This is a genomic window from Sphingobacterium sp. PCS056 (assembly GCF_023273895.1).
In the GTDB taxonomy this organism is placed as follows: domain Bacteria; phylum Bacteroidota; class Bacteroidia; order Sphingobacteriales; family Sphingobacteriaceae; genus Sphingobacterium.
In genome coordinates, this window is sequence record NZ_CP096883.1 from 4,152,344 (window position 1) to 4,267,686 (window position 115,343).

Consider the following 115,343-nt stretch of genomic DNA (forward strand, 5'->3'; position numbering starts at 1 on the left):
AGATGTAACAAGCAGACCTATTATCCCAAAAATAGTAAACAACCACTGTAATGTCCTAGGCACTAAGTTTATAAATATCATCTCTGGGAATAAGAAATTTAAATTGATTAATAAGATAGTAACGGAAGTAAGCATAATAATAGATCTGCTGAACACTTTTACCCTAATGGAGTGTAGATTAAAGAATGCTAAGGTGGTGTTAGGATAAATAAGCCAAGATCCGATCAAGATAACACTTAATGTTCCGATAGCTGTGCAGGAAATAATCATGGTAAAGCAACTTTTGTTGTAAATGGAATGATTAGAAAAACAAAACATATGTAAGATGATTGTTTTCTTGTAAAATGTTACAAATATCGGTCTGTAGGAGGTTAATGAACAAATTTTATTAGGGTAGTTTTAACTATTTAAGGGGTAGTTATTGAGACCCTACCCGAGGATAGTGCATCGATAAAGTACCAGAATCTACCTAGAGTGATCTAAAATCGTGAAATGAAAAACAATTCTCTATTTCAAAAAACTGACGAATTCATGCATAAATATCGATCAACTCTTAGGTCCAATAACTGGCAACAATTTATTGAAATTGAGATATGAATAATCGTGAATCGATAGCTGAAAGATTAAATTCAAAAATACGTAGACTCTTAATAAACAAGAAAAGTGTTCATATTATATACTAATTGAATTTATTTCCATTTTTTCTTATATTTGTACATTTATAGTAACCTATCCTTAGCAAAGGATTAGGTGTTAGCCATTGTTTTATGTTTTTCTTTCAAAAGTATTTATTCGTAAGTATAGCTTTACTTTATTTCACACCCCTATTCGGTCAAAATATTGATCATCAATCTTTGGAGCTTGAAATTTCTAATTTCAATGATAAAAATCAAAATGAAAAATCAATACTAAAGCTAGACAAAATCATAAACGACACAAAGTCTACCGATTACGACCGTTATCATGCTTATTTACAAAAGTCATTGACGTACAAAAACCTCTATAATTACACGGGAGCACTGACTAATTTAGCATTAGCAGAGAAAGCGGGCAGAAATACGATCTACTATAAAGAAACAAGTACACGGGTTTTAATTGAGCAATTGTTTATTTACTTTGATCTAAAAAAAACCGAAGAGTTCCAGAAGTTGTTGGCAAAAATAAAACCTGAGAATCTAAAATATATTCAAAATGAAACCAGAGCATTTTATGAATGTATCTTAGGAAATCTGGAAATGAGAAAAGGTAATTATGATGTTGCTGATCAATATTTTGATGGCTGTATTGAACTACTGAAAAAAGGCAATCCAAAACATCTACCTATTATTTATAAAGTAAAAGTAGAACTATATAATTTGATGGGGAGGCATAAGGAGGCAATAAATGCTTTTGAAATAGGAATGGACTATGCCAACAAGTTTCAGATCGATATTTATAAAATCACGATGCTAGAGACCATAATCTACTATTATACCTCCAATGGACAATATAAAGAAGCATATCTGGCGCAAAGTGAAGTAACCCGACAAAGAAAACTTTATGATGCCGCAAATAGAAGCGGACAACTTAATAACCTTGAAAAAGAGCTATTGCAACAAAGGAGTGACATAGAATTGAACAATAAAAAGAATATGCAACTCGTGCTCAGTACCATCATTATATTACTGTGTATTTTAGTTTTTGTTCTCTCTAAACTTTTTCAGTCAAATAAACAACGAAGACTTTTAATTGAAAAAGAAATAAGTCGCATGAGAATTCAGTTAGAATCATATATTAACCAAACGGAAGAAAATAAAAATGATCAACTATACTTAAACTTAGAAAAATATAACCTGAAACCTCGTCATCTCGAAATCATTGAGCTGATTAGAAAAGGGAAAACAAATAAGGAGATTGGTAGTGAATTATTTATTTCAGAAAACACGGTCAAATACCATTTAAAAGTAATTTATGAGATATTAGATATCGATCATCGCTCTGCATTAATTAAATAAATGCTAGACACCTGTTCTTTATCCGTCCTAACAAGGATGTTCTTTTGCTAATTTGTGTCAATTTTTCTTGTTTTGTGACTAGAGCACAAGAAAAAAGAATCGTATGCTCTCCTTAGCGGAGAAGTGCCGTAGCAACTGCAGATCCAGGATAAATTTTATTCTTTTCATGGTGTGAAGATCCATACTATATCATATTGGATCGGTGTCCGTAAAGAGAAGAAAGTATCGTAAGTATTTATAGATATTTTTTTAATCCTTTTCTATATAAGAAAACGAGGCTTTTACGATATCACTAAAATGACGAAAGCGGTTTTCTGTTCATTTTTTTTGAATAATATATCACCTAACAGTTGTAATATGCTTGAGGAATCTCAACTGCTATTTTTGTCATTTGCTCCAATCGCTGAGCAAACTGATCGAAGAAATACGTATCTGCTGTAAAAACATACAGATATTCTTCGGTGCTAAGATGCACCATAAAATCTGCATATCCAGGTCCTTTGGCGGGAAGGATATTCTGAAAAGTAAAATATTTGATCTCATCAAAATCTAGAATCAGTGCAGTATCTATCCCTGCAAATCCTATTTTTTGATTAACATCGTCTACCCAGACACCACTTTGGTTTTTCAGTAGTTGATGTATCTTGGAGGGCACATTCTTAATCGCACTACTTTTTGTATAACTGATGCTCATATCCAATTTTTTATGAAAGGAAATGATTTCAGTAACCTGCATCACGGTTTCATATGCCTGGTTTTCTAAAAGATGATGGTATTGTCGTTGGTTGTATAAATGCAACGAAGTACTGCCATCATCGTAACCATAATCTGCATCGTAGGTATAACAAATCGAGGCTTCAATGCCTTTGCTCAATGCGAACCTTAAATGGCATTGATCATTTCTTTCATAGCCATACTGATCGATGTCGATATCTTCATCGATCCAAAGCTCCCGAAGTTGTTGGTAACTTTGATCGGTATTGGTTTCATCATGGAGCTGCACAAAAAACTCTTGAACGGGTGCATTTGCTCTTGTATTTTCTGCATATATTTCCAATTGGAGAATCAAAAGTGCACCGATCCTGACGGGATACTTGAATCTTAAATATTTTACACCAAAATCGCTGAAATAGGTTTCTACACAACCTAATGCTTCCAATTGCTCATATGTCGTATCCCAAGATACCATCTGCTTAGGTGCTGTATATACTTCGTAGCCAAAATCTTCGTCATCTGGATAGCTGTCCAGAATCTGATAATTTTGAGCCATTTTCTTGGTCCAAATTTTTACTTTATCGTCTTCCTTTTTGGCTTTACTGACAGCAAAAAAGGTTGTATTGTCAAAATGAAAACGTTCTGAGAGTTCCGGATATACTTCATCAAACCCATTTAATTCCGTAGAGATATAGTGTTGATGATCTGCAAAAAGGAACAGAAAGGGCACATCGCCCAAAATCTGTACATAAGCGTATTTTAAAGTCTGAAGATTGGCCTTTTCGAGATGGCCATGATCTTTGTAAAAAAGCGTATCGCCGTCTATCCAAATTTCTTTTCTATGCATTGTTCTATTTTTTTTATTAGCTAATTTGCTACGGATATCAATCCTCTTCTTTCCATTGATGCAGATCATCAGTAGTCTTTGTAGATGTTACTTTTCCATCAACATACCTCTGCACTTGGTATGTTCCAGAATCTAGACGTTTAATCGTGATACCATAGTCGGGCTTACTTTTAGCATTGTAGGATACCGCTCCCAAATAGTTTTTTTCATCGTAAGGAAAGCTGTAGGAATGAAATATAGTTGCGAAATTTCTTTTATCCATATTGCCTAAATCACCAAGTTTGTTGTGGAGTTGGTCAAAAAACAGGTTTAGATCTCCGTCAAACTCAAACGAAAATTGTGAAAATAGAGGGTTTAAGAAGTCATTCTCTATATCGTCCATATCGGGGAATGTTGTCTTGATAAAATGAAATTCGCGCAATATGCCATCTTCGTCCAGATAATAAGCTGTCGTAGCATGAGGTGCTATTTGATCTATTTGTTGGACACTCTTTTGGGAAGTAGCTACTCGCTTTTTTCCTTTATAAAAATCAGCTTGCAGAAAACCGTCTTTTTTATAGATATGCAGTTCGTTGTTTGACCGCATATCATGGATCATCACCTTATTATCTTTCAACTGAAAATCCAATCGATTAAAATAATGCATCGCAAATAGATCAATCATAAAACCTATGAGCTGGCCATTTTCATACTGATCGATTCGTACGACACCATGAGGCAATTCATGATACACAGGACCATCCAACGCTTTCCCATTGTGGTAAGTCGTTTTTAGTGTGTAATTGACTGGTGTAGTTTGCGTATCCATGTTGAGGTAATCTATCGCATATTTGGCGACCAATTGACCGTTTTGGTAGTAATTGACATAATTCAGCTCTCCCAATAGTTGTTCATCACTAATCTCATAGCCATTAAACGGTCTACCGTCCCTGAGTTCCAATTGATAGACATTTTTTTGATCGTCAAAAATCCTGATGGTATTGGTTTCCTTTAAATTAGGATTCACTTGTTTCATTTCTTTCCATTTGTGTGATGTTTCTTTTGAATGATCCTGAGCGCAAAGTATTGCCGCGCTACTAGTCAAAAGAAATAGGGTCATGATGTATCTGAACATATTTCTTTATATTTTGGTGAGTTTGAATTGTTCTACATCATTTGTAAGCTCGGAAGCCATATTTATTGATGGTTTGAACATCCTCATGTCCATCCAAGCCAAATATTGTTGTTGGTACGGATCTGCTAGCTCTTTGCTCATATCTGAAACGGATATTTTTCACTTAATTGATGGTGAATTTGGTTAAATACTGTAGTGAACTCGACTTTTGTCTTCTCAGAAGTTCTACCCTGCTCGTCCATCCTTGCTTCTAAATCGCGAAGTAAAAAAGCCATTTGCACACTTTGCTCAAAATTAATTCCCATGGATTCAAATCCTTCATCATAGTCATGGTCGTAAAAGAAAACCATTCCTTTTTTGTCAAACAACCATCGATCACCTTGTCCTGTTCCTGCAAAAACCCAAAATTCTTCCGTTGCAAATTCTTTATTTTCGTTCACAGCTTCTACAGAATTGAATAATATAAAATCTCCTGAAATTTCAATGGTTTTAAATTGCGTAACCCATTTTCTATATTTTTCAGGAAACGGGAATTGCAGTGTTTTAGGAAAATTCTGAACACAGCTTTCGGATTCCGAAAACTCGGCTCCTATTTCCATAGTTGTTAATATGTGGAAGGGATTCATGGACTTTTCTTTTTCATATTTTAAACGTTAATGACTTCACTAATAGTTCATTTATTTTTATAATTCTGGCATTATTGATCGCCACCGAGGTGCTGTCGTGTTCAATCTTCGGCTTTCCCCTAATACTTAAGTAAAACGCTATTTCTTCAATTTCATTATCCATTTTTTTAACCAAATTAAACCACCAGCTATTTCACCGCCTTACTTTTAATGATTATTCAAATTAAAGATAACAAAACTGTGGAGATGAAAATATCCCTGATACGAATGATTTTTAGTCTGATGTGATCATATTAAAACGATCATCTTGTCAAAAGAAACAACCTCATTTAGATTCATGTTTGTCATAAACATTGAAATATCTACTTGAGCGTGATTTGATCGTATTTTTGAATTCCTATTTTTGAAGATCGATAAGCTCTGATCGTTCTAACCTTTCTTTAACCTTTTTTTAGAACTTTATCATGTCCAAGTCTCTGCGCGGTAAAATAGATATTCTCCACATCTAGCTTATCGTTTAAACTTGCTTCGTATACTGTCTCACCCACAACTAAAAACAAACTATCGGGTGAAACATAAGACTAAATACCAGCTTATCCAAAAAATCAGGTATTTTGTTCAACTCGCTCATATGTTTCAATAGGTACATACATTTATCCCTATCAGTTTTGATATCAGTATCATACTTTTTAAAATTCGGTAAAACTAAGAGGCAAGTAAAGTATAGTTGACCTAATCCTGAAGAGCGTTGGATTAGAAAAGCATCTACATATGGTTAAGAAAGCGATATACTATATTAAATTGATAAGATTGTGTACCTTTAAACTACGATGCTACATGTAACCTGTGCTATAATTGAACATAATAATAAAGTGTTGATCTGTCAACGTTCTGCTAAGATGAAGCTCCCGATGAAATGGGAGTTTCCTGGTGGCAAGGTCGAACTGGATGAATCGCAAGAAGACTGCCTAAAAAGGGAGATCAAAGAAGAACTGGGCATGACCATTTCTACCGTCAGAAAACTGACAGCGGTAGAATATCAGTACCCTGAATTTGCCGTATGCCTCTATCCTTTTATTTGCAATTGGGAATCTGGCGCTATACTCGCAACGGAACATAGACAAGCAATATGGGTGGAACCGTCGAAATTAATCAACTACGACTGGGCGGATGCTGACCGGCCTATCTTACGTGAATATTTGAGTTTATGAATTTTGGAATACACGAATCGCTAATAGCACAATCTTTAGCTAAATAAATTGAACAAATTGCCTACTGAGTTATCACATTATGGGATCAAACCGAAAAGAACTTGTACTGATACATCCATCTATATGCCTGAATCAAAAAGGCTGAAAGCTGAGCTTTATATTTTAGCATATGCTTCTATTCCAAGCGTGCCGGAAACGCTCTTAGATATTGTAAAATATGCTAAAGTCAAAAGAAATTATAGTTTTTGGGGCTGATGGCAAAATTAATCTTCTAGAACTATCAGTTATTGAATAGGAAAATGATTAATGAAGCCCAGATAGATATTGATAATAATAAAATAGATATTAAAAAATAATGGAATTAAATTTTAAAACGGAAAGATTATATATACGACCAATTTCAGAACATGATATTGAAAATGTTCACCGTTTACACAGTTTAGCAGAAACAGATGAATTTAACACTTTGGGAATTCCAAAAGATATACAGGAAACAAGGAAAATTGTTGAGAACTGGATTTTAGAAAATAACAAAAGACACACATTTGCGATTGAACTAAAAAAAGATCACGAATTCATTGGTTTGATCGGAATCAATTTAGGAAAAGAAAAATATAAAAATGCTGAAGTATGGTTCAAATTGGATTCCAAATTTTGGAATAAGGGCTACGCAACAGAAAGTTTAAAAAGAATAATCGCTTTTGGTTTTAACGATCTAAATCTTCATAGAATAGAAGCCGGTTGTGCTGTAGCGAATACAGGTTCTATACAGGTATTAGAGAAGGTTGGAATGTTGCGAGAAGCACATACCAGAAAATTATTACCACTAAAATCGGGTTGGTCTGATAACTACGGATACGCTATTTTATCAACGGACTAATTCCTGTTTTTAAATTATGAAAACAACAGCAAGGTAAATAAAATTATTTTTCCACTATTAAAACCAAATCATGTATGAAAAAACTAATCCTACTTGTATGCTTACTAACAATAACGTCATTCGTTTTTGGACAGAGCGTTAGTGAGACAAAATTCGCAACTGAGAATAATACCAGTACTCAAAAATATACTTACGCATATATCGTAATTAAAGGGAAATTTCTATCTAAAAAACTCAAGGTCGATGTTGATCTTGGTGAAACTGAAGAGCAGATGAAAGTGGGTAAAGAATACTCCGATTTTCTAACGAATAAGAAGTCATATGCAGCTATTCTCAATCACATGGTGGACAATGGGTTTGAATTAGTCGAAACAGTAGATTACAACTATGTGTCTTCTGGCGATGGCGGCACATCAGGAATTGTATTTATTATGAAAAAGAAGAGAGATGATAATCAGAAATGATTGTAAAAAAACGAACCACTAGATATGAATAGCCAATTTACATTACCCGACTTTCCGGATTCGAATTTTGAAATGAAATATTCAACTTGGTTTGGTGAGCAAACTTTATACATGGACGATCTACCTTTAGAACGATCTAATGAAAAAGGTAAACCATTTTTAATTCCATCTCACGCAGGAAAAATACTAAAGGCATATCCAAAAGCGGGTTTTCCGAATATTGTAAGAGCTTTAGTAATCGATAGTATCCAATATCGTATTGTAGAAAGACTGAAGTGGTATGATTTTGCTATCGCACTGCTCCCCTTTTGCTTAGTCTTTATTTTTAAAGGAAACAGCATAAGCATAGGAATTGCTGTCGCGATCTCGATTTCAAACTTAGAGATCCTTCGAAATAATAACAGCCAAAGTATGAAGTACCTAAAAGTGATCGGTTTAACAGTATTTGCCGCTGCAGTTTATTATTTAATGTCGCAGTTGTTTTTAGCGTGGAATAAATAGAAGAGTAAAAGAACGCTCTATATATTTACCCATAGTAACTATAATTACTTTAGATAAAATATTGAAGTATACCCATAAAAGATATCGGTATACTTCAATATTATTATAATAGGGATACGACAAATCACTGTAACTTTTAATAAAAAAGTCTTACATATCCAAATCATCGTCTTGAAAAGATAATATAGCAGTAAAATACTTAATTTACCTCCAATCGACCTGTATAATTTTAGGATCAGCTAAAAGTTACGGAGTAATTTTTTATGAAACAACTTATTAATTTTATTCCCAACAATTAGAACTCCATTGTATTTATTCGGGTAAAAAGTGTTTGTTTCAAAATAAGTAAAAGACAAAAAAAAATAAGAATAAACCTTACCGATATCTACCTGTTTCTAGTGAATAGATACAATCAGATACAAAAATGGAAATATTGCTTTGCATCATACTAGCCAAAACGTTCCCAAAACATTGATTCAACTCAGAAACAAATTGATTTCCAAGTTTAAAGGGTGCTACTCCTGGTTCAAGAGATTTAAAGAAACAATCGACATTACTGATATCGATAGGATATAGTTCGGAATTTATAAAATTAAATTTAATATGTTTTTGATTATAATGATAGTTGAGCCCGATAACCAAATCTGATACAACTACTTCAAAATTAAAGACTCCCTTGACGTAACCATCCATAATCGCAGAATTGTCTAAATAAATAGAAAAATTAGGTACTACTTTAATTCCATCAAATTTTCCGATATCAAATTTACTTTTTCCAGTATTCTGAATTAAATATTCCTTAAGAAAATACCGATCAACCTTACCGTTTTTAATAAATCTCTTTAATGATCGATTCTCATAATTCTTTTGAACATATTCAGTCAACAATTTTTGATTTTGAGCTATATATGCCACAACTGCAATAGAGAATACTACATGTCAGGATAACTAAAATTTCCGTTCCATAATTGCTTATTTTCATTTCAGATTAATTTAAAAGTTTGTTGAGATTGTCAACAAAAGTAAAGGATGATGATATGCGTTGGTTACGGTTTACCATAACCAAAAAAGCTTTAATAAAAAAGAAAGTAGAAAAAACTATCCTGTAGAAAATTAAAATCGAGTAACAGCTTTCCCAAAATTAAACAACTGAATGAATCACTTTAGAAATTACTTGTCAAGTCGCCTCATGTTAAATGCAAAAGATTAAGAAAAAGAATTTTAAAACAATTGCCTTTTAAAGAAATTATTATTATCTTTAAACATCTGATTATAAACTTTAAATCAAAATTGACTTACTAACCTACACAACAGCGAGATTAATTCTTTATTCATGTAAAACAGAGTAGTAAAATCAATAATTATCAATGTAAGAAACTAAACCATAATAATTTAAAATGTACATTAAAAATTAACCTTAAAAAAATGAAAAATCACTTCTTTTTATTACCTATTATGATTGCTCTGATGTGTGGATGCGCAAAAAACATAAGCGATCCTCTCGTGGAAAAAGACCCTATAAATATGGATAGTATCTATCAGGAACCTACAGATCCGTTCCTAGGAACTCCGGATAAGATGTCTGTGGTCATGGTTTCTGCTAGTAAAGTCATCTATAATCAATGGCAAAACTTCTTCGTTCACCCTGAAGATTCTTATATCATGATTTGGCCCAGTGAGAACAGAAAGTTAGTCATAAAAGATGTTGATAAAGCAATAAAAGGCATAGTAACAGACGAAATTACAAAAACAGAAGTTGAAACAAATTTTGTACATAAAGGAACTGGTATTACTTTTCAAGATTTAATTCCTGGAAAATACACGGTAGCAGTAATACTGAATGAAGATTTGGAGAACGGCAAGAAGGCATACAGTACAAAAGAGATCACGGTAAAACAATATGGAAAGATCTATATGAAGAAAATATTCTCTTATAATATTAAGGATAATGAATTTGAAGAGTGGACAACTAAATTGATCGAAAAATGAAAATTAAATTCGTAGTAACAGCGATGCTGTTCATCTTATTTAGTACCCTTCGAGCACAAGATGTAATACTGGGGGAAAAAAATCCATGTCCTGAAGAAACGTATGAATACATTTTCAATGGTATATCTTGCGATGGAAATTTAACCTGGTCTGTTAATCATGGTACTGTAATACAAACGACATCCAACCGTATTAAAATAAGTTGGCATAAAGATTTTGTCGGTAATGGAAGTTGGCACGTTCGAGCCCACTTCTCTAGGCAAAAATCTGATGGTTCGTGTGATGTCTCTAGCTACCATGAACTACCAATAAAAGTAAATGCAGTATCAGCATTTAATATCATCGGAGATAGAGAGATTCCAGGTGGATTTAGGGGAACTAAAACGTATACCGCACAAATCAAGAACACACTATTTCCTGCTTCTTCATACTTATGGACTGTATTTTCAGGTGGTACACTCACAAACTACACTACAACAGTACCAAGTTTCAATTTGAATATTACAGATGACGGACCGAAGTGGATTTCTGTTCAAGGTAAAAATTCAACATGTTCATCTTGGGACCAAAGTATAAAAGCAGATATATTTACAACTACGACATTTACAGGACCATCCTCAATTTGTGATGAAGCGACATATACTTTAATCAATCCCGGTACGGTTACACTTGAAGATGCGTCTGGTATAGCTACACTCACTGCCTTAGGTAATAACCAATGGAAAGTGACAAGAACAGGAAATGGATATGGTAAAATAAAAATTAAATCAGTCACCAATAATATTCCTAAGTACTTTGAAATAAATGTAGGCATTTTAAATGGGATAATTGATGGTCCTGAATTTCTTTATACGCATTATCATTCTAACAATGATCAAGAGTTTACAATAATCGCTAATGCGGGCGAAAATTTCACAGTAACACAGTTTATTTCTGACCGCTCCAGCGTTGAATTACAGAACTTAGGAAACAATAAGTTTAAAATAAGGATACCGGGAACATGGCAATTTGTTGCTACACCATATTCAGATTTCTTCACAATTACAGCAACAGGTATGAGTAATGGATGTTTTAAAACAGTAAAAAAGACGATCACCGTATATCCTAATCCAAATATAGGAGGTGGTGGTGGAGACGGTCCACAACTACCAGGTGACTAAAATCACAAACATTATAAAGTAAAGGCTGCATCTAATGATGCAGCCTTTACTTTATAATGTTTTAGTGTGAATTGACTATTTTATTTTTATAGTTTTATATTTTAAGATAAATTGCTCGGCCCAATAGCATAAAAGTAAAAATATTCATGGGTTAAATAATACTCATTCTTACCTTATAATGATCTTCGCTTTTCCTTCTTTGGGATGTAATGACAATGGTTATTTTCAATATATTCAATTTTATGCTCCGATAACAGTTGAACAATTATTTTCATCGTTTCACCTTCGTCCAATCCGATTTCTTCACCCAGCTCAATTTCATTAAGCTGCCCCCTATTTTCCAGAAATGTTTGATAGTATCGTGTCTTATTTTCCATAATTATATTTTTTTTGTACCGCAATCATCATGTGTGGACTAAATGGTAAAAGATAGTTATCATCTTCAGTAACTTGAAGAAGCTCTAATAAGGTCTCTCGCCTTTTTTCATTAAGCATATTGGCAAAATAATCTTTATCCAACCAAATCATACCTTCTACTGCGTAAGTACGAAGATAGGTTAATTCCTGATGGATAAATTCATCTTTTAATTCCTCTGGTTTGTGATAATAGGCTTCTGCTAAAAGCCAAGGAAAATCGTTGGGAGGATTGTGCAGCCCTGTTACTAATTCTTCTTTACACATTTGGAAAAATGAATTTTTGTGAATAAGTCCGCTTAATAATCCAACGACAGTTGATGCGGTATAATTGATGGCAAACGCCAAAATAATCCCATTATCTTTCAACACCCTTCTAGCTTCAGAAATAGCTACCGCTCTATCTTCTCTAGTTTGCAGATGATAAAGTGGGCCATGCAAGATAATGAGATCAGCAAAATGATTCGGAAATTCCAATCTTCGAGCTTCTCCTAAATGGATAGAAAACTTATTTTTCAACTTATTGGCTCTATTTTTCGCTATTTCAAAATGTTTTAAAACGGGTTCTACGAGATAAACGTCGTGTCCCTTTTGCGCAAGCCATGCTGCATATTTTCCTGTACCCCCACCAATATCTATTATTTTTGAAGTACCTATAGGAAGATATTTTTCGATGAGGATTTTGATTCTTTCAAATTCAAATACACCCATTCCCTTTTCTAATCGGGTTTCTTCAGATGCATTATTGTAGAATACCTCTATATTTCGACTTATTAACTGTTTGCTATTCATGGTTAATCATATTTTACGATCATCTTGAATGCTAAACACATATCAACATGATGATGGAATTGATTGATGAATCAATTTCCGATTGAAGATTTAATAAAAATATTTGAATAGGATTATCTGCACAAAGAAATCAAAAGATTTCAATGCGTTCATTAACTCTATGGTAGAGTTCGTCTAAAGAAAGACGCAGATAATATTTTAGATACAGTTTAACAGACTATAAAGATAGCGATTATGAAATGATTAATACAATAAAGGTATATTATTTTAGAAGCTGGAATTATTATTATTTTATTTCATCCAAAAACGCTATTTTAACAAATTGCTTTCTTTCACTATTTTTCTAATCTCTTGTTCAAAATAGTAGGCTATATCAAAATTTTCATGGGCAACATTTTCCATGATGATGACGCTGGTTTTGGATTTTGGATAATATAGATTGACAGCAGTAAAGCCTTCTCCCGGATGAAAACCTGTGTGCCCAATTTCCAACATGTTGTCTTTATCGTTTATACGCAAGCCATACCCATAACCTATCGGATCATCGCTAAAAAGTGTATGTTTATTTGTGATCACGTAACTGGTCATCATTTTATATGTAGCAGGCTTTAGCAAACTTCCGCTATGCAGGTATATGTTCCATTTTGCGAGATCTGCAGGAGAGACGATTAAATGACTTCCAAAACAATGCTCAGGACCGAAGTTCACTTCTTCGTTAAGGATATATGAGCTATCTTTTTTGACGGTATGTCCTTTTGTCAAAAACTTACTATTGATTTCATTTGGATAAGCACTATTATGCATATGACAGGTTTTGAACAATGATGTTACCAATGCTTCAAAACTTTTTCCACTTTGTTTTTCCAAAACCAACCCAGCTACATAATAACCCATATTAGAGTAATTGAATGCTGCTCCTGGTTTAAACTTTAATGGCCTGTCTATATCATCGCTATAAAGTCCTGAAGTATTGTTCAGTAATTGATGTAACGATATCAGCCCAAGCATATTTAAAATCAGGTAAATACTTTCGGATCGGGGCTTGCAAATCAATCTTTCCTTTCTCCACTTCCTGTAAAACCAGCACTGCTGTAAGCTGCTTTGCTATTGACATGGTCGAGAATTTATTATCGATTTTCAAGGGTGTCTTTTTGTTTAAATCGGCAAATCCATAAGCTTTAGCATACTTTGTTTTTCCATTTTGTTGAATAAAAACAACCCCATTAAAATCTCTTGGGCTTTTAGCGCCGATTAAGCTGTCAATTTTTGCAGAATAGTCATCTTTTTGCTGTCCGAAAGAATTGCATCCCGAAAAGAAGATGGTGAATATAACTAGGATAAGATTAAAAATTTGATTCATTTTAGGTTTTGGAAATTATTTAATTTTAATGTCTGTCTGAGGGTTATGGCCAATAATCTAGTCATAAATGTCTTCAAGCTGTGCATGCGCACGTAGGATCCGAGTGGCTATGTCAATTTTATAATCTTAGTTTAAGAAAAAAAATAGTCTCTGGGTTGTATCATTAAGATTGGTCAAACAAAAATGCGTGTTGTTAGTACTTATTATTTGATCCACTTAACAACCGTGTCTATAAATTCTTCCTGTTGGTCAACAAACAAATAATGAGAACAATTATCAATAATTTTGAAATGCTGATCCTGTATGATTTGCTTCATATCACTGAACTGTTTTTCTGAGAATATATGATCCTGCTGTCCGTAAATAGCAAATAACGGAACCTGCTTTTTTAGCTTCTTTAAAATGGGTTTTGTATCGATATTATTTTTGTTTTCATTTTGATAGAATAAAATGGGTGCACGATCATTTCTGATATTATTTCTGCCGTACTCACCTCGTTCATATTCTTCTCTAATTTCATTGGCTTCTTTTGTTGGAAATGGCATTTTGAAATAATTATTCTTACTTGCGATTTCATAACATTGCTTCCTGTACTCAGCAGAATTTTTAGATAGTTTCTGTATTTCTGAAATTTCATAAAGCATCGAACTGTCTTTTTTTGCTAGATAATATTTTTGGGTAGTTCCTAAGATATGGTCATACGTTTCTTGTTGAGAAAATAAAGCTCCAGCAAGTATGAGTGATGTTACTTTTTCCGGATTTTGCTCTGTAAAAAGCGTTCCTACTAAACCTCCAAAACTATGTGCAATTAGAGTAGCTTTTTTGATGCGATACTTTTGGTACAGATTATTTAAATCAGCAATCGCTTCACGATATGTGAAAGTTGCAGTTGTATCAATAGAGCGCCCTTCCCCACGTCGATCATAAACAATAACATAAAATCCTTTTTCTGCAATTTTAAGCGCAGTTGTTCCTTCAAATAGTGTTGAATTTCCTCGCGGGCCTCCATGAATGAAAATAATCGCTGGATTTTTACTTTCTCCGTATGCTTTAGAATAAATAGTGGTGGTCTGCCCATACATACACTGGGCTGTAAACACACAGCATAAGAACAAAATAATTCGTTTCATGTTAAGCCAATGGATCAATTAAATAACGGAAAATAAATAGAATACAATGATACTTGTTTTAGATGGGTTTCCAAATGCTTAGTCCCACTATTTATCAAAAATAAAAATGCAGACAAATAAGCACAGTCCATCTGTATTCTATTTACGATCTGAATCAAGAGTCTTTATATATATTCACAAAATCATCATCTTCGACAAAAATCACTTTCAGATATTGGATATGTGATAAAAACGATGAAGTCAAAAGATCACAGGAGTAGATACTGACAATCTGCTTATCAAAGTCATCAATTGACAATATGTTAAAATCCATGAACACGACGCGATTATCCGTCAAAATCACCACAGTCATGTTCTTTAAAAAGAGGCAAAGCTACTTTGGTGGTAAAATACCTCGCTATTCTTTTATTTTTTAAGGCTATTTTCTGACCGTCAATCACCAATTCATAGACAGGCGCAGGATCGAGTTTGGTTAAAATAAAAGTGTGCTCTGCAGTTTTGAAAATGGTTTTGTTTTCTTCAATAGCGGTTGAGAAAGCATCAATTTCAAAAATATCTTTTTCATCGCAGACATTGGTCCATATCATTTTATTCTCTGTCACCGATAAACGCGCTAAGTCACAGGCATAGCAGTTGCCAGAGAACTCCATTCCGTATTTTTCATATACATTCGTACTCATACTATCCAGTATATCGATAGGTAGCAATGCAGAAAGATCATTCGGTAGCTTTCTTTTTGTTCTCATACTCTTTTCTGATAGAGATGCAGAAGCTGTATCCGCGTGGGCATGTGAGACAACTCTTTTATCTGCGTTCTTTTCTTGAACAGGTGAACAGGAAGTCAGCAAAGCCAGCATTACGGAATAATTGATCATTACATTTTTCATATGCATATCATAATTTTTAGTCCTCAATTTATCGTTTTTAAAATTGTGTAAAATATGAGCGACAACAAATCCCTACTTTCAGCGATATTCACCCACTTTAAATAGTGATATCTTTGTAAAAAGATAAAACATGAAAACTTTATATCCATTCTTGCTTTCATCCATGCTTATATCTTTTTTAGGATGCAATCCTAAAAATAAAACCACGGAAAAGAAGCAACATCAAGCTGAAGTTACGCAGAAAATCATAACATTTGATCAATTCAAAAAGATAAAAGGTGTAGATAATATACAAGATGTACCCTTTCAATTATTCACCAAGCTCGATTCTATCCATTTTTTTGTAGCGCCGAGTAAAGATGCAGATCGCCTGAAAGTAGCTTGCAAGAAGCTGGATAATTACTACGGCTTTGAAGAGTTTGATGACTTCTACGCCATTCATTTTAGCATTAATAACAATATTTCAAACAGCATTGAAGCTTTTGTTCTAAAGTCAGAATTCACAGCCTCATTTGACATGACTTTAAAAGGTGTAAATCTTGATGAAATCAGAAGCAGTTTATTGAAAAAGTCTCAAGATTTTAAAAATAAATCATTTCGAAAATTCGGGACAATAACAGAAGTGTCTGAACAGGAATTTAAAACAGCTACTCAAAAGCGGATCGATGAAGTTTTAGTGAAAAATCCACAAGTAAAACTTAAAGATGGGAATTGGATATATAAGGAAAATGCAGAAGAAATCATGATCGTACAGCATGAGAATATCACGACAGAAGACGGAATTTTATCAAATGAATATATTGGACTGTCCCCTTCCCTGAATTTAGAAGTTTTCAAAGAAAATTCGCCAGAAGTATACGATTTGTACTATTCGTTTTATAGTGTCAAACCCGAAGCTAAATTTAAAACCTTTACTGGTGGGTATCCACAAATTATCCCGAGTAAAAAATGGATTTCTTATGTCAATTCGAACCATGATGTAGGAAGTGATTTTGCGATTAGCAAATACGCGGAGCAAGTTTCTGAGCAAGAAAATCTGTTGTATATTAACTTTACCAACTTCAAAATTGCAGATCAGACAAAAGCTTTTTGGACAGATAACGAGACTTTTTATACCGAAGTTTATCCTACAAATTCAGCTCCTTCAAAGGGTAAAAAACAAAAGGCATCTTACATAAAAATTCAATTGAAGCCTAATCTACTTGAGTAAAAAGAAATATCGTTTTATATGATAAGATAAACCCCTAAAACTAGGGGTTTATTCATTTCTGTAAGATATTAATAGCATGCAAATGCCCTATGTATTAAGCGATTTCAAAGCCCTGTGCTTCGGCGAATGATTTCCATTTCTGGAATTTATGTTCGTTTTTAAAAGTTGGGTCATCCCTATAGTAATACAGCAAACGTTGTGTGGCATATTCGTAAGCACTGTATGCGTTGGCTTGTTCATAATACATGATAGCTTTCTTCAAATCTGCTTTTACTCCCATACTATTTTCGTATAGGATACCATAATATATACCCGAATAAGAACGATCATAATCTTTCTTGAGGTAAATCAACAGATTTTGATAATCTCTTAATCGATAATAGATTTCTGAAATTTTATCGTAATTATAATAGTATTTTTTTTCTGCTTGCTGATAGAAGTTCAAAGACTTACCATAATGCTGCTTGACATGTACCCCAAAGTAGTACAAATCACCCAAATTGCTAAGTGCCATTCCATCTCCTAGCTTTGCAGCTCTTTCGTAGGCCCGAATTGCTTTCTTTATGTTAAAATCGTAACCGATCCCATTTTGATATAGTGCCCCAATATTATTCCATGCTATAGGATGGTTTTGTTGCGCTGCTTTTTCATAATAGCTGATACCTCTTTGCGGATCAAACAAAGACTCAATTTCAGGATCGGTGAGCAATAACCCTATTGCTGTCCAACTGTCTACATCATTTTTCTGAGCAGATATTTCAAATAGACGAAGTGCCTCGTGGTAATTTTGATCCTCTTTTGCTGCGAAAGCCATATTTTTAATAGTTTCAACATCCATCAATTGCTCACCATTATATCCTGTTTGCGCATTCCAACGATTATAAAAGAAAATAAAGTATTCTAAATCTTTTCCCCTAAACGAAAAGCGATTCACGTAGATGTTACCATATTCCTGAGCTTCAACTTGATGAATGCTTTTATCTTCCTGCACCCGAAACAAGTTCGTTCCTTGATATAGAAATAACAAACCTTCGTCCGTTCTATAATTCAAAGGATTAGAAATATAGTCATATAGCTCGACTGACAGACCGTTTTCGAAATCAAAAAGTTGATAGAAGTCTTTTTTTTGAATAGCTAAAAAGCCATTTTGCAAATAATGAATCTGAGTAATCGCTGCTTGAGGCGCAATCAACCAAATGTCAATATCGGCATCAAAAAGCCCCAATCCCGTCTTAGATTGAAGTATAAAAACGTTCTTTTTAGTTCCGCTATTAGTTTCTGTTTTAACCTGAGTGATACAATCATTTTCAAGTAAAAACTGATGTTTTGCAGCATGATAGAATTTCCAACTTTTTTCTTTACGAATAGCCAATACATCAAAATTGTCAAAGAAAATAAGTTGATCTGCATCCGTTAGTATAAGATTGCCCTTATCATCGATCAATCTACCTTTCTTATTTCCTTTATTCGGTTTGACCCAGAAGCAATTAGCTGCCCGGATGATCTCTGCCTCTAGAAAATCACCCAGATAATACCCTTCTTTTGTATAATATTTTCGTTTATGATTTTCCTTTTGTCCCGTAAAAAAAAGATCTTTATCATAGTCATATACATACGGTCTTGCGCTCTCAACAGGAAGAATAAGCCCATTTTCATCGTTATAAACACCAAATCTTCCAGCCGCCTCTACACCTAAAAATCCATAAGCCACGCTTTCGATAGCATCATAATCAGGAGGAACTAACCAAGTATTAGAATACACTTTTAAAATCCCCCAGTTCCCATTCACTTTTACTTCACCTAAAGGTTCACGTGCAAAATCGAACACATCAAGGGCCTTCTCATAAATTGGAGGAACTAATTCTTTCCCATCTCGCTGCAAGTAACCGTACAAACCCTCTTTTTTAACCAGCGCTATCTGATAGATAAGATCTGATTCAAAAATCTCATCATACACCGCTGGAGCCAAAATAACACCCTTTGCATCGCGCAAGCCAAACTTACCTGATTCTTCAAAAATAAAAGAGACAGCTTTCTGAAGAGCCACCTCCTCAAAATAACCCAATCCGTAATTGATCCAATCGGTTTGTAAAATATCGAGAAATGAGGCGTAACCTCTTTGTGAAAATAAACTGTCTAACACAGAAAGTTTTTGAGTCTTCACAGCCTTTTTGTATAATTTACCTTTATGTTGTATATCCAGCAACCACTCTTTTACTTGGACCTCATGCTTTTCTTCGTTCATATTAAAAACATCTGTCGCATTTAAGACAAAAGAATCATAAGGTAAAGCTTCCAAAAATTCGAACATATGGTTGACGGATTCGTAGTATTTTTTTTTATAATGCAACTGATAAGAGTCTGCCAGCAAGTTAAAAAAGTAACGTAGCTGCACAATACCTTGTTCTTTGTTTGCAATCAGCTCAACCCCCAGCACTTTGACATCTTCGGCCAATAGTGGATAGAGTAACAATGGAATTTCGTAATTCCACTCACCAAGATAAGTATCAAACGTTTGATTCGTTTTTTGATCGTAATTGTATAAATATATTCGATGTGCCATGTATTCAATTTACGCCATTATATAGATTATAAAATCCCTATTTACCGTGATTTTGTTGACAGTTCTAGGAGCTATATCCATCAGTAGCTACACTAAAACGACTTTTCTAGACATCATAATGCAACGACTGGCAGTCACAGCATGAACATTTAAGTACCAGTATTAGAAATGCTATTTTCTAATGAGCTGTAGTAGATCACCTGTTTTCACCAGATCAAATGACATGACTTTAATGCATATTTTGCGTCAAATTACTTTTTATTTTATCGAGTCAAACCACAATCTGATTAAGATTAACAATTATTTTCATAGCTTCTACTTTACGAAGGTTTATTTTACTCATATTTATAACATAATATTCTGCAACAAAAGCCTTCCATCAAAATCGTTAATAGCATTCAGGCCAATATTTATCAATTAAGCTGTATACATGGATAAATTTTATTGGCTATTTTTTATCCCTAGAACAAATCAAGATATTCTTTCTTCAATGATTTATTTTGTATCGCTTCAATGAAAGAAGTAAAACTGTTCGATACAAGTACTGCTTCTTCAAATTCAGGTTCATCACCATAATAGATTTTTCCAAAATTTTCTTCTGAAACATTGATCGCAAAATAGCTATAACCTTTTTTAACAGATAGAATAATTGGTATATGTTTATTCCAGAAATTTTTCACCTCTTGTTGAATTTAAACATCTCCATCAAAGGCGTCTAAGGATTGAATTTCAAATTCATTCCATTTAAAATCATTTTCATCGTTTGTCTCATTAAAATCTGCAATACTGTTAAACCATGTGGTATCCGATTGATTCGTGAGCAGGGAGTATGTTTTTAAAAAAGCTAGATAATCATTCGGCAGGTGCGAATATCGTGTCTGAAATCTTTTATTTAAAGTTTCATGATCCGATTTCTTAGTAATAAACTGTAGATGTTGACTCAATAAGTTCATAGTTTTATTTTCAGATATTTAGTTTTTGCAAAGAAATTAAAAGTTTGTTGAGTGATAAGCTTTAGATTGTTAAATCAAATTTATTCCGAAATGTTTTTATCCAGCTTAACCAATTATCGGGTCGTTTCATATGTCTTTTAGTTCATCTGATTTTTGGCATCTTGCAATAATTTTTCGGCCTTCAGTCTGATCTGTTTTGGCAATAGATTGAAATTTGCATCTTTTACTTCCCGATATTGATCTTCTTCCTGAAACGGAATCCAACACGTAATTTTTGATTTTGAAAATGTTTTACCACTCCTATTGGTATAAACAATCACTTTCAGTGGCTTAGCATCTAATCCATCTGATTCTTCAAAATAAGTAAGGTAGAACTCAGGAAACCCATCCTTATTTGCATCGCCAACTTCACAGTAGTTGATCAGAAATTTTGGTTGTGCCAGTCCTTTTGCAAAGTCTTTAAAAGTTATTTTTGGAATTAATCCACCATGATCTTCCAGAAAAATACCCGCGTGTAGATCCTTGGGATGATCGTCAAGATAAGCAGGTTGCGTCGCTTTGCTTTCGTTCAAAAACCAGACATAACTTCCGTAGTTGGGAACAAATGATCGGACAATCATCAATGGATTTCCTGGCAATGGATTCCCAAGATCTTCAATAATTTCATCAAACTTTCGATCTGAAGAAAAATATGCTGCTGTTTGAATCTGTGCAAAAGATGATAAACTGAAAATACTAGCAACAACGGGTAATAGAATTCTGAAAATCATAGTTATCGTATTTTGAATTAATGATGTAATTCACTTTGTATATTCTGCCCAAATACCTATCAATATAGTAATAAATAGTGTATTCCGAATGAATATTAGCATAGACTAATCCATCCGAATGATGGGATGTATAGGCTATTTGTTATTATGCTTAAAATTTTATTCATCTTATGGATCAATATTAATGAAAATCTAAGATGAATACTATCCCAGTTATCAGCTATATTTTAGGGCGATAAATTTGTTTTCAATTGACTTTTGAATAGGTGCAGTGATCAATAACTTTTATTTTACAATAATTGATCATAGATTTTAGTAGATACAGACACAGCAAAATCCATCAAAAATGATTTATTTAACACCATTAAAAATAAAGATTTAAAAACCAACAACAATACTAAAATTATTAGCTTAAAAGTTTTGATTTCCTCCTTTATTGTTGTACTTTTAATCAGATGCCCCTCATTATGAAGAATAAGACCAAGATTACAAACGCAAGTATAGAATCGGCAGGTTTGCCAAAAGACGCTAAGCATGTTATAGCAGAATATATCTGGAATGGATTTGACGCTAAAGCCACAACTATTTCCATTGATATAGCAAATAACGAACTCGGATTTATAACGAGTATCAGCATCCGTGATAATGGAGAAGGAATACAACAGGAAACATTGGAGTATTCATTCGGTAATTTCCTAGATTCTCTGAAAAAAAACAAGTTAAAACGCAGTTCCTATACACGAGGAAAAAAAGGTAAGGGTCGCTTTTCTTTTTCTCTTTTTGCCAACCGCGCAACGTGGCAAACTACTATAAAAGTAGATGATAAACTGATTTCTTACCGCATACGCATAGATCGTGATACGAAAGAACAATACGATATCAGCGATATCAAATCATCTGCCCAGAACAAAGGGACAGGTACAACCGTAACATTGGAGGGCATATTTGGTTTGACAGCTGCAACACTCGACTCAGTAGAGTTCACAGATTTCCTAGCGCAGGAATTTGGATGGTATCTACATCTCAATCGCGATTGGGGCTACCGCATCCTCTTAAATGGAGAGCTGCTCAATTATGACAACTTGATCCAAGAAACGGATAGTACCACGTTTACCCTTTACAGTATTCAAGAGAATTCCTATCGTTTTCAGGTTAATTATATCCGCTGGAAACAACAGATCGGAGACCGATACTATTACTATTTCTTAAACAGCAGCAAAACCGAAGTCGCCAAACTACTGAGTAGCTTTAATAATAATGCAATAGACTTTCACCACTCGGTATATATTGACTCGGCTTTTTTCGATCATTTCGAACAAGATGATATCGCTTTATCTTCAGAAAGCAATCTTTTCAGTGAAAAGGAACAGCAGGTGATATACCGTAAGCTATTGGCTGAATTACGCGATTTTTTAGATCGCAAACAGAAAAAGTATATCCGCGAACAAGCCGTAACGGTAAAATTAGATGAGCTGCAAAAGAAAAACCTCCTACCCCATTACAATGATTCAGATTTAGATATAAAGCGGAAAAAGGTTTTATTGGCCCTCATACAGGAACTATATATTGCCGATCCTCGAGCTTTTGTAGGTATTAAAGCAGATCTGATACGCACATACCTCGGACTTCTTGACCTGATCCTACAAACAGAGCGTAAACAGGATATATTGCCACTATTTGAAAATGCCATAGCGCTATCAGATAAGGAAAGAGAGGCGATCAGAAAATTACTTGAAAAATAAAACATCTTCTAAGGTAGATGATCATTTATCGTCCACCTCAGAAGATGTGATAGGGTTGCAGATTACTTGATTTTTTCAGCTGCCACAGGCTATCCTTTTATAATACTAAAACATCAACAGAGTGATGATCCTTACCTAGACCAGTTGAAGGGTTGTGTACAAGGGTCACATTCAAATTTTAACACTTTACCTAAACTTTTTGCTTTCGGACCTTTTTTCACAAAGACATACGCCAAATCCAAATATTCTTCAACTTCCTGCCCGCTTTCGTCTCTGCCTTTTAATATCACAGAGTAATACTTCCCATCACTATCTTTTTTGTAAAACACTTCATTAACAGTAACTTTTTTTGGCATTTCATTATCGCAACAGCTACACCATAAAATAACTATAGGTTCTTTTTTAAGATAAGTAACGGCTTTCTCGGCTTGCTTCTGTGTTAAAGCTTGAAGTTGATCTGCTTTTGAAAGGAAAGCAGTAAAAAGCAATAAAAAAAGTAAAAGAGTCTTTTTCATATATAATAATTTTCAGTTTTAAAGAATTCGACAACAAATACTATGCCTTTGATGCAATAAATTATTTTAAATTGAAAAAGACAAACGCTTATATAGACAAATATGATGTGAGCTGGACAACGTCTTACTGTTTTCCATCTAAACTGAGCATATTCCATATCAGAGAGTTACAGCAGATCCTGATGTTCCATCAGGTAAGCTAAAGCCTCTTTGACTGCTTGTTCACTACTTTTCGGATTGAAACCTAATTCGTTTCTTGCCTTGGAAATATCAAAGTCCTGTTGAAGACCAGAGAACATAGCGATATCTTTGGTAGTGATAATGGGGGCTGTGCCCCGCAATTTTGCCGAAAACTGCATCAATCCAGCAATACTATAAAGCACAAATTTAGGGACAGTTGCTGGAATATGAAGTTTAAGTTCAGGATAAAGTTTGTGCGCCAGTTTGGTTGTATCAGTTATGCTCATACACCTTTCATTGGCAAGGATATAACGCTCTCCCGATCTTCCTTTTTCTGCAGCTAGATAGCAACCTTCTGCCACATCTTTAACATCTACCCAATTGAGTGCGATACGGGTGTCTACAGGAATCTGTTTTGCTAAAATCAATCTTAAAATACGATAGGAAACATTGAGCGGTTGAATGGCCTCGCTACCAATCATCGCCCCTGGCATCACCGAAACCAATGCTATACCCAATTCCTTTGCCAGTTCAAAAGCTAATTTTTCACCATCATTTTTGGAATTATAATAGGTATCCCGCCGATCAGGATTATAACCGTTGCTTTCTTTTGTTGGTAGATGGCTGTAGTCTAATGCTGCTATAGAACTTACGTATACAATTTTTTTGACTCCAGCTTCTGCTGCAGCTTCTATAGTATGGCGAGTTCCTAGCATATTCACATCGTAAATTTCCTTTTGTGGATCTTTAGCCCATAATTTGAAAGCCGCCCCTACCGCATAGAACGTATCCACACCTTGCAGCGCCCTCTTAAAAGATTCCTTATCGGTGATATCTGCCTGAACGACCTCACAGTTCAGATCCTTGAAATACGATCTGTTTTTCATATTACGTACAGATGCCCGTACTACAAAACCCTTTTTTATTAATAATCGTACTAAGTTATTGCCCAAATGCCCGTTAGCTCCGGATACCAATACCAATTTTTTAGTTGTCATGTTCGTTGATTTTAAATGATAGGTCAAAGTTCAGCCTTATACATGTCAAACCACTTCACAAATGTTACCTAATGATCTGTTTGCGGATCCGGCTCAAACTTTTAGGATTCATACCTAGAAAAGAAGCGATATATTGCATCGGAACGTTTTGCAACAACTCTGGCTGCACATCCATCAATCTCAAATACCTTTGTTCAGCGGTGAGTGTAGCCAACTCTTTGGAACGTTTTTCATTATAAGAAAGAGATTGCTGAAACACATAGATGCTGAAATCTTTAAACGATGGTATTTCTTTTATTAATAGATCAAGATCTACCTTGGTTATACGCAAAAGTTCACATTCAGTAATACATTCAAGATTTTCTTCAGAACGGGAGCCATTGTTAAAATGGGCATAGGAGGTAATAAATCCTGGAGGACAATTGATATGTGTCGTCACTTCATCACCCTTATCATTATAGTGGAACAAACGCAAAAAGCCTGACACTACATAATAGAGATAAGCAGGAACCTTCCCTTCTTCTTCGATGATACTGTTTTTAGGATAAAAAACCGGTTCCATAAACCTCCTGCACAGCTCCTGTTGCTGGGCAGAAAGCCCAACATGCTGTGTAATCAGTTCGATAAGTTGTTCGTGCATATTTTCATTCTCAATAGTCTATTGTTATGCCTGCAAGGATATTAATTTTTCCACGGATTACCCTTTATTCCGAACAATAATAAATTCTGTGCTCTAACCATCAATCCATATCTTTACTTGATGCGAATGGGTATTGTATAATTAACATTTACTTCCATTCCTTGTAATTTAGCTGGAATCCAATTTCCCATTTTTTGTATCGCACTGACAAGCTGCTCTCTGAATTTTAGAGGAACTTGTTCAGCAATCCTAAAATTTCTCGTTCGCCCATCCCGATCAACCATAAACGTCACCGAAATAGATTCACTCGATATACCCTTTATAAGATCGTAAGAAATGTTCAGATTTTCATAGAGCCCCCTCATAAATACCTGCAAACCCTTAGGATATGTTGCCATACTTTCCATATTTTCTTGAAAGTATAGCACAATATCTCCATTTTTTTTAAACCTCTTTCCCTGAAACAATAAATCATCATGATATAATTCTTCGTAAAAAGTACCCATATTCCATCCCGACCATTTACCTTCTTTCTTATTATTCTTCAATTCACCTTCTATATAAGAATCTCCTGGACCCGAAATTCTTAAAAATCCATTCCCTCTCTTTACCAGATAATTACCAATAGAATCGAGATACAATAAATAAAAAGGATGGGTGTCTGTCGTTCCAGAAAACATTTTTTTTCCAATTTCCTGATGGACAACGATCATTTTTAATTTACCATTTGGATAATAATAGTAAGAGGAATCAATAGGTTCCGAATATTCATCAAAACGTTGCAAACTTTCTAAGTTCCCATTAGGAAAATAAGACACAAATTCGCCCGTATATTTCACACCAAATTCAAATGGATGATTAAAGTTATAGCTATAGCCATTTGATTTTAAAGAATCTGTTTCGGTATAATAATGAACAATATTATATAAATCTAATGAATCACTTCCGTATGGAATTATCTGTTGATAAGAATACGATCCGATCTTAGAATCTATAATTTCTCCATTACTGTTAAAGTAAGTATATGAGGTATCCAGATCATCAAATTTCTTTATATTAGAACAAAAATACTATCAATAAATATCAATTTTACATCTAAAAAGTTTAATTCTTTATTATATATACTTGGTAATATAAGAAAGACCATTATATCACATTATTCTTTTGTGCTTGAATATATTCAGAAGGAGTCATTTTATACTTTGCCTTAAATACTTTGGTAAAATAATTAGGATTTGAAAAACCAGTTTCATAAGCAATCTCAGATATGGAATTGCTGCTTTTTTCTAATAAAGTAGCAGCGCGCTCTAATCTTACGGAACGTATAAAATCAACGGGACTCATTCCTGAAAATTCAAGCAACCTATTGTACAGGGATGTTCTGCTTATAGATAAGTGATTGCTCAATAGCTCAACAGACAGTTGCGGGTTATCCAAGTTTTCATGAACATATTCAAATACGCTCTGTAAAAACCTTTCTTTCTCAGAAAGGACTTCCACTTCAGGGGACACAAATGATAACTGTTTGCTATATGCATCTTTAAAAGCTTGATTTAGGAGCAATAGACTATTAACTTTTGCCAATAATACTGCCGTGTCAAAGGGTTTTGAAATATAATCTACTGCGCCTGACTCAAGACCGCAGACCAATCCATTTTCTACTCTGGAAGCTGTCAACAATATAATTGGAATATGTTTAGTCCGTTTATCCCGAACTAATTTCTGAGTCAATTCCATACCATTCATGATGGGCATCTGTACATCCGAAATGATCAGATCGGGATGATGAAAGAGGGCTTTCTGCCATCCTTCTTGCCCATTTGAAGCTTCGAAAATTTGATATAAAGAATCCAGTCGGCTTTTTAGAAAACCTCGAAAATCGTCATCATCCTCTACGATCAACACCACTGGACGAAGACGAATGTGCGGATCAGCAAGATCTTGCTCTCTCGGGGTATCAGACTCCGAAATCTCATCATGTACAATCTCCATTTTTTCCAAAAGAAGATCAAAAGAAAAGGAACTCCCAAATCCGGGCTCACTCTCCACATACATCTTGCCGCCATACATCTTAACAAATGAATCTGCAATTGACAAACCGATACCAGATCCTTGATTCAAAATATTAGCTTGCGTATCGTGTTGATAAAAACTATCAAAAATAGCTTGATGAGACTCCTTTGGAATTCCGACGCCATCATCCTTAACCATTATTTTTACTTTGATCATATTGCCTGCTTCTTGTACTTCAACGGACTGGATATGGACAGAAATATTCCCTCCTTTTTCAGTAAATTTAAAAGCATTCGACAATAAATTAAATATAATACGCTCTATTTTATTATGATCGAAAGAAGTTAATATATGGTCTTCACAGGTCATAAAACGATAGTTGACTTCCTTTTGAATGGCCATGTCACTAAAAGAATCATACATATCTTTGACAAATGCCACCAAATCCCCTTTCGTATTATGGAGCTTCAATTCATTTTCCTCCATTTTTCTAAAATCGAGCAACTGGTTGACCAGATTGAGCAAGCGATGAGCATTACGTTTTATAAGCGCGATCTGCTGAGAAGTTTCCTTATCTTTTTCCTTAAGCAATAAAATATCAATTGGCCCCGTAATTAACGAAATCGGAGTACGAAATTCATGACTCAAATTTGTCAAAAATTTAATTTTCATCTGATCCAGCTGATGGAGATTGTCTGCATTTCGACGTTCCTGCTCTAACGCAAACTTTTGTTTGAGTTGACGCACGCCTCTACTTCTCAACCAATATAATCCGACTAAAATCACGATAGCATAAAACACAAAGGCATAACCTTTTAACCAGATCGGCGGCGCAACATAAACTACAATAGACTTAATTTCTTCATCCCAGATCCCATCATTATTGCTCGCCCTTACTTCAAAAGTATAGGTTCCAGGATCTAAATTGGTATAATAAGCAATATGTTCCTTACCCGCTTTTATCCAGTTTTTATCAAACCCCAACAATCGATACTCATATTGATTGTCCTCAGATACCGTCATGTTTAATGCAGCAAATGCGATCGAAAAGTTTTGCTTATACTTTAGGGAGATCTTTTGAGCAGTTAATAATGATTCAGATATAACACCACCTTGAACAGGACTTATTACTTTATTGTCAATCTTTAATTCTGTTAATACAGGTTTAGATCGGTTATTATTAACTTTCAGATTATTGGGATAAAAATGATTAAATCCTTCCTGACCACCAAAATATACCTCCCCATCCGATAGCGTTAGTCCCGCCCCCAACATGAAAGCCCCCTCTTGCAGCCCGACCGAATAAGCATAATTTTTAAATATTTTTTGCATTGGATCATAACAGCTCAATCCTTTATTTGTACTAAACCATATTTTCCCAGCCTGATCCTCGACGATACTCTGTACGACATCATTGATCAAGCCATCACGTTCAGATAGCGTTTTAAATTGCTGATCACCTTTTTGCAACAGCCCTACTCCATTCCCATTGGTGCCTGCATACACATTTCCAGAGCGGTCCGTATAGATCGATAAGACATAATTATTAGGCAAAGCGTTTGTACCTTTATTATAATACGATGTTTTACGGGTATATGGATTATAAACACAAATCCCAGCACCATACGTGCCTACCCACATTTGTCCCTCATGGTCTCTTCTCAAAGCGCGAATAAAATCTGCCGAGGGACTGATCTCATCTGCTGTCGGATTATCAGAACGACGGAATTTTTTGACAAGACCATCTTTAGACTGTATCACATTTATTCCGCCGCCATTGGTCCCGACCCATATATCTCCGTAGATATCTTTCTCCAAACTAAAAACTTCGCTATTATTCAATTGATTATCACCAGGTCCTGTCAAATATTGTGTACGGGATTTCGTTTCTAGATCAAACTTAATCACGCCCTTACCAAAAGTTCCCATCCATATTTCGCTAGCATGATCACCACTTTTTAACGCTAATACTGTCAATTCTTTATCTCCAGTTGGAATAGCGGATAATCGATCAGAAGTACGGTCGTACATATACAATCCACCTCCATCTGTGCCCACCACAACATTGTTTTTATACGGCAGAAATGAAGTGATCATATTAATCTCCTTATTTTCATTACCATAGCTGTCTATTGTCTTCAAGTTAAATTGGTTCAAGTTGACATCAAACTTATTCAGCCCCCCCTGCACCGTTCCGACCCAATATATTCCAAACTTGTCTAGATATATAGAACGAATCGATTTATGACTGATACTTCTGGCATTTCTAACATCTCGATTAAAAAATTTAAGTTCAAAATTGGTGGTATTTAATACGCCTAAACCATTATCAGTTCCGATCCACAGTCCCCCTTTTAAATCTTTGGCAATACTATAAATGCGCTTACTGCCTAATTTAGCACCTAATGTTGGCTGAAATACAGAAAATTGATCTTCATGATTACCTTTATACACAATTCCTTCCAGAGAAGAAACCCAAATACGCTTATGCTCATCCTCCTCAATACAAGTCAATTCCAGCAGTTGACCATGAGATGCGAGGAGGTGTTGCACAGCATAACTTTTACTATCTTTCAGATTAGCGCTAAACTGATAGATTTTATTTTCAGCCGCTACCCACATCCGTCCCTGACTGTCCCTAAAAACATAGCGGGATGTCAACTTTGTAAACTTCTTTTCGATAGCTCCATACGGAGCACCTAGTGGTTTATGAATATCTTTAACATTAATGATAAAGAGCCCACCATATGAGGTCACCCAGATATTACCTGCGACATCCGTATGAATTGCTGTTATTGCCGTACTTAACCAGTCACCTTTAGCATTTCGATCATAACTTACTATTTTGTCCAATTTACGATCATAGTAGCTTAAGCTTCCGCCATTAGTACCTATCCAAACCCTTCCCATCTCATCTTCACATAGTGCAGTGATGTGATTGGATTTTAAACCAGCTTCAACATCTGCGTTATAACGATAAACTTTAAACGTATAACCATCAAATCGATTTAACCCATCTTCTGTTCCAATCCATAAAAAACCATAACTATCTCTATAGGTACTAAACACGGTATTAGAAGATAAGCCGTCTTTTATTGTATAATGTTCAAATGAATGAGGTAACTCTTGCGCATTAGAAACAGTGCAAAAAATAAATGTAATGATTATTAAAAATTTGCACTTGAATAAATTCAACATATTTATGTTTAATAAGTTAACTGGTTAAAGGTTTACAGCAACACTTTTTATAAATATCACCATACTCCTAAACTATCAAAAAAAATAGATTATTTGATCATTTAAGTACAATTTTAACATACTTACTCATCATTTGAACATTCTTACCTCCACAAGAATGTTACATCAACTAGTTTTGGATTAATAATTATAAACCAACCACCAAGGATAATTTTCACTATTTGTTATTAGATCTAACCAACCTAATGAACAATCGAAAACAATATGCTTGGCATTTATAAACCATTTAGATGAACAAGATTATGAGCACAAAAAACAGTACTTAGCAATCCATGATGAGAAGTAGCTATCAACGCTAATGAACCCTTCTGATAGGGTAAGCCAATTAATGATTTTAAACCAATTTATCTAATCAATTAAAATATTATGATGAAATATACCATCACACTTATTTGGTATGAGAAAAGACTATGGGGTATTCTCCTCCTTCATATTACATCGCTTCTTATCCTAATGCTCGGAACAAGTCCGTTATCTGCACAAGAATTAAGACAAATACGAGGTACCGTTGTTGACCAGAAAAAACAAGCTGTTGAAAGTGCATCTGTTAGGGTGAAAGACGGAAACACTGGAATATCAACAGATATCAATGGTGCATTTTCTATTCAAGTACCTAAAAACCGTAATACACTAATCATATCCAAAATTGGATATACGACGACAGAAGTAAATATTGGCAACAAAACTGAATTACAGATCGTACTCAACAGTTCCAATATCGATATCGATGAGATTGTGGTTGTCGGTTACGGTACACAGAAAAAAGAAACTGTCGTGGGCGCCGTAACACAAACGACTGGCAAGGTGCTAGAAAGAGCCGGAGGTGTATCCAGTGTCGGAGCTGCCCTGACGGGTAACGTACCGGGAGTAGTTACCACCGCCAGTACAGGCATGCCCGGAGAAGAAGATCCACGTATTGTGATTCGCGGACGCAGTACTTGGAATAATACAGATCCCTTAACGATGGTCGATGGTGTAGAACGTCCATTGAGCAGTGTCGATATCAGTTCGATTGAAACGGTATCGGTACTAAAAGATGCCACCGCTACTGCCGTTTATGGTGTACGTGGAGCCAACGGAGTTATTCTGATTACCACCAAAAGAGGTCGAGAAGGCAGAGCATCCGTAAGAGGTACAGTCAATAATATCGTTAAAACGGTATCCCAATTACCTGGGAAAATGGATTCATATGATGCCATGATGCTACGCAACCGTGTTATCGAAAACGAATTGGCACTTTCTCCCAATAGTTGGATTTCTTACCAACCACAAGACCTGATCAACAAATACCGTTATCCTGCCAATCTAGAAGAAAAAGAGCGTTATGTCAACACCAATTGGGCAGAGGAGCTATTCAAGGGACATGCTTTCTCGCAAAATAGCAATCTTAATATTGCGGGGGGTACTAATTTTGTAAAATACTTTGCAAGTGCTGATTATTTATACGAAGGTGATATGTTTCGCGAAAATGATAACAATCGCGGTTACAAACCCGGTTATGGTTTCAACCGCTTAAACATGCGATCTAACTTAGATTTTCAGCTCACGCCAACCACCAAATTTTCAGCAAATCTAGCAGGATCGCACGGAAGAAGAAAAAGTCCTTGGGGTGGAGGAAATAATTACAGCTATTGGATAGCGGCTTATACGGTACCTCCAGATGTTATTTACCCAAGATACGCAGACGGCACATGGGGATTTTACAAGCCTGATTCACAAGTAGGTATCAACTCTGCACAAGCACTGGCTACATCTGGAGTAGAATTGACAACTACCAGTAAAATAACGTCAGATTTTATCTTAGAGCAAGACCTTAAAATGTTTGTAGATGGTTTAAAAGTCAGAGGAAGCATATCGCTCGATAATACATTTGTCGAGTCCGGAAGAGGAGTTAACGATCTGTACAATAATGTACAAAGTAAATGGATTGACCCAGAAACAGGATTGGCCGTTTACGGCCAAAATATAGATAATAGCCGTTTTGACTTTGTGGAAGGGATCAACTGGGCTCAACAATCTGGAGCAGTAAATAATGGACTGACTTACAGACGCCTATTCTACCAGTTGCAATTGGATTATGCCACCCAAATAGCCAATGACCATAACATTACCGCTATGGGTTTGTTCAACCGAAATCAATATGCTACTGGAAGTATACAGCCCTTTTATCGCGAAGACTGGGTATTCCGTACAACCTACAATTACAAAGGAAAATATATGCTTGATTACAGTGGAGCTTATACTGGATCTGAAAAATTTGCCCGCGGGTATCGATTTGGATTTTTCAATTCTGGAGGTATCGGGTGGTTAATGTCTGAGGAAAACTTCATGAAAAATATTTCCTTTATAGACATGTTAAAGCTTCGTGCTTCCTATGGAGATATTGGAGATGACAATGTCAATGGACGCTACTTATACTTAACACAATGGTCTTATGGCGGTCAGTCGCATATGGGAACTGTTGGGGAAGCTCCAGAGCGCAGTACTTATATTTGGTACAAAGAAAATGAGTTAGGTAACCCAAATGTACGTTGGGAAAAAGTAAGAAAATTCAATTTCGGTACCGACTTCTCCTTTTTCAAAGGAATGCTATCAGGACAAGTGAATATATTCAGTGATAAGAGAACCGATGTGTTGATCACTGGAAATAATCGTGCAATACCCGACTATTTTGGCGTAGCAGCCCCTGCAGCCAACTTGGGGATCGTGACAAATAAAGGATATGAAGTAGAGTTTAAGTTTAATAAATCAATCAATCAACACTGGCGTTTATGGGGTGATATGAACTTTACACATGCCAAAGATAAAGTGATAGAAGGAGATAGTCCCGCATTATTGCCCGATTATCAAAAACTCGATGACAAGCAAATTAGCCAGACCTACACCCATGTCAGTGGCGGATACTATAATACTTGGGATGAATTATATGCAAGTACGATACATGACAATAATGATGCAAATAAACTACCTGGCAACTATCACATTCTGGATTACAATGGCGATGGATTGATCGATTCCAAGGATAATATACCGTATGCCTACCCGTCTACACCGCAAAATACGTACAACTTAACACTCGGATTTGACTGGAAAAATTTTAGCATCATGACCCAATGGTATGGTGTCAACAATGTCACCCGTCAGGTGGTATTAAACAGTTTCGAGAGACAGCGCAATTTAGCTTATTACGAAGGATCATATTGGTCCAAGGATCAAACAGATGCCGATGTACCCTTACCCCGTTGGCTAGCCACCCCGAGTAACTATACGCAGGGAAGCCGTTTTATGTACGATGGATCCTATATCCGATTAAAGACTGCCGAAATTGCGTACAACTTGACTGCTGAAAACAATTTTATCCGTCGTATGGGATTCCAACATATTCGCATCTTCCTCAATGGTCATAACCTTTTATTCTGGTCCAAAATGCCCGACGATCGAGAATCTAACTACGCCGGTACTGGTTGGGCTTCACAAGGCGCCTACCCTACCGTCAAACGTTTTAACCTAGGTGCCAACATTACTTTTTAATCGACATGATGATGAAAAAATATTTAAAAATTATAGTGTCTTTTGGTGTCATAGTTTCCTCTTCATACATGAGTTCCTGTAAAAAGTACCTCGATAAAGAAGAGCAATCTATTATCTCAGAAAAAGAAGCTTTTAAAAACTTTAATAATTTCCAAGGATATACCGAAGAGCTCTACCATTGTATTGTTAATTTCAGCAATCTCTACTATACAAATTCGTGGAACTGGGGAGAAGACGAGATTACCTCTACTGCTGGCGACTACCACTTTATACATAAGATTGATAATGGCAATTTTTGGGGCTGGCAGGCACAGCACGATGGTTGGGGTTCGGGATGGATGGAACAAAATGATTTTACAACAGAATTTTTAGGAGGAAACGATCGCAACATCAATAAAGATCTGTGGAATGCAGCTTGGTTCGGCCTTCGCAAAATCAGCATTGGTCTTGAAAATATGGATAAAATGACCGAAGCCTCTCAGGAAGAACGGGACCTTATTAAAGGACAGTTGCTTTTCTTTAGAGGCTGGTTTCACCATCGCTTGATGGAATATTTCGGAGGTATGCCTTATATCAATAAGGTATTGCCAAGTGATGAGAAACTCACCCTTCCCCGTCTAAATTATCATGAATGTGCAGATTTGGCAGCAGCAGATTTCCGCGAAGCAGCTAATCTTTTGCCCATCAATTGGGATGATACCAATCCGGGCAAAAGAACACTGGGGAAAAATGCTTTGCGCATCAATAAAATAATGGCTTTAGGTTATCTGGGTAAAAATTACCTGTGGGCAGGTAGCCCACTGATGAATTTTACGGTAACCGGTAGCCGCACCTATCAAGCAGATTATTGTAAAAAAGCAGCCGAAGCGTTTGGAGAATTGTTGTCGCTCACCGAAGGTGGACAGACTCCTTATAAATTGGTAGATTTTGAAAACTATCATCTCAATTTCTATACCATCAGTGAAAATTGGGCACTCCCAGGAAGTACTGAGGCCATATTTAGAGGTCCTTATAATGCGGGTAACAACACCCATTATGGAACCAGTAAGCAGTATATGCCAAGCTTAATCACCGAAGGCGATGCTCTCAAATTTGTCCCTACAGCCAATTATGTCAATTATTATGGAATGGCTAATGGTTTACCCATTAAAGATATCACACAAGCAGATGCAGAATCTGGATATGATCCACAATATCCATGGAAAGGACGTGACCCAAGATTTTACAATGATATCGTCTTTGATGGCGTTAAGGTTATAAAAGGTACCATACCTCCCAAGGATAGACCAGAAAATGAATACCGATATGCACAACTCTATACCAATGGATCTTATCGTAATATTCAAAATGGAAGCCGTACAGGTTACACGCTTCGCAAATTTATTCCATTAACAACAAATGATTATGACAGAGCTTTTGACTATGGATCCAATATGCATATCTATGTTCCTTATATGCGTCTGGCAGATGTCTACCTCATGTATGCAGAAGCGGCATCTATGGGAAATAATTCTGCTAATGGAAAATCGGCAAATTATAACAAAACAGCGGTAGAGGCAGTCAATATAATTCGTAAACGTGCTGGAGTCGCTGATGTAAACACGAAATTCTTGGCTTCTTCAGATGCCTTTATTGGTGAATTACGCCGCGAAAGAGCTGTTGAACTTGCCTATGAAGGACATCGTTTCAATGATTTGAGAAGATGGTTGTTACTTACAGAAAGTCCATACACCCTAAAAACTGCGCTTGAATTTGATAGGACGGGAACTTTCAATACAACTGACCCTACTCAAAACCGTGTGGTTAATATGAAAGAAAAAGTATTAGTAGAACGAAAATTTACAAGCAAGCACTACTGGCTTCCCTTAAAAGTATCGGATGTCAGTATGTACCCTGAATTTTCACAAAATCCCGGATGGTAACTCGAATGAGCGATCAATTCATAAAATTATGAGACAATGAAATATAAAAAATTAAAAATAGCATTGTGCCTGAGTATGGTCGGTTTGGGTACGCTTGACGCATCGGCATCTCGCTTATTTCAATATAAAAGCAATGCCCCAATATCACCAACAAGATTCGGATTAAAAGACACCCTGCAAACCGATACGACAGAGCTCATACAGGTGGCTTTTCGTAAGGTCAAAAAGCAAAATCTCATGGGCGAAATCCAAGCCATTAATCTTGCCCAGGTAATGGAAAAAAATTACACAACTTATAGTTTACAAAATTTAGATGCACTTGTTTCTGGATATAATGGAAATATCTGGGGTTCTTCTGGTTACCTACTATTAGTAGATGGATTCCCTCGTGATGCCGACAATGTCATGCCCACCGAAATTGATCAGATCTCGGTATTGAAAGATGCAAATGCAATCGCACTTTATGGTAGCCGTGCAGCAAAGGGTGTCATTTATATTACGACTAAGCGTGGAAAAGCTGGTAATCAAAAAATTAACATCCGTACCAATGCAGGGATCAATACCCCCATCAGTTATCCGAAATATCTCGGTTCTGCTGAATATATGACGCTCTACAATGAAGCAAGACGAAATGACGGGCTTCCTCATCTATATACACAGGATAATATTTATAAACATAGCACAGGAGAGAATCCCTATCGTTACCCAAATGTAGATTATTATTCATCAGATTACATTAAAAAAAGTTACAATCGATATGATGCTACAGCAGAAGTATCTGGTGGCAATGAAAGGACGCAATATTATACCAACTTTGGATTTTGGTCTGCTGGATCATTATTAAACTTTGGTGAGGCAGTTGACAATAATACTTCCAATCGCTTTAATATGCGAGGTAATATTAATGTTAAATTAAATAAGATCATTTCGTTAAATGTGGATGCAGCAGCGAGCTTCTATACATCAAAAGGTGTCAATGCAGATTATTGGGCGGCAGCTGCCACAGGCAGACCCCACCGCTTCTCCCCGCTCGTACCCATCAGCATGATTGAAGAAAGTGATGAAAACTCTTTGATTCTAGTCAACAACAGTAACTTTCTAGTAGATGGCAAATATTTATTAGGGGGTAGTCAATTGGACCAGACAAACGCATTTGCTAACATCTATGCCGGTGGAAGCAATAGACACCTCAATAGACAATTTCAGTTTAACACGGGGTTAGATTTTAATCTAAATGATGTACTGGAGGGTTTAACACTTAAAACGGCAATGGCTATTGATTATCAAAATCAATATAATCAATCGTATAATAATAATTATGCTGTATACCAAGCCAATTGGAACAACTATAATGGTAACGATCTCATCAGTAGTCTTACCAAATATGGAGACGACCGTATTTCTGGTGTACAAAATATAGGTGGGAGTGCCTACCGACAGACATTAGGCTTTACAGCGCAATTAAACTATGCACGTACATTTAATGAGCAACACCATGTGTCCGCGATCCTACTGGCCAATGCATTTCAGATCGGAGAGTCCGCTGAATACCATAAACAGAGCAATGCTAACCTAGGTTTACAACTTGGATATCAGTTTGCAAATAAGTACTATGTCGATTTTAGTGCTGCTTTACCACATTCTGCTAAATTACCAGAAGCAAAACGTAAAGCCATTTCACCAACATTATCGATGGCATGGCGTCTGAGTGAAGAAGAATTCATGAAGGGCAGCACGATCTTTAACAACTTAAAATTAAAGGCTTCTGCTGGTATTATCAATACCGATCTCGACATACAAGACTACTACCTTTATCAGGGATACTACACCTACAACAATGCCGCATGGTATAGTTGGAGAGATGGTCAACTGGTACACACTTTTGATCGTTTTAGAGGTGAAAACATGGATATGAGATATCCACAACGCCGGGAGATCACCTTTGGCCTAGAAGCCGGCATGTACAATAACTTGGTGACATTTAATGCCTCTTATTTCTATAACCAGATGCATGGAATGCTCGTACAGCCAAACACGTTATACCCGATGTACTTTATGTCCTACTGGCCTACCTATTCAGACATGCCATTTGTCAACTTTAATGTAGATGAACGCCAAGGTGTGGATTTTGGTTTAAATATCAATAAAAGCTTCAACAATAGTTTTATTTCTTTAGGAGTAACGGGTCTTTACTATGACACAAAAGCAGTAAAACGCGATGAACTGTATGAAAATGCCTATCAGAACAGAGCCAATAAACCTTTAGATGCAATCTGGGGACTTCAAAATGAAGGATTTTACAGAGATCAAGCAGATGTTGATCAATCACCTGTCAGTACTTTCGGAGAGGTAAAACCTGGAGATATTAAATATAAAGATCAAAATGGTGACGGAACAATTGATACCCGCGATGAGGTTTACTTAGGCAAAGCTGGTTGGGCAGGAGCCCCATTTTCACTAGGTTTTAACTTCACTGCTAAATGGAAAAATCTGACATTATTTGCTGTTGCAACAGCCAGATATGGTGGATATGAAATGAAAAACAGCTCTTACTTCTGGATGGATGGCGAAGATAAATACTCCATTATAGCACGCGACCGTTGGACAGAAGAAAATAAAGAAACTGCCACATATCCACGCTTAACCACTGGAAACAGCGACAACAATTTCCGAAGTTCAGATTTTTGGATGTATAAAAGCAATCGATTTGACTTATCTAAGGTACAGATTTCCTATGATTTCCCAACAAGTGTTTTAGGAAAGGGAATCGTCAAAGAACTCGGTATCTATACAAATGGTTATAATTTGATGACCTTTTCCAAAGAAAAAGAAACGATGCAACTCAACATAGGTGGTACACCGAGAACAAGATTTTTCAATTTTGGTGTAAAGGCCTTATTCTAAATTATCAGCGAAAAATAATTGACATGAAAAAAATAATATTCATATTAAGCATTGCCTCTGTCCTATCGCTCACTTCCTGTGAAGATATGTTTGAGCCTGCCATCGAAAATATATTAGATATTGAGACGGCATACGATAGGCCTTTGTACGCGCAGGGATTATTATTAAATGGTTATACCAGAGTACCCACAAACAGTTGGTCATTTAACGATGTAGCCACAGACGATGCCGTAACTAATGAAAGGGCAAATGATTATCAGAAAATAGCTACAGGGCAATGGACCGCAATCAACAATCCATTTGATCAATGGCGGAATAGCAAATCAGCAATACAGTATATCAACAACTTTTTAGAATTAACGGACAAAGTAAGTTGGGCCTCGACAGAGCATGTTACCACCATGTTCAATGATCGCATGAAAGGTGAAGCCTATGGCCTCCGTGCCTTATTTATGTTCCACCTACTTCAATCCCATGCAGGAAAAACGAGTAGCGGTGAACTTATGGGCATACCCATTATACTTGAACATGAGGTATTATCATCCGATTTCAATCATAAAAGAGCCACTTTTGAAGCCTGTATGAAACAAATTTATGCAGACATTCAAAAAGCAGAAGACTTATTGCCTTTAGATTATGAGGATATTTCATCCGATAGTCAGATTCCCGCAAAATATCAAGCACTGGCGATCAAAATGGACGATTACAATCGAGTTTTCGGCTCACATTTCCGTTTACGAATGACAAAGAGAATCGCGCAAGCGATCAAAGCCAAAGCCGCGCTTATGGCAGCTAGTCCCGCATTTTCAAGTGGTAACAGTACGACTTGGGCTGATGCCGCAAACTACGCAGGTCTTGTGATCCAGCAAAAGGGAGGTGTATCTGGCATAGATCCACAAGGAGCGTTATATTATCAGCAAAATAGTGTCAATGCCATGAACGAAGGTCGCAATACCTCGGAAATACTATGGCGAGTAGACCGTGGCGATGTGTCGTCAAATTTAGAAGCAGATCAATTCCCTCCTACATTGTTTGGACGTGGACGGATTAATCCAACCCAAAATCTGGTCGATGCGTTTCCAATGGCCAATGGATATCCAGTGAGCGATATCGCAAATAGTGGATTCAATGCTCAGGCCCCTTACGAAAATCGTGACCCTAGGCTTAAACAGTATATTTTGGTCAATGGCGGTACTTCTGGTGTTAATAATACGGCAATCAATACATCTGTAAACAGCCCAACCAACGATGGTTTAAATAAAGTAGAAACCTCCACTCGGACAGGATATTATTTGCGCAAGCTTTTACGTCAGGATGTCAATCTCAACCCTTCCTCTACATCGGGGCAGTATCACATCACTCCACGTCTGCGTATGACCGAGATATATCTCGCCTATGCCGAAGCTGCCAATGAAGCTTGGGGACCTACTGGTACTGGTACACAATCATTTTCGGCTTACGATATCATTAAAGCTATCCGAACACGTGCTGGTGTAGGCACAACCAATGGAGACCCCTACCTCAATCAGGTCAAAAACAATAAAGAGCTGATGCGCGAACTCATCCGAAATGAAAGAAGATTGGAATTATGCTTTGAAGGTTTTCGATTTTGGGATATCAGAAGATGGAATAAAAACTTGACTGAACCAGCTCGGGGTATCAGCATTGAAAATAATAGTTATACCAATATCAATGTTGAAAACCGAGTATATGAACCATACATGCAGTACGGTCCTATTCCATATAGCGAAATCCTAAAATACAGTAATCTTGAACAAAACATGGGATGGTAAAACATTAATAAAAAAAATCAGATGAAAAAATTAAATATATTTTCCGTTATACTAGTATTCGTATTTACATCCTGTAAAAATCAGGATTGGGAGTTTCCAGATTTTGAATACCAAACCGTATATTTCGCTTATCAATATCCCGTACGTACGATTACCATGGGAGAAGACTTGTTTGATACCTCATTAGATAATGAAGGTAAAGTCAAGGTAATGGCTACTACTGGCGGTGTCTATGATAATAAAAAAGACATCACCATTGATTTTACGGTAGACAACACGATGACCAACAAAATCGTATACACTTCAACTGACGGCGATGTGATTCCTTTGCCAAGTAACTATTATACGATAGCGTCCAACAAGATAGTGATTCCAAAAGGTAGCTTAACTGGAGGTGTAGAGGTGCAGTTAACAGCCAATTTCTTTGCCGACCCTAAAGCAATCACCACCAATTATGTGCTTCCTATTCGTCTCACTCAGGTCATGAATGCAGATTCTATTTTATCAGGAACTCCAAAGGCAGGAAGCCTACGCCGAAAAGCAGTAGCTGACGACTGGGACACAGCACCTAAAGATTATATCTTCTATGCCATTAAATATATCAATACCTGGCAAGGCAATTATCTCCGCCGCGGTCGTGATATGATTGTTGGTAAAAATGGAAATAATACCCTAAGTCAAACGCAAATTAGGAGAAATGCATACGTAGAAAAAGATGAGGTAAAAAGCCTGACCACAGCGTCTTTAAAAAACACGATCCTTCCATTAACATTCAAGGATGTAGACGGTACCAATATCAACTGTAATCTGATGCTATCCTTCGACAATAACAATAATTGTGTGATCAGCTCAGCTACGACAGGTGTCACAGCATCAGGAAAAGGAAGCTTTGTAAAAAAGGGTGATAAAAATAGTTGGGGAAATACCGATCGCGATGTCTTGTACCTCGATTATCAAATCGATATGCAAAAAATGAGTATAAGTACAACAGATACCTTAGTCATGCGGGACAGAGGAGTTAAAATGGAAACATTTTCTGTCCGATTAAAACCATAATTCAATTACCTACAAATCACTTAGCAATATGTACCGATTAAATATAAAAATAGCATATGGACTGATGGCGGGACTCTTATTTAGCGCTTGTGCTAAACATGAAGTTTTAGAATATGGAACAGAGAAACCTGAAAGTATTATTGCCCAGGAAAATATTGATGCCTATAGTCCATTGATCTCATACATCGATAAAAATGCTCATCCAAACTTTAAATGGGGAGTGGCCCTCAATATGGACGATTACCTGAATAAAGGGGTTATGTTTCGCTTAGCAAATCGAAACTTTGAACAAATGGTCATGGGATACGAAATGAAGCATGCTTCAATTGTACAAGCTGATGGCAGCCTGAACTTAAGTAAACTAGAGCGTCTGATCAAAGCAGCACAAGAAAATAATATGCAGCTCTTTGGTCATACACTCACATGGCATTCAGGACAAAATGCAGCCTACTTAAATAGTTTGATTGCCCCGATAAAACTACCCGCTGGCTCTGAGCCAAGCCAAGGAGGTATCAGTGTGCCTTTACAGTCAGGATATGCCATGAAGATGACTAATCCATCAGTCGTAAATGCATGGGAGGCACAGACGGCATATGACATTGCTGGCATAGAAACAAATACCCAATATGTAGTGAAATTTGCAGCAAAAGGTAGCAAAGCAGGTAGTATCGGTATTGATCTACAAGCAACATCCAACTATTCAGGCGATAGTTTCGGTGCTATTGCCCTCACCACTGAATATAAAGAATATGAACTTAAATTAACGACGACCGCCGTTCGTAATCGATTTATCATCAATTTTGGACAATACGCTGGAACAATATTTATAGATGACATCTCCTTAAAAAAGGTCGGCAGTAATGCCGATATCATCGCCGGAGGAAACTTTGAAAGTGGTATAAGTGGTTGGTTTGGTTGGGGCAATAGTTCTACGCGATCACAATCCGCAGAAGGTGAAGGATATGGAGGACCTGGTGGAACTGTTATTGAAAAAACACCTGAAGAGAAAAAAACAATTCTTACCGAAGCATTAGAAACTTTTATTGCAGGTATGTTTTCTGTAACAAAAGATTACGTCAAAGCTTGGGATGTGGTCAATGAGCCTATGTCCGACTGGCCAGATCAGTACGCCTTGAAAACTGGAATTGGTAAAGCCGAATTAGCAGAGGACGAATTTTATTGGCAAGACTATCTGGGTAAAGACTATGCTGTCAAAGCCATTCAACTTGCTCGTAAATATGGCAATCCCAATGATATCCTTTTTATAAACGATTATGGTCTTGAAGGTAGTGGTGATAAATGTAAAGGTTTAATTGCCTACGTCAATTATGTGGAAAGCAAAGGTGCCAAGGTAGATGGCATCGGTACGCAGATGCACATCAATAGCACTGCCAATAAAGATCAGATCGTCAATATGTACAAATTACTCGCTGCAACCGGCAAAATGATAAAAGTCTCTGAGCTTGATATCGGTCTTGGAGATAACATCAAAACAGCAAATGCCACTGCCGAAATGTATCAACAGCAAGCAGAAATGTATCAATTTGTCATTGAAAAATACTTTGAAATTATCCCTAAAGCACAACAATATGGGATAACCATATGGAGTCCTTTGGACAGTCCAGATCGCGAAAATTCTTATTGGAGAAGAGGAGAACCGATTGGAATATGGACCGAATCCTTTGTTCGTAAACCTGCATATCAAGCGGTAGCAGAGGCTTTGCAAAAACAGAAATAAGGTGATTAAATGATCTGGTAAATTGAGGGGAGGGTTAAAAAAAATAGAAACCCTTCCCTCTTTTTTATTCGATAGGGTTACAACATATCATTCAAACAATCAAGATGAAATTAATCATAAAAACAGCTGCTTATTTACTGCTTTTATTCTTGTACAGTTGTAGTCATCGATCTTCAAAAAAAGAAGATCATAAAGTCGTATTACAGGTCGGCACATATACACTCTTGCAAGATGAATATTATTATCTAAAAGAAAAATTAAAACGTAATCATCAAGATTCCATCCAGCTACTTGAAGAAATACGGGATCAAGCCTACCTATTAGCTTTTGCAAATGAGCATCGTTATGATACCATCAATGAGCTCAATAAGCGTCTGGATTATGCACTGAAATTTTATATAGCTCAGGTGGACGGGTACCTTTGGAACAAAAAAGTAAAACCAAAATTACAACTTACAGATAGTTCTCTTCAAACAGCCTATAAAAAAAGTGCCTTTCTATATCAGATCGATCTGATCAAATTCTCCGATAAAGACACCAGCACTTTACAGAAAAGCATGTTCAATCAAAACCAATTTAATAATTTAAAAAAGATAACACCAAAGGGACAGTTCCATCAGATCACATTAACCTATCCATTTCTTCCATACGGAGTGTTCACCACACAACTTGACCAAGCCAAAATTAACGATATCATAGGTCCTTTTGAAACAGATGAAGGTGTATATGTGATGATGGTAAAAAATATAGTACCAGCTCCACTCCAACCCTATAAAGATATTGAGCAAAAATTACGTCAGGCTATAACGATAAGAATGACCAATAAATATGTATATGAAAGCGTCAAGCACATACAAGCGGAAACAAAACCTAAATTCTATGATCAAGCGATAACAGATTTATGTCGTCATTATGATCAAAAAGAAAAAAAATGGAGCAGTAAGGTAGACAGTATGCTGTTGATGGAATATACATTTCATGGCAATACAAAACAATTCAAAGGAAAAGATTTTAAAGAATTCATCCAATATCAACCCATGTTTTTTGGCTCCCTTCAAAACACAGAAGATGTCAAGAAGATGATCAATACCCATTTAATTAGCCTATTTCTGTATGATGAAGCTCAAAAACTTTCACCTGAAAACGATAGCGAATACTTATTGTTTAAAGGTTGGCTAAGAAATCGTTTTTATATAAATTATTTCAGAGAACACGTTATACTTCCTCATATCCAACCTCAACAAAAAGCTGTTCAATCCAATTTCAAAATGCAGAACGATAGTCTACAGCAGCAATTTTTAATCAAAAAAGAGAAAGAAGAATATAGACAACAAATAGACCGATTAAAAACCAATTATAAGTTAGTAGTGGATAAAATGACTTAAACTACTCCTATTCAAGAACCATTATCAATTATTCATATTTAATCATTTTATAAACAAAAAATCATGAAAAAAATCATTTTAATTTTAAGTCTGCTATTAAGCAGTTCAGCAGCCACTTACGCCTTTAATCAACAAAGTGTCACTGCTTACGCAAATACTCCAAATCAGTATGCTCAAATGGGAGTGAACATCAACAGCAATTGCACTTATCTCCTTTTCAACTGTGAATGGAGTAATGCAACCTCTGGAACTGCGACTGCCTTTGGCGATACTTTACTAGGAGAATACAGTTGGTCAGCGGGATCGGGTCAAAGTAATTATTCGGTATTGGGATCTGGTAAATATTGGTCATCTTTAACTGTATATATTTATGCTGGAGGGCCACTTGGAGCACAAGGAACGGCAACCGTAAGTTGGTTTTAATCATCATATAAACAAAAAATCATGAAAAAAATCATTTTAATCTTATGCTTATTAGTCACCAGCGTGACCATGAGTTTTGCTTATACCAATGGTATAGGCGTAATGGCATCCTCAGTTCCGGGCATGTACCCTGCCAATAACAGTCAGGTTGTATCGATAAGCAGTTATTGTGAAATCGCTTTTCGATGTACCTACAGCAACGCGGGTGAACCGTCATACATCCCCACCTCTGGTTCGGCATATTTAAAACACGGAAGTACAACGATTCATAATTATATCTTTGGAGCTTCAACCGGAAATTATCAAACATTTTCCGGATATTGGTATGCTATAGAAGTAGGAATTTACTGCGCATCTAATTCTATTGGATTAGTAGAGTTCATGTGGTAATCAACATAAAATACATGGGATAATTGATGAGGTATAGAGAGGGGAAAAACTTCCTCTCTCTATAAAATTAAAAATACATAAAGACATGGAAATCAATACACTTAAACATAAATTTATTTTATTTTTCTTATTTTTTCAGACATTTGGATATGCTCAAGATAAAAACTTTCATATCTATGTCTGTTTTGGTCAATCCAACATGGAAGGACACAGCAAATTTGAAGATCAAGACACCTTAGTCAATAACCGTTTCTATTCACTTCAAGCGGTTGACTGTCCAGACCTCAATCGTAAAAAAGGAGAATGGTACCTAGCCAAACCTCCTATCACACGATGCAATACAGGTCTTACACCAGCAGATTATTTTGGTAGGACACTCGTCGAAAATCTCCCAGATAGTATTCGCATTGGTATCATCAATGTATCCATTGGAGGATGCCATATTCAGCTTTTTGATAAAGATAGCGTAACCAATTATGTACATAGAGCCCCTAACTGGATGAAAGGTATGTTAGCTTCGTACGACAATAATCCCTACGATAGATTAGTTGAAATGGGAAAGATCGCGCAGCAAACGGGAGTCATCAAAGGTATCTTACTACATCAGGGCGAATCAAATACAGGAGACCAAGATTGGCCTAACAAAGTAAGTCGAGTATATCACAACCTATTGAAAGATCTAGCATTACGGGAAGAAGAAACCCCATTACTAGCTAGTGAATTACTAGCAGCAGATCAAGGCGGTAAATGTGCGAGCATGAATACCATTATTCAAACATTACCCCAAACCCTTAGAAATGCTCATATTGTCTCCTCAAAGGATTGTGAAGGTGTAGCAGATGGCTTGCACTTTAGTGCTGCAGGTTACAGACAGCTTGGTATCAACTATGCCAAAGTCGCATTAGCCCTTAAACCCTAAATCATGATAACGAAAGCATATTTTACTTACTATCATTCTGAGTTTTAGATCCGATAGAAAGTATCGAAGAGCATGCACATTTACACATTTTCTCCATGACAAAGCAAATTACAAGAGCTGAAGTCTGCTATCAAATAGGTATCAACAAAGAAGATAAGACCATAAAGAATATGTTCAGATCTTGATCAAAAGATATATTAATAGCTTTACTGCAATGAGCAGAAGATTTTTCAAGATCACACACAGGATTAGGCTATTCAATCCGAGAAATAAAAAAAACGCTGATCAGGTAAATATTGAAATAACATTTACCTGATCAGCATATTTATACACATCTATTACTTAACTGGGTTAATCGAATGAGCAGAGGTTGCATAAAGACCGATCATAGCCCCAGTGAAACCACCTGCGACATCTGTAGAAAGAATATCTCCCGATACAGTTCCACCTAGATTCTGATAATCATGACCCGCTAAAGCATATGAAAATGTATAGTCATCACCTGATGCGCTAACACGCAATTTCATTTTACCCAATTTACTTAGTTTTTGCTTAGCCAGTACTTGTGTCACACCATTTTCACTACGTTCGAGTTGTATGTAGTATTCATGATTTGATTTTGTAACACCAAATACATAATTGAATTTTTCACTCTGTAGGCAAGTTATGCCAGCAAGATCCTTTTCAGAACCAGGAATATAATCCATTTCTACCTCAGATGTAAATGATAGATGTTGTTGCCTATAAAATAAAGCGGAAATCGGTTTTTTTTCTTTAATATGAATATCAAAAGGTATAATGGCCAATCCATTCGTTTCATTTACCAAAAACTTTTCACGAGGTCCACGCAGTGCAATCCAGCGCTCATCCAATACTTTTCCATTTAATTTATCCCTAAAAGTAAAATTACCATTAGGAAAATAGCCTGATCGATCTTCGCTATTGATACTCCCCTTGGGAGAACGCACCAATGCCTTTAAAGGCTCCATCCCCCCCTCAAAAACGGGCCATTTACCCGACCAATCAACAGGTAAAACAAATGTCTCCCGACCAGTGTTGACACGACCTTTTTCATTAGGTCTAACCGCTAAAAATACGCCATACCATTCCCCGTCAGCAGTTTGCACTAAATCTGCATGACCTGCCCAATCAACTTTATTGGGTCTATCGGCAGCGAGATGACGCTGTGAGAGAATTGGATTATTTTTTGCAGGAATATAAGGTCCCATAGGATGATCACTAGAAAAAATAACCTCACTGTGATTTCCTCCAGTACCACCTTCTGCACACATCAAATAATATTGTCCATTTTTCTTGTAAATATGTGGAGCTTCAATCCAGATCGGTTTCTTAGAAAGGTCTACTCCCCCATCAACGATAATTTTACTCGTACCAGCTACTACCTGATCCTTTTCCACATCATACTCCCAGATTTTGATCACCCGATGACCTTTATACAATTCTTTTCCTGCATCAGGAGCATCATTATGGACTACATACGCTTTACCATTATCATCAAAAAATAAAGCAGGGTCAATTCCTTCAAATTTTAATTTTATCGGATCTGACCAATTGTTCTCCTTAGGATCTTTTGTTTTAACAACCATATTACCAATACCCGAAGCAAACTGCGTAGTGATCATATAAAAGGTATCATTATTAGGATTATACATGATATCAGGAGCATAGACACCTTCACTGATACCGGCAGTGCCCACTTGTAGCTGAGACTCCCGGTTCAGAACATGGCCTATCTGTTTCCAATTTACCATATCCTTAGAGTGAAAAATGGGAACACCGGGAAACATCACAAAAGAAGAAGCTATTAAGTAGTAATCGTCACCTTTCCGTGTTATGCTAGGATCAGGATAACATCCTTGCAAAATAGTACTATAAAATTTTCCCGGAATAATTGGATTTTCACTGTAAACCTGATCATTACCTGTATAGTTGAAATTACTAAATAAAGGCGATCCCTCTTGCCTTTTAAGAAGACCTTTTCCATCATCAGTCCGCATCGCTTGGCATGATGAAAATATAACGATCGTCAGTACATAACATACTGCTACCGTTTTATTTCTTATCTGTTTTATTATTTGCATCTTATATTTATAATTATTGAACACATTAAAGCGCGAAACATTCTTTTCAGACCTCATTTAATTATGATGTTTGATCATTAACTTTATTTTTTTGAGATCTTCCAGTTCATGAACAGGTCTTTCGAGATCATATGGAATAGGCTTTTTTGAAAATGTTTGGAAATAAAGAAGGCAGGCATCTTTCCACCATACCGCATCCCTAGATTGAATCTTCAACTTCGATTGTACCTCAACAAATCGCTGCTGGTCAACTTGCCCCTCCAATCTATCCCAAGCCTGTTGCATGGTACGTACCTGTTGCACCCCAGCATTATATTTGTAACACAATTCATCCCACATGGAACGTCCACTTTTCATGGTATAGCTCCATGGCACATGGTGAAACCAAAGTAAATACTGATCTGGACATAATTGGATATCTCCAAAAACCTCTTGAATAGGTGGACGGTACTGAGATATAGCATTACTGCCATTAGAAGTGCGATCAAATCCCAACCCTACAGTATCTGCATTATGATAATACCAAGGCATCCAGTCTGGACGACCTCCTTCCTGATCACCCCAAGGTTCAGGACCATAGTGATGGTCAAAGGCAAATATATGATGTAGCCCCAAAGGCATCATATAGTTAACCACCGTTTCTCGCGAACCCATCATCATTTTCTTCACAGGGTCAATAAACTTTTTATCCGTCGAAAAAGTCATGCCAATCCATTCCTCGGCAATTTGTTCAGAAGATAGCTCATGATTCCAAGCCAGCCTTCCGAACGCAAACCAATTTGCCTGCCCAAAGTGGTGACCTGTCCAATTACGATCTTCACCAATATTAGCCACTGCAGCAATCGCTGTTTTCCGTGCTGGTCTTAATGTACCATCTGTCAATTTTGCGACTGTACTCCCCTTTCCATCGGCATAAGTATCACTATCCAGTGTCTCTTTGAATAGTGGTGCTAGATAGGCTAAGTGGTTCGCAAACCCCAGATATTCTTGAGTGATCTGAAATTCGACCATCTCATTACTTTTCCGAAGTGCACCGAAGAGTGGATTAAAGGGTTCACGAGGTTGAAAATCGATCGGCCCATTTTTGATTTGAATGATCACATTATCTCTGAATGCACCATCGAGAGGTACAAATTCTTGATAGGCCTGTTTGGCTCGATCTTCAGAAGAAGGATTATAAACAAAAGCTCTCCACATAATCACGCCATGGTATGCTTTTACGGCATCTGCAAGCATATTTGCCCCATCTGCGTGTGTACGCCCATAGTCTTGGGGTCCTGGCTGCCCTTCAGAATTAGCTTTCACCAAAAAGCCACCAAAGTCAGGAATTACCTGATAAATCTCTTTCACCTTATTCTTCCACCATAAAATGACCTCAGGATTAAGCGGATCTGAGTCTTTCGTACCCTCTAATATTTTTGGAGAAGAAAAGTTAACAGATAGATAAACTTTGATGCCATATCTTCTAAAGATATCAGCCAGACCTTTTAATTTAATCAAATATTCCGAACTCAAAATTTGAGGAGAAGCATTTACATTATTAATAACTACAGCATTGATACCAATAGAAGCATTAGCTCGTGCATACTCCTCATATCGAGGAGATATGACACCTGGCAATTCGTCCCATTTCCACAACGAATATCCTGCATAACCACGTTCAACGGTGCGATCCAGATTATCCCAATGATTAAGAATCCGGATATCAAATGAGGGTATTTCTTCTACATTTAAATTGGAAACAGGTTGATTGGTAGCCTGAAGCTGCAACAAATGATAAGCCGCATATAACAGCCCTACAGGCTCAGGTGCAACCACTTTTATCCGATTTAAATTGCCCGTTATTTTAAATCCATCTTTTAAATACGTTGATTTTCGATCCACCGCTAATTCAATAGACTGTTTCCCCCAAAAGTTAACTAATTCTTGCTTTGCTAATAGAACAATCGGATCCTTCGAATGAACGCTTATCGAACGATTATTAGCAACATCTTTAGAAACAGAAACATATCGAAGCCAAAGCTTACTTCCATCCTCTGCGCGAACAATAGAGTAAGGAAAAATAAAGAGTAAAAGCAATATAATGACTTTCATCATAGTTGTAAGTATCGTATTTATAATGAGATATCTCAGTTAGAGTTTAGTTAAGTAAGTAGGTCAGCAGAATCATTGTTAAAAAAAACAATTTTGATCTTATTGTCCTTCAATAGTCTTGATCAGCCCATGTTCATCATACTCTAGTTCCACTACTTTCATACTTCGTAACCATGTTTTACCACCCGATGGAACACAGTCATGATGAAATAAATACCATTTACCCTTAAACTTTAAAATACTATGATGCGTCGTCCAACCTACAACTGGTGTCAAAATAACGCCTTGATAAGTAAAAGGACCATATGGATTGTCCCCGATAGCATAACACAATAAATGCGTATCGCCGGTAGAGTATGAAAAATAATATTTATCGCCATATTTATGCATCCAAGAAGCCTCAAAAAAACGACGATCCAGATCACCTTGCTTGAGCGGGTTACCCTCTTGATCTACAATAAGAACATCCTTTGGTTCCTCCCCAAACTGCAACATATCATCCGACAATTTGGCTATTTTTGGACATAGAGCTGATTCATGCCAATGAGGCAAATCCATTGGATAATTGATTTTATTGTCCCTATAATATTGTAATTGTCCACCCCATATACCTCCAAAGTAAATATAATGCGTTCCATCATCATCTTCGAAAGCACAGGGATCAATACTGTAACTACCCAAAATCGGGTGCTCTTGTGGGATAAAAGGACCATATGGCGTCTTACTTACGGCTACACCTAACCTAAAAATATCGGTCTTATCCTTTAAAGAGAAATAAAGATAATACTGACCATTTTTGTGTGCTACATCCGAATCCCACAGCTGTCTACCACCCCATGGAATATCGCCCACTTCCAATACTTTGCCATGATCCACGACCTCTCCATCGATATCATCCATGGAGAAAACATGGTAATCCCTCATATTAAAATGATCACCATTATCATTTTCTAAAATTCCGCTTTCCCAATCATGAGAAGGATAAATATAAATTTTATCCTCAAAAACATGAGCCGACGGATCTGCCATAAAATCATGTGGCGCTAAATATCTTCCCTTATTCATTCAGTATATGTTTATTTTTGTTTTGCTAATTCAACGATATCCTTTATAAAAGCTTTAGGCTTATATTGACGATCAAATAACAAAGGATAATCCGTACGCCCAGGAATAGGCCATCCATTTTTCCATGAGTCACCGTCACCGACCCCCCATACTGTCACGCGCGTTATTTTGTCATCATGTTTGAGATATAGTCCAAAAAATTCCTCATAACGATTTGCCAAAGCAGCAGAAATTGCCGTAGGCAAACTATCCACATAAGGATTTAATTCATTTTTATATTGATATGTTTCACTGATCTCTGCACCCATGTGCGGTCGAGCATGAGGAAGTACCGAGATATCCATTTCGGTCACCATTACTTTTGTACCCAAGCTTGCAAAGTCAATGATTGTCTTTTCAACTTCAGCTATAGCAGGATTATCTAAGCCATGATGTTCTTGCATCCCAATGGCATCAACCCGACCTCCCGAGTCTAACACGTTTTTCACCAGCTTGACGATCCCATCTCTTTTAGCAGGAATTGCTGTAGAATAGTCATTATAATACAACTCCGCATTGGGATCTGCCTCTTGAGCAAATTGAAAAGCAAGCCTGATAAAGTCTTCACCTATGATTTCATAAAACTTACTTTTACGCAATTCACCGTTATCCAAAACGGCTTCATTCACAACATCCCAACCGTGAATACGCCCTTTATATCGACCAACAACCGTATGGATATGATTGCGCATTCTTTCAATCAAGACCTCGCGCGAAACCTGTTTCCCGTTCTTATCCACAAAAAACCAATTGGGTGCTTGTGAATGCCAAATAAGGGTATGTCCAGTAATATGCATAGCATTTTTTTCTCCAAATTCAACAAAACGATCTGAATCTTTAAAGTTAAACTCACCTTCGCGCGGTTGCATATACATGCTTTTCATACAATTCTCGGCAACGATCGCACTAAATTGTTCTTTAACAACAGCAAGAGCAGCATTATTGCGTCCCCATATCTGATCCAGATTTAACGCCGTACCGATATAAAATTTACCCTTAAAAGCGTTCTTAAGTACGACTTGGTTATTATAAGTACTGTCAACCTGCATCTGCTGTGATTTAGTTGAACTACATGCTAAACTTAATGTAGCCATGCCCGTTAACAAAAATATCTTTGCTATCTTCATTTTTAATGATTTAATTCTTATGTCTAGATTCTATTTCATGATTTATTTTGTCAATAACAGCATCATCCAATTCATATTTGGAGATGATAAACATGGCGCCTATTAATAAAATGGCAGGGATAATTGCCACCAGCCAAAGGATACCTTGCTCGGCATATGCAGATTGCGACACGGTATTATCTTTGTCAAAACCGACATAAGCTAATACAAGTCCCGGTACAACACCACCTAAAGCCATTCCCGCTTTATAGAAAATACCCGTTAAGGCATTCACGATGCCAGATATGCGTTTTCCAGTCGCGTGTTCACCGTAGGAGATCACCTCCGGAACCAATGCCCACATATATCCGGTCGCAACGATTACTCCCGTAGATTTGATAAATTGTGCCACTAACACCAACCACACCTGTGTCTTTAGCGCTGGGACAACTGAAATACTATACAACATGACCATTCCTAATACTGCAATAGTTAAAAACACATAAAACATGCGTTTTTTACCGATCGCACGTTTAATAGCAGGTACAAGAGGCATAAAAATAAAAGCCGGAATAGACCCCAATGCCATAAAATAGGGAAGCATTTCTGGAGCTTGAACATTATAAATCATATAATATGACCCTGCTGAATTACCTATTGCCATCATGGCAAATGCCGTGATAAAGAAAAAAGCTAACACCCGCAACGGTCCATTATGCTTAAATTCAGTCCATAAATCAGAAACTTTTACATTCTCGGTCTCTTTTTCATCCATAACAACACGCTCCTGAGTTTGCGTATAACAGAATATCAGTAAAAACAAACCAACAATAGCATAGATCGTCATCGTAATAAACCACGCTTCAGCAGATTCCTGCGAATTAATCTTTCCATCAGGAGAAAAATATTGCACCATGATCGGTACCCCATAACCAACAGCCAGTCCCCCCATATTCGCCATAAACATACGCGTTGAAGTAAGCTTGGTAACCTCATCTGTGTCACGAGTCAAGGAGGCATTTAATGCACCATACGGAACATTAATTAAAGTATAAATCATCGATAGACCAACATAGGTGATATAGGCATAGACCAATGAACCTGAAAATCCATTCCAAAAACAGAGAATAGCCAGACCGGTCAAAGGAATCCCGCCCAAGATTAAATAGGATCGGTATTTACCCATTCTTGGATTTCTCTTATCTACAAAAGCGCCCACAATGGGATCCCAGATCACGTCAACGATCCGCACGACTAAAAACATAATTCCTGCCGCAGCAGCAGATATACCAAATACATTGGTATAAAAAATAAGCAGATACATCGACACAGTCTGATAGATGAGGTTTTGCGCCAAATCACCAGATCCAAACCCTATTCGTTGCAATTGCGAAAGCTTATAGAAACCTTTTTGTTCGCCTATCGTTTGCGTTTTCATTTTCATTTATATAGTGTAAATAATTGGTCGTTATTGATTATCATAATGGTATAGTATAATTCCTATTTCAACATGATTGATGCACAATCATGTTGAATAGAATTGATTTATTATCGGTCAAGAGTTCGCTATTACCATTGTAAAATTACTAGTACGACGATTTAGCACCTGATACATATGTCTTATTAACAGATAAAAATGTTTAAATAACAACAAAAAACTGCTGATCATCTCGGTTTATTACATAATAAACCACTTGCTGTTCTTATTTAAGAAAAAAATATAAATTTAGGATGATAGTTGTGATGGTGTTTTATTGAGGTAAGATCTGAAAAGGTTATACAGATGAACATATGACGAAGATAAGGGCACTATTGCTTTTCGTGAAATACCCAGTGATCAAAATTGAACAGTTCACGACCTGCTGTAATATTTTGTCCTTTAAATACAAAATATACATCACGAATCCCTAAAGCAGATTGCGATAGAGGAACATGAAAGGTTTGCCATGTATTCCATCCGCCCGTACGGGGAACTTGGACAGCAGCCACTTGAGTACCAGCCACGCTATCCAAACGTACTTCTAAAATTCCACCATCGAGCCCTGCCGCCAACCGAGCTGAAAATGATTCAGCACCACCATCGCCAAAATCTACCGCTCGAACCTTGATATATCCACCCGTGCGGATCTGAGTGACATATACACCAGTCTCTTCATTTTCTGCTGTCGTACATTTTTCGGACCAGGCCATCATCTCGGCTTCATTTTTTTTGTATGGATCGACAGTACCTACAGGTTTTACGCCCTCCTTACTCATGGCAATATTAGGAATACTACCATCTTTGTTATAGTTGAATGCTTCCACAGCCGTAGATCGACCATAACTTCCACCACCAGGCAATAAACCCGTATGATAAAATAAATAGGAGTTGCCTTTAAAGTCAATGACTCCTCCGTGATTGGTAAAACTATTTGTAGGCTGTCCCGTCATGATCTTTCCTTGATATTGCCAAGGCCCTACAGGTGTACTGCTCGTAGAATAAGACAAACATTCGACACCCTTTGTCATTCCGGCGTACATCAAATAGTATTTTTTGTTTCGTTTATAAAACCATGGTCCCTCCACAAACACATCCTCATACTCCTCTCCCTTTTTTAAAGCCTCATCACTTCTTCCCGGTTTTCGGAGTCCACCAAAAGATGCAACAGATTGCGGAACCTCTGTGATATCTCCGGCGTACGAAATCATATCCTTATTGAGCTTGACATAATAAAGATGGGCATTGCCCCAATAAAGATAAGCCTGACCGTCATCATCGACATAAGCAGTAGGATCAATATTAGACCAGCTTCCAGTGGTAATCAACGGCTTGCCCAATGCATCTTTAAAAGGCCCAGTTGGACTATCGGAAACCGCAACACCAATAGCCATATCATTATTTATTGTCTGTGCACAGATATACCAGTAAAATTTACCATCCCGCTCCACACATTGTGCTGCCCAACCACGATCCCGTGCCCAACTAAAAGACTCTAGCGAAATCGGAACACCATGATCAGTCCAATTGACCATATCAGCAGAGGAGTACACTCTCCATTTAGTCATATAATAAAAGTCATATCCCGGTAGATCATCTCCCGTATACAAGTACACCCTATCCTGATAAATCATAGGAGCAGGATCGGGTGTAAAATGAGTTTGAATAATTGGATTCTGAGCATATAAAGCTGTACTCACACAAGAAGCTAAAATGCCCAATACAATTTTTGTTTTCTTCATGATTAAAAGATTATTAAGTGTTTTTTACAAAAAATACGATTGAGAAATTCAAAAATGTATTTAAATGTTAGGGACTAATATGGAAATAATCAAAATCAACAAATCCACCGACAGTTTTGGTCGCATAATAAAATAAGCCAAATCGATATCCCATAAAATGCGGTATCGTATAGGACATTTTAAACTGCGGACCTATTGGAACCCACTCTTTTCCATTAAGGCTATAGAAAAAAGTAGCCATATCCTTTTTGTTGGTAAAATCACAGTTGGCTTTTAAATAAACTTTCTTTTGGTGTAAAGGAATATGGGCCACCTCTTCTTCCGCTCCCGTCATCGCATTGACCATCACTAAAAAATGTTTTCCTCCGTCCATACGGACACCGACCAAACCATAGTTTTTCTGCAATAAAGATAAACCTGCAAAATCCCCGTCCTTCATATTAGCAATATCTATAGCTGTAGATCCTGTGCATGTTGGACCAAAGGTGCGCTGTGTCAATGTGTTTCTAGCCTGTAAAAATTGTTGATCTACTCGCCCAGTCTTCAACCTCAAATGTCCCTTTCTAGCACTTACGGACCAAAGATCCGCCACAGGATTATGGTTCCACTGCCACACCAGTGGTAAAGCAGGTTCTCCACCTTTACGATCAAAATCATCCGAGTTAACCAGATGAGGAATCAATCCTTTACTAGCAGGAAGATCCAGCACATCCGGGACTTGACCATCAATACCCAATACCGGCCAGTCATCGATCCATTGGACAGGTACTAAATACGGGATGCGCCCAACGGCACCATAATCCTGAAAGAGATAAGCATACCACTTACCATTTGGTTGATCAATCAATCCACCTTGTGCTACCCCTTTATCTTGCAACACCACACGTCCTTCATATGGTCCATGAAGTTGATCAGCACGGTGCACGATCACCGACCGCATTCCGCCCGGAGGCCAGGAAATATTAAATAGATAATATTTCCCATTCACTTTAAACAATTGGGAGCCTTCAGCAGGAAGCCCCCCTTGTTTGCCTAGTGGTGTGGTTGGTAAAGTGGCATTTTCAATCAAGACACGTTGGGTCTCCGGCTTCACTCCCGAAAGATCAGGCAGCAATTCAATGATATTGATTTGACCGCCCCCCCCATACCATATAAATCTGATCTCCTTCAAAAAATAAACTATGATCGTGCAAAGCAGGCTTAAACTCTGTGCGCTTCCAAGGTCCCTTCTCGATATTTTGAGTGGAATAGATATACGTCTTACCCGTTGTTTGTGCAAATGTACTGACGTAGTAGGTCCCATTATGATAGCGTAAGCTACTTGCCCATGATCCCCGACCGTATGTATTTTTCCCATCATCGAGATTCAGTTCGTCCATATCCGCCAGAGCATGATGCCCGTATCCGATCATTTCCCAATTCACTAAATCTTTCGACTTCATCAGCGGTAAACCGGGGTTCATGTGCATGGTCGTACTGCTCATGTAGTAAGTCTCACCTACTCGTATCATGGAGAGATCCGGTACATCGGAAAAAATAATAGGATTACGCGCCTGATGATCGATCTGTTGTCCATAAATTGGATTTATGAATAACACCCAGACCCATACCACATGACATAATATGCGCATACCTTTAAAATGAACTTTCATAACGCTGATCTATTTTTTGAAATTGATTTATAGATTTATTCAGATGTAAATATGACCTTGTAAATCTTGGATACTCCTTTGTAATTAAATACGACGCTGCTTGTCCCCGAAGCAGAGTCCGCCTGTGTAATCGTCACTTTGACATCAGGATGATCTGCAGATGCCGTCACGACAGGTGCAGTTGATGCTTGCGAAGAAATTTTGCTTTTGATCTCATACTGATCATAATCAACAATGCCATTCGCATTGGTCGATCGAACAGGTACAGCCGGTATTTCCAGTGCTTTGCCATTGACAGCGATACGCACTTGAGGCACGATTGGGCGATCAATTTTATGTTTCTTCGAACTAAAGCCCAGACCGATCAAATCATAGAGTATTTCATGATCTTCACCCTCTGCCACCAAGTATATCGCATGCTTTTTATCAAGATGATCAACAAATTTAGATACATCGATTTTAAACTGTGTAGTCTCAAATTTCGACTGAGCAGGCACCACGATTTCGCCTATTTTTTTACCATTCCATACCGCATTATCATAAGGACCATCCAACCATACATTAACTTTAAATGATTTTTTAGATTTTGGAGTTAGAAACAGGTTAAACATGGTATGGTTACCTTCTTTTGTACCTTGAAAAGCTTTCAAACCAAATTGATCCTTTTTAAGCCCCCCAAAACCAAAATATTTAAAACCAGTAATATTCCCGTTTTGCAGATTGGTCACAGGCATATGATTGTCCCATATATCCCATGAATCCTGCATCGTGCTGATATCCGAAAGATAGGCTGCATATCCTGCAGAATAATATTGATAAGGATCAAGCCCAAAGATATGAAAGCCCTCAGAGGTTACTTCTGCTCCTTTATATTCCTTACCTTGGCTGTCCTTCACAGTCACCATTTTATTTTCTCCATAAGGATCAAAAGCTCTAATTCTTACAGATCCCCCTTGAGCAACCGATTTCTCGTCCCAATCTATAATAACTGGAGCCACGACCGCTTGACGCGCAAATCCAAATCCTCTTGGCGGTCTATGATAAAAAACATACCATTGTCCATTAATTTCTTCAAGACTTCCATGCGTATTATGCCCCGCATTACTCGTCACAATAGCCGTTCCATCTAAATTTAATACAGGTCCCCGCGAATCGACCAGTACCCCGCCACTCTTCCATGGTCCTAACGGCGAATCACCGATCAGATAACGTAATGTCGAATTAGAGCTGTTCACTCCATACTCAGGTCCTGAGTATCCACTATACACCGATACATATTTATTCCCAACTTTACGTATCGAAGATGCTTCGAAGAAGTTGAAAGAACCTAGATCTTCCCCGGGTAAGATATGAGCATAAGTTGTCCCCTTAGGATCGCGCAGTACACCATAACTTGCACTTGCAGGAATAAAACGATCAATAATTTTTCTGCCAGGTCTTACCGAATACATCGTATTTTGGTCCAACTCAGCGGCTAAAGAACGCTGAAATCCCCAATAGGCATATGCTCTAAAACCAATCTCAAAATCAGGATCCTTTGGATCTGTAATCTGCTCAACAAATATTGCAGGATCAAATCCAATAACACTTCCAGGTAGCGTACGCTTGCCGTCTTCCGTCATGTTGATCGGTATAAAAGGACCATCAGGACGACTAGCTTTGGCGACCATGGCTTCACGGTTTTCACCCCTACTGTGCGGATACAAATAGTATTCTTTACGCCCATCCTTTCTCTTCACCTCCACTAGATCTGGAGCATACATCACATCCCACTGTCCATCGATCTCGTAAGTAAATATTGGCCCATCATCTCTCCAGCTTGACAAGTCATCAACAGGTGCAGACCACATCCGAATATCAGGACCACAATAACTATCAAACCTCAGGTCATGCGATCCAATAATATATGCACGATATTTCCCCGGATGATCCGGATCTTCAAAAACGCGAGGCTCTCCATCTGGTAAATGTTCCCAAAGCGGTAAGTAAGGATTGCCGGCAGCTTGGTGAACAAACTTTTGTATTTTATTGCTTTTCAACGATTGTTGTTGTGCCATCACAGCGGGCGCCGATAGCATCAGCATACCTGCACATAATAAAAAAGCAGTCTTTTTTTTAAACATATAGTTAATTTTATTCATATTTTTTTATGTTATCATATCAAATACATCCAACAGCAGCTGCTGCTACCATTGATCAGTCCGAAAGGGCGATGCGAGTAATCTTTCTTTATTTTGAAGATTGGCCTCTTCAGGATTATCACTCCAGGCATAACGGACAGCCACGGGATTTGCGACCTCCTGACTGCTCACGATAATGGTATTATCTTTTATTATCGCATCTGCCCATACGAACACCCGATCTTCACCCGCTATTGCAAAATGTTTTAAACTATTTTCACGGCTCTTTAAACCGCCTGCACCGGCATGGAAAAATAAAATAATCTTGTTTCCATCGATTTTCATATTTTTATAAAGAGGACCATCACTAACCAACTTTTCTCCATAAACCAATTTTCGTGCTTGCAAAAACAAACGATGAGCAAGATCTTTTTTATTTAACGGATGAATATCATTCCATTCGCCTAGATCATAAGTCACTGCCATTGCAGTTTGCGGCACGGTCAACGCCGTGTGCAATTGAGCTTCTCGAATACTTGCCCATCCACTCCGAAATGGAGGTTGAACAGATTTTGCCGAATAATTAGGGAGCTGTACCAGCAAAAAAGGTAATTCAGGTCGATTCAATACCGTTCGCCAGTTTGTGATCAGTGCTTTTAAATATTTTTCGTAATTTGGATCTCCAGCATTGCCTTCTCCCTGATACCAGATCGCACCTTTCACTTGATAATCTCGCAGGGGGTAAATCATACCATGATATAAACTTGAACCCATGGATTGGAGGTTTACCAATTGTTTTTTAGTTTGTTCCAAAAGTTCTAGATCTTGACCAACCTTATATTTCCATAATCCTTTCAGATCCACTTCTATTTCATCATTTACAATTTTATACGGTTTATCTTCAATAAATCCACCGTTATTTGCATTTGCGGTTAAGCGAATGGTGATATTATTTTTTCCCGCAATCAATATTCCCGCAGGAATATCATACTTACGCGGAGGATAGAAATATGAAGTAGAGCCTACAAATTTTCCATTCACAAAAACAGAATCACTATCGATCATAGTGCCTAAGTATAACTTAGCATGTTTTCCCTCCATAGCAGCAGGTAATTCAAAATCCTTACGATAGTAAACAGTACCCTTGATATTCAATCCAGTCTCATTCCAACGACTTGGTATCGATACCGTTTGCCATTCACGATCGTTAAAGTCGGTACGATTCCATTTGTTTGATCCTTGATCTATGGCAGCAGTTTCCATTGTCCGTAATGCTTCTTTATTTACAATCAATGCTGGAAATTCTTTCAGATGATCTTGATCCACCCAACTTTGAATCGTGCTCCCACCTTTGCTAGACACCAACATACCAACAGGAATACCTGTATGTCTGTAAGCCTCTTGTGCATAAAAATAAGCCAAAGCCGTCCAGTTGATTACGTCCGAAGCGATTGCGGAGTACCATTTGGCACCAGAAGCGATTTCATCTTGTTCATGTATCGATTCCTGTGTGGGCACTTTATAATAGCGAATCATATGGTTATTGGACACATTGATCTCAGGGTATCGATCCACTAATCTCAAAATAGGAGTTTCCATGTTTGACTGTCCAGAAGCCAGCCACACATCACCAATTAAAATATCGCGAATAATAATCTCATTAACTTCCATAATAAAGGGACCGCCTGCTTTCTGCGGAGGCAATATCACCGACCACTTACCGTCAGCTCCTGGTTGCGTCTGATAAATTTTTCCTTGAAAACGAATAGTAACCTTTTCGCCCCGATCTGCCCAGCCCCATAGTTTAAGTTCAATATCGCGCTGCAATACCATACGGTCACTAATTAAAGCAGGAAGCTTTACTTTTGCAAAGACCGTTTGGAACATGATAAAACTCAACAAAACAGCAACAGTTCTCATAAAACAACTATTATTTTTCTTTAATTTAAAATTATATCGCAATTAATTATCACCATGACATAGCATGCTTTTCTTCCTTTATTTTATGAGGAAGAATTTAAGTGTTCTTGTGATAGAAAGATGGAAGATTTCTAATCTTTATATCGTAAATGTAGAAATGTAAAATTGGTTTATTAAATGCTCATAATAGGTCGAAGTAGGTTTAAAATAAGCTATGAAAAGAGCGATTGCTCTCTCCATAACTTAAAGTGCAAAAAAAAACAATTAAACTAAACGACTAAATAAAACGGTTGATTAAATTCTCTAAATATTCTTGCTTACCGCTTATTAATTTTGGTTCACCATGTTCAGCAGCAAAGTTTCTTAAATCTTCTAGAGTCAATTTACCTTGTTCAAAGTCAGCCCCAGCCCCAGTATCAAAGCTTGCATAACGTTGTGAACGAATTTTTTTATAATCAGATTTTTGAAGAATATTATCAGCGATCACTAAAGCCCTTGCAAAATTGTCCATACCACCCACGTGAGCATAAAACAAATCAGCAGGATCTGTTGAATTTCTTCTAATTTTAGCATCAAAATTAACACCTCCACCATTTAGGCCACCAGCTTCTAAAATAATAAGCAAAGATTCTGTCAATTCATTCAAATCATTTGGAAATTGATCCGTATCCCAACCATTTTGATAATCTCCACGGTTAGCGTCTATAGAACCTAAAAGTCCCGCATCAGCTGCAACTTGCAATTCATGCTGGAAAGTATGTCCAGCCAATGTAGCATGGTTAACTTCAAGATTCAATTGAAAATCACCCAATAAATCATATTTTCTCAAAAAGCCAATCACGGTAGCCGCATCAAAATCATACTGGTGTTTAGAAGGCTCACATGGTTTTGGTTCAATGAAAAATGAACCTTTAAAACCATTTTTACGCGCATAATCTTTTGCTACATGTAGAAAACGAGCCAAATGCTCCTGTTCTCTTTTCATATTAGTATTCAAGAGCGACATATAACCTTCACGACCACCCCAGAAAACATAATTTTCGCCACCAAGTGCAATTGTAGCATCAATCGCGGCCTTTACCTGCGCTCCACCATGAGCGAGTACATGAAAATCAGGATTAGTCGATGCACCATTCATATAGCGGTGATGACTAAATAAATTTGCTGTACCCCAAAGCAATTTAATACCACTTTGCGCTTGCTTCTCCTTAGCGTAATTCACAATACGCTCCAGATTTTGCTCATTTTCAACAACATTATCGGTATAGTCCACTAAATCAACATCGTGAAAACAGTAATAAGGCAATTGCATTTTCGTCATAAATTCAAATGCAGCGTCCATTTTATCTTTAGCTCTGTCTATTATTCCAGATTTAGCATCCCAAGGAAAAAACTGGGTAGGTCCACCAAATGGATCAGATCCATTACCATTAAACGAATGCCAATAAGAGCATGCAAATTTAAAATGCTCTGCCATTGTTTTTCCAGCTACCACACGGTTAGCATCATACCAACGAAAGGCTAACGGATTATCCGATTCGACTCCTTCATATTTAACTTGGCCAATGTTTTTAAAATACTCTTGATTTCCTAATAAAACTTCCATTTTTAATTAATTTAACAATTTCCTATTTAAACTATTTTTCCATTTTTCATATAACTCATCATATAAACCAACATGCGAAGGTTCAATGATGGCATGTTTTTCCAATCCTGCAAAAGCTTCTTTACGAGAAACAAATATCTCCGCTCCCAGTCCTGCACCCAATGCAGCCCCCACGCTGCCGTCATTGTCATATAGTTCGACTTCCACATTGGTGACTCCTGCAAAAGATTGCTGGAATACAGGGCTCAAAAATAAATTGGCATGTCCTGCTCGAATGACCTTTGGTTCGATACCATTTTGTCTCAAAATATCAAGACCATACCGAAAAGAGAAGGCTATTCCCTCTTGTGCTGCACGCCATAAATGGGCATCATCGTGTCGTACAAAATCTATATTTTCGATGTGGGCATGCACCATCTTATTTTTTAGCATGCGTTCAGCTCCATTTCCAAATGGCAGTACGATAATACCATCAGAACCAATAGCAATATTGGAAGCTAATTGATTGATCTGTACATAATCATTCCCTCGAGCAGTTATTTTTTTCATCCAGCTATTTTGAATACCTGTACCGTTGATACAGAGCAACACGCCCAAGCTCGTCTGGACATGATCATGATTGACATGAGCAAAAGTGTTCACACGCGACTCTTGATCATAGACCAGTTGATCTGTGACCGCATAGATAACACCAGATGTACCAGCAGTTGCAGCAACTTCTCCAGGCTCAAATACATTTAATGACAATGCATTATTGGGCTGATCTCCCGCTTTGTAGCTCACAAAAGCTTCCCTAGATAGATTCAGCTCATCGGCAACTTCAGCCCTAATCTGACCGTAATTGGAAAAGACAGGTAAGATTTCGGGTACTAGATCGCGATCTATTCCATAATAATGAAGTAAAGTATCGGAAATACTATTCTGCTTAAAATCCCATAGGATACCTTCAGATATGGAACTGATATTGGAATTGATCTCACCCGTTAGACACATACTCAAATAATCACCAGGAAGCATAAATTTATAAATCTTAGCATACAGCTCAGGTTCATTTTCCTTTACCCAAGCCAACTTTGAAGCCGTAAAATTACCTGGAGAATTGAGGTGGGATCCTAAAAAACCAGTAGCAGACAAATTGGAGATAGCCTCATCTCCTATTGCTACCGCCCTACTATCGCACCAGATGATCGCATTGCGTATCGGTTGCTGGTCATGATCCACGATCACTAAACCATGCATTTGATAGGCAATACCGATTGCACCGATATGCTTCGGATTATACAAGCCTGTACTGTTCAGTTTTTGGATCGCCAATTTCGTATAATCCCACCAGACATGTGGATCTTGCTCTGCCCATCCCTGCTGCTCCGAGATGATAGCCGCCTCACTATCCGGGTACTGTGTAGATGCTATTCGTCTATTGGTCTGCGCATCGATCACAGATACTTTAATAGAGGAAGTCCCTAGATCTATTCCTAATAATAACATATAATATCTTCCTTATGATTTATCGTTTACATTTATATCAACCACCAGCGACCAAAGTCGTCTTGATCTCCTTAATTAATTTTTTACTCATTATTGCTGATCATGTACAAAAACATATTTTTCGCCCGCCTGAGTGGGAATATCATATTCATATACTTTTCTCAAATGGTTACCCTTCAAATTGGCCTGTGCTGATACCAGTGCCTCTTTTACCGTGACAGGATTTAACAATACATTTGGATTTTCACCCATTGCTTCCTTCAAGCCTTTTGCGGCCAGTGGCCAATACGATCGCACGCGTAAATTACCGCCAATTTTGGACGTAACTGTCATGTTCTCAATGCTCCCATCTTTCCAGTTCATATCAACATGAAAGCCACCTCTTGCCACCATCCCCACCACAGACCCTTCTCCCCATAAATCGGGTAAAGCGGGTAATACATGAACAGCTCCATCATGACTTTGCATGAGCATTTCGGCTACTCCAGCGCTCAGACCAAAATTGCCATCAATCTGAAATGGAGGGTGTGCGGTAAACATATTGGGATACGTACGCCCCTCTGGATTCATTTTATCAGCTAAAGTCAACATATTGTCAATGATCTGATACGCCTTATTTCCATCAAGCAAACGTGCCCAAAGATTTATTTTCCAACCGATAGACCATCCCGTTGCAAAATCCCCTCTGTACTGCAATGAATTTCTTGCAGCCTCAAACAACTCCGCTGTACGGTATGGAGATATTTGATGGCCAGGATACAATCCATACAAATGTGATACATGCCGATGGTCACTTTTTGGATCATCAAGATCTTCTAACCATTCTTGCAATTGCGTATATCTTCCGACTTGCATAGGAGGTATTTGTCGCGCAGTAGAAACCAATTTAGTCTGATAATCCGGATCCTGACCTAAAATTTCACTCGCCAAGGCAGTACGCGTCAGGATGTCAAATGCCAGTTGATTGTCCATGGTCACTCCAGCAGAAATAGGTCCGTGCTCCGGGGATATAGATGGAGAAATAACAAGCCAATCCGGATGTTTTGGATGAGCAATTAATATGGACAAAATAAAGTCCGAAGCCCCTTTCATCACTGGATATAGCTCCGCTAAGAATTTTTTATCACCCGTGTATAGATAATGTTCCCATATATGTTGCGTTAGCCATGTCCCTCCGGTCGGCCACATACCCGCTGCCGCAAAATCAATTGGGCTTGTTACGCGCCATAGATCTGTATTGTGATGCGTCACCCAACCATCAGCACCATACAATATCCGAGCAGTTTCACGACCACTTTCACTCAACTCTTTAATCATCTGAAACAAAGGCTCATTTGTTTCAGAAAGATTCGTTACTTCGGCAGGCCAATAATTCATTTCGGTATTAATATTGACCGTATATTTGCTGTCCCAAGGTGGATTCATCGATCTATTCCAGATGCCCTGCAAATTTGCCGGCTGGCCACCCGGTTGTGAAGAACAGATCAATAAATAACGTCCAAATTGAACCAATAAGGCCACCAAAGATGGATCTTGCGTGGTCTTGAAATTGTCAATCCGCTCCGTGATAGTCATGTTTTTAGCATCAGCTTTTTCACCAAGATCTAATTTGAATCGTGCAAATTGTTTATTATAAATTGCTATATGCTGCTTAAGTGCTTCTTGAAAGCTCTTTTTTTGTGCTGATGACAATTTACGTGCAGCTCTGCTTGCATGATCGTTATCGACTGTTTTGTAATTCACAAAATTTGTAGCAATCGAAATATACAGCACGACAGAAGTTGCACCCGATACGGTTATTTTATTATTTGTTACCGCGACTATACCATCTTTATTTTTTACAACCGTCTGCTCTTGATAGATAATTTGACCTTTAATCCCCTCATGCGTTGATCCTCTACCTTCCAAAATTAAACTTTCACCTGATTTGAAAACTTGATGATCGGAAGGGTTTGCATATTCCATCTCAAAATTAAGCGCCCCCTTTTTACTTGCTGTAATCTGCATCATAATCACATCATCCGCAAATGACGAAAACACCTGACGGGTGTATGTCACGTCACCTACCGTATAACGAGATCGAGCAACAGCGCTTTCAATATCCAATTCACGGTAATAATTTTGGTATTCTTGGTGGTCTGGAAAATTTAAAATGACACTGCCCCCAGTTTGATAGGGCATGCCATGGGTTTTGGTAAAAAATGATTGATTTATTAATTGATCCGCTTTTTCAGGTTTTCCATCAAAGATTAATTGTCGAACTTCAGGAAGTGCCGCCAAAGCATGATGATTGTCATTTCGATAAGGTCCTCCTGCATAAATCGTTTCTTCATTTAGCTGTAATTCTTCCCGTTGCGGAATACCATAAACCATAGCACCCAAGCGGCCATTTCCTATAGGCAGCGCCTGCTCCCAAATATGATCTAATACCGGTTTATCATACCATAATTTAAGAGCATTCTTATTTTGAGCAAATAACATGCAATTAAACACGGATATAATCCCTATAAAAATCACATTAAAAAAAACAGCTAGTATTAATCTCATAATTTTATTTTGACTACATCGGATTTACCCTTATTTCATCCATGCATTAAACTTATTTCCTATCCATCATCCCAATTATCGCTGGGAGACTCATCAACGATATTGATGTCCTCCATTTAAAGTAGTTTGATAGAATTATTGATGATCTTGATCGCTATTTTTAAACAATAATTGCGAAACTAGATACAGATCATTCTTCCAGACATTAAAATCATGACCTCCAGGTTCGATGTAAAATACATGAGGCACCTGGTGTTTTTCCAAATAATCGTGCGTTCTGTTCGTGATTTGAATTAAACCATCTTGATCTCCACATGAAATCCAAAGTAACTGGAGTTTATCCTTAACTTCCTGTGGATTAGGAATAAGCTCCTCCGGCATACGTGTATTTGGTGCTGAAGAAAAACCACCTACCCAAGCGAATGTATCCAAGTTCCCGAGTCCAAAATTTAAAGCCTGTCCTCCCCCCATAGATAATCCAAACAGCGCACGATTGATCTGACCAGACTTTGCAGGATAATTTTTTTCAACATATGGAATCAAGTCCTGTAATAAATCCCGTTGAAATGTAGCAAAAGCTTCAATTTTATCAGCAGCCATGATGTTGCCGTTTGCACGATCATCTTTCATGGCACGGCCATTTGGCAGTACCACTAACATGGGTTCTAATTTACCTTGGGCATACAGATTGTCCAAGATGATTTGAGGTGTACCATTTTTCAACCATTCATATTCATCACCTCCGATTCCATGTAACAGATAAAGTACGGGATAAGATTTTTTCGGAGAAAAACCCGGAGGCAGATATACTAAAGCACTTCGTTTCGCCTCTACAGTTGATGAAAAATAAAAAATCGTATCGATCTTACCATGTGAAATATCCGATTGATATAAATCAAATCCTGCAGGAGCATGCTTCTGTTGCGCTCTCACTAAGGAAATTGATAGAACTAAAAGTAGTATAATCCATACGTTCTTCATGATCATGTAGTTTATAATTAGGTTTTGACTATTTAATTTCAATAGGCTTTTATTCGGTTTAAATTTTAGAGAAGCACACTTCCAAAGATCCTATCTTGACGATACTTGCTGCATTTATGCATTCCAAAAAATCATAAATCAAATAGTAAAACAGATATATATTGTAATTTAATAATATTGGTTTTATTTAGCTAAAATTATTTTCATTAATTATGCAAATAATTTCCTTTTCAAATAAATATTAAGGAAATATAAGTGGTTATGTTATGCTACTGTTGCATCTTGATATACTTTTCTAGAAAGCACTTTTTTAGTCGCTAATACAATACTAGCTGCATTTAAACCGTATTTTTCCATCAATTGAGCAGGAGTCCCCGATTCACCAAAGCTATCATCTACAGCAACATACTCTTGAGGGGTAGGCTGTTTTTTTGCCAGTAATTGTGCGATACTATCGCCCAAACCTCCCAGACGATTATGTTCTTCAGCTGTAACGACACAACGTGTTTTTCCGACAGAATTCAATACAGCCTCTTCATCCAATGGTTTAATCGTGTGAATATTAATAATTTCTGCATCTATACCTATTTTTTCAAGTTCCTCACCAGCTTGAATTGCTTCCCATACCAGATGTCCAGTTGCAATGATGGTTACATCTTTACCCTCATTAAGCATAACTGCCTTACCGATCTCAAATTCTTGATCTTCTGGTGTAAAAACAGGGACTACTGGTCTTCCAAAACGGAGATAAACTGGTCCATAATATTTCGCAGCAGCAATTGTAGCTGCCTTCGTCTGGTTATAATCACAAGGGTTGATCACCGTCATGCCCGGTAACATCTTCATCAATCCGATATCTTCCAAAATTTGGTGTGTAGCACCGTCTTCGCCAAGCGTCAGGCCTGCATGCGACGCCGCGATCTTAACATTTTTATCAGAATAGGCTATAGATTGACGGATTTGATCATAAACTCTTCCCGTTGAGAAGTTCGCAAAAGTTCCCGTAAACGGAATCTTATTTCCGATCGTTAACCCTGCAGCGATCCCCATCATATTGGCCTCAGCAATACCGATCTGAAAGAATCTTTCAGGAAATTCTTTAATGAAATCATTCATTTTTAATGACCCGATCAGATCAGCACAAAGCGCAACGACATTTGGATCTTTTCTTCCAGCTTCCAATAAACCAGCTCCAAAACCAGATCGTGTATCTTTAGACTCTGTATATGTATATTTTTTCATTTTTTACCCGTATAGAATAGTTTGTATGGATTAATTGGTATTTAGGTTTAAGCAAAACGTCACTAAACTTTAAATACCAATACTTTACATACTAATAATAATTAATAATCACCTAATGTTTCTTGATTCTGAGCTAAAGCGATAGCCAATTGATCGTTATTTGGAGCTACACCATGCCATTTGTGCGAACCCATCATAAAATCGACACCATTCCCCATTTCAGTATGCAATAAAATAATAACAGGCACACCTATATTAGCTTGTGATTTTGCTTCGGAAAGCCCCTCCAGTATAGAAGCAATATCATTTCCATTTTTTATTTCGATGACATGCCAGCCAAAAGCCAACCACTTGGCGGAAAGATTTCCTAGTGACAAAACATCTTGAGTTGCTCCATCAATTTGTGCCCCATTATAATCAATAATAGCGATAAGGTTATCCACTTTATTGTGGGGGGCATACATAGCAGCTTCCCATACTTGACCTTCTTGCAATTCGCCATCACCCATCAGCACATAAATCAAGCCTTTATCGTGATTCAATTTCTTAGCTTGAGCTGCACCAATCGATACAGACAACCCTTGTCCCAAGGAACCTGATGCGATACGAATACCTGGCAATCCCTCATGGGTAGTGGGATGACCTTGCAATCGGGATCCAATCTTACGAAACGATGCCAACTCCGCTACATCAAAATAACCTGCTCTTGCCAATACGCTATAGAAGACAGGTGAAATATGACCATTAGAAAGGAAAAATAAATCTTCCCCTTTTCCATCGAGATCAAATCCCTCCTTTCTATTCATCACTTCAAAATATAAAGCAACCAAAAGCTCCGTACAACCCAAAGATCCTCCAGGATGTCCAGATTGACAGGAGTGAACCATCCGAACAATATCTCTTCGAACCTGAGAAACAATTTCTTCTAGTTCGGAAACACTTTTTTTATTCATTTCCATAACTATTAATTATTTTGATCAGCCACTCGCTTATGATCAGCTAAGAATTGAGCAAGTCCGCTGTCCGTTAAAGGATGTTTTAAAAGAGAAAGAATCGCTGACAAAGGAGATGTAATGACATCAGCACCAATTTTAGCACAGCCTAATATATGCGCACTGTTGCGTACAGAAGCGGCTAATATTTGCGTTGAAAATCCATAGTTATCATATATTTCACGAATTTCATTGATAAGACCGAGGCCATCGACAGAGATGTCATCTAAGCGGCCAATAAATGGAGACACATAAGTTGCACCCGCCTTTGCTGCCAACAAGGCTTGTCCTGCAGAAAACACTAATGTACAGTTCGTTTTGATACCCTTTTTACTGAAATATTTAATAGCCCTTATCCCATCTTTGGTCATCGGTACTTTAACCACTATTTTAGTATTTAAAGAAGCCAACTCCTCCCCTTCGTAAATCATACCTGCATAGTCCGTCGCAATCACTTCGGCACTTACATCCCCATCCACTATGGCACATATATCAAGGTAATGTTTCTGAACATGGTCATCTCCACTAATCCCCTCTTTTGCCATTAATGTAGGGTTGGTCGTCACACCATCCAATACCCCGAAGTCTTGGGCTTCTTGAATATCCTTCAAGTTAGCTGTGTCAATAAAAAATTTCATTTATCAATTTAAGTTTAGTTGTTTATTGTTGGTCAACAATTAGCAGATGAAAAATCTCTAATTGTATAACAAAACTATATGATTGGGCGCTTATACAATGAAACAGATCTTAAAAATAAGGGTAAAAATGTTTAAAACATCCTCCCAAATCCTTTAAAACAGCACTTAATCAAGTACTGTGTCTACAAATAGCATCTATACCTCCTAAATTACAATATAGGCTCCTACATCAAATTTTCTTTCAAACAGGTTTAGAGACAACTAAGAATTGGAGTGAAAACTATACGCTACAAATAGAAAAAGTGACGTCGGTTGACGTCACTTTTTAATCTCATCGAATACTATGATAAATTGAAAAGTACTGAAAAATACAGTGTGCTAGATCAGTTTTTCTTCTTTATATGGGCAAATCCACACGGACACCATTCTTCCAGTAACAGGGTTTATAATTGACAGGAACGTCACCAGTAGAACCCGTTACATAAACGTCTTCTCCATCAATATAAATCCCAGAAGCCTGCGCATTATCTTCCAGTTCATACAGAGTACCATTTTTCCAATAGCAGGCAGTATGTCGTGTACTATTGGATTGATATTTATTAATCAAACCGACCGCATAAATATCATTTTTAGATTGTGTGATTTGCAAAACTTCCCCATATCGATCATCCAATATAACCAGTTCCTGATTTTTCCAATAAACCGGGAAACCACAGTTACCCCCTACATAAACCGTATTTTCATTACTTTGAAAAATAGCGGTAACTTCTTTAAAGATTCCTTTATTCGGTAGAGGCAAAGCAAGAGGACCCGACACTCCGTCCCAAAAGAAGGGTTTGCTAATCGCTAAAGAACCGCTTCCATTAACTTTTGAAACTTTGCCAAACATGCCTGCAAAAATAGGTTTATCCTTATAGATCCCGATCGTCCTCAATACCCCCACACTATCACTCTCCATTTTTAACCGAACACTATTTTGATAAAAGTACATGACGGTATCCAACAGATAACTTCCCTGATCCAGCTGATAGGAATCCTTGCCCCCTATCTGATTTTTATATTCATAATTTATTTTACCCAGATCATCAATCGCTTTACGATATAAGGTTCCTTTCGCAAGATGTTGATCAAACTTAGTTTGACTTGTCTTCACTCCATCCAACCAGTAAACAGTACCACGCTCTCCCCCTAAAGATCGATAACCACTGATGGCAACATGTCCTTCATGAACGATAATGGACAATCCATTACTAAACCGCTCCTGATTGTCTTCAGATTTTTTACAAGAAACAATTAAAAATAAAATTAAAGATAGGGCTAAAAGTCGACTGATAGAGATCTGATTCATTTCCGATGAAACTTATGATGATTAAAATTGATTACTAGTATTGTCAAAGTTAAATAAAAATAGAATAAATCAAAGCTTTATAGCAAGTCATCTTCCTTAACCACACTCGATCGCAATTAAAGAGCAGATTAAATACAAGAAATGAACAAAAATGAGATACTGAAATAATTATAATAGCTTGTATATTTCTAAATCAATTTGTTTTCTGTAGCGATCTTGACCAATTCAATCATGTTTTTCGCCTGAAATTTTTTTAATAAATTTCGACGGTGTGTCTCTACCGTGATAATTGAAATAAACAGATTTTCAGCGATTACTGCTGAGGTATGCCCATTGGCAATAGCTTGTAAAATCTGTTGTTCCCGCTTGGTCAATCTAGGGATTTCAACCGTATTTTTAGTCGGACGCAACAAGATCTGCTGCACCTCTTTACTTAAAGCTAAATCCCCATGCAGTGCTTTTTCGATACATGCAATAATCTCTTCTGAATCCGCATTTTTTAAAATATAGCCATTTCCGCCATTTTCTAAAAAGCGAAAAATCATACTGCGCTCTGCTTGGTTGCTGATACCCAAGACAATAGTACGTGGCGAACTTTGTTTGATTATTTTACAAAAATCAAGCCCGCTACCATCACTTAAAATAATATCCAACAATACAATATCCACCTTATTCTCTTGAATAAAGTCAACGATAGCAGTGCCCTTTGTAAATGAAAAGATTTGAAATTTGTCTTCATGTTGTAAGAGCGATTTCAATCCTTCCAAAATCATGGGATGATCATCAACAATGGCCAGATTGAGGCTATTTTTATTAAACATAACACTCGATATTTATAGTCGTTCCTTCACCCTTTGATGAAATGATATCAACCCTTCCGTTAACTAATCGGACGCGATTTTCAATATTTCTTAATCCCAAACCTTCCGTAATCTCTTTTTTATCAAATCCAATTCCATTATCTTCGATCGTGAGCTGTAGCAGATTATTATTCTGACTGATCTGCACGATAATATTGCTGGCTTGGGCATATTTCAATGCATTACCGATACTTTCTTGGGTAATACGGTAAAGCGCCAACTGTGTTTGAAAGGGGATATTTTCAGTTAAATCAAAAGCCTCAAATTGAATAGGAAGATTTTTGTGGCTCATCGACTCACACAATTCTGTTAATGCGATCTCCAATCCTAGATTTTTCAATGTTTCAGGCATCAGGTTTCTCGAAATTCTGCGCATTTCGGAAATAGAACGATCCAACTTTTGAATAATATCATTTGATTGATCTATACTTCCGACGGGGTCTTTTGAAATCGTCATTCTGATATTCGCCAGCATGCCCCCCATACTATCATGAAGATCCTGAGCAATGCGCTGCCGCTCCTGCTCTTCGCCCTTCAAAATAGCTTGTGTAGCCTCATATTTCCTTTCGTCCTCGATACGCCTTAACTGTTGCCGATGACTTACACTGATTTGATCATTGAGTTTTTGTTGATTTGTATAATTGAGAAAAGCCAGCAACGCAATCACCAAACTTAAACCAAGTGCGATCCCTAAAAGTGTCGTCCGTAGGCTTTTATTACGAGCAATAAGTTGATTTTCTTTTTTTTCTTGTTCCAAACGATTGATCGTTTGTTGTTTGACAGAAGTTTGATGCAAGATCTCATACTCATTCATCTTTTCCAATAATTGCTGCTTCTGAATGCTATCAGTCAATACGCTGGATTCCTTCATCCAATGATAAGCTTCTTTATAATCACCCAAAAATTCGTTTACAGATGCCAATTGCGTCAGAACAATTTTGCGGTTTATTCCTTCCCTTGTCAAAATTCCCTCTTTCAAAATTCCTTCCATCAAAGCCTTCGCTTTTTTGTAATCCTTTTGTACAAGGTAAATATTATACATCCGGAAATTTAACATCTGCAACATTTTGAGTTGCTTTTTATGCTTAGCGAATGTAATTCCTTTGCGCAGATTTTCCAGTGCTGGTTCAACCTGCTGTATTGTCGTATAGTACATGGCCACCTGATAGTAATAATTGGCAGCATGTTGCGTATTTGGATGTTGCTGGATCAGTAGTGTTGCTTTATCCAGGTAGCGCTTCGCGGTCTTACTATCAGGCATGTAGCAATAATTGCTCACCATATTGAGATAAGTAAGCAGGTGAACCGTGTTCTGTGGTCCAATCTGATGGATTTTTTCCAGTGCTTTTTGATGGTATTCGTCGGCTTTATTAAAATCTCCAACAGACATAAAAGTCAAGCCTAGCTGCGTGTAACAAAAAGCCAAAAGTTCTTTATTTCCACTTTTATCACTCAGAGGAATACATTTCTCTGTCAATGTTTTTACTAAGAAATCATATCCCTTTTCAGGCACTTGAATGTAAGCGTAATTGTACCAAGATTTAATCAATATCTCTGTATTTTGAGGTTCTTTCTCCAAGATACGGATAGCTTCTTCATACAGATTTTTAGCTTTGGTTTTATCCCCCTGATTCGTATAGAAAACAGCTTGATAATAATCTAGAAGACCGCTACTCAATATATGTTTACCTTTTGAATGCAAAACAGCATCAAGCGACTGCCTGCTTTTTAGACTATCTGTAGGAGCCCAATATTCGGAAAGCAAAAGAGAGTTATTCAGTCGTATACTATCCGTATCACCTGATTTGATGAGGTTATTTATTTGTTTTAAGTACAGCTCTTCATCTAAAGGAATGAGTTGCTGTGCTTTGCTGTTATTGATAAGGATGAAAATTAAAAAAAAGAATACTAAAAAAAAACGCTTAAACATCGATCTACAATTTATACAACAAATATCAAAATAAAAAGAAGGCTATTTTCATCTCCCGAAAAAATCATGGTAAACCATTAGAAATTAAATCAGGGTTTAGGATGATTGTTCCAATAGGGCAATCTGTTGAAATTTGTTCATACAAAATACAAAAAAATACAGTTATGAAAAAAGTAAATGCTAAAATAGCCCTTTTAGGAGTTTTATCCCTACTCACATTTGGATCACTGACTACGAGTTGTAGCAAAGACAACGATAATAGTGAAGTTGTACCTAAAGGAAGTAATTATAAAATTACAGTAACATTAAGCAACGTAAATCAAGATCGCGATTATGTATCGGTAGTTGTTGCAGGTGGAACTTCAGCTGGAAAAAATGATGTATGGAAAGTAAACGGGGTGGTCAAAACCGGAGAATCAGCGATAGGTTTAAGTAAGACGGATTTCATTGGCGGAACCAAAACTTACGTTATTGAAACAACGCAGCCTATTCAGGCATTTTCTGGTGGTGTACAAATTATCAATTATGGTGAAGACCTACCTGTTAACTACAAAATTGAAGTAGACGGAACCGTTAAGGTCAATGAAAATCCAACCCTATCTGGTGACGGTGCTAACTTAACGAAACAATATTCGTTTTAAAAAAGATCACTGTTAAAAAACTATATTTTCTAATGAATACAATGACTATGGACGTACGGTCCATAGTCAAATTTCGATTAAGCCTTTCCAATAAAAGACCACCCAAAAGATGAAATTCATAACCATAGCTATTTCCTAGCTGACTGAAGCTCATATCCTAGTAGATCAGATTTCATTCAAGAAATCACTTAATGATTGATCTTTTCCAACCGGCAATTTTTTACGTAATCGATAACGGTGAATTTCGACACCCCTGACCGTAATATTTTGCAATTGCGCGATTTGCTTGGTCGTGAAATTCAGCTTTAAATAGGCACACACTTTTAAATCATTACGTGATAGTCCCGAGTGGTTGGACTTTAGCTTATTCAAAAAACCATCATTGAGCTCATCGAAATGAGAGGCGAATTGATCCCAATTTGCACTATTTTTCTCCACATCTTTCAATAAACTATGGACACGTTTTAAATCAGATGACTCTTCCTCTCCGATTTCTAATTTTGCCAATTCGTCACGGACTTTGACTAGAGTTCCAGAATTTTCTAATAATTTCATACTTGCACTTGCCAACTCCTTGGTTTTGAGCAACACTTCTTGTTCTAGTTTCTCATTATTGAGTTTTACGATTTCCTTTTCGCTTTTTTCGATTTCAAGTTGATGGATGTACCGAAGCTGTTCCATTTTCTTTTCATATTGGAGACGCTGTCTTTTCCATATTTGTTTTTGTATCGTGAAAAAACCATATACAGCAAACCCACCTAAGATGACATATATAAACTTTGCCCAAAAACTTAGATACCAAGGCGGTAAAATTGTAAAACCATAAGACGATACTTCGGAGATCTGATTGAGATTATTTCAAATTTTCACTTGAAAACGGTAGTGACCACTCGGAAGATTGGTGTATGATTTTTCAGAAACATGAGCCCATGGAGACCAATTTTCGTCATACCCGACCAGTTGATAACTAAACTCCACATGTTCATGGATTCCATAACTTGGCGATGAAAAAGCAAATTGAAAAGAATTCAAATTAGAAGCTAGTTGTGGCTCTTCAGCATTCAATTTCTTATCATTGCCGCTTAAATTTTTAGGAAAATATCCTGCAAAAATAATACTATCACGACTGGATTTTACAGTTACATGTGATAACAGTACCGTTGGTTTACGTGCTTCTTTGATATACTTTTCATAGTTAAGGTGAATAATTCCTTTTTCCGCAACGATATAGATATTATTTTTATCATACGTATTGATATGATCAAAGCCAGAGGTATTCATTCCTTCCATTTCAGGAAATTTGACCAGCTGATACGTTTTCCCCTTTGGATCAAATTGTGCTACTCCTACAGATTTGTTTGTACAAAACCAGATATTTCCATCTTGATCTTCTTTTAAATAACGAATCGTAAGCCCATCAAATACTTTAAAATCAAGTGCAGGTACAAAAACATGCTTACCATAATCATACCTGTAAAGCCCCTTTTCTGTTGCAAATACAACTTGATCTTTGATCTTAAACACGAAGTTTTGATAATCAGAGGGCAAACCATTTTTTTTAGTAAATAGATCTGCTTGATACGATTGTCTATCTGCTGCGAGTCGCATGCGGTAAATACCCCGATAGGGATGTGATGCCCAGATTGTTTTTCGATCATCCTGCTCTATAAAACGATAAGAATCAAGTATCCCACGCAGCTGTCCTCCAGAATGAAAGCTACCTTGTTCATAATGAAGTAACTCAAAACCCTGATAAGTCCCCACGAGAGCGTGATCTACCGGAAATACCGAGCTTAAAGGCAATACATTCCAAATCCCGGTCCGATTGGATATGGGGATTAAAGATTGATCTTTTACCTGAAAAAGCCCCTTATTATGTCCAAGTAATAAGTGACCATTTAATTCTTTTAAGAGCCATGCCTCTCCACCATCACTTTTTGGAAAAAGCGAAAATGAGCTCAATGAACGACTTTGGTCTTTCATTCCTTTGGTAATAGGAGCCACATAAACTCCATTTGAAGAAGATAAATATAATTTATAATCAAAAATTAAGGAAGATAAACCAGTGACATCATTTTCAAGATTTGGTCTCAGATACCGTAAGGCAGATCCGTAGGAAATCACCGAAATGCAATTGTCACTCGCCACCCAAATATACTGCTGTTGATCCACAAATACTGCGGAAATATTCTTGTTCTGTAATCCTTCTCTTACACCGATACGTTGTATAGTCTTGCCATTGATATGACGTATGTGGCAACCATCTTTTGCATTGCCAATCACAAAGGTTGAATCATCAATTCGAGCTGAGGATGGTGTATAACTATCCTCCCAACCCTCCTTATTTAATCGGATTAAAGCCCTGTCTTTCAACTCATAATTCTGATTATTTAAAGTTGAGATAACAATCCGATCTTTACCTAGTGGTATCATGGCAGATATCTTCATATCGGTATAAGGTAAAGCCACGAGCAGTGGGGACCAATGATGGTTACGGTAGACCAATAGTCCATTTTTTTTATCTTGTGCAAATAATGATTCCCCGACCTTGCCCATAAAATACCATTCAGCAGCTGCAGGGTGCACCGTTATTTTTTGACCTTTAAATTCAAAAATCACATTAGTCGCTCTAAAAAAAACAGACTGCCCAAATGAAATGGTATTCCAGATATCGGCAAAATTACGGTATTCTTCAGGTATCAGTGCTTTTAATGAGGTATAGGTCAATCCTCCCTGTTGAGCAGGTTCAAAGTAACCGAACTCTCCTTGACCACCTACATAAATACGGTCATGGTCATCAATCCATAAGGACCGAATGATGGTATGATTAGGTAAAGCATAAGATTTCCAATATCTCCCGTCAAAAGTAATCAGCCCTTCACTATTGCCAAAATATAGGATTCCCCTACTATCTTGTTTGATATCCCAAGTACGGCTTCCCCCTTGATATATAGTTTTATTGTAGTTATTCACGAGAGGTAACCCAATTAACTGTTGCCCAGCTGAGGTAATCGGTAAAAAAAAAGAAGCAATAAGATACAGTATAAAAAGGTATTTCATAAAAGATTAATAATCGGGTTGACGTAAACTTGACGTACCCCAAATATACCGAATTTTATATCATAAACCCAATATGATGTAGTGTTGAAGTAGTGGAAAAATTTAACTTACGCCGATCTAAGTCTAATTTTGGGCTAATTATAAACAGTCCTAAATTTTTAATTTATCAAGCATGAGAAATAATGTTAGCATCATGGCAAGTGTTGCTCTTCTGTCTTGCCTTACCAATCCAGTAAGTGCACAGAGCAGAACGATTACAGGTAAAGTCACCAATGAACAGGGGATTCCTCTTGTGGCCAGTATTACCGTATCCGGAGATTCCAAAATTGGAACAAGTAGCAACGAAAATGGAGATTTCACAATCGTTATCCCTCAAAGATCAAGTTATTTGATGGTCTCTTCGCTGGGCTATGAAACAAAAACTGTAGCCATTACAGGCAATTCAGTGACCATCCAATTAAAAGCGAATACCGATTTTAATCTCGATGAAGTCGTCGTCGTAGGGTACGGTACACAAAGAAAAGGCGATCTCACCGCACCAATTTCAACGGTCAATATGCAAGATATGGCCAAACGTACCGTTTCTAATCCCATGGATGCCCTCCAAGGTGCCGTTACAGGAGTACAGATTGTCAGCTCGGGAGCGCCTGGATCTACACCATCAGTACGGGTCCGCGGAGTAGGATCATTTAATAATGAAAGTCCTTTGTATGTGGTCGATGGTATGTTTATGGACAATATTGACTTCCTAAACCCCAACGATATAGCCGACATCTCTATTTTAAAAGATGCATCTGGAGCAGCGATATATGGGGTTCGTGCCGCAAATGGGGTCATTCTAGTCACGACCAAAAAAGGGAGTTTAAATATGAAATCCCGAGTAACTTACAATGGTTTTGCCGGATTTCAGACACCAACCAACATTCTAAAAATGGCAAATGCGCAGCAGTATGCTCATTATGCTACAGCCACAGGAAATGGTGCATTTGTAAAAAATTCAGTTGAAAAATTTGGTGGCACAGAGACCAATCCAGCGATGGATACGGATTGGTTCAATGAGCTGCTACGCTCAAAAGCATTAATAACCAATCACAATGTCGATGTCATGGGCGGAAGTGAAAAGATAAGCTATGCGTTTGGACTCAACTACGTCAAACAAGAAGGCATCATGGATGCTAAAAACAATAACCAAAAATTTAACATGCGCATGCAGGCTGATGCCAAAGTCACAGATTGGTTAAAAGTTGGATTCATGGCACATTTAAATAACTTTAAATCCTACCATCCCAATAATGCTGCTTTCCGTCAGGCCTATTTTGCTACTCCGCTATACCCGGTGTATGATCCTTCCCTCGAACTTTCAAAACCGGAAAAATTTGGATCTAGCACAGCGATCGGTATGCAATCGGGATTTTGGTACAATAATCCTATCGCTACCGCCTTCTATAACAACAATCAAACAAAAGGATTCCAGATCCTACCGAGTTTTTACGTAGAAGCAGAATTGTGGAAAGACAAGATTACGTTCAAATCACAGCTCAGCCAACGGTACCAATCCACACATAACATCGGTTATAATCCCATTTATTATATCGATAATGACCAGCGAAACGACCGATCTTTTCTACGATCTGCACAGGCACGTAACAACAACTATATCTTAGACAATTTACTGACCTACAAAGATCAAGCTGGAAAACACCACTGGACAGTGCTTTTGGGGCAATCTTCACGTGAAGAACGCTGGCGCGAAACCTGGGTACAGGCCAATGATGTACCCGAATCGGAAGAATTTTGGTATGTAGGCGTGGGTGCCCAAGGTATAGGTTCAGCTACTGGATATGGCGAAAATGGATCTCGAAATGCAGGGGTATCCTATTTTACAAGAGGAACATATGACTATGACAACAAATATTTATTGACCGCCACTTTCCGTGCCGATGGAAGTTCTAAATATCAAACGAAATGGGGATATTTTCCATCCGTAGGATTAGGATGGGTATTGACCAAGGAAAAGTTTATGGAAAATCAGACGCTTTTCAATCAGTTAAAAATACGCGGAAGCTGGGGTAAGTTAGGAAATGACGGTATCCAACCCAATGCAGGGTATGCAACCGTATATTCAGGGAATAATTTTTCAGGAATATTTGGTAGTGAGGGTACAACAAACGGCACAAGAATACCTGGTTATCGCATCGGTAGATTCTTCTCTCCAGTACGCTGGGAGGTCGTGGAAGAATGGGATGGCGGTCTAGATTTTGCTTTATTGAACAATCGCTTGAGCGGTACTGTTGATTACTACCACAGAACGACTCATGATCTGGCTTTCAGCAGACCAATTCCATTTTCTTGGGATCGTGTATATGGAAACTGGGGCAGTGTAGCCAACAGTGGATGGGAAGTCGGACTTCAATGGAAAGATAAAATTGGAGCATTAGGCTATGCTATTGCCGGAAATGTAACCACATTAAAAAATACAATCAAAAATCTGGGAGGATTAGAAAATATCATGAACGGCTACCCAGAATGGTCAGCGGAATTCCCGGCAAGAATCCAGATCAACGAGCCGATCAACTATTATTATGGATATGAAGTCGCAGGAGTCTATCAAAATCAGGCGCAGATCGATGCCGACCCCATCGCAAGTGCATACAATAAACAGAATCCAAACTCCCCTATTGTACCAGGTTATTTCCAATACAAAGACCAAAATAATAATGGAGAACTGGATGAAAACGACCGTATCAATTTAGGAAACTACCTTCCCAAGATCACATACGGTTTCAATCTAGCATTCGATTACAAAAAATTTGATATGAGTATCGCCTTCCAAGGTGTAAGTGGCAACAAAATCCATAATCTCAACCGAGCGATGAGAAGAAAATACAATCAAATGAATGTTGATGCAGCGTTTGTTGAAAATCTATGGACCGGTGAAGGCACTAGCAATACCCATCCATCCGCAGCAGGCTCTGTCGCATCATGGAACCTACAGGCAAGTTCATTCTTTGTCGAAAGCGGTGCTTACCTGCGCGTTCAAAACATTCAATTGGGCTATAATTTTGACTTTCCAAAACTACCGACCCGCATATTCGTCACAGCAGATCGGCCTTTTATGTTTACCAAATATAATGGTTTTACACCAGAAGTATCGGGAATGGGATTTGATGCCAATGTATATCCAATTGCATCCACATACAGCCTAGGAGTCAAAGTTTCATTTTAATTTTTAACCCTTACTTTTTTAATCTTATGAACACATTTAAATATATCCTCATAGCAAGTTGTATCGCAGTACCCCTCTCCATGAGTAGCTGTAAAAAGTTTTTAGACAAGCCTCTTGAAAATCAACAACGTTCGGAAGAAATCGACTACAGCAATACTGCCCTCATGTATGGCCCTGTTTCTGGCGTATACCGATCAGCCGCAGACGACAATCTGGTGCATTGGATCGATCTTTCCATACGCTGTATGCGAGATGATGACTTCCTGCAGGCGGCACCCAATCCAAATGATAATCCAGAGTTAATGGCGATCAAAAATTTCCAAAATGATGTAACGGTTCAGTCCTATTGGGGACTCAATCAGTCTTGGATCAGTTATTACAGTCTGGTTATCGCAGTCAACAATGCGTTGATTGAGCTGGACAATTTTGCTGCAAAAATACCCGCGAGCAATACCAAAGACCTGATCTTAAATAAGCAATATAAAGCTGAGGTAAGATTTCTGAGAGCCTATGCCCATCTCATGGCTTCTCGCCTCTTTGGAAATGTACCCATTTTGATCGACAGTGAAAACATAGGACGTCTAGCAACCATCGAGAAGAGCACTGCGGCCGAAGTAAGACAATTTATCATTGCAGAAATGAATGAATGTATCGAAGATCTCGAAGATGCACGTCCCAATCAGTCCATCCATATCGGTGCCGTTACCAAATATACCGCACTGCTCCTAAAAGCTAAGGCTGCTGCAGACCTTGCCGGAAATGATAATGGGAGTCCCCATTGGGAAGAAGTCTTAGATGCAACCAATAAGATCATTGCGAGCAATAAATTTTCTTTATATCCAAACTATTACGAACTGTTTAAGATACCTGGAAAACTAGCGAACGAGTCGTTATTTGAATTGCAATATTCCGATTTTGGCTTAAGCACAGGAGATATTGTACGTCCAGGAGTAGACTGGGGAACATTTTTTAAATGGCAAGGTCCATCTGGGGATCAAAAAGGAAGTCCCATTTCAGGTGCGGGATGGGTTCCTCCGTCGCAAGATATTGTCGATTTTCTAACAAATCGTGGAGACAACGAACGTTTAAAAACAACTATTCTCTATTGTGGAATCAACGGCAACCCAGCGACCTCGGCAACCACGCCTAGTGGTGACGTTGTCTATGGTAATCCATTTGGTGTTAAATATTTTAATGGAAAAGCGTATCTTCCAAAAGCACAAATGACCGCAGGAAGAATGGAATATGGCGCAAATAATAATGTTCGGATACTTCGTTACGCCGATGTATTGCTTTTAAATGCGGAAGCAAAAGTAAGAAAGGGACAAAACGGGGATGAACCGTTCCGATTAGTACGAGAACGAGCTAAATTAGGAGCAATTTCGAATGTCACGTTAAACCAGATCCTGGACGAGCGTCGAGCTGAATTTGCTTGTGAGTGGTGGGGCGAACGTTTCACCGACTTGGTTCGTACAGGAAAAGCAAAAGATGTATTTGGCGCTAAATTTATTCCTGGCATGAGTGAATCTTTGCCAATACCGCAAACTCAAATAGATGCTAATCCTAATTTCAGATAAATCATGAAGTATATTAAAATAGGGATCTGGTGTTCCCTACTCCTTTTTAGCGTACAGCTAGCAGTATCGCAAGAAAACAAACCCGTCAAAACCGTCATTGCTAAAGAAAACGGTGGTTATATTATCAAGCGTGACGGTCAGCCGTATTTTATCAAAGGAGCTGGCGGCACCAATTATATGGATCGTCTAAAAGCGTATGGAGGTAACTCCATACGCACTTGGAGTCCCCAAAATGCCGACAAAATATTGGATGAGGCCCAACGCTTGGGACTGACTGTCACCTTAGGATTGGATGTCCGAGCTGAAAGGCATGGATTTGACTATAACAATCCTGAACTGGTCGCTCAGCAATTGGAAGGAATACGAAAAACCGTACTCCAATACCGAAACCATCCAGCACTTTTAGCCTGGGGAATCGGCAATGAGCTCAATCTGCATTATAGCAATCCCAAAGTTTGGGACGCTGTCAATGATATTGCGGCCATGATCCATGAGCTGGATCCCAATCATTTGGTGACCACTATGTTGGCAGGTATCAACCAAAAGGAGTTTGACTATATCCAAGAAAAATGTCCAGCTATCGATCTCATTGCTGTTCAAGTATATGGCGGTCTCGCCTCCGTACCTGAGCAGATAAAACGTGTTGGTTGGAAAAAACCGTACATCGTCACCGAATGGGGACCTACAGGACACTGGGAAGTCACCCAGACTCCTTGGTCTGCTTCTATTGAAGAAAATAGTAGTGAAAAAGCTGCTGTATACAAAAGTCGCTATGAGGCCTCGATCGGAAAAGATAATCATTGCTTGGGTTCTTATGTGTTTTTGTGGGGTCAGAAACAAGAGCGCACCCCTACCTGGTATGGCTTGTTCACAGAAGCAGGTGAAGAAAATGCAGTCGTAGATGTCATGGAATATCTCTGGTCAAAAAAATGGCCTGCAAACAGATCCCCACAGGTATCGTCCCTGCTGTTAGATGGAAAAAAGGCAGCTGACTTCGTTTATGTCGAACCGGGGAAAACTTATCCTGTTGCTGTGTCTGTAAACGATCTGGATGGCGATAAATTAACGACTCGCTGGGAGCTTCTCCACGAAAGCACCGACCTGAAAGAAGGTGGTGACCGTGAAGAAAGACCAAAGGCTATTCCAGGACGTATTGCAGCTGAAGGTGAACAGCACACACAGCTTACAGCTCCCGCAGAAGAAGGCGCATATCGATTATTTGTCTATGTTTCCGATGGTCACAACAACGTGGCTACAGCCAACATCCCTTTTTACGTAACGGCTAATAAGTCAAACATCAGCGCCGCAGGCACAAAAAACACCTACCGTTTTTCAAGTGATCCCATTTGGGCAGATGAATTTAATTACGAAGGCTTACCAGACACGACAAAATGGTCGTACGATGTAGGTTCAAAATATAACGGCTGGGGCAATAATGAGGATCAGTATTATGTCGCGTCTTCTTCCAAAAACTCGATTGTAGGCAAAGGAGTTTTAAAAATCAAAGCTTTAAAAGAAAGTAAAAGTGGAAAACCCTACACTTCTGCCCGTTTGGTCAGTAAAGGTAAGGGTGATTTCTTATATGGCCGATTTGAAGCCCGAGCAAAATTGCCCAAAGGACGCGGTACTTGGCCAGCGATCTGGATGCTGCCTACAGAATCAACGTATGGCAATTGGCCCAATTCAGGTGAAATAGACATACTCGAACACGTGGGTTATGATCAAGATGTATTGCATATATCGACGCATACCCAAGCGTATAACCACAATATCAATACTCAAAAAACGGCCACAAAAAAGGTAGCTGGTGTTTCCGATGTGTTCCATTTATACCGCGTAGATTGGACCCCAGAATACATCAAAGGATTTATCGATGATCAAGAAATTTTTTCTGTTGAAAACGAACATAAATCCTTTGCGGAATGGCCTTTTGATCAAAAATTCCACTGGTTGCTCAATTTAGCCATCGGCGGAAATTGGGGTGGCAAAAACGGGATTGATGAAAGAGCATTTCCCGCAGTTTTTGAAATTGACTATGTCCGGGTATATGAATTGCTACCTTAAATCATTGGCATTATCCATCTGGAATTGAAGAAGTAAAATATCTAATTTTAACAAAAAAATCTTTCCAGTATGGAGCTGGAAAGATTTTTTTTATAGCATGCACTTTGGTTCTCTTGTATTCAATTTTCTAGCATGGAGATGCCACCTCCTTTTTTCTTATTTAAACATACCGTATCAACGCCATAAAATTGTTTTCAAATTCAATATAGTTGCATACACAACAATATAACCAGCGAACACGAAAGCTCCTACTTTTTTAATCCAATCGGTCAATTTCACCGCTGGACATAAGCCACAAACAGATTTTTAAAATGGATATCTAACCTCAACCCCTTCATTCAAACATCAACACGAAGATCATCGACACTGAAAATTTAGATTTCAACAAAAAATCCTTGCGACACCTCTTCAAGACATCCTGAATAGCTCCAAGCTTTTTATTTAAGCAGCATTTTAGGCGATCAGATAGGTTATTGATCCAAAACCACTCTAGAACCTGAAAAAATAAATTAGATCGCTTAAAAGCGCTTATTTGAGATGAAGCAATCTTCAGGCATTGATCAAGTATAGATGAAGCATAGATAGAGCGTTGATAGTGCATGGATAGTGTATCAACAGGTACCGTTTTACGCACTATCCATGCTTGACCATTACTTAGCATATGCACTACGCATGCTTGGGAGATACATGAACCACCGTGTTCGCGCGCTGGTCTAGTCGGGGCCTCCTGATCTTCAGCCAAGCTACTGACCTGAGTCGCTATACGGTACCTTTTTAGTAGCTTTTTGGTACCGCATGGGTATACTCCCCGTGAATAACCCGTACACTAACGGTACGCTCTTGGCCACTTGAAAGCCTTATTTTCCTTCAAAATTAACAGCAGGGATGTCCAGGCTATTTGGATCTGATTCGTACTTTGTTTTAACCTTGTTCGTACCTTGTTTTAAACTTTCTCTGTCCCTGCACCACAGTTGCAAAGTCCCTGCACCGTCCATTTCCCGGGTCAGGGACGGGAAATAGGCGGTGCAGAAGCGGTGTACAGACGGCTTTCGGTAAAACACTGTCCGAATCTGATATGAAGCTGGTATCGAGCTGGTTGCTGCCAAAACTACTCCGAATGTCCCTTCCTGAAAAAGGTTTACAAAAACCGAATATTAAAACCTTAAATTTAGTATTATGAAACAGCGTATGACAAAACGTAAATCAGGGGGACAACAAGTTTACAGCGACAGCTTCAAGATCTTAGTTTCCAGGGAGTACCTAACAGGCAAGTTTAGTTATTCCCAACTTGCAGAGAAATACAATCTTCCGGGAGAAGCGACTCCTCGTTATTTTATGAAATGGTACCAGCAGTGGGAAAGCAATCTAGATCTGGAAGTTCCACAGATTGTAGATTCGGAAGATCCCGGGATAAAAAATGAACAAGAGCTCAGGGATGAGCTTTTTGAGGCAAACCTCAAGATTACCGCCCTGGAGATACTGATCAAAAAAGCGGAGGAGCTCCATGGGGCTGGGTTGGTAAAAAAGTCTGGGGCCAAATCGTCCAAGAAATGAAGTCGTGTTACCAGAATATTTCGGTGACCAGACTTTGTGGACTATTTGGCAGAACTAGGCAGTCCTATTATAAATATATGGGCAGAGAGCAGGAATATTCCGTTCGCAGCGGACTTGTATTGGCCAGGGTACGAGAAATACGGAAGGACTCCCATCGCATGGGTGCCCTTAAGCTTCGCAGCATACTGACCAAAGAAATGGGCAGCGCGATGATTGGACTGGGAAGAGACGCTTTCTTTAGGCTGTTGCGTGAGAATGACCTTTTGGTCAAGTGCAAACGCAGGTATGCCATCACGACCCAATCAGACCACCGTTTCAAAAAGTGGCCCGATCTTGTGCAACGTAGGCAAGCCCTGCATCCCGAACAGATATGGGTGAGTGACATCACCTACATACGCATCCGGGACAAATGGATCTACCTGTGCCTGATCACAGACGCCTATTCCAGAAAGATCGTGGGCTACAAACTTACTCACAGACCAACAGCCCAGGCCTGTATATCAGCGCTCCGGATGGCCATAGCGCATAGGATGTACCCACAGAACATTCTGACCCACCATTCGGATCGAGGTATCCAATATTGCAGCACAAATTATATCAGTATATTGCAAGAAAACGGTATTGCCATAAGCATGACACAGTCCGGAAGTCCATACGACAATGCTGTGGCAGAAAGGTTAAATGGTATCCTAAAAAACGAATATCGGATGGCCGAGACTTTTCCAGACTACAAAACTGCGCTTAACCAGCTGGTCAAAGCAGTCAACATATACAATCATTTTAGGCCACATATGGCCTGCAACATGATGTCTCCACAGCAGGCACATCAGGAATGGAAGAACCAAAATGTTCCTGGACTCTTTCAGCGACGTAGTCCGGATGCAAAAAAGTTCCGCATCAAAATGAGGGAAACAGTGGCTAGGCAACGGACAACTGATAACAGTAAGAAAAAAGACAATGACAACCATATGCAGTAGAAAGAAATAGAATGTAAAATATATATAGTAATCTGTTCGGTATATGTAAACCTATTTCAGTATAAGACAGAAACATCCAATTTGGTATTCTTCTGCCTTTCTTCGACCTTTCTTCTAGACTTGTTCTACCTCCACCTGAGTCTCCTTCGAGTCGGCTTCGAGTGTCCCCTCACTCCCTGTCGAAGCCCAGTCGAAGCCACCTCGGAGCCCACTCGAAGCGACCTAGAAGATGGGGCGAAGTTGGTCAGGAAAAGGTTGGAGGATTGCCGACCCAATGCCGAGCCAGTCTCCAAGTGATCCCGACAGGCATTCGAAACTTAATCAAAGCATATGAAAAGATTAAAGAAAAACAACACTAGTTGCTTGTGCAACAGTGCTGTTTAATGTGTTTTTTCAACCGTTTATTCAGGTAGACATAGGGGTTGTTTATATGTCACACCCACCCATAAACAACCACAAAAAAAATCGCCTGGTTATCCTAGGATTGCATGGCGATTAACATACGATATTAGGATCGCTAAGTTTTTATGCCATTAATGGATCGCTTTTTGCATTTCCACCAACTTCAATACGTCCTGCAAACTGCTCGAAATAGCTCAAATATCCAGTACAGCTTACTTTTATATCATACCAAAAATGCTGTTTGGATAAATCAACTTCGACAACCTTACTGGAATCTGCACCCAGCTTAATACGGCGTGTTGCTTGTCCATAACTGTTATCTTGAAGCCATACTTCAACCTGACGGTCTTCTTGATTTGCGATCTCAAACAGCAATCGGCCAGTAAATCCTTTACCTTTTTTATCATGTTCGTAACGACAAGAAATTTTAATTTTTGGGTTTTCTTTACTACCAGCAAATGTTCGAAAAAAACCATTAGGACCATAAACGCTCAATTTGTACGCAAGATGATCGAAGGCATCTAATGACCAACTATCCTGCAACCGATCTCCTGCGACAGTAGCATAATTCCAACTTCTGCCTTGTTCATTATCATAAGGGGTTTCGCTGTAAACGGTAAATGCTGCCCCCGCTGATGCAGAACCGAACACGCGGTTTGCAGCTTCAAAGGAAATCTGATAGGCTTGATTTTTTTGATCAAAATATCCGTCAACATAGAGTTCGTACGGTAATCCACATGAATCTCTAGAACCTTTTTCTTGCTTTGGAAAGTAAGGAGAAATGCGAGGATCTTGATCTATCTGATCTATTTCAGCTTGATCTAAAGGTTTAAATCCTTTGGGTAGATCTTTATATTGTGCTTGATGAATGCTTTTTATGAATGATTTTTTCTGGACAAATTCGGGCTTTGCTATCACTTCTCCTTTGTAAGGTCTGAAAGCCGACGTTAAATCTCCACAAACTGCCCTCCTCCATGCCGTAATATTGGTTTCTTTGATATTTGAACGTGTTTTGTGGCTAATGAACCGCTCTAAAAACTGCAATGGTGAAGTGTGGTCAAATACCTGTGAATTGACCCAGCCTCCTCGGGACCACGGAGAAGCAATAATCATCGGTACACGATACCCTAGACCGATATTACTTTCACGCCCACTTTCGGGGTGATATTGCTCTTCTTTTCTTACATACTCCAACCGTGTGTCGATGCTTTGAGAAACTTTACCTGAATCTTGACGATAAGGATTTGGCGCAGCAAAAGGAGCCACATGGTCAAAATAACCGTCATTTTCGTCATAAGTAAGGATAAAGATGGTTTTTTTCCATACTTCTGGATTTTTAGTTAAGATGTCCATGACTTCACTGACATACCAGGCTCCGAACCAAGGTGAATCTGGGTGATCCGAAAAAAGTTGTGGTGCCGTCAGCCATGATACCGTGGGCAGTTTGCCTGTATCGACATCTGCTCTAAACTGATGCAAGATATCACCCTTCGGTATCTGGAGTTGGCGAGTCTCATCGCCTTCTTGATATTCCATCTGCTCGAGCTCCATATAGTCTGGAGCAACACTGTTATTGACAAATGCGCGTCGGTGGATTTCTTTTGTGTATGCACTCAACTTTTCAAAGTTTTCATCTGTATACAGCTCTTGTTCCTTTACCGTTTCTTGCAGCCGCTTTTGTAATTTATCGTACTCTTTCCCAGCTGTAATGCCTTTTTTGTTGAGTTCTTCAAGCTTCACATTGATCTGCTTTCTCTTTTCAATCAATAGATCTTGATACCGCTTGCTATATTTGACAGCATATTGGGGGAAATACTCCATGACATTGCATCCAAAATTCCCCAACCAACTGTTTTCTTGACCACTGTACCCCTCACTACTGGAAGATATTTCATTTTGATAGATTTTCCAGTCCACACCATTGTCGGTAAGGCGTTCGGGAAAAGTTTTCCATGTGGCTTTGCCGCTAAACTCAGAATCTCCATTCCAGACCAGTGCATTATCGGTCAGTTTTTCTCTGATATTGCCTGTCCAAAAATAGAGTCTATTGGGGTTGGTACCGGTTAAACTGGAACAAAAATGTTGATCGCAGATGGTAAACGCATCGGCCATGGCATAGTAGAAAGGTATATCTTCACGTGTATAATGGCCCAATGTTAAGGGCATCTCTTTAAAATCTTTAAATCCCGAACGCTTGACATCTAGCCATCGATCCATCTTGCCTTGATTACGTGCATCGGTCTGGTCTGTCCAATTATGTGGCAGGCAGCCCATCCAAGTGACTTTAGAATCTTTAATATCCAGTCGAAAAGGGGCATAAGTTTTACCATCCGATTGGGACTGTAGCCAAACCTTGCGGTGATTGGGTTGGCGGACAACACGCGGGTCGTTAAACCCTCGAACTCCCCTTAGCGTGCCAAAAGCATGATCAAATGATCTGTTTTCTTGCATCAGCAGAACAACATGTTCTGCATCATAAAACGTGCTTCCTAATGTAGGATTAATGGCCATGGCTTTAGCAATAGATTGAGGGAGCAGTTGTGACAAGGACATACCACCTGTCAGCATCGCTGCTTTTTTTAAAAATTCTCTCCTGTTATCCATTTTATCAATTATTCTTTTAAATCATCTTTACTGAAAGAGCTACATAAATTCAACTTTTCCTTTTTATAGCAACATACGATCGCTTCTTCTTTCTGATGTTGTAATATCATACTAGACTGAAAATATGAATAATAACTTGTTTATAATGAACAGCAATTATAAACTAATTATTGGAAATAGAATATAATTTTTTTCATCATTTCGATGTTGCTCATTAACCATCATGCTTTGTTGTGATTAGAGATTGATCGCATTCGTTCAAATAAGTAGCCAAACATGATAAGGTATTTGAAAAAGCTAAAGATCATACCGGAGAAAACTTTTGGAACGGTGCATCTTATAGGTGCAAGTAAGCGATAATCTTATTATCTTTAAGATCTATCTTCTTTCAATCATTTAGATATGCTATTATGTTTACCAATATTACACCTCTTTCCGATCAACTAAAAAAATATATTACCTGCTTTACAATATCACATCATAGAGAGACCTTTCCTTTAAAGTACACAGCATTTCCTAATCTGGGCACCTGTCTACCCTTATTTAACCAGACGTCCATAGGCATCAAGCCCAACGAAGTTACTTTCACAAAAGATGTAACACATGGACCAAAAATTATCGTCTTGGGTAGATTGACACAACCAACCATCATTACGTTTAATGATCCTGTAGACGAAATAAGCATTAATTTTACACCGTGCGATATCAACTTTTTTTTTAAGGTTCCATTTATAAAAATAGCAGCTCAGTCCTCTCAGTTGCTGAACGAATCCAAATGGTCTAAATTTGCCTCTCAACTCTTTACGGTTCCTATTGAAAATCGGTGTGGTTTATAAAAGTGTATACTCAGGATCAAATAAATGATATTATTAAAAATAAGTAAACCTATCTTTAACAGTTAACGTGAGCTTCTTTTGACAAATGATTTAAAACTAATTGTTAAGTGATTATGAGAAGAACTAAAACTTATGCAAAAAAAGCATATCGTATTTTTATTGGATTACTTTCAGTACTGTTTGTCCTATTATACAGCTCCTGCAGTTCAATATCTCCGAAGTATTTAGCAAAAACTGCCGATGACTACACTGTTTCTAAAATAGTATCCCAAGAGGTCTACACCTTTGATAATTTTCCACTGAAAATAGGGAACCGAATAAATCCCATTCTGGAAAAGAGTTCAAAGGAAAATGCCGACTGTCTCTGGAATTTCATTGAGCCTGGTTATTATAAACGGGATAGCCTCCAATTTCTTTACGAAACTTCATTGGAATTAATTAGCAAAAATAAAATTCTATTTAAATTGATTGATACTGTGGGTCATGTTGTGCGGAAAAAAATAATAAAAATCAGATCGGAACCACAAAACTTTATCTCGTTTCGAAAGACAGATGTGGACATTTACATTTTATTAAATAGATTTATCTCGACAACATCCTGCTTCGCCATAGCTAAAAATGGTGAACTAATCGTATCAAGTGAAACCACAGCAGCTGGCTTTCTCGTGTTTTTTCCTTTTGCAGGGAATCAGGATATTGCGACGAATACGTATAAAAGAATCGTAATACCCTCTTTTTACAGCGATCCAATCGCCCAAGATTTGAAAAAGCAATTCTGATTAAATAAGAAAAGATCATATCAAAAACTTAATAGCTTCTTTTTATTTATCAATGAAAGATAGTTAAGTCTTTACGAACTAAATTAAAACTCTGATTGTCTTCTTTACCAAAGGAAACTTTCATTATTTTTGGATCTAAAAAATCAACTTTAATAAGTTTTATATTCCCATCAACTTTGTCCTTAAATGAATTAAATACTTCTTTAGAATAAATCTCCAGGATAAGTTCTTTTGAATCAGACTTCTTTATTCTATAAAGCTTCTGATAACTGTGAACTTTTTGATTTTTAAACAATTGAAAAGTGAAAATGTTATCTCCTAAAAAATTTATACTTTTTAGAGTTCCTTCACTCTGATTTTCCCAATTTCCTTTTAATAATTCTTCTGTCTTTATTGTTGGCTCATGGAAACTATAAAAGATGAATGCCAAAACAAAACTTAATACCTTTAATCCCATAATATATTATATTAACCCCTCTAATTTACAAATGATCAAGTGATTAAAAAAATAAATTTCAAATACTTTTTCAACAGATAGCTAAACCTATCGACCATTATTAAACCGATTGGTTCACCTCAAATTACCCAAAATCAACACGATTGGACTCTCTTTTTATAAGCGCATTTCAGTGCAACACCAAACTCACAAAACAGCCATTTGGCAATCCCAAACGGCTGTTTGTTAATCAGTTTAATCAGCCCTTAGTCTCATTCTTTCAGATCTGAAACCCAGATATTGGCTGTACCATAAGTAGAAGGTTCGGCGCTGGCTTCTATCTCCAGTAATCCACCTTTACGGAGTTCGTCATGATGCAACCACAGTCTGTCGATATCTTTACCATTGAGCAAAATCCGTTTGACATACTTGTTTTTATCGTTATAGTTGATCACTATGATTTTAAGTTTCTGCTCTCCCCGCTGTACAACGATCTCTGGAAATAAAGGGACGCTGACATAATAGATAGGCTGTCCGATCAAAGGCTGATGTAGGCCCAATGCCGTCAATACAAACCAGCCTGACATGGCGCCGGCATCGTCATCCATAGTCCGTACAAATGCTTTAGGTTGGTTCTTGTATATCCGGTCTATGAAGGGATCGATACCACGGCTATTGTCATTAAAGTAATATTGTATGACCGTATCCAGAGCCAGCTCCCGTACCAATGATTGATAGCGTGATGGCTTACTGCTGGCATAATAGGATGTGGGTGACTGTATATCGGGTTCGTTGGCGCGATTAAAATAATGATGATCAAAAAAATCATCCAATTGTGCTGTAAATGCTTCTTTGCCTCCAGCCAGAGTGACCAGTCCCTGCATATCAAAGGGTACATTCCAACGGTATTGACGGATTGTACCTTGATACATATTTCTTGCTGACATACGGTCTACATCCGGACGAGTGAGATCTTTAAATTCCTTTAACCAAACACCGGCATAGCTGCTAGCTCGATCGAGGTAATGCTTACGATCTGCTGGCAACAAACCTGCCATAGCCCACATGTCATAAGCAGCTTCTAAATATTTATCGGGTTTTGAAAAATCGAAACGCATGGTATCCCGCACTAAGGAATCACGAATAGCGGATAAATGAATATCGTATCCCTTCTTACTCGCATCTAAAAGCACAACAGCTGCATGTTCTGTCCTAACGGAGTTTGCAGGCTCGTTTGGTCCGGCGAAATCAAACTTGCCGTAACGATAAAGATCTGAAACCGAAGAAACGATATTTTGATACTGCTGTGGATAAAGCAGCTCTAACAAAGGAAGCTGTGTTTTGTAATTATCCCAAATAGCCCACCCATGGTAGCGATTGCCTTTGGACTGGTGGACTTGCCCATCTGTACCCCTATAATGCCCATCTGAGTCATTGATCTGATAAGGAGACTGCAGGGTGCGATAAAGCAAGGAGTAAAAGAGTTTCTCGCGATTAGGATCTCCTTTGACCGTGATACCTGACAGGTAAGTTTCCCAACGATGATCTGAGTCAGCCTTTACCTGAGCATAGGTTTTAGTGCTATTGGCTTTTAGAGTCGCCTCGGCATAATCGGTACTCACGGCAGAAAAAGCAATACGCAATGTAACCTTTTGTGTTTGATTGTCGAGCTGAAGTGTCAAGAGATTGTCTGCTCCTTTCCATTGGTTATTGTTTGCTACAGCGATGGCATAATGGACGCTGTATATGCCCACCCCACAAGTTGTTCTTGCTCGAATAGATCCTTTGAGCACACCGTCCTTTGCAAGCGTGTACGTGTTGGAAACAAATGCACCATTGAATGCATGTGCAAGATCTAATGTCAGCCCCTTTTCTCCTGCGGGAAACGTGTATTGATGAATTCCAAAGTTCTCATGCACTGCAAATTGTGCTTTTACACGACTTTTTAAGGCAATATCATAATATCCGGGGCCGGCTTTTTCCTGCTCTTTAATCAGAGGTTTGCCATCATCTTGAAGCCCCAAAAATGGCTTTACCAATATTAAGCCACCACTTCCCTTGCAGCCTACTCCTTCAAATCTATTGTGCGTAAACCCGAGTATTTCTTTGGCTAAGTGTTCATAGCCCATATGCAACGTGGGATAGGTTTGTGGCGCGATACTCATCTGATGGAATGGCGAAGATGCTGCCGGTGACAGTTGTCCGTGGTCTCCGGAAGATCCTAAAAACACATTTGTAAGTTCGGTCTTTGACTGTCCATGGAGGATCAAGACAGGACTTAAGCTGATTAGAAAACTGGTTGATAATTGTTTCAGATATTTTTTCATAACGCTATTTACAGGTCCTAAAAATAGACCTGTAAATTACTTTAATTTTGGTGTGGATAATAGATGAATTTGAAAATTATTGAAGCAGCTATCAAAAAATGCTACGGATCTAACGGTTCATCTGGATCTATGGTCAGGGATTCTATACGAGGTTTAAACTCCACGATAACATCACTGATGCGTTTACCCAATTCATAAGGTACATAACCTAATTCTCGTATACAACGATCGGCCATATTCTGAACGGCATCGATATGCGGCACACTGCTGTTGACGATAGCAAATTTATCTGCAGGAAATCCATAAGTCAATAAGATACGAGCAGTATTACGGAGATTGGTGGTGGTATGTCGGGCATGTGGATCGATCAAGATCGCTTCTTCGGGTACTCCCAGTACCTGCATCAGGTATCTTTTCATCTCAAGCGCTTCAATATAAGGTGTCTTATAGGGATGCACACGGCCTCCAGAAACCACAATAAAGGGTGCCAGCCCGTCAAAGTAACTGCGTGCCGCCATTCTGGAACGCAACATACCTCCTGGGCTGATAGGCTGATCGTATTGATCTGGACCGGCTCCCAAAGTTAAGAGAAGACTGTAAGGATAACGGGTAAAATCTGTTTTACGGATCGCTTCATATGCCTTCTTGTTTTCCTGCTCCATCAAAGGTTCCAATTGTGCGGCATCCCATCTTTCGTTTACTTCCAATAACCTAACGGCTGTCCAAAGAGATTCGTAAAAAGCCAGATTAGGTTGCCGCACGTCTTTGAGGACGTCTTGTGCCACGTCTTTGAGCAGGTACAGATAAGATTTGCTGGCAATATTAAAAGAAATCGAATCGATGCGCGGATAGTTGGGCTTCTTAGCTCCAGCATAGACATCGATCACGTAGTTCATTGCTTCTAGATCTTGTCGCAAGGCGCGAGCAAGATATTCATCTGCTTGCTTTCCCTGTGACAGCCCATAGGTCTGAGAATCCATCAACCGCTTACGGAATGACTGCCCTGTCTGCCTTTTGGTGTTAGCAACAAAGATATTCACCAAGAGATCAATCTCCTGTTGCTTCCATTTGAAAGCATCGAGAAAACAGGCAACGTCTGCACATGTAGTATTATTGAGGTAGCGGCTATGCCTTTGTTTCAGCAGATTTTGAACTTCAGGCAGAGATAGTAATTCTCCAGTCAGTATGCTATCTTGAATTAGAATAGAGGTGGCATAATAGTTTTTGGCGATCACCCAATCTTGTGGGCTTCTATCGCTATGAAACTCCTGGCCCCAGGATACATTCGAAAGGAACATACCCAGGGCGAGAAGCCATATTTTCATAGTATTGATCATAAGAATAGTTTGTCACTATTTAATATCCTGTATTTTGATACATTTTTTCAGGATTTAACTTATACTCGTCAAATGGTATCGGATAATAGCGATCCTTAATCGTAATATTGGATAATTTGGCATTGCCATAGTCGGCCTGACTCTTCTTTTTAAAATAATCGACCAGTCCATTTGCATCATAATTGCGGATGAGGTCAAACCATCTGTGGTTTTCAAAGGCTAGTTCTACACGGCGCTCATGCAAAATAGCATCTTTCAATGTCGGGTATTTGGCTGCGTAACTGGCATTAGTCCTTGAAACTGCATATGATGGTAAGCCTGCCCGAAGTCTAACTTCATCGAGTAAAGCAATGGCTTCTGCATCTTTACCTAAATGCATCTTCACTTCTGCAAGGAGTAACATTACGTCGGCATAACGGATCAGTATCCAGTCATTTCCTCCTCTTCCCTCGGTTCCTGCGGCTTCACTGTTGTCTCTGAATTTGGTGATAAACCAGTCTTTAACTTGTGCATGTTCGGCAAACTTGATCGAAAAGCTTTTGCGCAGATCTTGCTCTTCATAATCTTTTACCAGATCATGCTTCACATTGCCTCCAATACCTGTTGATACAAATTTTGAATTGATATCTTCTCCTCTTGCCTGATTATTACGCGCAATACTTGAGCTGTAGTTTTGATCACCTTGCAGATACTGAACTTGCAGCACTAATTCTTTACAGGTACTTTTTTTGTTAACATCAAAAACTTCTGAATAAGGGATCTCGGTAAGCTTTCCGAACGTACGCATTCCGTATGATGCTGCTAAATATTGCTCTGCTTTTTGAAAATTAACTTGTTTATCGCCGGCTAAAGTGGCACCCATTGTCAGGTAGACTTGCCCTAAAATAGCATTGATGGCTGCTTTGGAGGTACGACCCACAGCATACTGCCACTGCACATTGGGCAGGTTGCTGTTCAGGGCATCAGTCAGATCAGTTACGATCTGCTGGTAAACAGTAGCCTCTTTCTGTCTATAGGCAATTTCGGCAGCTTGCTCTTTGGTCGTGATCTCGACTGTTGACAACGGAATATCACCAAATTTGCGTACCATATGGAAATATAAGAGTCCCCTCACAAACTTGGTCTCAGCAATGTAACGTTCCTTGACTGCATTGTCTGCAAATGTTACGCGGTCGATATTGGACAATAGCGTATTGCAGCGTGCAATGCCATCGTACATCGCTGACCAGTGTGTCTTGATATAGAAATTACTCGGTAATATCGAAAAATCATTAAACTGGAAGGGTTCACCTGCATTGGACTGGTTATCATCGCGGCCGGTATTGTCCGAACGCTCTTCGCTATAAAGCGCACTGGACTCGCCGATAGTGCTTCCTGAGCGCAATGCTTGGTATAAACCATTCACAGCTAATAAAACGTCGTTTTCTGACTTGAAATATGCGCCGACTGATACCTCATTGGGATTTTCCTGATTCAAAAATCCTTTGTCACAAGAGGATAGTGCTAGAAGAACGAAGGGTAATAAATATCTTTTTTTCATGATAGTCGATTTTTTTAGAATGTAACTTTTAATCCAAGATTGAATGAACGCACCAAAGGATATAAACCGTAATCTACCCCGGGAGTCAGATTACCGCGCTGGTTATAGTCGGGCTCTGGATTGTAACCTTTGTATTTGCTAATGGTAAATGGATTGTCTACACTTGCGGATATCCTTATTCCTGAAAGAGATAACTTATTGGCAGTTGCAGTTGGTAAGCTGTAACCCAAGATGATATTGGTCATCCTAAGGAAGGAACCATCTTGTAGGTAAAAAGTAGACAAACGTGTGCTGTTGCTCTGGGTTCCGCCACGTGAGGCACGGTATACTTCGCCGTTGCCCGGATTTGAGGCCGATCTATAGCGTTGCGCCACATCTGCATATTGATTGCCCGAGCCTTCCATATTATACAGGTAGTAATCATAACCATCCAATACTTTATTTCCTTGCGATCCATTGAATGAAGCTCTCAAGTCAAAGTTTTTATATCGTGTATTGATCGCAAAACCATAGGTGAAATCAGGATGCGGACTACCGATAATACGTTTGTCTTCATCATTTACTATACCGTTGCCATCTACATCTTCAAAATAAAGATCGCCGGGTTGCATTGGATTGGTTGAACCTGCAGATGGTGCAACACTTTTATAGTTTTCTTCGGTCGCTACTCCCAATACTTTGAAACCGTAGAACATACCGATTGGACTGCCCTCTTGGGTAATATGTGTGATGTATGAACGCTCCGCCCCATTGGTCATAATGGTAGATCCTCCACCAAGATCCAGTACTTTATTACGGTTGACATTGATATTGCCACTGATCCCTAAATTAAAGTCTTTTTTACGCACTAAGGCAGCATCGACTTGAAGATCAAATCCTTTGTTTTCAACTTTACTATTGGGCAGATTGGTCAAGATCGTAGTCGCTCCGGATACTGCGGTGATCGGCTGGTTGAACAACATATTGGACGAACGGCTCAAATAAATATTGGTCATGATATTCAAGCGACCTCGGAGAAGTCCTAAATCCAATCCAGCATTGTATTGTGAGGTGGTTTCCCAACCCAATTTCGGGTCACGTAAATCTCCTGGCGCAAGGGCGGTTTCTACTTTATTGCCAATGATCACACCTGTGGGTGAATTGTAGGTGGTGATGGCATTATATTCACCAATATTGTTGTTTCCACTTTTTCCCCAACTTGCTCTTAGTTTCGCCGTTGATCCCTCTCCTAACCATGCATCATAAAAATCTTCTTTGGAGATGGTCCAACCGGCAGAAACGGAAGGAAATGTTCCCCATTTGGTGTTAGGCCCAAACCGAGATGATCCGTCTGTACGAAATGAAGCGGATAGAAAATATTTGGATGCATAGCTGTAATTAACGCGGCTAAAATACGACTGCAGTGTTGTAATTCTTTTGTAAGCGCCTAGTAGCTGAAAATTTGATGGATCTGCCCCTTTGTTAGTGATCTCATCGATCGCATCATTCTGAAATCCATTGGCGCGAACAGACATATAGTCGACATCTGTCCTTTGTGCCGAATAGCCTAATAAAGCCGTTACTTGATGCTTATCCGCAAATGTCTTATTATAATTTAACGTGGTCTCGACTAGCTTGTCGATCTCACTACGGGTAGTAGCATCGGCATAAGCGGCGGCTTTTGCAGAATTAGAATAGGGTGCATTATTGCCATTTGAAATACTGGTAGGTCGATAATAATCGTGCTTCTCGTCGTAAGTTGACAAGCCACCGTTTACCTTTAGGTTCAAACCTTCTAAGATGGAGAAATCGGCAAATGCATTATATAACCCGCGTTTTCCGCGTCTATTATTTTTGATCTCAGTGACGTAGGCCAAGGGGTTTTCCGGATTTTGGACGCCATAGTTATTGGCCGACAAATCGGCCATTAAAAATTTAGCGTAGCTACCATCTTCATTATAGACAGGTAGTGTAGGTAAATAAATTAATGCGGCCATAGAAGGACTCCTATCATAACGGCCTGTAGTCACTTCGTTGTTATCGTTGTAGGTGAAAGAGACATTGGCACCGACAGTAAGCCTTTTGCTCACCTTGGCATCGGTATTGGCTCTGAAGTTAAAAACCTGTTGCCCTGTACCCAACATAATACCTTGCTGATCTTGATAGGAAGTACTTAAAAAATATCTATTTTTATCATTCCCACCATATGCAGATACGTTGTGGCGTTGAAAAGGTGCATTGCGATACAAAGCATCCTGCCAATCCGTATCATATTTTGCTTTCTTAGCCAGACCTGTCGAAAAATCGTAATATTCTTCTGGAATTGAAACCGAACCGGCGTTACTGACACGGGCGACACGATCGGCATTGCTGTCTAAGCGCATATTATCATTCCAGGTCAATCCTTTACCAGTGACCAAATCTTTGTAAGCATTATTACGACCATCGATCAACAAGTCGATAAATTCGGCTGAATTTAATAGATCTATCTTTTTTGATAGCTGCCCAAAACCACCTAATACTTCGTAATCTACTTGACTACGCCCCTCTTTACCGCGTTTGGTCGTAATAAGGACCACACCTCCTGCCGCTCTGGAACCATAGATCGCGGCAGAAGCAGCATCTTTGAGGATATCGATGGTCTCGATATCATTAGGATTGATATTCAAGTTATTGCCCGACGGATAGCCATCAATAACATATAGCGGATCTGAACCTGCATTGATAGAGCCCATACCGCGCACCTTAATTTTGGTTCCCTCATACGGTGCTCCGCTTGTTTGCATGATTTGTACACCGGCTACTTTGCCCACTAAGGCTTGTGAAAGTTTAGGCGATGTCAGGTTGAGCTCTTCAGCTTTTACACTTGCAATCGCTCCTGTTACATCAGATTTACGGATTTTTTGGTAACCAATGGATACCATGACCTCCTCGAGCTGCTGGCCTTCTGAAACCAATTTGATCTGAAATCCACTTAAAGTAGTAACGGTATACTGCGCTGTGGCGTAGCCAATAAACCGTATAGAAATGGTGTCTCCTACTTTTCCTTCCAGCACAAATTTACCGTTCTGGTCGGTCTGATAATCTTGTTGGGTGCGTAGATTACGGACGGTAGCTCCGCTAATGGGCTGACCATCTGCATCGAGCACAGTTCCGGATAGCTGCTGTTGAATATTCAGTTCGCTTTTCAACAAGGCTATTCTTAAATTGCTTGCTTCTGTAGGTAGAGAGTGGCATGTAAGTGGTAATAACAGCCACAATAGTCTAGATGATTTAAAGTACATGAGTTTTGCCTTTACAAATAAGATTGATTAGCGGCAAAGCTATAAGTTGATTGTTAAGTGAGGATTACCCCAAGCTTATGAAATGATTAACAAAGGCATGATTGGCTGCATGCTCAACAATAGCCTTAATAGAAAAGATTAGTGGTAAGTAAACTTTTCAAACTTGCTTTTCCATATTGGATTGCCTAGGTTTGTTTCCGCAAAACATTTAATACAAAAAGGATATGCAAACTCCCTATGTTATTTTTAACGGAAAACTCATTTCGGAAAATGAAGCTCAACTCGCCATCAGTGATCTAGCTATCGTTCGCGGATACGGTATCTTTGATTTTTTCAAAACGGTAAATGGACTCCCTATATTTTTGGAAGATAATCTGGATCGTTTTTATCAATCTGCATATCTCATGGATCTTCCTGTTAATTATGCTCGGGAGGCAATCAAAACATGCATAGACACGTTGATACAAGCCAACAATATGCCGGACTCTGGGATTAAGCTGCTATTGACTGGTGGCTATAGTCCCGATGGCTACAGCATAGCAGAACCCAACTTCATTATCAGCCAACAACCATTAAAAAGAAATGTCATTTTGGAAGAGAAAGGATTAAAGCTACTTCCTTTTACCTATCATCGTCCCTTTAGTCAGGTCAAATCCATCGACTATGTCATGGGGATACAAGCTTTAAAAGTAGCAAAATCAAAAGGTGCTGACGATGTGGTCTATATGCAAAATGGCTTTATATCAGAATGTCCTCGTGCCAATTTCTTTTTGATCAGTCATGAGGGTAAGTTATTGACCGCAGCGGAAGATGTTCTTCAAGGTATTACGCGCAAGAAAATCATTGATCTAGCAAAAAATATCATGGAGGTAGAAGTACGAGATATTAGCATCTCCGATCTGGAAAATGCGGCGGAAGCTTTTATAAGTTCGACCACTAAAAATATTACTCCCGTCACGTCGCTATTGGGATATCAAGATTTTGCTCCACAAGCTGGACCTTTCACCAAACAGTTGCAAGAGCTTTTACAAGATTTGATTTATAAACAATAACAGGTTTACGGCAACGTAATTGATTACTGATCAATCAAATGGCATTTTTGACAATTTTGCCTAAACATTTCAAATCAGCATAAATCCGTTCGTTCCAACCTAAAGCAAAGTTGAGTCGCATACAGTTGTGATAACGATCTTGGAGGGTAAACATTCTACCGGGAGCAAAGCTAATTTGATGACGCATAGCGGTATCATATAATGCTGCGGTATCAACTCTTTTATCTAACTCAAGCCAAAGCACAAAGCCTCCTTGTGGCTGACCTATTTTAGTATTGTCAGGAAAATATTCCTCGATAGCTTGTTGATATTGCAGGCAATTTGCGTAGAGTTTGTTTCTAAACTGATGCAGGTGATGGTCATACCTGCCGTGTTCCATAAAATCGGCTATCACTTCTTGATAGAGTATAGGGGTAGAAATCGTCTGTAGAAGTTTCTGACGAATGATCTTACTCTTAAACTTTCCGGGAGCAACCCAGCCTACTCGATAACCTGGTGCTAGTGTTTTGGAAAAAGAGCCACACCACATGACTATTCCCTCTTCATCATACGCTTTACAAGGCTTTGGTCTAGTGGTTCCAAAGTATAGATTGCCATAAAGATCATCTTCAATTAATGGAATATTATGCTCGGTGAGTAATTTAACCAGTTGTATTTTATGATCTTCTGGCATCAAGCTTCCTAATGGGTTGCTAAAATTTGCTGTAAAACAACACACATTTATACGTGGCAGATACTTTCTTAATGCATCCATATCAATGCCAGTAAGCGGATGTGCAGGTATCTCAATGACCTGTAAACCCAAAGATTTAGCAACCTGTATCGTTCCAAAATACACCGGAGTTTCAATCGCTATGGTATCGCCTGGTTTTGTGACAGCAAGCAAGCAGTTAAAAATGGCATTCATAGCACCAGATGTCGTTACTAAATCATCTTCCGTAAGCTGCCCTTCAAATTCCATACTCCATTTGGCAACACTTCTCCTCAGATTGACACTTCCTTGAGCAGGTTCATAACTTGTCCCTCCATCATCAAGTTTCCTAATCATATGGATCACTCCTTTATTAAGCTTGGCAATAGGAAGCATACTTTGCGCCGGAACACCAAGGGAAAATTGAGTGACCTCTTTATTTTTTAAGGAATTATAAACTTTATCGATAAGATCTTCAGGCTGCTTTTCGCCACCTGATGACGACAACATGCCCACAGATGGAAGAGAAAATCTTCGTTGTGAAGTTTTACTGACATAATAACCAAGGCGTGGTCTAGAGTTGATCAGCGATTTGCTCTCCAATTCGAGAAAAGCTTGTTTAACGGTATTGATACTCACATGATACATCTTCTGTACGGTACGTATAGAAGGAAGTTTTTCTCCCAGTTTTTACGTACCATTGAAGATCTGTTCTTCAATAATGTTTGCAATCTTTACATATAAGACTTCCTTCTTCATGGCTTTAACTATATGATAACAATATATTTTTTAGTGATGCTATGTTCTTCAAGATCGATTTGATTATACGTTAACATGGGATACTAAACCTCCAATGTAATCATTTTTAGAGCTCCAATGATCAATTTTAAAAAATCCAATCCATGCGCAATTAGAACTGCTTTTTAAAGTTACAAACAACATTTAAAGATTCAACCAGTAAATAAGCCTCTCAATAGCTGATGTCAATCTAAGAAGTTGCTGTTCGCCATCCTCAAATGCCTGATTAAAATTATTTTTTGCTTTTGTAATTAATGCGTCTTGAAATTCATGTCGATGGATCTCATCGAAGAAAATACAATTTATTTCCACTTGATGATAGGGATTGACAATTGCTGCTGCATAAGCAACAACCTGTTTAGCTTCTAGTAAAACAGCTAACGGTAACCCAAAGTCTATGGTTAACTGTTCTACCGAATTTACATGCTCTCTAGATGAATTTTGATTAACACGTTGCTTATATAAAGAAACAACAGGACGGAGTTCAGATAGATATAAATTTTCCAATTTAAAATCTTCAAAATTGTTGACTTTCATGCTCATATCATATTCGTGAACGGCAAATTTAAAGAACGATATGTATGGGATACAGATACAGAAACACAATTTTTTAGGGGTACAATAAATATATATTGCCAATTTTAATACGAATGGTAATCTCTTTTAATTCTTGATTCGAAAAACAGTATTTTTAAGGTATAAATAGGAGGTCATTATCATAAAATGGGACATTTAACATCAAGATATAAACGGAAATTTACATCATAAATTCATTGTACAAACTAAATTTAAAAATAATTCACTGCAAAACTAATGGAAATCTTTATTATACTATCTATACTATCAGTTCCAGTAATCGGCTATTTGATTTATAGGCAAATTCGACAACAGGTTAGTACTCCTACAAAAATTGTGGAGTATATATTTATTGTTGCTTTATGCTTATCATTCCTTTTATTCTGTTTTGGGTTGATGATGTACGGATCACATCACACAGAAGCGATAGATATCGTTGACAATGGTTATTCTCCATTTGCTTCGGAACATAGTTTAACCCTCATTTTCTTATTTGGAACAGCTCTTTTTGGATCGATAAAACTCTGGTTAAAAGGGAGATCACTACCCCCTTTGTTATTTGTACTAACATTGATTTTTGTCGTCCTTGGTATCATAATTAGTTTTTTTGTATTATTACAGATTTCTTCTAACACGCAATTTTACGATGCTTGGTTGTTTGGCTTTTTACCTGTCACCAACATCATAACGGCTATAACTTTAATTTACAAAGTCATTGCTGAAGAGGCAACGGAAGCTTCGAATAAAACTTATCGGAATAAGTTTCTCAATTACCTGAATCAAAAGATGGCTCATACAGCTCATCAACCTTTGTATGTTATTATTTTGCTGATACCTATATGGATAATGATAGTGGCTATCCTGATGTTATTTGGACAGGAAGCGGATTCGATATCAAAAGTATTTACGGAAACTACAACCTGGAATTTTTCAACAAAAACTCATCCTCCATTTTTAGATCATAGAGGGCATTATTTATGTACTGTTGCCATATGTGGTGATCCCAAAGTCGTAAAACCACTGCGTTTAGGAAAAAGACATGGGTATGAAATCGTTGTAAACAGACAGTTGCTCATTGCTAATGCTTTTGAAGAATTGATCTCGGAAAGTTGGCCTGCGGCACATAAAATCATAAGAGGGTTGTACGATAAATACGGTTACCCTTTGTCTAAAAAGGTCACGTCCGTGGAAAGATCAAACTTGGTATATAGATTAATGAAACCCCTAGAATATTTTTTTCTCTTATGTCTGTACTTGTATAGTGAAAAACCTGAAGAAAAAATTGCCAGGCAATATCAAAGCTAGATCAATAAATTAAATAGAAAACGACAAAGAGATGCAAAACTTTATAAAATAAATAGGGTGTTGGGGTTGAACCTACTTTACTCCTAACTGAAAAGGGAGCAAATCTCCATTTTTTAATATATATCTCCAGGTATTATTTCGATAAACGAGTAGAGGAAAAATATCTGAAGGAGTATCTGTATGAGTATCAAAATATGATGGTGCATCAAATAGAATTTCTTCCAACTCGACTGGGATAATAATCTTACCTTGAACATCTGATATCCCAAATTTATTATTTTTTTGAAGCAGGAGATATTGTCCATTCTGAATAGATCGGATTTGGGTATATTCAACGGGAAGCAGTAGCTTACCGCTATGCAAATCCCCAAGACCATAATATTGATCATAGCCATTTACTTTTGGTAATATGACAGCATGATCAAGGAAGAAAGATTCTTGATGGTTTAATCTCGAATTGGTCAGATCATATTCCAAAGGGAATATGATGGTTCCCTTTTTATTGATAAGCCCCATTTTAAACATTAATGCTCTCGGATCCGAATTTTCGGATTGGCATACTAAAGCAGCATTTCCTACAAAATCAAAAGCCCATACATATTGCGGAGCGACAACGATTCGACCTTCTTCATTGATATATCCATAGCCGTTTTCATTATGTATCAAAGCCATACCATTTTTATATGGCATAATGACGGTTTCCTTACCTGAATTCTGAGGTAAGTACCCTTGTTTTACAAATGTTAGGCTATATGATCCTTTCAGCTCCTGATGAGACGTCATATCATAGAGCTTTCCTATTTTATCATCTTCGGACACCAATAAAACCTGAGCTGAATTCATGCGATACACAGCATGATAATTTAGTTCTTCACCTTTTAAATTTTCCAGATTCATTAAAAGATAGCTCATTTTATTACCGTTTCTAATCTTTACCAGAGATCTTTTGCTATCGATGGTATCGATCTGCTTGATATCCGCTCCTACTACTTTTGTGCCTTTTAGGTCAAATAAATGACTGATTTGAGTATCAAACTCATCAATTCTTTCATTTTCAAGAATATGCATATTCGCTTTAATATAATCTTGTTTTCCTAAATTTAAGATATCGATACTTTCGTAAATAGCCTGAATCATCTCCTTGTTCAAATCCAGATCATATAGGCCAGTTTTCCCATTCTTTATAAAGGCGATTATATGTTCAGGTCCATGGTATAACTCAGAAATTCCTTCTACATCACTTAATAACAATTGACCGTTTGTATCAAAAAAACTGAACAATTTATTTTTCTCGGCAATCAGGTATTTTTTTTGACGGTCTGGATTTTTAAAATCAAAAAATTGGATATGGTAATATTGAGGATCTATAAAAGTATTTGTTTGTGGAATGTACAATCCATAAAAAGCTCTTTTCTTGATTTTAAAAATAGCTAATCCATGGCTCCCCGATGAGTAAAAATAGTCATTGACATGTGTTATATCACCATGTTCTATTTTAAAAACGACCTGTCGATTCGGGTTTAAAAGGGAGGTGATCTGTTGCTTCTTAGTAACTAAATAATCATCGTATACTTTGACCTCATCGTATATGTTAGGTAATATTACGGTTCCCTTCAAGTCTACCACTCCTTTTTTATGTTGTTTTGTCGTAATGAGATATTCTCCATAGTAGCCGTTAAAAGAATTATCATTAGGAAGTTCAATACGTTCAAATTCAAACGGAATTTTCAACTCACCATCTTGACCATATGCGCCGTAAAGATTGTTTTTTTTGGCAATCAGTAATCTCATGAAGAGTTCAGTATCGACAAATTCCTTTTGGGTAGGAATATGTATAACAAGCGACTTACCCCCTTTTGAAAAGGAAGAAATCCAATTATCACTGCGCATACCCATATGATGATGCTCATATTCAAACGGAATCAAGATATGCTCATTCCAATCTATAACACCCCATTTTCCATCTTTTTGTGCATAAAGATAAGACTGACGATGACCACAACCTCCACAATAATCAAAGCCATCGTAACCATTTTTAGTCATTATTTTATTGTGCGACCGACTAAATAAGTACCATTTCCCATGTTGTTTGACGTCAAAATAATCGCCTTCCAAGTAACCAATTTCATCAAAAAAAGGCAATTGCGTTTTATCAACAAATAATAAACTTACTTTACCATCACGTTTTATTTTCCAAAAATCACGAAATTGAATATCTATATCATCATATTCTGCTTCAAGCAAAACATCACCTTTGGGAGATATGATACCCATTTTTTTGTCTTTTAAATATTTTAGTACAGTTTTGGGAAATAGCTGTGGATGGGCTGCCAACTCCCGTTTATAATCTTCTATTGCATAGGTATCGTTAAACTCAATGGAGGTTTCTTCTGCCAGTATAAGGCTATTTCCAAGGGTATCTATATAGTACGTATTATCCTTATCTATTATTTTTGCAAATCCATTTCTAAAGGGTGCCATACGCCTCCCCTCCTGTCCAAACCGATATAACTCGGTCTGTGCTTGGGCTGAAAATACGAAGCCAAAGAATAAAGCAAAATGGAATAAAAAAAGCTTCAAATTCCAGGTACTCTGTGCGCTATTAATTAAGAATAATATCATAAAAATTATTTTTAGAGATTAGTACCGTTTCTCTTTTGATTTAATAGCATATTTCTGTCCGTCTCTACCAACAAAATAATACCATTCTCCTTCCTTTACCAACAGCGGCCATGTTTTATCTTCACCTTCATAATTTCGACGGATCTCATCATACAACGGTTCTACCAAAATTTTACCTGACCAATCAGCCAGTCCATACTTATCGCCTTTTGCAAAAGTAAAATTCAGATATGCACCACCAACTTCGAGATCCTGATATCCAGGACCGAGTATAATCTGACCATCACGTCTGACCATGATCTGCTGATTCAGTTTACTGAAGATCAATATGTCAGATTCTTTACCAGTGGTCAATACCTGTTCATATTCAAAAGGAACTACGATGTTGCCTTTTAAGTCAATCATTCCGCGCTGATATTTAAAGCCTGAGTAATTTTCTTTATCGATGATTTTTTTAGCTGCTATGGCATAACCTTCATAAAAATCATCGACTTGATCGTACTCTTCAAAGCATTTTTCATTTCCCACGGTATCGATAAAAAGATTTCCTTCTTTGGCATATATTTTTTTTAAGCCATGATAAAATCTACCATTGGGATATTTTTCATAATTGGGAAAGCGGATCAAATCGTAACTACCATCGGATGTCCAATTGGTATTGGAATACACCAATTTTCCATCCGTATCGGTTAATTCCAAAGATTTATCGTGATGTTCAACCAATAAGAAATGGTCGTTTACTAAACGTATATCTGTGACCGTATTGTCAAATGTACGGATCTTATCCTGTCCAATATGATAGATCGAAAACTGGTAGTGATAATTAGAAACTAATTTGCGGACAAGAATAAGATCCTTATTAAAGAGCGTGATTTGTTGTTCATGCGGAGAGATCAATACTTTCTTAGTCTCCAAATCAAACAATCCTATTTTTAAAGCATGATGTTCGCCCGCTTTTCCATCTGAAAATGTGATAAAACGTTGCGATATATCAAATTGATTTTCTATTCCCGATGCTGAATATTGGTAACCATCATCGAAACTATAGTGCACCGGTAAGATTTCCATTCCATTTTCATCTACGATTCCTGAGTTTTGATGAGATCCGACTAAGAAAAAAGTCTTCCCGTTATAATAGTGGAACTTGATGTTCTGATATTTCCCCAATGGAATAATGGTTTTTCCATCCCAGTTACAGATACCTGTTTTTCCATTTTTAGTCACTTCAAAAAAATATGGAGCTTGCTCAATCTGGACTTCATAAGCTAATCTTTGCTTGACTTGTTCCGTTATATTTGCGTCAAAAATAAGATCAGACATCCCGATCACTGGACTGGAACTGTATTTATGATTCCCATTGGCAGCTAATACGCGGATCTCCTCATAATCAAAAGGCAAAATTGTCTTATCATTGATATCAATAACGCCATAACCACTTGCTTTTTTTGCTATTCCAAGGTTTCTAATAAATGAATCCAGCTGTTCAAATTCATTTTTTATGATTACTTTTTTGGAAATTGGATCAACAACACCATAATGATTTCCCTGTTTAAAAATCAACCATTTAGAACCGTCAATGATTTTGTAATCCGTATATCCAGAAAGCAATACGTTGCCATTGGTATCCATGAGATCAAGTTGTGTACCTTTTTTCCCCTTAATATAGGTCTGTCCATCCCCTTTGATGTACTGGAGATGACTATCATACTCGACAGGTACGATGAGCTCACCATTTATCTTGGCCAACCCACTTTTATCGTGTGTGCGTATCTCCACAAACTCATCAGACAAGAAACTTGTTATATACTCATATTGAGGTCTTTGCAAAATTTGACCATTAAGAGCGGAAACCCATCCCCACAGATGATCATCAGCAACACCAATAATATTTTTATTAATTACTTCAGCTTTCTGAAATTGGACCGGAACAATAATTTTCCCATTTTCATCAGCAACTCCGGTCTTTCCATTCTTTTTTAGCACCAGGTATTTATAATCGTATTGCTTTCCCTTATGCCACTGTCCATCATAAGCTGTAGCAAGTTCGATCTCATCATACGCTATAGGAACAATCAGATCTCCATCTTCGTGTAGCACTCCATAATAACCATCCTTAATCACAACAAACAAATCTGCCGCGTGCTCTTCTACATCATCTATCCAATGATTGCCTGCTAAATGATAAAAAAAATCCTTCTTTTCTTTTTTAACTTTGATTAGTGGTGAAATGGACCGCTCAAAGCCCATTGATTCTACGATCTGAACAGTTTGTGAATATCCAAAAAAAGGTAATAGCAGAAAGAATATAGGAAGAAGATGTTTCATGAACCTCAAGATTTTCTCAAATATCTTAATTATAATGTTGTGAATATCTCCCTGAATACCGCTAGTTTTAAGCTGAATATTTGATTCAATTGAATGTCTATCCGTTACTTCATGTCTTAAAGCGCTCATGTTTTCAGCAACATGTTCCTATAATCAACCCTATCATTATGCTTGGACTCCTATTATGAGCTAAAAAATAGAACATTTATTGGTCAAAATCCTCAATGGAAATAAAAATTAGGTTTAAAAAATGAAATCCATGTTAAAATAATAAAAATAGGTGCTCACTCGTTGATTGAAAATAAATTGTTATTTTTACGTATAAGGTACTGAACATCAATAAGGGCATCGCAAGAAATTTTCAGATACTATTTGTACGATTAGAAAGCCTTTTTAAATCTTGAATTTATATTTTAGTACAAAGCAGCATAAAATGCTTTTGCCATTCAATCATGAACAACCTATTCTAAAAAATTTAGAATTCTTGAAAAACTTAAACTGAATTTTAATATGCTACTAGAAATAAACCCAAAGTTACCCATGAGAGATAAGCAGGTAACAGTTGACTATTACATCAACAAACTCGGTTTTCAAACTTTTGGAAATGAATTTGAGGATTATTTAATGGTCTATAAGGATCAGATCGAGATTCATTTTTTTAAGTTTACAGATCTTGATCCTAAAGAAAACTATGGTCAGGTATATATTAGGACGGATGATATAGATGCTGTTTACCAGACCTTATTGGATAACCACATTGCCATCCACCCAAATGGTCATTTAGCAGTGAAGCCTTGGGGACAAAAAGAATTTTCTTTGCTCGATCCCGATAACAATTTACTGACTTTTGGACAGCAGATTTAACTTAATTCACATCAAGTCAATCAGATCTATTATTCTTCAAACGATAATATACCAGTCAGCATAAATAAAATTAAATACTGACTGGTATAAGTTTGTGATTAATCTTCGTGGTCTTCTCCCACTAGTGAAAACTTGATTGACTTTTGAGGATAATCATCAAAACTTTTTCTACTGGAATTACCAATTATTTTTTTTAGACTAACTTTATCTCCTAATCTAAACTGATCTTCTACCAATTGATAGTCCAATAAATATGGTCCACAATAGTAATTACCTTTTTCGTCTTGCTCGATTATTCCTTGATATAGCCCTTTTTTTGTTTCTCTTGGCATGTTATTATATTTATGGGACAAAGATACAAAGACTAAAACAATTTAGACAATTAACGTAAAAGATAATGATAAAAGAGATAACTGGATCGTAAAACCAAAGTATTAGCGGGATGTGCTCTATTATGAACTTCACGCTCCAGGTGTACGAACCCATCCATTAGTATACAGATCATCAACGCATGAAGCTTAATCAACATGAAGCTGCCTCCAATTGCTTTTAAGAAAGGGATGCTTCCCTATATTTTTTTAGACTAATACCATGATGACGCTTAAAGAACTTATTGATATGACTTTCATCAGCAAATCCAAATTCATCTGCGATTTCATGCACTCTTTTATCACTAAACCGCAATCGATGTTCGATCAAGCGAATCCGATAGGAAGAGATATACTGCTGTATAGACTCGTTGCATTCTTTGCGGAAATAGCTGCTTAGATAGGTTGGCGAAAATCCAAATTTCGCAGCAATTACAGCGATGGTAAGGAGCTCGGGCTGTCGTATGTATGCTTGGATATAATCTAATATCTGTAGCGTACGCCTATCCGCATTAGGAGTAAGTTGCTGAGGTTTATTGATGGCTATATTTCGCGCTGCGATAACGATAATAGCATTGACCAGATGTCTGGTCAAATCTTCATTGTAAAGGGATTGATGACTGCATGCCTGTTGTAAACTCTGAATCAACGAATTGACCATATGTTTATCATCATTATTGACTAAAATAGAACCTGATAAATGAGAAGCATAATACAAAAGACATTCGATGTGATCGATGCTTTTCCATTGATATTCTTTTATATAACTTTCTCCAAAACGTACGACCATAAACTCATTATTTCCCTCCAAATCAAACCCATGGCAATCATCTGGTGTAATAAGAAATAAGTCTCCCGGAAAATAGTCAAATTTATTCCCATTGACAATGTGCTTTCCTTTACCAGAAATAACATACACCAGCTCAAAGAAATTAAATTGTCTGTCACGAATCGGACATACCGTTACGTTTTCATAAAAGACTTCAAGGGATTGATAGATATTTTCTTTTGCCATAATGCAAAGATACCCAAATAACACTTAAATATACCTGTTTTCATCCATTTTTTCAGTCTATTTTTGTTGTTCAAGAATAATATATGAAAGCAATTGTATTGGAAAAATTTGGTGGTGTTGAACATCTTATTGAAAAGAATATTGAAAAACCTTACATCAGACCGGATGAGGTGCTGATCCAGGTGAAGGCGATCGGTATCAATCCTGTCGATGTTAAAGTTAGAAGTTATGATGCTCCGCTTGCTGACATGTTATCACAATATGATCCTCTAATTTTAGGTTGGGATATTTCGGGAGTCATTGTTGAAATTGGAAATGCGGTTACCAATTTTCAAATTGGAGATGAAGTTTTTGGTCTGATCAACTTTGTCGGTCATGGCAGAGGGTATGCGGAATATGTAGCGGCTCCCAAAGGGCATCTTGCACGAAAACCGCAACAAATCAGTCATATTGAAGCTGCTGCAACCCCTTTAGCTGCATTGACAGCTTGGCAAGCATTTCATTCCTACGGAAAACTAAGGCCCCATGACCGGGTTCTTATACATGCCGCATCAGGTGGTGTAGGTCATTTTGCTGTACAGATCGCAAAATATCTCCAAGCTTACGTCATCACAACTTCATCGGCATCTAACCGAGATTTTATCATCCAATTGGGAGCAGATGAACATATTGATTACCAAAAAACGGCTTTTGAAGAAGTTCTTTCGGATATTGACTTTGTACTCGAATCGGTCGGTGGCTCAAATTTTCAAAAATCAGTACACGTATTGAAACCTTTCGGTTCCATTGTCACCCTGCCCTCTGGACATAGTAAAGATGATGAATTAAAGGCGCAGGAAAAACAGCTTCATGCTTGTTATTTTATGTCCGTCTACAGTAGCAGTGCGGAGATGCAAAAGATCGCTGACTTATTGGAATCGGGAATACTAAAACCTCATATTGCTCACGTATTCAATTTTGATGAAATGGCAAAAGCACATGTACAAATTGAAACTGGGAGAACTGTAGGAAAAGTCGTTGTAACCTTATAATAGCAAGAGGAATGAACACAATAGATCAGGAGCTTTTAGCCGCAATTTCGCGTAGTGCTTATGGTGAGATTGATTATGAAACTTTACTGCAACATAATCCGCAAAAAATTAGAGAACAAGAAATGCGCGTGTCTCTCT

Annotated in this window: 83 protein-coding genes and 1 pseudogene (1 of these 84 cut by a window edge); 32 read left to right on the plus strand and 52 right to left on the minus strand. The window is 37.8% G+C overall.

What is annotated here, in order from left to right; all coding sequences use genetic code 11:
• The first annotated feature begins 767 nt into the window (after positions 1 to 767).
• Positions 768 to 1,994 (plus strand): tetratricopeptide repeat protein, encoded by a 1,227-nt coding sequence (locus MUB18_RS21920; RefSeq protein ID WP_317233166.1) that lies wholly within the window; start codon positions 768 to 770, stop codon positions 1,992 to 1,994.
• Between the two features lie 343 nt (positions 1,995 to 2,337).
• Here the strand turns inward: MUB18_RS21920 and MUB18_RS17395 are convergent, their stop codons facing one another.
• The 3 genes from MUB18_RS17395 to MUB18_RS17405 all read right to left on the minus strand — a co-directional run bounded on the left by MUB18_RS17395 (position 2,338) and on the right by MUB18_RS17405 (position 5,268).
• The gene (locus MUB18_RS17395) at positions 2,338 to 3,555 is read right to left on the minus strand and encodes a hypothetical protein (RefSeq protein ID WP_248754039.1); all 1,218 of its coding nucleotides are present in this window, start codon (positions 3,553 to 3,555) and stop codon (positions 2,338 to 2,340) included.
• A gap of 37 nt (positions 3,556 to 3,592) precedes the next feature.
• Positions 3,593 to 4,570 carry a hypothetical protein gene (locus MUB18_RS17400; protein ID WP_248754040.1) on the minus strand — a complete coding sequence of 326 codons (978 nt, stop codon included), beginning with the start codon at positions 4,568 to 4,570 and terminating at the stop codon, positions 3,593 to 3,595.
• 236 nt (positions 4,571 to 4,806) lie between these two features.
• Entirely contained in the window at positions 4,807 to 5,268 is a 462-nt protein-coding gene (locus tag MUB18_RS17405) for an SMI1/KNR4 family protein (RefSeq protein ID WP_248754041.1), read from the minus strand.
• Between the two features lie 857 nt (positions 5,269 to 6,125).
• On the opposite strand from MUB18_RS17405, the gene MUB18_RS17410 reads away from it, so the two are divergent.
• From MUB18_RS17410 to MUB18_RS17425, 4 genes are all read left to right on the plus strand, one after another.
• Positions 6,126 to 6,506, plus strand: a complete 381-nt coding sequence (locus tag MUB18_RS17410; RefSeq protein ID WP_248754042.1) for a (deoxy)nucleoside triphosphate pyrophosphohydrolase — start codon at positions 6,126 to 6,128, stop codon at positions 6,504 to 6,506.
• Positions 6,507 to 6,861: 355 nt separating this feature from the next.
• Entirely contained in the window at positions 6,862 to 7,386 is a 525-nt protein-coding gene (locus tag MUB18_RS17415) for a GNAT family N-acetyltransferase (protein WP_045754989.1), read from the plus strand.
• Between the two features lie 74 nt (positions 7,387 to 7,460).
• A complete protein-coding gene (locus MUB18_RS17420) occupies positions 7,461 to 7,850 on the plus strand; it encodes a hypothetical protein (protein ID WP_248754043.1) in 390 nt (129 codons plus the stop codon).
• Between the two features lie 24 nt (positions 7,851 to 7,874).
• Entirely contained in the window at positions 7,875 to 8,351 is a 477-nt protein-coding gene (locus tag MUB18_RS17425; RefSeq protein WP_248754044.1) for a hypothetical protein, read from the plus strand.
• Between the two features lie 375 nt (positions 8,352 to 8,726).
• Here MUB18_RS17425 and MUB18_RS17430 read toward each other — a convergent pair whose 3' ends face one another.
• Entirely contained in the window at positions 8,727 to 9,266 is a 540-nt protein-coding gene (locus tag MUB18_RS17430; protein WP_248754045.1) for a hypothetical protein, read from the minus strand.
• A gap of 510 nt (positions 9,267 to 9,776) precedes the next feature.
• On the opposite strand from MUB18_RS17430, the gene MUB18_RS17435 reads away from it, so the two are divergent.
• Entirely contained in the window at positions 9,777 to 10,340 is a 564-nt protein-coding gene (locus MUB18_RS17435) for a hypothetical protein (RefSeq protein ID WP_248754046.1), read from the plus strand.
• Positions 10,337 to 11,500, plus strand: coding sequence for a hypothetical protein (locus MUB18_RS17440; protein ID WP_248754047.1), 1,164 nt, complete (start codon positions 10,337 to 10,339; stop codon positions 11,498 to 11,500). Before MUB18_RS17435 ends, MUB18_RS17440 begins: the two co-directional genes overlap by 4 nt.
• 173 nt (positions 11,501 to 11,673) lie before the next feature.
• Here the strand turns inward: MUB18_RS17440 and MUB18_RS17445 are convergent, their stop codons facing one another.
• From MUB18_RS17445 to MUB18_RS17470, 5 genes and pseudogenes are all read right to left on the minus strand, one after another.
• Positions 11,674 to 11,877 carry a hypothetical protein gene (locus tag MUB18_RS17445; protein ID WP_094772607.1) on the minus strand — a complete coding sequence of 68 codons (204 nt, stop codon included), beginning with the start codon at positions 11,875 to 11,877 and terminating at the stop codon, positions 11,674 to 11,676.
• A complete protein-coding gene (locus MUB18_RS17450; protein WP_248754048.1) occupies positions 11,867 to 12,706 on the minus strand; it encodes a class I SAM-dependent methyltransferase in 840 nt (279 codons plus the stop codon). The genes MUB18_RS17445 and MUB18_RS17450 overlap by 11 nt, the downstream gene beginning before the upstream one ends.
• A gap of 309 nt (positions 12,707 to 13,015) precedes the next feature.
• Positions 13,016 to 14,066: pseudogene (locus MUB18_RS17455) on the minus strand (serine hydrolase domain-containing protein).
• Positions 14,067 to 14,269: 203 nt separating this feature from the next.
• A complete protein-coding gene (locus tag MUB18_RS17465) occupies positions 14,270 to 15,196 on the minus strand; it encodes an alpha/beta fold hydrolase (RefSeq protein ID WP_248754051.1) in 927 nt (308 codons plus the stop codon).
• A gap of 326 nt (positions 15,197 to 15,522) precedes the next feature.
• Positions 15,523 to 16,083 (minus strand): hypothetical protein, encoded by a 561-nt coding sequence (locus tag MUB18_RS17470; RefSeq protein ID WP_248754052.1) that lies wholly within the window; start codon positions 16,081 to 16,083, stop codon positions 15,523 to 15,525.
• 130 nt (positions 16,084 to 16,213) lie between these two features.
• Here MUB18_RS17470 and MUB18_RS17475 point away from each other — a divergent pair, with 130 nt between their 5' ends.
• Positions 16,214 to 17,293 carry a hypothetical protein gene (locus tag MUB18_RS17475; protein WP_248754053.1) on the plus strand — a complete coding sequence of 360 codons (1,080 nt, stop codon included), beginning with the start codon at positions 16,214 to 16,216 and terminating at the stop codon, positions 17,291 to 17,293.
• A 94-nt stretch (positions 17,294 to 17,387) separates the two neighbouring features.
• On the opposite strand, the gene MUB18_RS17480 is transcribed toward MUB18_RS17475, so the two are convergent.
• The 4 genes from MUB18_RS17480 to MUB18_RS17495 form a co-directional block, all read right to left on the minus strand.
• Positions 17,388 to 19,856: an SEL1-like repeat protein gene (locus tag MUB18_RS17480; protein ID WP_248754054.1), complete on the minus strand. Its 2,469-nt coding sequence runs from the start codon at positions 19,854 to 19,856 to the stop codon at positions 17,388 to 17,390.
• A 461-nt stretch (positions 19,857 to 20,317) separates the two neighbouring features.
• The gene (locus MUB18_RS17485) at positions 20,318 to 20,536 is read right to left on the minus strand and encodes a hypothetical protein (RefSeq protein WP_248754055.1); all 219 of its coding nucleotides are present in this window, start codon (positions 20,534 to 20,536) and stop codon (positions 20,318 to 20,320) included.
• Between the two features lie 12 nt (positions 20,537 to 20,548).
• Positions 20,549 to 20,809, minus strand: coding sequence for a hypothetical protein (locus MUB18_RS17490; protein ID WP_248754056.1), 261 nt, complete (start codon positions 20,807 to 20,809; stop codon positions 20,549 to 20,551).
• Positions 20,810 to 20,946: 137 nt separating this feature from the next.
• Positions 20,947 to 21,579 (minus strand): hypothetical protein, encoded by a 633-nt coding sequence (locus MUB18_RS17495; protein ID WP_248754057.1) that lies wholly within the window; start codon positions 21,577 to 21,579, stop codon positions 20,947 to 20,949.
• A 467-nt stretch (positions 21,580 to 22,046) separates the two neighbouring features.
• Here MUB18_RS17495 and MUB18_RS17500 point away from each other — a divergent pair, with 467 nt between their 5' ends.
• Positions 22,047 to 23,321, plus strand: coding sequence for an ATP-binding protein (locus MUB18_RS17500; RefSeq protein WP_248754058.1), 1,275 nt, complete (start codon positions 22,047 to 22,049; stop codon positions 23,319 to 23,321).
• Between the two features lie 131 nt (positions 23,322 to 23,452).
• Here the strand turns inward: MUB18_RS17500 and MUB18_RS17505 are convergent, their stop codons facing one another.
• The 5 genes from MUB18_RS17505 to MUB18_RS17525 form a co-directional block, all read right to left on the minus strand.
• Positions 23,453 to 23,836, minus strand: coding sequence for a hypothetical protein (locus tag MUB18_RS17505; protein WP_045753424.1), 384 nt, complete (start codon positions 23,834 to 23,836; stop codon positions 23,453 to 23,455).
• A 167-nt stretch (positions 23,837 to 24,003) separates the two neighbouring features.
• Complete coding sequence (locus tag MUB18_RS17510) at positions 24,004 to 25,014, minus strand: NAD-dependent epimerase/dehydratase family protein (protein WP_094772616.1); 1,011 nt, start codon at positions 25,012 to 25,014, stop codon at positions 24,004 to 24,006.
• Positions 25,015 to 25,078: 64 nt separating this feature from the next.
• Positions 25,079 to 25,654 carry a Crp/Fnr family transcriptional regulator gene (locus MUB18_RS17515; RefSeq protein ID WP_248754059.1) on the minus strand — a complete coding sequence of 192 codons (576 nt, stop codon included), beginning with the start codon at positions 25,652 to 25,654 and terminating at the stop codon, positions 25,079 to 25,081.
• 113 nt (positions 25,655 to 25,767) lie between these two features.
• Positions 25,768 to 26,493, minus strand: a complete 726-nt coding sequence (locus tag MUB18_RS17520; RefSeq protein WP_248754060.1) for an energy transducer TonB — start codon at positions 26,491 to 26,493, stop codon at positions 25,768 to 25,770.
• 307 nt (positions 26,494 to 26,800) lie between these two features.
• Positions 26,801 to 30,865: a hybrid sensor histidine kinase/response regulator transcription factor gene (locus tag MUB18_RS17525; RefSeq protein ID WP_248754061.1), complete on the minus strand. Its 4,065-nt coding sequence runs from the start codon at positions 30,863 to 30,865 to the stop codon at positions 26,801 to 26,803.
• 426 nt (positions 30,866 to 31,291) lie between these two features.
• Here MUB18_RS17525 and MUB18_RS17530 point away from each other — a divergent pair, with 426 nt between their 5' ends.
• The 10 genes from MUB18_RS17530 (at position 31,292) to MUB18_RS17575 (ending at position 46,986) form a co-directional block, all read left to right on the plus strand.
• The gene (locus tag MUB18_RS17530) at positions 31,292 to 34,456 is read left to right on the plus strand and encodes a SusC/RagA family TonB-linked outer membrane protein (RefSeq protein ID WP_248754062.1); all 3,165 of its coding nucleotides are present in this window, start codon (positions 31,292 to 31,294) and stop codon (positions 34,454 to 34,456) included.
• Between the two features lie 11 nt (positions 34,457 to 34,467).
• Positions 34,468 to 36,378, plus strand: a complete 1,911-nt coding sequence (locus MUB18_RS17535) for a RagB/SusD family nutrient uptake outer membrane protein (RefSeq protein WP_248754063.1) — start codon at positions 34,468 to 34,470, stop codon at positions 36,376 to 36,378.
• 36 nt (positions 36,379 to 36,414) lie between these two features.
• On the plus strand, positions 36,415 to 39,282 hold the full coding sequence (locus MUB18_RS17540; RefSeq protein WP_248754064.1) for a SusC/RagA family TonB-linked outer membrane protein: 2,868 nt from the start codon (positions 36,415 to 36,417) through the stop codon (positions 39,280 to 39,282).
• 23 nt (positions 39,283 to 39,305) lie between these two features.
• On the plus strand, positions 39,306 to 41,075 hold the full coding sequence (locus MUB18_RS17545) for a RagB/SusD family nutrient uptake outer membrane protein (protein WP_248754065.1): 1,770 nt from the start codon (positions 39,306 to 39,308) through the stop codon (positions 41,073 to 41,075).
• Positions 41,076 to 41,096: 21 nt separating this feature from the next.
• Entirely contained in the window at positions 41,097 to 42,131 is a 1,035-nt protein-coding gene (locus tag MUB18_RS17550; protein WP_248754066.1) for a DUF5627 domain-containing protein, read from the plus strand.
• Positions 42,132 to 42,159: 28 nt separating this feature from the next.
• The gene (locus MUB18_RS17555; protein ID WP_248754067.1) at positions 42,160 to 43,869 is read left to right on the plus strand and encodes an endo-1,4-beta-xylanase; all 1,710 of its coding nucleotides are present in this window, start codon (positions 42,160 to 42,162) and stop codon (positions 43,867 to 43,869) included.
• Between the two features lie 104 nt (positions 43,870 to 43,973).
• Positions 43,974 to 45,254: a peptidylprolyl isomerase gene (locus MUB18_RS17560; RefSeq protein ID WP_248754068.1), complete on the plus strand. Its 1,281-nt coding sequence runs from the start codon at positions 43,974 to 43,976 to the stop codon at positions 45,252 to 45,254.
• A gap of 63 nt (positions 45,255 to 45,317) precedes the next feature.
• Positions 45,318 to 45,677 (plus strand): hypothetical protein, encoded by a 360-nt coding sequence (locus MUB18_RS17565; protein ID WP_045753654.1) that lies wholly within the window; start codon positions 45,318 to 45,320, stop codon positions 45,675 to 45,677.
• A 21-nt stretch (positions 45,678 to 45,698) separates the two neighbouring features.
• Positions 45,699 to 46,067, plus strand: coding sequence for a hypothetical protein (locus MUB18_RS17570; protein WP_094772624.1), 369 nt, complete (start codon positions 45,699 to 45,701; stop codon positions 46,065 to 46,067).
• Between the two features lie 85 nt (positions 46,068 to 46,152).
• Positions 46,153 to 46,986, plus strand: a complete 834-nt coding sequence (locus MUB18_RS17575; protein ID WP_248754069.1) for a sialate O-acetylesterase — start codon at positions 46,153 to 46,155, stop codon at positions 46,984 to 46,986.
• Positions 46,987 to 47,324: 338 nt separating this feature from the next.
• On the opposite strand, the gene MUB18_RS17580 is transcribed toward MUB18_RS17575, so the two are convergent.
• The 20 genes from MUB18_RS17580 to MUB18_RS17675 all read right to left on the minus strand — a co-directional run bounded on the left by MUB18_RS17580 (position 47,325) and on the right by MUB18_RS17675 (position 75,935).
• Positions 47,325 to 49,088, minus strand: coding sequence for a glycoside hydrolase family 43 protein (locus MUB18_RS17580; RefSeq protein ID WP_248754070.1), 1,764 nt, complete (start codon positions 49,086 to 49,088; stop codon positions 47,325 to 47,327).
• A gap of 57 nt (positions 49,089 to 49,145) precedes the next feature.
• Positions 49,146 to 51,185: an alpha-glucuronidase gene (locus tag MUB18_RS17585; RefSeq protein ID WP_248754071.1), complete on the minus strand. Its 2,040-nt coding sequence runs from the start codon at positions 51,183 to 51,185 to the stop codon at positions 49,146 to 49,148.
• Between the two features lie 96 nt (positions 51,186 to 51,281).
• On the minus strand, positions 51,282 to 52,247 hold the full coding sequence (locus tag MUB18_RS17590) for a glycoside hydrolase family 43 protein (RefSeq protein ID WP_045752658.1): 966 nt from the start codon (positions 52,245 to 52,247) through the stop codon (positions 51,282 to 51,284).
• Between the two features lie 11 nt (positions 52,248 to 52,258).
• Entirely contained in the window at positions 52,259 to 53,413 is a 1,155-nt protein-coding gene (locus tag MUB18_RS17595) for an endo-1,4-beta-xylanase (RefSeq protein ID WP_248754072.1), read from the minus strand.
• Positions 53,414 to 53,423: 10 nt separating this feature from the next.
• Positions 53,424 to 54,830, minus strand: a complete 1,407-nt coding sequence (locus MUB18_RS17600; RefSeq protein ID WP_248754073.1) for an MFS transporter — start codon at positions 54,828 to 54,830, stop codon at positions 53,424 to 53,426.
• Between the two features lie 371 nt (positions 54,831 to 55,201).
• Complete coding sequence (locus tag MUB18_RS17605) at positions 55,202 to 56,611, minus strand: glycoside hydrolase family 43 protein (RefSeq protein ID WP_248754074.1); 1,410 nt, start codon at positions 56,609 to 56,611, stop codon at positions 55,202 to 55,204.
• A 67-nt stretch (positions 56,612 to 56,678) separates the two neighbouring features.
• Positions 56,679 to 57,782, minus strand: a complete 1,104-nt coding sequence (locus tag MUB18_RS17610; RefSeq protein WP_248754075.1) for a glycoside hydrolase — start codon at positions 57,780 to 57,782, stop codon at positions 56,679 to 56,681.
• Positions 57,727 to 58,263, minus strand: coding sequence for a family 43 glycosylhydrolase (locus MUB18_RS17615; RefSeq protein WP_248754076.1), 537 nt, complete (start codon positions 58,261 to 58,263; stop codon positions 57,727 to 57,729). Before MUB18_RS17615 ends, MUB18_RS17610 begins: the two co-directional genes overlap by 56 nt.
• Positions 58,264 to 58,298: 35 nt before the next feature.
• Positions 58,299 to 60,404 (minus strand): hypothetical protein, encoded by a 2,106-nt coding sequence (locus tag MUB18_RS17620; protein ID WP_094772628.1) that lies wholly within the window; start codon positions 60,402 to 60,404, stop codon positions 58,299 to 58,301.
• 45 nt (positions 60,405 to 60,449) lie between these two features.
• Positions 60,450 to 62,303 (minus strand): sialate O-acetylesterase, encoded by a 1,854-nt coding sequence (locus tag MUB18_RS17625; protein WP_248754077.1) that lies wholly within the window; start codon positions 62,301 to 62,303, stop codon positions 60,450 to 60,452.
• A 277-nt stretch (positions 62,304 to 62,580) separates the two neighbouring features.
• A complete protein-coding gene (gene xylA / locus MUB18_RS17630; protein ID WP_248754078.1) occupies positions 62,581 to 63,909 on the minus strand; it encodes a xylose isomerase in 1,329 nt (442 codons plus the stop codon).
• A 6-nt stretch (positions 63,910 to 63,915) separates the two neighbouring features.
• Positions 63,916 to 65,397, minus strand: a complete 1,482-nt coding sequence (locus MUB18_RS17635) for a xylulokinase (RefSeq protein WP_045753035.1) — start codon at positions 65,395 to 65,397, stop codon at positions 63,916 to 63,918.
• 90 nt (positions 65,398 to 65,487) lie between these two features.
• The gene (locus tag MUB18_RS17640; protein ID WP_248754079.1) at positions 65,488 to 67,944 is read right to left on the minus strand and encodes a glycosyl hydrolase family 95 catalytic domain-containing protein; all 2,457 of its coding nucleotides are present in this window, start codon (positions 67,942 to 67,944) and stop codon (positions 65,488 to 65,490) included.
• Positions 67,945 to 68,079: 135 nt separating this feature from the next.
• The gene (locus tag MUB18_RS17645) at positions 68,080 to 68,925 is read right to left on the minus strand and encodes an alpha/beta hydrolase (RefSeq protein WP_248754080.1); all 846 of its coding nucleotides are present in this window, start codon (positions 68,923 to 68,925) and stop codon (positions 68,080 to 68,082) included.
• A 264-nt stretch (positions 68,926 to 69,189) separates the two neighbouring features.
• On the minus strand, positions 69,190 to 70,167 hold the full coding sequence (locus MUB18_RS17650; protein ID WP_248754081.1) for a transketolase family protein: 978 nt from the start codon (positions 70,165 to 70,167) through the stop codon (positions 69,190 to 69,192).
• 101 nt (positions 70,168 to 70,268) lie between these two features.
• Entirely contained in the window at positions 70,269 to 71,120 is an 852-nt protein-coding gene (locus MUB18_RS17655; RefSeq protein ID WP_248754082.1) for a transketolase, read from the minus strand.
• Between the two features lie 11 nt (positions 71,121 to 71,131).
• Complete coding sequence (gene fsa, locus MUB18_RS17660; protein WP_045753032.1) at positions 71,132 to 71,797, minus strand: fructose-6-phosphate aldolase; 666 nt, start codon at positions 71,795 to 71,797, stop codon at positions 71,132 to 71,134.
• Between the two features lie 397 nt (positions 71,798 to 72,194).
• Positions 72,195 to 73,145 (minus strand): hypothetical protein, encoded by a 951-nt coding sequence (locus MUB18_RS17665; RefSeq protein WP_248754083.1) that lies wholly within the window; start codon positions 73,143 to 73,145, stop codon positions 72,195 to 72,197.
• Positions 73,146 to 73,333: 188 nt separating this feature from the next.
• Positions 73,334 to 73,966: a response regulator gene (locus MUB18_RS17670; RefSeq protein WP_248754084.1), complete on the minus strand. Its 633-nt coding sequence runs from the start codon at positions 73,964 to 73,966 to the stop codon at positions 73,334 to 73,336.
• Positions 73,959 to 75,935 carry an ATP-binding protein gene (locus MUB18_RS17675; RefSeq protein WP_248754085.1) on the minus strand — a complete coding sequence of 659 codons (1,977 nt, stop codon included), beginning with the start codon at positions 75,933 to 75,935 and terminating at the stop codon, positions 73,959 to 73,961. Before MUB18_RS17675 ends, MUB18_RS17670 begins: the two co-directional genes overlap by 8 nt.
• A 164-nt stretch (positions 75,936 to 76,099) precedes the next feature.
• Here MUB18_RS17675 and MUB18_RS17680 point away from each other — a divergent pair, with 164 nt between their 5' ends.
• Positions 76,100 to 76,576 carry a hypothetical protein gene (locus MUB18_RS17680; RefSeq protein WP_045753028.1) on the plus strand — a complete coding sequence of 159 codons (477 nt, stop codon included), beginning with the start codon at positions 76,100 to 76,102 and terminating at the stop codon, positions 76,574 to 76,576.
• A gap of 165 nt (positions 76,577 to 76,741) precedes the next feature.
• On the opposite strand, the gene MUB18_RS17685 is transcribed toward MUB18_RS17680, so the two are convergent.
• Both MUB18_RS17685 and MUB18_RS17690 read right to left on the minus strand, forming a co-directional pair.
• Entirely contained in the window at positions 76,742 to 77,257 is a 516-nt protein-coding gene (locus MUB18_RS17685; RefSeq protein ID WP_248754086.1) for a helix-turn-helix transcriptional regulator, read from the minus strand.
• A 177-nt stretch (positions 77,258 to 77,434) separates the two neighbouring features.
• Complete coding sequence (locus tag MUB18_RS17690; protein ID WP_248754087.1) at positions 77,435 to 79,636, minus strand: two-component regulator propeller domain-containing protein; 2,202 nt, start codon at positions 79,634 to 79,636, stop codon at positions 77,435 to 77,437.
• A 172-nt stretch (positions 79,637 to 79,808) separates the two neighbouring features.
• On the opposite strand from MUB18_RS17690, the gene MUB18_RS17695 reads away from it, so the two are divergent.
• The 5 genes from MUB18_RS17695 (at position 79,809) to MUB18_RS17715 (ending at position 89,034) form a co-directional block, all read left to right on the plus strand.
• Positions 79,809 to 82,862 carry a SusC/RagA family TonB-linked outer membrane protein gene (locus MUB18_RS17695; protein ID WP_248754088.1) on the plus strand — a complete coding sequence of 1,018 codons (3,054 nt, stop codon included), beginning with the start codon at positions 79,809 to 79,811 and terminating at the stop codon, positions 82,860 to 82,862.
• Positions 82,863 to 82,888: 26 nt separating this feature from the next.
• Positions 82,889 to 84,439 (plus strand): RagB/SusD family nutrient uptake outer membrane protein, encoded by a 1,551-nt coding sequence (locus MUB18_RS17700; RefSeq protein WP_248754089.1) that lies wholly within the window; start codon positions 82,889 to 82,891, stop codon positions 84,437 to 84,439.
• Between the two features lie 3 nt (positions 84,440 to 84,442).
• Complete coding sequence (locus tag MUB18_RS17705; protein WP_248754090.1) at positions 84,443 to 86,503, plus strand: family 16 glycosylhydrolase; 2,061 nt, start codon at positions 84,443 to 84,445, stop codon at positions 86,501 to 86,503.
• A gap of 1,176 nt (positions 86,504 to 87,679) precedes the next feature.
• Positions 87,680 to 88,057, plus strand: a complete 378-nt coding sequence (locus MUB18_RS17710) for a transposase (protein ID WP_248754091.1) — start codon at positions 87,680 to 87,682, stop codon at positions 88,055 to 88,057.
• Positions 88,054 to 89,034 (plus strand): IS3 family transposase, encoded by a 981-nt coding sequence (locus tag MUB18_RS17715; RefSeq protein WP_248754092.1) that lies wholly within the window; start codon positions 88,054 to 88,056, stop codon positions 89,032 to 89,034. The genes MUB18_RS17710 and MUB18_RS17715 overlap by 4 nt, the downstream gene beginning before the upstream one ends.
• A gap of 525 nt (positions 89,035 to 89,559) precedes the next feature.
• Here MUB18_RS17715 and MUB18_RS17720 read toward each other — a convergent pair.
• Entirely contained in the window at positions 89,560 to 92,040 is a 2,481-nt protein-coding gene (locus MUB18_RS17720; protein WP_248754093.1) for a phosphocholine-specific phospholipase C, read from the minus strand.
• A 410-nt stretch (positions 92,041 to 92,450) separates the two neighbouring features.
• Here MUB18_RS17720 and MUB18_RS17725 point away from each other — a divergent pair, with 410 nt between their 5' ends.
• Positions 92,451 to 92,876 carry a hypothetical protein gene (locus MUB18_RS17725; RefSeq protein ID WP_248754094.1) on the plus strand — a complete coding sequence of 142 codons (426 nt, stop codon included), beginning with the start codon at positions 92,451 to 92,453 and terminating at the stop codon, positions 92,874 to 92,876.
• A 113-nt stretch (positions 92,877 to 92,989) separates the two neighbouring features.
• On the plus strand, positions 92,990 to 93,655 hold the full coding sequence (locus MUB18_RS17730) for a hypothetical protein (RefSeq protein ID WP_248754095.1): 666 nt from the start codon (positions 92,990 to 92,992) through the stop codon (positions 93,653 to 93,655).
• Between the two features lie 49 nt (positions 93,656 to 93,704).
• Here MUB18_RS17730 and MUB18_RS17735 read toward each other — a convergent pair whose 3' ends face one another.
• From MUB18_RS17735 to MUB18_RS17755, 5 genes are all read right to left on the minus strand, one after another.
• Positions 93,705 to 94,112 (minus strand): hypothetical protein, encoded by a 408-nt coding sequence (locus MUB18_RS17735; protein WP_248754096.1) that lies wholly within the window; start codon positions 94,110 to 94,112, stop codon positions 93,705 to 93,707.
• A 251-nt stretch (positions 94,113 to 94,363) separates the two neighbouring features.
• Positions 94,364 to 96,418, minus strand: coding sequence for a glycoside hydrolase domain-containing protein (locus MUB18_RS17740; protein WP_248754097.1), 2,055 nt, complete (start codon positions 96,416 to 96,418; stop codon positions 94,364 to 94,366).
• 101 nt (positions 96,419 to 96,519) lie between these two features.
• The gene (locus MUB18_RS17745) at positions 96,520 to 97,743 is read right to left on the minus strand and encodes a YdcF family protein (RefSeq protein ID WP_248754098.1); all 1,224 of its coding nucleotides are present in this window, start codon (positions 97,741 to 97,743) and stop codon (positions 96,520 to 96,522) included.
• 31 nt (positions 97,744 to 97,774) lie between these two features.
• Positions 97,775 to 99,295, minus strand: coding sequence for a RagB/SusD family nutrient uptake outer membrane protein (locus MUB18_RS17750; RefSeq protein WP_248754099.1), 1,521 nt, complete (start codon positions 99,293 to 99,295; stop codon positions 97,775 to 97,777).
• Between the two features lie 14 nt (positions 99,296 to 99,309).
• Positions 99,310 to 102,558, minus strand: coding sequence for a SusC/RagA family TonB-linked outer membrane protein (locus MUB18_RS17755; protein ID WP_248754100.1), 3,249 nt, complete (start codon positions 102,556 to 102,558; stop codon positions 99,310 to 99,312).
• A 224-nt stretch (positions 102,559 to 102,782) separates the two neighbouring features.
• On the opposite strand from MUB18_RS17755, the gene MUB18_RS17760 reads away from it, so the two are divergent.
• Entirely contained in the window at positions 102,783 to 103,610 is an 828-nt protein-coding gene (locus tag MUB18_RS17760) for an aminotransferase class IV (RefSeq protein ID WP_248754101.1), read from the plus strand.
• 34 nt (positions 103,611 to 103,644) lie between these two features.
• Here MUB18_RS17760 and MUB18_RS17765 read toward each other — a convergent pair whose 3' ends face one another.
• The gene (locus MUB18_RS17765) at positions 103,645 to 104,988 is read right to left on the minus strand and encodes a PLP-dependent aminotransferase family protein (RefSeq protein ID WP_262917529.1); all 1,344 of its coding nucleotides are present in this window, start codon (positions 104,986 to 104,988) and stop codon (positions 103,645 to 103,647) included.
• Between the two features lie 255 nt (positions 104,989 to 105,243).
• Positions 105,244 to 105,636, minus strand: a complete 393-nt coding sequence (locus MUB18_RS17770; RefSeq protein ID WP_248754103.1) for a hypothetical protein — start codon at positions 105,634 to 105,636, stop codon at positions 105,244 to 105,246.
• 276 nt (positions 105,637 to 105,912) lie between these two features.
• Here MUB18_RS17770 and MUB18_RS17775 point away from each other — a divergent pair, with 276 nt between their 5' ends.
• Positions 105,913 to 106,980 carry a DUF6688 family protein gene (locus MUB18_RS17775; protein ID WP_317233167.1) on the plus strand — a complete coding sequence of 356 codons (1,068 nt, stop codon included), beginning with the start codon at positions 105,913 to 105,915 and terminating at the stop codon, positions 106,978 to 106,980.
• A 72-nt stretch (positions 106,981 to 107,052) separates the two neighbouring features.
• On the opposite strand, the gene MUB18_RS17780 is transcribed toward MUB18_RS17775, so the two are convergent.
• Entirely contained in the window at positions 107,053 to 109,602 is a 2,550-nt protein-coding gene (locus MUB18_RS17780; protein ID WP_248754105.1) for a WG repeat-containing protein, read from the minus strand.
• Positions 109,603 to 109,620: 18 nt separating this feature from the next.
• A complete protein-coding gene (locus MUB18_RS17785; protein ID WP_248754106.1) occupies positions 109,621 to 111,927 on the minus strand; it encodes a WG repeat-containing protein in 2,307 nt (768 codons plus the stop codon).
• A 540-nt stretch (positions 111,928 to 112,467) separates the two neighbouring features.
• On the opposite strand from MUB18_RS17785, the gene MUB18_RS17790 reads away from it, so the two are divergent.
• Positions 112,468 to 112,791, plus strand: a complete 324-nt coding sequence (locus MUB18_RS17790; protein WP_248754107.1) for a bleomycin resistance protein — start codon at positions 112,468 to 112,470, stop codon at positions 112,789 to 112,791.
• Positions 112,792 to 112,889: 98 nt separating this feature from the next.
• On the opposite strand, the gene MUB18_RS17795 is transcribed toward MUB18_RS17790, so the two are convergent.
• Together MUB18_RS17795 and MUB18_RS17800 are read right to left on the minus strand one after the other, a co-directional pair.
• The gene (locus MUB18_RS17795; protein ID WP_094771600.1) at positions 112,890 to 113,123 is read right to left on the minus strand and encodes a hypothetical protein; all 234 of its coding nucleotides are present in this window, start codon (positions 113,121 to 113,123) and stop codon (positions 112,890 to 112,892) included.
• 217 nt (positions 113,124 to 113,340) lie between these two features.
• On the minus strand, positions 113,341 to 114,174 hold the full coding sequence (locus MUB18_RS17800; RefSeq protein ID WP_248754108.1) for an AraC family transcriptional regulator: 834 nt from the start codon (positions 114,172 to 114,174) through the stop codon (positions 113,341 to 113,343).
• An 83-nt stretch (positions 114,175 to 114,257) separates the two neighbouring features.
• On the opposite strand from MUB18_RS17800, the gene MUB18_RS17805 reads away from it, so the two are divergent.
• Both MUB18_RS17805 and MUB18_RS17810 read left to right on the plus strand, forming a co-directional pair.
• Positions 114,258 to 115,205, plus strand: coding sequence for an NADP-dependent oxidoreductase (locus MUB18_RS17805; protein ID WP_248754109.1), 948 nt, complete (start codon positions 114,258 to 114,260; stop codon positions 115,203 to 115,205).
• A gap of 11 nt (positions 115,206 to 115,216) precedes the next feature.
• Positions 115,217 to 115,343 carry the start of an alpha/beta hydrolase gene (locus MUB18_RS17810; RefSeq protein WP_248754110.1) on the plus strand. The gene runs 824 nt beyond the window's last position, so 127 of the gene's 951 nt are visible here — the first part of the coding sequence; it begins with the start codon at positions 115,217 to 115,219; its stop codon lies beyond the right edge, outside the window.

Excerpts from the sequence above, each read along its gene's own strand:
- MUB18_RS17725 (WP_248754094.1), top strand. The coding sequence starts at position 92,451 with ATGTTTACCAATATTACACCTCTTTCCGATCAACTAAAAAAATATATT.
- MUB18_RS17755 (WP_248754100.1), bottom strand. The coding sequence starts at position 102,558 with ATGTACTTTAAATCATCTAGACTATTGTGGCTGTTATTACCACTTACA.
- MUB18_RS17395 (WP_248754039.1), bottom strand. The coding sequence starts at position 3,555 with ATGCATAGAAAAGAAATTTGGATAGACGGCGATACGCTTTTTTACAAA.
- MUB18_RS17655 (WP_248754082.1), bottom strand. The coding sequence starts at position 71,120 with ATGAATAAAAAAAGTGTTTCCGAACTAGAAGAAATTGTTTCTCAGGTT.
- MUB18_RS17530 (WP_248754062.1), top strand. The coding sequence starts at position 31,292 with ATGATGAAATATACCATCACACTTATTTGGTATGAGAAAAGACTATGG.
- fsa (WP_045753032.1), bottom strand. The coding sequence starts at position 71,797 with ATGAAATTTTTTATTGACACAGCTAACTTGAAGGATATTCAAGAAGCC.
- MUB18_RS17740 (WP_248754097.1), bottom strand. The coding sequence starts at position 96,418 with ATGAAAAAATATCTGAAACAATTATCAACCAGTTTTCTAATCAGCTTA.
- MUB18_RS17595 (WP_248754072.1), bottom strand. The coding sequence starts at position 53,413 with ATGAAGATAGCAAAGATATTTTTGTTAACGGGCATGGCTACATTAAGT.
- MUB18_RS17435 (WP_248754046.1), top strand. The coding sequence starts at position 9,777 with ATGAAAAATCACTTCTTTTTATTACCTATTATGATTGCTCTGATGTGT.
- MUB18_RS17515 (WP_248754059.1), bottom strand. The coding sequence starts at position 25,654 with ATGCACGAACAACTTATCGAACTGATTACACAGCATGTTGGGCTTTCT.
- MUB18_RS17545 (WP_248754065.1), top strand. The coding sequence starts at position 39,306 with ATGAAAAAAATAATATTCATATTAAGCATTGCCTCTGTCCTATCGCTC.
- MUB18_RS17750 (WP_248754099.1), bottom strand. The coding sequence starts at position 99,295 with ATGAAAAAAAGATATTTATTACCCTTCGTTCTTCTAGCACTATCCTCT.
- MUB18_RS17705 (WP_248754090.1), top strand. The coding sequence starts at position 84,443 with ATGAAGTATATTAAAATAGGGATCTGGTGTTCCCTACTCCTTTTTAGC.
- MUB18_RS17535 (WP_248754063.1), top strand. The coding sequence starts at position 34,468 with ATGAAAAAATATTTAAAAATTATAGTGTCTTTTGGTGTCATAGTTTCC.
- MUB18_RS17575 (WP_248754069.1), top strand. The coding sequence starts at position 46,153 with ATGGAAATCAATACACTTAAACATAAATTTATTTTATTTTTCTTATTT.
- MUB18_RS17730 (WP_248754095.1), top strand. The coding sequence starts at position 92,990 with ATGAGAAGAACTAAAACTTATGCAAAAAAAGCATATCGTATTTTTATT.
- MUB18_RS17465 (WP_248754051.1), bottom strand. The coding sequence starts at position 15,196 with ATGAAACGAATTATTTTGTTCTTATGCTGTGTGTTTACAGCCCAGTGT.
- MUB18_RS17560 (WP_248754068.1), top strand. The coding sequence starts at position 43,974 with ATGAAATTAATCATAAAAACAGCTGCTTATTTACTGCTTTTATTCTTG.
- MUB18_RS17525 (WP_248754061.1), bottom strand. The coding sequence starts at position 30,865 with ATGTTGAATTTATTCAAGTGCAAATTTTTAATAATCATTACATTTATT.
- MUB18_RS17760 (WP_248754101.1), top strand. The coding sequence starts at position 102,783 with ATGCAAACTCCCTATGTTATTTTTAACGGAAAACTCATTTCGGAAAAT.
- MUB18_RS17400 (WP_248754040.1), bottom strand. The coding sequence starts at position 4,570 with ATGAAACAAGTGAATCCTAATTTAAAGGAAACCAATACCATCAGGATT.
- MUB18_RS17620 (WP_094772628.1), bottom strand. The coding sequence starts at position 60,404 with ATGAATAAAATTAACTATATGTTTAAAAAAAAGACTGCTTTTTTATTA.
- MUB18_RS17775 (WP_317233167.1), top strand. The coding sequence starts at position 105,913 with ATGGAAATCTTTATTATACTATCTATACTATCAGTTCCAGTAATCGGC.
- MUB18_RS17690 (WP_248754087.1), bottom strand. The coding sequence starts at position 79,636 with ATGAAATACCTTTTTATACTGTATCTTATTGCTTCTTTTTTTTTACCG.
- MUB18_RS17625 (WP_248754077.1), bottom strand. The coding sequence starts at position 62,303 with ATGAGAACTGTTGCTGTTTTGTTGAGTTTTATCATGTTCCAAACGGTC.
- MUB18_RS17805 (WP_248754109.1), top strand. The coding sequence starts at position 114,258 with ATGAAAGCAATTGTATTGGAAAAATTTGGTGGTGTTGAACATCTTATT.
- MUB18_RS17640 (WP_248754079.1), bottom strand. The coding sequence starts at position 67,944 with ATGAGATTAATACTAGCTGTTTTTTTTAATGTGATTTTTATAGGGATT.
- MUB18_RS17665 (WP_248754083.1), bottom strand. The coding sequence starts at position 73,145 with ATGAATCAGATCTCTATCAGTCGACTTTTAGCCCTATCTTTAATTTTA.
- MUB18_RS17590 (WP_045752658.1), bottom strand. The coding sequence starts at position 52,247 with ATGAATAAGGGAAGATATTTAGCGCCACATGATTTTATGGCAGATCCG.
- MUB18_RS17580 (WP_248754070.1), bottom strand. The coding sequence starts at position 49,088 with ATGCAAATAATAAAACAGATAAGAAATAAAACGGTAGCAGTATGTTAT.
- xylA (WP_248754078.1), bottom strand. The coding sequence starts at position 63,909 with ATGGAAGTTTTATTAGGAAATCAAGAGTATTTTAAAAACATTGGCCAA.
- MUB18_RS17615 (WP_248754076.1), bottom strand. The coding sequence starts at position 58,263 with ATGAAAGTTCATTTTAAAGGTATGCGCATATTATGTCATGTGGTATGG.
- MUB18_RS17720 (WP_248754093.1), bottom strand. The coding sequence starts at position 92,040 with ATGGATAACAGGAGAGAATTTTTAAAAAAAGCAGCGATGCTGACAGGT.
- MUB18_RS17470 (WP_248754052.1), bottom strand. The coding sequence starts at position 16,083 with ATGAAAAATGTAATGATCAATTATTCCGTAATGCTGGCTTTGCTGACT.
- MUB18_RS17500 (WP_248754058.1), top strand. The coding sequence starts at position 22,047 with ATGAAGAATAAGACCAAGATTACAAACGCAAGTATAGAATCGGCAGGT.
- MUB18_RS17505 (WP_045753424.1), bottom strand. The coding sequence starts at position 23,836 with ATGAAAAAGACTCTTTTACTTTTTTTATTGCTTTTTACTGCTTTCCTT.
- MUB18_RS17425 (WP_248754044.1), top strand. The coding sequence starts at position 7,875 with ATGAATAGCCAATTTACATTACCCGACTTTCCGGATTCGAATTTTGAA.
- MUB18_RS17490 (WP_248754056.1), bottom strand. The coding sequence starts at position 20,809 with ATGAACTTATTGAGTCAACATCTACAGTTTATTACTAAGAAATCGGAT.
- MUB18_RS17405 (WP_248754041.1), bottom strand. The coding sequence starts at position 5,268 with ATGGAAATAGGAGCCGAGTTTTCGGAATCCGAAAGCTGTGTTCAGAAT.
- MUB18_RS17735 (WP_248754096.1), bottom strand. The coding sequence starts at position 94,112 with ATGGGATTAAAGGTATTAAGTTTTGTTTTGGCATTCATCTTTTATAGT.
- MUB18_RS17745 (WP_248754098.1), bottom strand. The coding sequence starts at position 97,743 with ATGAAAATATGGCTTCTCGCCCTGGGTATGTTCCTTTCGAATGTATCC.
- MUB18_RS17415 (WP_045754989.1), top strand. The coding sequence starts at position 6,862 with ATGGAATTAAATTTTAAAACGGAAAGATTATATATACGACCAATTTCA.
- MUB18_RS17715 (WP_248754092.1), top strand. The coding sequence starts at position 88,054 with ATGAAGTCGTGTTACCAGAATATTTCGGTGACCAGACTTTGTGGACTA.
- MUB18_RS17550 (WP_248754066.1), top strand. The coding sequence starts at position 41,097 with ATGAAAAAATTAAATATATTTTCCGTTATACTAGTATTCGTATTTACA.
- MUB18_RS17650 (WP_248754081.1), bottom strand. The coding sequence starts at position 70,167 with ATGAAAAAATATACATATACAGAGTCTAAAGATACACGATCTGGTTTT.
- MUB18_RS17675 (WP_248754085.1), bottom strand. The coding sequence starts at position 75,935 with ATGTTTAAGCGTTTTTTTTTAGTATTCTTTTTTTTAATTTTCATCCTT.
- MUB18_RS17420 (WP_248754043.1), top strand. The coding sequence starts at position 7,461 with ATGAAAAAACTAATCCTACTTGTATGCTTACTAACAATAACGTCATTC.
- MUB18_RS17800 (WP_248754108.1), bottom strand. The coding sequence starts at position 114,174 with ATGGCAAAAGAAAATATCTATCAATCCCTTGAAGTCTTTTATGAAAAC.
- MUB18_RS17495 (WP_248754057.1), bottom strand. The coding sequence starts at position 21,579 with ATGATTTTCAGAATTCTATTACCCGTTGTTGCTAGTATTTTCAGTTTA.
- MUB18_RS17585 (WP_248754071.1), bottom strand. The coding sequence starts at position 51,185 with ATGATGAAAGTCATTATATTGCTTTTACTCTTTATTTTTCCTTACTCT.
- MUB18_RS17605 (WP_248754074.1), bottom strand. The coding sequence starts at position 56,611 with ATGAAGAAAACAAAAATTGTATTGGGCATTTTAGCTTCTTGTGTGAGT.
- MUB18_RS17780 (WP_248754105.1), bottom strand. The coding sequence starts at position 109,602 with ATGATATTATTCTTAATTAATAGCGCACAGAGTACCTGGAATTTGAAG.
- MUB18_RS17410 (WP_248754042.1), top strand. The coding sequence starts at position 6,126 with ATGCTACATGTAACCTGTGCTATAATTGAACATAATAATAAAGTGTTG.
- MUB18_RS17785 (WP_248754106.1), bottom strand. The coding sequence starts at position 111,927 with ATGAAACATCTTCTTCCTATATTCTTTCTGCTATTACCTTTTTTTGGA.
- MUB18_RS17635 (WP_045753035.1), bottom strand. The coding sequence starts at position 65,397 with ATGTTATTATTAGGAATAGATCTAGGGACTTCCTCTATTAAAGTATCT.
- MUB18_RS17670 (WP_248754084.1), bottom strand. The coding sequence starts at position 73,966 with ATGTTTAATAAAAATAGCCTCAATCTGGCCATTGTTGATGATCATCCC.
- MUB18_RS17680 (WP_045753028.1), top strand. The coding sequence starts at position 76,100 with ATGAAAAAAGTAAATGCTAAAATAGCCCTTTTAGGAGTTTTATCCCTA.
- MUB18_RS21920 (WP_317233166.1), top strand. The coding sequence starts at position 768 with ATGTTTTTCTTTCAAAAGTATTTATTCGTAAGTATAGCTTTACTTTAT.
- MUB18_RS17555 (WP_248754067.1), top strand. The coding sequence starts at position 42,160 with ATGTACCGATTAAATATAAAAATAGCATATGGACTGATGGCGGGACTC.
- MUB18_RS17540 (WP_248754064.1), top strand. The coding sequence starts at position 36,415 with ATGAAATATAAAAAATTAAAAATAGCATTGTGCCTGAGTATGGTCGGT.
- MUB18_RS17440 (WP_248754047.1), top strand. The coding sequence starts at position 10,337 with ATGAAAATTAAATTCGTAGTAACAGCGATGCTGTTCATCTTATTTAGT.
- MUB18_RS17445 (WP_094772607.1), bottom strand. The coding sequence starts at position 11,877 with ATGGAAAATAAGACACGATACTATCAAACATTTCTGGAAAATAGGGGG.
- MUB18_RS17565 (WP_045753654.1), top strand. The coding sequence starts at position 45,318 with ATGAAAAAAATCATTTTAATTTTAAGTCTGCTATTAAGCAGTTCAGCA.
- MUB18_RS17450 (WP_248754048.1), bottom strand. The coding sequence starts at position 12,706 with ATGAATAGCAAACAGTTAATAAGTCGAAATATAGAGGTATTCTACAAT.
- MUB18_RS17510 (WP_094772616.1), bottom strand. The coding sequence starts at position 25,014 with ATGACAACTAAAAAATTGGTATTGGTATCCGGAGCTAACGGGCATTTG.
- MUB18_RS17700 (WP_248754089.1), top strand. The coding sequence starts at position 82,889 with ATGAACACATTTAAATATATCCTCATAGCAAGTTGTATCGCAGTACCC.
- MUB18_RS17685 (WP_248754086.1), bottom strand. The coding sequence starts at position 77,257 with ATGGAACAGCTTCGGTACATCCATCAACTTGAAATCGAAAAAAGCGAA.
- MUB18_RS17600 (WP_248754073.1), bottom strand. The coding sequence starts at position 54,830 with ATGAAAACGCAAACGATAGGCGAACAAAAAGGTTTCTATAAGCTTTCG.
- MUB18_RS17790 (WP_248754107.1), top strand. The coding sequence starts at position 112,468 with ATGAGAGATAAGCAGGTAACAGTTGACTATTACATCAACAAACTCGGT.
- MUB18_RS17770 (WP_248754103.1), bottom strand. The coding sequence starts at position 105,636 with ATGAAAGTCAACAATTTTGAAGATTTTAAATTGGAAAATTTATATCTA.
- MUB18_RS17475 (WP_248754053.1), top strand. The coding sequence starts at position 16,214 with ATGAAAACTTTATATCCATTCTTGCTTTCATCCATGCTTATATCTTTT.
- MUB18_RS17710 (WP_248754091.1), top strand. The coding sequence starts at position 87,680 with ATGAAACAGCGTATGACAAAACGTAAATCAGGGGGACAACAAGTTTAC.
- MUB18_RS17570 (WP_094772624.1), top strand. The coding sequence starts at position 45,699 with ATGAAAAAAATCATTTTAATCTTATGCTTATTAGTCACCAGCGTGACC.
- MUB18_RS17795 (WP_094771600.1), bottom strand. The coding sequence starts at position 113,123 with ATGCCAAGAGAAACAAAAAAAGGGCTATATCAAGGAATAATCGAGCAA.
- MUB18_RS17695 (WP_248754088.1), top strand. The coding sequence starts at position 79,809 with ATGAGAAATAATGTTAGCATCATGGCAAGTGTTGCTCTTCTGTCTTGC.
- MUB18_RS17480 (WP_248754054.1), bottom strand. The coding sequence starts at position 19,856 with ATGGCACATCGAATATATTTATACAATTACGATCAAAAAACGAATCAA.
- MUB18_RS17645 (WP_248754080.1), bottom strand. The coding sequence starts at position 68,925 with ATGAAGAACGTATGGATTATACTACTTTTAGTTCTATCAATTTCCTTA.